Origin of the sequence: Peptacetobacter sp. AB845, from assembly GCF_047528295.1 — a bacterium.
In the GTDB taxonomy this organism is placed as follows: Bacteria; Bacillota; Clostridia; order Peptostreptococcales; family Peptostreptococcaceae; genus Peptacetobacter.
This window is the reverse complement of the sequence record NZ_CP180001.1, coordinates 2,364,530-2,479,872: the sequence shown is the minus strand read 5'-3', so window position 1 is coordinate 2,479,872 and position 115,343 is coordinate 2,364,530. Positions and strand designations below refer to the sequence as shown.

Genomic DNA, 115,343 nt, shown 5'->3' with positions numbered 1-115,343 from the left:
AATATATTACCAGGTGTAATGCTTGAAGATTTCAGAGTTGTATTTGCTGATAGAGAATTTGAATGTGTAGATAAAGGATTTGAAAAGAATGAAGAAATAGAAGTTGTTATAAGACCAGAAGATATAAAAATGGTTAAACCAGAAAATGGTATGATAGTAGGAAAAGTAACATCTGTAATATTTAAAGGAGTACACTACGAAATAGAATTAGAAGAAAATGGAAGAACTTGGCTACTTCACAACACTCGGTATGCAGAAGTAGGAACAGAACTAGGAATAGACATATATCCTGAGGATATACATATAATGAAAAAAGTCGAAATAGAAGCTGGTGAAGATGATGAAAATTAAGAATTCAAAATCAAAATTTGCTTATCCATATATAGTATGGAGTGCCATTTTCGTAGTAATTCCATTATTCCTAGTAGTTTATTACAGTTTTACAAAAGAAGTCAACGGAGAAATCGTTTTTACTCTTGATAACTTCAAATCAGTTTTAGATCCTATATATTTATCAGTATTTTGGAGATCTATATTAATATCTGGAGGAGCTACTTTAGCATGTATATTAATAGGTTATCCTGTAGCCTATATTATATCTAAAGCGCCAATAAGTAAAAGAGGAACTTTAATACTTTTATTTATACTTCCAATGTGGATGAACTTCCTACTTAGAACATATTCTTGGGCATCAATCTTAGGACAGAATGGATTATTAAGTAGCTTTTTAGGATTATTTGGTATAGAGTATCGTTCAATTTTATATACTCCATTTGCAGTGTTATTAGGTATGGTTTATAATTTCTTACCATTTATGGTATTACCTATATACACTTCATTATCAAAAATGGACCACGATTTAATAGATGCAGCTCACGATTTAGGAGCTAATAATTTTACAGTATTTAGAAAAATAATATTCCCACTTAGCTTACCTGGAGTTTTCTCTGGCATAACAATGGTATTCATGCCATCAATAACATCATTTGCTATATCAAGACTTCTTGGTGGAGGAAAAACAATGCTAATCGGGGATTTAATAGAACAGCAGTTTACAGTTGTAGGGGATTGGAACTTTGGTTCTGCAATTTCAATATTCCTTATGATAGTAATATTAATTTCAATGAGTATAATGTCTAAGATGGACGACGGAAGCGGAGAAGGGGGTATGGTTATATAATGAATAAAAACAAAAGGAAGATAAAAATAGTTTCTGATATATATATGTTTTTAGTTTTCTTATTCCTATATATACCGATATTTGCCCTAATAGTATTCTCTTTCAGTGATTCGAGATCAATGGGACATATAGGAGCATTCACAACTAAATGGTATGTGAGATTATTCCAAAATGAAGCGATAATGACAGCACTTTATTATACAGTTACTATAGCTATAATTTCTTCAATAATAGCTACAATAGTAGGGACTTTAAGTGCAATAGGTATAAATAAGATGAGACCTAGAAATAAAGCTATAATGATGAATGTAAACAACCTGCCAATATTAAATACAGAGATAGTAACAGGGGTGGCTCTTATGAGTTTATTTGTATTTTTACAGGTTGATTTTGGATACTTTACAATGCTTATAGCACATATAATGTTCTGTATTCCTTATGTAATACTTTCTGTGCTTCCAAAATTAAGACAGATGCCAGAAAATATAGAGAATGCAGCATTAGATTTAGGTGCTACACCATTTTATGCTTTAAGAAAGGTTATACTACCTCAGATAAAACCTGGTATAGTATCAGGATTTTTAATGGCATTTACTATGTCAATAGATGATTTCATAATAAGTTTCTTCAACTCTGGAAATGGGGTTACAAACTTATCTATAGAAATTTACTCTATGGCTAGAAGAGGGATAAAACCAGAGATAAATGCGCTTTCAACTTTAATGTTTATAACAGTTCTTATACTGTTAATACTTTCTAATAAGAAACAGTCTTTAGAAGAAAGGGGAAGAAGATAGATGAAAATAACTAAAAAAATACTATCTCTTGTTTTAATTGCATCTATGGCAGTGCTTCCTCTAACAGGTTGTAGAAAATCTGCAGATTCATCAAAGGTTTTAAATGTTTACAACGTTGGAGACTATATTGATGAAAGTTTAATAGATGTATTTGAAGAACAGACTGGTATACAGGTACAGTACTCTACGTATGATACAAATGAGATGATGTATCAGAAGGTAAAAAGTGGAAGTACTAAGTACGATATTGTAGTTCCTTCTGATTATATGGTTGCAAAGATGAAGAAGGAAGGTCTACTTGAAAAGCTAGATTTTAAAAATATTCCTAATATGAAAAATATAGATAAGAAGTTTTTAGGTTCTGAATACGATCCAAAGAACGAATACAGCGTTCCTTATATGTGGGGGACTTTAGGTCTTGCATACAATTCTAAGTATGTAGATGAAAAGGACTTAGGTTCTTGGGATTTATTATGGAATCCTAAATATAAAGGGAAGATATTAATATTTGACTCTGTTAGAGATACTATGGGTGCAGCTTTATTTAAGTTAGGTTATAGTATGAATACTACAAATCCAAAAGAAATAAATGAAGCTAAAGAGCTATTAGTTAAACAGAAAGAATATGCTTTAGCTTATGTAAATGATGAGGTTAAAGATAGAATGGTTGGAGAAGATGGATATATAGGAATGATATATTCAGGAGACTTCCATCTTATGCGGGAAGAAAATCCTGATTTAAAATTCTTCAACCCTGAAGAAGGTACTAATAGATGGGTAGATGCTATGTGTATACCTACTACTTGTGAGAATAAAAAAGAAGCGGAAATGTTTATAAACTTTATGCTAGATCCAGAAATTGCTAAGATAAATACAGAGTATATAGGATATTCTACTCCTAATAAAGCCTGTTTTGACCTTTTAGATAAAGAGATAACTAGCAATAAGGGAGCGTACCCTGATGATGAATACTTAAGTAAATGCGAAACATTTACAGATATAGGTAAAGATATAAAAATGTACGATAAAGCTTGGATAGAGTTAAAATCAAGATAGCTTGATTATATTTTATTGATCGAGCTTTTTAATAAAAGAGTATTAACCGGTAGATACTATGTGTCTACTGGTTTTTTATTATTTAATTTATTTATTTGATTACCTATCAAATCCAACACGATGAGTAATTGTAATTGTATAGCTTATGATTGGTATTGTATAATAAAAAATGTACTAAATAATATTTTGTGAGGAATTTTTGAATGAGTGAAAATAATAATATAGATAACAAGGGATTAGAAGAATTAAGAAAGAGTGTTAGAGGCAAAATAAAAGAAAATAAAGATGATAGAGAGTTAGGAGTTAAACCGATTAGAAGTAATAGTTTTCAAAAGGTAAAAGGAGAAGTTAATTCACAAAAGAAAAAAAAGATTAACTCTAAAACAAAAGCATCTTCAAAACCGAGCAATTCTAAAAGTAAGTCGAAAACTTCTAAAAATGGAAGTTCAGTAAGTAAGGGTAAAAAGGCATCTAGTTCTAAATCTAAAAGTAGCAATAAAAATAAAAAAGTATCTATACTTTTAATTGTTTTAACATTTGTTATAGTTGCTGCTTATTCTACATTTGGCAGAGGTTATATAGAGGATATGCAGAGAGAAGATTTTATAAAGATGGTGGAGCCAATGGCAGTTGATGTATATGAAGAATATGGAATATATCCATCTGTTGTTATTTCACGGGCTGCTATAGAGTCCGACTGGGGTAAATCTGGATTATCTAAAGAAGGATTTAATTTATTTGGTATAAAGGCTGATAAATCATGGGATGGTAAAACTATAAGTATGACAACTAAGGAAGGATATGATGATACTGAAGAGGCTGCTTTTAGAAAGTACAGATCATTTAAAGAATCGATTTATGATTATGGTAAATTTTTAAAAGAAAATAAAAGATATGAGAAAGCAGGTCTATTTAAGGCTAAAAATGCAAAAGAACAAGCTCAAATTTTAGAAAATGCGGGATATGCGACAAAAGAAAATTCTAAAGGAGAATTAGTGTATGCCGATGTTTTGGTAAATGTTATAGATAATTATGAGTTAGAGAAGATAGACCGTGAAAATATTGATAAATAGAGGTTTTTAGAGAAAAATAAAAATATAGATTAAAAAAGTTTTGAAAAAAATCAAAAAAAGTTTTAAAAAAGTGTTGACGATGAAATTAAAAGATGATAATATAATACTTGTCCTTGAGAGAGGGCAGTGAAACAGAACAAAATGAACTTTGAAAACTGAACAGCAGATATATTTAGTTCGAATAAATAATTCGAACGCCATACAAACCATGCCAGATATTTTGAGATAACATCTGAGCGGATTTAACAAACTAATTTTATTTTGAGCAACGGAATTTTGAGCATTAGCGAAAAATTCGTTGGCGATATAAAATTTTGAAGAAATTTTATTTTGAGAGTTTGATCCTGGCTCAGGATGAACGCTGGCGGCGTGCCTAACACATGCAAGTCGAGCGATTCTCTTCGGAGAAGAGCGGCGGACGGGTGAGTAACGCGTGGGTAACCTGCCCTGTACACACGGATAACATACCGAAAGGTATGCTAATACGGGATAACATATAAGAGTCGCATGACTTTTATATCAAAGATTTTTCGGTACAGGATGGACCCGCGTCTGATTAGCTTGTTGGCGGGGTAACGGCCCACCAAGGCGACGATCAGTAGCCGACCTGAGAGGGTGATCGGCCACATTGGAACTGAGACACGGTCCAAACTCCTACGGGAGGCAGCAGTGGGGAATATTGCACAATGGGCGCAAGCCTGATGCAGCAACGCCGCGTGAGCGATGAAGGCCTTCGGGTCGTAAAGCTCTGTCCTCAAGGAAGATAATGACGGTACTTGAGGAGGAAGCCCCGGCTAACTACGTGCCAGCAGCCGCGGTAATACGTAGGGGGCTAGCGTTATCCGGATTTACTGGGCGTAAAGGGTGCGTAGGCGGTCTTTCAAGTCAGGAGTTAAAGGCTACGGCTCAACCGTAGTAAGCTCCTGATACTGTCTGACTTGAGTGCAGGAGAGGAAAGCGGAATTCCCAGTGTAGCGGTGAAATGCGTAGATATTGGGAGGAACACCAGTAGCGAAGGCGGCTTTCTGGACTGTAACTGACGCTGAGGCACGAAAGCGTGGGGAGCAAACAGGATTAGATACCCTGGTAGTCCACGCTGTAAACGATGAGTACTAGGTGTCGGAGGTTACCCCCTTCGGTGCCGCAGCTAACGCATTAAGTACTCCGCCTGGGGAGTACGCACGCAAGTGTGAAACTCAAAGGAATTGACGGGGACCCGCACAAGTAGCGGAGCATGTGGTTTAATTCGAAGCAACGCGAAGAACCTTACCTAGGCTTGACATCCTTCTGACCGAGGACTAATCTCCTCTTTCCCTCCGGGGACAGAAGTGACAGGTGGTGCATGGTTGTCGTCAGCTCGTGTCGTGAGATGTTGGGTTAAGTCCCGCAACGAGCGCAACCCTTGTCTTTAGTTGCCATCATTTAGTTGGGCACTCTAGAGAGACTGCCAGGGATAACCTGGAGGAAGGTGGGGATGACGTCAAATCATCATGCCCCTTATGCCTAGGGCTACACACGTGCTACAATGGGTGGTACAGAGGGCAGCCAAGCCGTGAGGTGGAGCAAATCCCTTAAAGCCATTCTCAGTTCGGATTGTAGGCTGAAACTCGCCTACATGAAGCTGGAGTTACTAGTAATCGCAGATCAGAATGCTGCGGTGAATGCGTTCCCGGGTCTTGTACACACCGCCCGTCACACCATGGGAGTTGGAGACACCCGAAGCCGACTATCTAACCTTTTGGGAGAAGTCGTCGAAGGTGGAATCAATAACTGGGGTGAAGTCGTAACAAGGTAGCCGTATCGGAAGGTGCGGCTGGATCACCTCCTTTCTAGGGAGAATTATCTGTTGTTCGGTTTTGAAGGTTCATTCCTTCAAAACTGTACTTTGAAAACTACATATATATTATGATATGACATCATTTATTTCCTTAATGTGATAAATAAGGAGGATAACCTTATAAAAAAATATCAACTGTAACTGGTCAAGTTATTAAGGGTGCAGGGCGGATGCCTTGGCACCGGGAGCCGATGAAGGACGTGATAAGCTGCGATAAGCTATGGGGAGTTGCACGTAAACTTTGATCCATAGATTTCCGAATGAGGAAACTCACCATGAGTAATGTCATGGTATCTTCGAGTGAATACATAGCTCGTTGAGGGGAACTCGGGGAACTGAAACATCTAAGTACCCGAAGGAAGAGAAAGAAATTCGATTCCGCTAGTAGCGGCGAGCGAACGCGGAACAGCCCAAACCTAAGAAGTTCGCTTCTTAGGGGTTGCGGACATATCATCAGGAAGAGGTTATTACAGACGAAGAGTTTTGGAAAGCTCCGCCACAGAAGGTAACAGCCCTGTAGTCGAAGTGAGAAGACTTCCGATATGATCCAGAGTACCACGGGACACGTGAAACCCCGTGGGAAGCAGGAGGGACCACCCTCCAAGGCTAAATACTACCCGGTGACCGATAGCGCATAGTACCGTGAGGGAAAGGTGAAAAGAACCCCGGGAGGGGAGTGAAATAGAACCTGAAACCCTGTACTTACAAACTGTGGAAGCACATTTCTTGTGTGACCGCGTACTTTTTGTAGAACGGGCCAACGAGTTACGTTATGCAGCAAGGTTAAGTACTTCATGTATGCAGCCGCAGCGAAAGCGAGTTTTAACTGAGCGTTTAGTTGCATGACGTAGACCCGAAACCGGGTGACCTATCCATGAGCAGGTTGAAGCGAAAGTAAAATTTCGTGGAGGACCGAACCCACGAGCGTTGAAAAGCTCGGGGATGACTTGTGGATAGCGGTGAAATTCCAATCGAACCCGGAGATAGCTGGTTCTCCCCGAAATAGCTTTAGGGCTAGCCTCAGATTCAGAGATACGGAGGTAGAGCACTGAATGTCCTAGGGGGTATTGCACCTACCGAAGACTATCAAACTCCGAATGCCGTCATCTTTTATCTGGGAGTCAGACCGTGGGTGATAAGATTCACGGTCGAGAGGGCAACAGCCCAGACCGTCGGCTAAGGTCCCCAAATGTAGGTTAAGTGGTAAAGGATGTGGGATTGCACAGACAACCAGGATGTTGGCTTAGAAGCAGCCACTCATTCAAAGAGTGCGTAATAGCTCACTGGTCGAGTGATCCTGCGCCGAAGATTTCCGGGGCTAAAACCTACTACCGAAGCCACGGCATCATTTATGATGGGTAGGGGAGCTTTCTTTACTGGGCAGAAGCATGACCGTAAGGACATGTGGACTGTAAAGAAGTGAGAATGTTGGCATGAGTAGCGAGATGTGGGTGAGAATCCCACAGGCCGTAAACCCAAGGTTTCCAGGGGAAGGTTCGTCCTCCCTGGGTTAGTCGGGACCTAAGCCGAGGCCGAAAGGCGTAGGTGATGGACAACAGGTTGAAATTCCTGTACCGCCAATAAGCGTTTGAGAAATGGGATGACACAGTAGGACAGGATGAGCGTGCTGTTGGTTATGCACGTCCAAGCACTGAGGCAGTATCCGGAGGCAAATCCACGGATACAATGCTGGGGTGTGACGGGGAGCGAAATTTAGTAGCGAAGCATCTGCATTCACACTGTCGAGAAAAGTCTCTATCGAGTTTAAAGGCGCCCGTACCGCAAACCGACACAGGTGGGTGAGGAGAGTATCCTAAGGCCAGCGAGAGAACTGTTGTTAAGGAACTCGGCAAAATGACCCCGTAACTTAGGGATAAGGGGTGCCATCGAAAGATGGCCGCAGAGAATAGGCCCAAGCGACTGTTTACCAAAAACATAGGTTTCTGCTAAGTCGCAAGACGATGTATAGGAGCTGACGCCTGCCCGGTGCTGGAAGGTTAAGGGGATCTGTTAGAGCAATCGAAGCAGTGAACTTAAGCCCCAGTAAACGGCGGCCGTAACTATAACGGTCCTAAGGTAGCGAAATTCCTTGTCGGGTAAGTTCCGACCCGCACGAAAGGCGTAACGATTTGGGCACTGTCTCAACAACAGACTCGGTGAAATTGTAATTCCGGTGAAGATGCCGGATACCTGCGACAGGACGGAAAGACCCCATGGAGCTTTACTGTAGCTTGGCATTGGGTCTTGGTACTACATGTACAGCATAGGTGGGAGGCTTTGATTCCAGGACGCCAGTTTTGGATGAGCCACCGTTGGGATACCACCCCTGTAGTACTGGGACTCTAACCAGAGGCCTTGAATCAGGTCTTGGGACACTGTCAGGCGGGCAGTTTGACTGGGGCGGTCGCCTCCCAAAAGGTAACGGAGGCGCTCAAAGGTTCTCTCAGCACGGTCGGAAATCGTGCACAGAGTGTAAAGGCATAAGAGAGCTTGATTGCAAGACATACAGGTCGAGCAAGGACGAAAGTCGGACTTAGTGATCCGGTGGTTCTGAGTGGAAGGGCCATCGCTCAACGGATAAAAGCTACCCTGGGGATAACAGGCTTATCTCCCCCAAGAGTCCACATCGACGGGGAGGTTTGGCACCTCGATGTCGGCTCATCACATCCTGGGGCTGTAGTAGGTCCCAAGGGTTGGGCTGTTCGCCCATTAAAGTGGTACGCGAGCTGGGTTCAGAACGTCGTGAGACAGTTCGGTCCCTATCCGTCGCAGGCGTAGGAAATTTGAGAGGATCTGCCCTTAGTACGAGAGGACCGGGGTGGACGTACCGCTGGTGTACCAGTTGTCTCGCCAGAGGCATGGCTGGGTAGCTATGTACGGAACGGATAAGCGCTGAAAGCATCTAAGCGCGAAGCCAGCCTCAAGATAAGATTTCCCATTCCTCGGAAGTAAGACCCCATGAAGACTACGTGGTTGATAGGTCGGAGGTGGAAGTGCAGTAATGTATGCAGCTTACCGATACTAATAGGTCGAGGACTTGACCAAGTAAATATTTGGTAATTTGATTAATATGTATGTAGTTTTCAGAGTACAATCTCTGAAAATAAAGATTATGTGGTTATTATAGAAGAGAGGATACACCTGTTCCCATTCCGAACACAGAAGTTAAGCTCTCTATCGCTGATGGTACTTGGGGCGAAGGCCCCTGGGAGAGTAGGACGTAGCCACGTAATCTTTTTTTATTTTTTGAAAATGTAAATAAAAAAGATGACTGAAAATTATAGAAGAAAATTCAATCATCTCATCCATTTATAATCTGTATTAAAAATAAATCATTCTTTTAGTCATACCACCATCAACAACAATATTTGCTCCATTGATAAAATCACTCTTTTCATCAGCAAGAAAAGCACACATATTAAAAATATCTTCAGGTTTACCAACTCTTCCAGAAGGATGCTGAGAATGATCTAACTCTGATAAAGAATCATAACCCTCAGTTTCTATCCAACCAGGACTTATACAGTTTACAGTTATATTACTTCCAGATAAAGAAACACAAAGCGTATTTGTAAGAGATACTATTCCACCCTTTGAAGCTCCATAGGCTTCCCAATTAGCTTCATTTTGATTATATCTTGTAGATGCTATATTTATTATTCTTCCGAAATTAAGACTTTTATTTGCAGAAATAAATTCCTTACAACATATAAAAGCACCTCTTAAATTAGTATTTAAAACTGTATCAAATTCATCAACAGAAATTTCATATATAGATTTATTAAATTTGCTAATAGCACCATTATTTATAAGTATATGGATAGGTCCAAACTGATGGACTATTTTATCGAAAGTAGATTTAATTTCATACTCAGATGTTAAATCAGCAATATATAAATGAATATTTTCTTTACAAAAATTATAATCATTAATATCAATGCTAATAACATTATAACCTAAATCAGCAAAACCATAGCATAATGCTTTTCCAATTCCACCAGTACCACCTGTAATAACTATATTTTTCAAATTAATCACCTCAATACAATATTATCAGAAAAAAACTAAAAAGAATATATTAATAAATTTCTAAAATATTATTTATATGAATTATATACTCATGAGATTTTAAACAAATAAGATACATATATATATTTTTAAACAAACAATATACAACTTTAAACTTACCCTAAAAAATGATATAATAAGAATATCAAGAACTAATGTTCTACAAAAAAGGAGAAGATTATGGCAGAGATAACAACTAAACAAACAAATTTAAAAAAAGTATCTGAAAAATACAATGAACTGATAAAACAAAAATCAGGTAAGTGTTCTAAGATACTTTTTCTTGTCTCAGATGGAAAATTAATCGAAAAAATTAAAAAAAGCATAAATATAAATACATATATAGAAGAGCCACAAATTTTAACATACATATCATTTATAATGAAAGAATTAGAAAAATACTGGACTTTAATATCTAAAGAATTAAAAAGTATAAAAGGGATACCAAATAATATCCCATACTCATTACCAGAATATATAATAACTGAAATGGTTGAAAACTTTAGATATAAATACGGATATTTTGAAGATATAACTGGAACATCAGAAAATATATCAAAATCTATATATTCAAATCTAAAATCGGCAGCATATATGAACACAGATATATATTCTACAGGAGAAAAAATATATTACACAAAGAAAAATAAGGAAAATTTAGAAAGATTTTCATACACTCAAAATGATGAAATTATAAAAGAATATACTGATAAACTTATAGAAAAATCTGCAATAGATTTACCAATGGCGATATATCTATATACAGAAAAGCTATTAAAAAATGAAGAATATAAGAAAAGTTTAGCTAAAAGATACGATTATTTAATTATAGATTCAATAGAAAAAATATCAAATGCAGAATTAGAATTAGTAAAAGTATTCGAATATATAGGAAAAGAAGTATTTATATATGGTGATATAAGTGCGGACTTTTCTGCAATATATAATTTTGACCTAGATAATATTGTTGAATATTATTCAAGAAAAAATAATTCTGAAATAAAAAATATAGGAAATCTTGCTTATATGGATAGTATAGAAAATAAAAATCTATCAAATCATAAAAAATACGGAGCTAAATATAAAGATTTAAAACCATTCTCAAGTAGAATAAAAGAATGCTATCAGTCACAGTTATACACAGAAATGATAGATGATATATTATATAAAACTGAGAAAATAGCAAAAGAAGCGGAAAAAATAGGAAAAACAGCAATAATAATTCCGCCTGGCTCTGGTATATTGCTTCATAGAATAACTGATGGACTTAAAAAAAGAGGTATAAACTACTTTAGTACTAGTACAGACTTCAAAATATCTCAACATAGATATGCAAACATGTTGATAATTATTACCGCATTATATGCAGGAAATTCAGAAATAGAGTTTTCAACAGAGGAATATATACAAATGATTTCGTTAGTTCTGGGGATAAATAAAATAAAGGCAAATAATATTTTTAGAGAAAATGAAACATTACTAAAAACTATAGTACTTGAAAATACTGAGTTTGAGAGTGTTTACTGTGAAAGTAGAGAAATAACATTTGATAATTTCCTGGGAAATATAGAAGATAAATCTACTGAAATGGATGAAGAAAATATAGAAATAAATAAAAAAGATATAAACAATTCTGTTGAAAATGTATATAACTTAGACTTGATTATAGAAAAAATCTACCTTGCAAGAAAGAAAAATCTAAAAAGAAGTGAATTTATGAGAAGATTTTACACAGAGGTACTTATAGCATTAGAAAACGGAATTGAAAATATAGAAATATGTAAAAAAGTAATAATAGAATGTGAAAAATTAGAAGAAGCTGCAGAATGTGGAGTTATAGAAGATTTTGAAATAGATAAAATTTTAAAGGGATATGTTAGAGATTACATAGGATTTAGAGAATTAAAAAATAGCGAAGGAGATGACAAGATAATGATAACAACTCCTTTTTACTACATAAATTCTATGTGCGATAGAGGAGTACAGATTTGGGCTGACTGCGGAAGTAATATGTGGAATCCTAAGATTGCCAAAGAAATAAGTAATCCTGTAGTACTTAGAAAATCTTATGAGGAAAAGCACATATTTACAGATATAGATGAGGAAATGCTAAAAAAATATTACATGAATAATCAACTATACTCTCTGTTGGATTCTTCAGAGGAGGTATATGCGTTTAAGAGCGATTATTCATTAAATGGATATTTATCAGAAAGTATGATGTACACAAGTATAATAAATCTAATGGATAATGAAGAGATTTAATAGAGAAATACAGATATATACGATATATATAATGAAGAGATTTAGCAAATAAGTATATATAAGTATAGTAAAGATATTTAACAGACAAATACAGATAAGCATAATGAAGATATTTAATAGATAAGTGAGGTAAAATATGCGGAAAATAACTTACAGAGAGGATCAAACTCCTATAATGGAGTATAAGTCTAGTACGATGGCAGTTCCCGCAGTTCCTGGAGCTGGAAAAACATTTATTGTAACTAGACTAGTTACTGAGTTACTTGAAAATAATATAAGTGGAAAAGAAAAAATACTAATATTGACATATATGAATAGTGCGGTAAATAATTTTAAAGGAAGAATAAAAAAATTATTGAACGAAAAATATGGAGAAGATGCTGAAATAGATGAAGCTCTAACAGACGATGAGATAAAGGAACTAAAAAGAAAAAATAAAGATACCCTTAGAAAATTGACAAATTCATACGAGGTTATGACTATACATAGTTTGGCAACTAAAATAATAAAAGAAAACCCAGAATCAGCGATGTTAAATGAAGAATTTATGATTGCTGATGATGCACAGAGAATTATTATTTTAAACGAATGTATAGAAAAATATTTATCCACAGAAAAAGGAAGAAAATATTTTTATTACTTTATAAATTACGAAAAGGCCGTAGATAAAAAAACCAAAGAGGTAAATCAAGAAAAGGCTAGAGGATTTGAAGAAACATGGAAACAGGGATTCTTTGATTTAGTAACAAGGTCTATAAGTAAATTAAAATACAATGGGATAACACCTGATATACTTAATGAGAGAGTTTCTGAAAAAGGTTATAAGGGAATAATGGTAATAGTTGCTCCTATATATGAAATGTATTGTAAAAAATTAAAAATTCATGGATTATTAGATTTCGACGACCTTTTAATAAACGCATATAAAATAGTCAGAGACGATGATGCAGTTAGAGAAAAGCTACATAAGAAATACAAATACATATTTGAGGACGAGTGTCAGGACTCTAATGAAATACAAGGAAAGATAATTAAGTTAATAGGCGGAGAAGAGCCTAATATAGTAAGAGTAGGAGACATAAACCAGAGTATAAGTGGAACTTTCTCTGAATCAAATCCAAAATTCTTTAGGGATTTTATAGAAAGTGCAGATTGTTGTCACAGAATGTATATGTCAAACAGAAGCAGCAAGGATATACTTGAACTTGCAAATTTATTGGTAGACTATACAAATAACGCCTTACCAGAGATAGAGTGTAGGGATGCACTTGAGAATATGAAAATAAAAACAGTTGAAAAAGGAAAAGGATATAAGGAAAATCCAGAACCAAAGAGCTATACGATAAATACAAAATGGTTAAATACAGGAAGTTTTGATGATGAAATAAGGGAGACAGTAAGATTTGTAGAAGGTATAAAAAGAAAATATCCAGACAAAAGTATAGGAATATTGGCACCTTATAACAGAGATTGCAATAAGATTGCAGCAGAATTAAAAAAACATGATTTACGGTTTGAAAATTTAAGTACATCTTCAGAAAAGATGAGGAAAGTAATAGACGATATAGCAAAAATATTAGACTTTATAATAGATAACGACAATATAGATAAGCTAATGGATGTAATAGGAGATGTATTCATTAAAGAAGAAAGTGAAGAAGGAAAGAAGGACTTCTTGAACATATTTAAAGGTTTTACAACAGACGAGCTTATTTATAATTTTGATGAGCTTGATTTGGGAATAGTTGATGATACTAGTAGTATATTTTGTAAGTTTAAAAAAGCATTAGAAAAAATGCAGGAAATAATAGATTATTCTTGGAATAGAGCAGATTTATTAGTCTTATTTATACGGGATAGGCTAGATATAACAGATGAAGAAATGGCAATTGCAGAATATGTAGCATTTTACGTTAAATACTTAAAAAGAGAAGATAAAGATGTAGATTTTGAATACATAGTAAATGTAATAAAGGACAGAGGAAACAGTAGTTTTAGACATATATTAGACATAACAGGAAATATAAATGGATACGAGCCTACTCCAGGTAGTGTTACTGTATGTACTAATCATAAATCAAAGGGAATGGAGTGGGACTGTGTATTTATGCTTAAATGTACGAAATACCAATTCCCTAGTGATTTGAATTTTAAGCTGCCTTGTCAAAAGTATTTCCTAAAAGAAAAATACAATAATCCTGAAGCACTAGTAATGTCAGAAATAGAAAAACTTACAAATGGATTAGAAAGAACAGATTTTGACATAGAGTTAAAGCTAGATCAGATTAGAGAAAAGATAAGACTTTTCTATGTAAGTGTAACTAGGGCTAAGGAAATGCTGATAATATCGGCATCTAGATTTAATAGCGACGAGGATAAAAAGAAAAAATATCCTTTAAAACAGGAAAAAAGTGAGTACTTCGAACTTATGGAAGAACATATACAAAAGAGAAGAGTTAGATAATAAAAGAGGTGAATAAAATGGATTTTTCTGGATTTGAATTTAGCCAGAATGCATTAAATACATTTAGAAGTTGCCCTAAAAAATTCGGGTATAAGTATATACAAGGGCTAAACTGGAAAAAAGAAGACGATGAAGAATATTACAGAAGTATGAAATACGGTAGAGAATTTCATTTAATGTGTGAAAGATATTTTTCTGGAATACCTGTAGGCAAGTTTACAGGGAGTAAAGAATATGAGAAATTTGATAAGTGGTTAGAAAAAGTAAAAAAGGCAGTACCTATTTACGAAGATAGAGAATATTTACCAGAGTACGGACTTTCTATAAAAATAGATGAAGAAAGTAGATTGACTGCAAAATACGACTTAGCTGTTATATATAGAGAAAATAATCAGCTTTGTATTGATGTCTGGGATTGGAAAACAGAGAATAGAAAGCTAAATTACAACGATTTAGAAAATAGGATGCAGAGTATTGTATATATGGCAATTGCTTACGAGGCAATACCTAAAATATACGGAAATGGCGTGGAAAAGGCCAGAGTAAAAATGTACTACTATCAACCTGAGTACTACACAGAGCCAATAGAGCTGACATACAGCGAAGAGAAATTTGAAAAAGACAAAATAAAAATAGAGGGACTTATAAAAGAGATAAAAAAATCAAACTTTAATGAGAAAAATTTAAAGTCTTGTAAGTACTGCGAATTTAATATGTTATGCAATAGAAACAGTGTAGATGAAGCAGTGTACGAGGAAATTGAGGAGAATTACTAATAATATTAGGAGGAGAAATATGGGAGTTAGATTTATACTAGGCAGAAGTGGATGCGGAAAAACTGAATATATGCTAAATGAAATCAAGCAAAAGGCTATATCAGAAGATGAAAAATCTCCAATAATAATATTACTTCCAGAGCAGTATACTTATGAAATGGAAAAAAGAGTAAGTAATATGTTTGCATCTGGGGCTAAGGATAGATATATGAGAGTTAGACCTATGGGTTTAAAGACTTTATCTGATTTAGTATTTTCATATTGTGGAAATTTATCAAAAGTAGGAATAAATGCTGCGGGAAAGGCAATAATTACACATAATTCAATAGAGGCTGTTTCAAACGAACTTGATTTATTCTCAAAATCATATACACAGCCTGGATTTACAACAACTATTTCGGATATGATTTCAGAGCTCAAACAGTTTATGATAACTCCAGATAGACTTGATGAAATTATAGGAGAAAGCGGAGAAATCCTTCCAGAAAATTTGGTTATGAAATTAAAAGACATAGCCAAGATTTATAGAGAATTTGAGAAAAAATTACATGAAGATTATGTAGACATGCATGATAGAGTAGTTATGCTTACAGAAAAAATATCTGAGTGTAGTTTTTTAGATGATATGGATCTATATGTAGATGGATATACTAGTTTCACACCAAATCAGTATGAACTTTTAAAAGAACTTATGAAAAAAGCTAAGATCACTACATTTTTATTTATAATGGACTCTCCATTTAAAACAGGATATGCGGACTACTTTGCAAGTACTAGAAACACATACAATAGAATTAAGGATATATGCGAAAAAGAGGGTATAAAAGTAGAAAAAGATGTAAATCTTTGCAATGAGGAGATAAAGAGATTTAGAGGAAATGAGGAATTACAACATCTTGAAAGATATTACAACTCATATCCGTATAGAATTTATCAAAAGAAAACAGAGAAAATAAGAATAAGAGAATATTCAAACCTATACAATGAGGTTGAAGAAGTAGCAAAGGAAATAGCCAACGATATAATAGATGGAAGATACAGATACAAGGATATAACAATTGCTGCAAGAAGTATAGATTCTTATGAATCACTTATAAAATCTATATTCTCTGAGTATAAAATTCCATTCTATATTAATAAAAAATCTGAGGCTAAGAATAATCCTATAATAACAATGATTGTATCTGTACTTGAGATGAAAAAGAGAAGATACGGATATGAGACAATGTTTAGATATTTAAAAAGTGGACTTTTAGATTTTACAGAGGATGAGATAAGCCTACTTGAAAATTATGTAATAGCAAACGGAATTTCTGGAAATAAATGGTTTGAAGATGTTTGGGAATATAGACTACCAAATTCTTTTTATGAATATGAGGAAAGTGAAGAAGAATTAGAAACTAAGAAAAGAATTAACGATATAAAAAATAGGGTAATAGAGCCTATTAAAAAGTTTGATGAAAAGCTATCTTCTAAAAAGAGAAACACTGTTGAGGATATTTGTAAGTATCTATACGAGTTTTTAGAGGATATAAATATATTTGAAAAGATAGAAGATACAATAGAAACACTTAGAGAAAAAGGAATGTTAGAATCTGCAGCTAGATATTCCCAGGTTTGGAATATGGTGTCTGATTTATTAGACCAACTTGTAGAAATTATGGGAGATGAAAAAATTTCTCTAGAAAGATTTATAAGAATTGTAAATATTGCACTTGATGAGTACGAGTTAAAGACTATACCGCCTAGCATAGACCAAGTAACAGTTACTGAAGTAGACAGAATGAACAATCCAAATACTAAGCACTTGTATTTGATAGGCACTGTAGATGGAGTATTTCCAATGCCTTCAAAAGAAAATGGACTTCTTTCTGACTCAGATAGAGGAAAATTATCGGATATAGATGTAGAACTAGATAAAGACAGTAGAAAAAGAGTCTTTGAAGAGCAATTTTTAGTTTATAAGGCTATAACCACTACATCTGACAGACTTACTGTAAGCTACCCTATTGCTGATAGCGAAGGAAAAACACAGAGAGCTTCTATAATAATATCTAGAATAAAAAAATTATTTAAGAATGTAGATATAAAAAGTTATTTCTTAGAAGGAGTATATGAGGAAGAGGACTTAAAAGAAGTGAATTCTAAAATACCTACATTCAATACAATGGTAGATAAAATAAAAGAAGCTGCGGATAAAGATTTTGAAAATGGAATATCTGATATTTGGAAGGATACATACGAATACTATTTAAATGATGATAGGTATAATGATATAACTAAAAGAATTGTTGAAGGAATAGATTTTACAAATCAATTTGAATATGTTGACGAGGATAAGATAAAAGAGCTTTACAATTCAAAGACAATAAGTGTATCGAGATTGGAAAAATACGCAAGTTGTCCATTTGCATATTTTATAGAATATGGAATGAAGGCAAAAGATAGAAAAGAGTATCTATTTACTGCACCTGATGTAGGAAGTTTTGTACACAAGGTAATAGAAAATTATTCTAAAACTATGCACAAAGACGGAATTACCTGGCATGAGGTAGATGATAAGTACATAGAGCTTAGAGTATCAGAAATGGTAGATGAACTAATAGCTAAAATACCTGGATTTATACTTGAGAGTTCTCCAAAATATAAATACCTTGCTCATAGATTAAAAGTACTTATAACAGTTTCTCTGAGAATAATAGCAGATCAGATTAAGCGGGGAAGATTTGAGCCAGATGATTATGAAGTTGAATTTGGTAAAAAGCGGAAGTACCCTTCAATAGAGGTAGAATATAAGGAAAATGAAAGAATAGAACTAATAGGTAAGATTGATAGAATAGACAAATATATAAACGAAGAAAATAAAGAGTTTATAAGAATAGTAGATTACAAATGGGGCAAAAATGATATAAATTTAAACGATGTATATTATGGACTTCAGTTACAACTACTTGTATATATGGATGCAATTTTAGAAGGTGGAGAAATACCAGACAATGTACCGATAAAACCTGCAGCGATGTTATACAGCAGAATGGACAATCCTATAATATCTAGAAGTACACTTGTAGACGATGAAGAGGTTAAACAGCGGATTATAGAGTCGTTTAAAATGAATGGAATGCTTATAAAGGATATTGATATACTTTCGTATATGGATAAGGCCCTTGAATTGCCTGGAGGTAAGTCTAAAATAATTAAGGCGGCTAGAAATAAAAAAGATGGAAGTGTTTCAAAGTCTACATCTGGAGTTACAGATGAACAATTTGAAACTATAAGAGCGTACATAAAAAAATCTATAAAAGATTTATGCACAGATATGATGAGCGGAAATATAAAAATAGAGCCTAAAAAATCTAAAGATAAAGATTCTTGTCGGTTCTGTAGTTATTCATCTATTTGTCAGTTTGACACAGCACTTAAAAATAATTGCTATAAGGTTATACCTAATAGAACAAGCGATGATATTATAAAAATGATGGAAGGAGATGTGAAGTAGTGGAAGTACAAAATGGACTAAAGAACAGCAAGAGGTAATAGACCATAGAAATGGAAATTTACTAGTATCTGCTGCAGCTGGTTCGGGAAAAACGGCTGTTTTAGTTGAGAGAATTATAAGTATGATATTAGATACAGATGACAAAGTAGATATAGATAAATTATTGGTTGTTACCTTTACAAATGCTGCAGCATCTGAGATGAGAGAGAGAATAGGAGATGCTATATCTAAAGCTTTAGAAAATGACCCTTCAAATGAGCATCTTCAAAAGCAGATTTTATTCTTAAATAGAGCAAATATAACTACAATACACTCTTTCTGTCTTGATGTTATAAAAAATAACATACACCTTTTAACATTAGATCCAAACTTTAGAATTGGTGATACTACAGAATGTCAGCTTATAGCACAAGAAGCTATAGATGAGGTATTTGAAGAGCTATATGAGCAAGGATATCTTGGAGATGAAAACTCAGAAAAGGGAAAAAGATTTTTAAAATTAATAGATAGTTTTGCAGAAAGAAATGGAGATAATCAAGTTCAAAGTTTAATTATGTCTATATATAACTTTGCAATGTCATTCCCAAATCCTGAAAAATGGCTAAATGACTCAGCAGAGGCATTCTTAGTTGGAGATGATTTTGATTTTATAGCTTCTAAATGGGGAAGAATAATAATAAATTCTGTAAAAACAGAGATAGAGGATATAGTAGGAAATATGGAAAAAGCTCTAGCTACTGTTCATCCATATTTAGGACAGATAGAAAATATACAAAAGATAATAACAGAATCAGAAAGAATTGATGTAGTTTACGATAGTCTTGATAGAGGATGGGATGATTTTATAAAGGCTATAGGAGAGTTTTACCCTGAGGATTATAGAAAAGGCAAAAGGATTAAAAAAGATGATCCAGAAGAAATGAAAGAAGCTTGGGATATTGCTACAGATTATAGAAAAGAAGCTATAGATAGTATGAAAAAAGTTGCAGAGATGTACAAAAATAGATATTCAAAAGATATTAAAAAGGAAATAGATATGTCATACCCTATAGTGAGAGCTATATCAGATGTTGTTTTAGAGTTTTGGAAGAAATTTGAAGAAGCTAAAAGAGATAGAGGAATAATTGATTTTAGTGATATTGAACACTTTGCATTAGAGATATTAGTGGATAAAGATGAAAATGGAAACCAAATTCCTTCAGATATAGCTAAAAGATATAGTGAAGAATTTAAAGAAATATTTGTAGATGAATATCAGGATAGTAACCTAGTTCAAGAGGCTATTTTGAGCAGTGTTGCAAATAAAGAGATGCCTAATAGATTTATGGTTGGAGATGTTAAGCAGAGTATCTATAGATTTAGACAGGCTAAACCTGAAATATTCCTGTATAAATATGAAACATATTCTACAGAAAAAGATAAAGATGGAAGAAAAATAATGCTATACAAAAACTTTAGAAGTAGAAAAAATGTATTAGATGCTGTCAATTTTATATTCGAAAATATAATGAGTAAAGAGCTTGGAGAAATAGAATATAATGATGAAGAAAAATTAAATCCTGGAGCAATTTTTGAAGAATGTAATGAAGAAAATGCGATAGTCGGAGGAAGTTGCGATGTCCATATAATTGAAAAAAAGGCGAATAAGGATTTAACTGATGAGCAGCTTGAGGAAGAAGAGGATTTAGATAATATCCAGATTGAAGCTAGGGCAATAGGAAAGATAATTAAAGAAATTGTAGGAAAAAATTCTGATGGAAAGATACAGATGGTTTACGACAAGGAAGAAAAGAGATATAGACAAGCTAAATATAAGGATATAGTAATACTTCTTAGAGCTACATCAAATTGGGCAAATGTGCTTACAGAAGAATTTACAAATATGGATATTCCGGTTTATGCAGATACTGGAACAGGATATTTTGATACTATTGAAATAAAAACAATAGTATCTCTATTAAAAGTAATAGATAACCCTATGCAGGATATACCTTTACTTGCAGTTTTAAAATCTCCAATTTATAACTTTACTCCAGAAGAGCTTATAGATATAAGAATAGTGGATAGAAACGTATCATTTTATGAGGCTATGAAAATATATGCAAGCTTTGATGATTGCGATAATAAAAAAGTTAGAGACTTTTTAGATAGGCTAGAGGATTATCAAAAGAGATCTTCTTATTTAAGTACAGATGAATTGCTTTGGTATTTATACAATGAAACAGGATATTACGCCTATGCAGCTATTTTACCAGCCGGTAAGCAAAGACAGGCTAACTTAAGAATATTATTTGAAAGAGCTAAACAATTTGAAGATACTAGTTTTAAAGGGATATTCAACTTTATAAACTTTGTTGAAAAATTGAAAAAAGCAGATAGTGATATGGGAGAGGCTAAGACCTTATCAGAAAACGCAGATGTTGTTAGAATAATGAGTATTCACAAAAGTAAGGGTCTAGAATTCCCAATAGTAATTTGCGGTGGAATGGGTAAAAGATTCAATAAAATGGATATGAATAGAGGAATTCTATATCACCACGAACTTGGATATGGCCCACAGGTTGTAAACTTAGAAACTAGATTATCATACCCTTCAATGATGAAAGAGGCTATGAAAAAGCAGATGACAGTTGAGATGCTTTCAGAGGAAATGAGGGTTTTATACGTTGCATTTACTAGGGCAAAGGAAAAACTGATAATAACAGGTGCTGTAAATGATGTTGAAAAGAATTTACAAAAATGGGCGGTTAATTCTCAAAAAATGACAAAGAATAATAAAATAGATAAGTACAATCTTTTAAAATCGGCATCATTTTTAGATTGGATAATGTCTGTTGCAATAGCCCACAAAGATGCAAGAGGAATACAGCCACTTGATTATAATATTCTTGAAAAGAAAGATGATTCTGAGTGGAAATTTAAAATTCATAAGAGAGAAGATTATACACTTACAAATGAGGATGAAGAGGAAATAAATTTAGCTGATATTTTAAGAGAAGAGCTTACAAGTAGTAGAGAAGTTGACTACAGTGAAATAGTAAGAAATAGGTTAGATTTTAAATACCCATATCAAAAGAGTGTAGAAAAATCTGGAAGTATATCTGTTACTGAGATAAAGAGACTTTGGAATCTTGAAAGAGAAGAAGAGGATAGAGTAGCACTTGAAACAAAGGAGAATCTATTTGTTGAGGATATAGGAAATATTGATATTGAAAATCCTGAAATTAAAGAAGATAATCTTGAAATAGATATTAATGAAATTGAATTGAGTAAAGATAATAAAAAAACGGAAATAAAAAGACCTAAATTTATTCAAGAAAATAAAGATGAGAAACTAAGTCCTACACATAAAGGTAGTGTTGTTCATCTAGTTATGCAGATAATAAATATGGACAGAGTAAATACAATAGATGAAATAAAAAATCAAATTGAAGAATTTGTCCAAAAGGAAATAATAACTCAGAAAGAAGCTGATGTAGTCAATCCATTTAAGATTTATAAATTCTTTAAATCAGAACTTGGAAATAGAATGAAAAATGCAGACTTTGTTGGAAGAGAAAAGGCATTCTACACAGAAATTAATATGAAAGATTTATTTGCAAAAGAGGGGATAGATTACGACGAAAGTATAATGCTAAGAGGAATAATTGATGCTTACTTTGAAGAAAATGGAGAAATTGTACTTTTAGATTATAAAACAGACTTTATAAATGAAGAAAATAGAGAAGAAGTTGTGGATAGATATAGAAAGCAGCTTGAGGTTTATGCAAAAGTAATTGAAGAAATAACAGATAAAAAAGTAAAAGAACAGTATATATATTTATTTGGTGTAGATGAATCTGTTAGAATAGATACATAGGCTATTTTTTAGCTAGTTGGAAAATAATGATTTGAAAGGGAGGGGAATTATGAGATTTATTCATACATCTGATTGGCATCTAGGTAAAAACTTAGAAGGTCATTCGAGAATAGAAGAGCAGAGAATGTTTTGCTCGGATTTTGTTAAGATAGTAGAAGAAAATAATGTAGATATGGTTGTAATAGCTGGAGACATATACGATACATCAAATCCATCTGCAGAAGCAGAAAAATTATTCTACTCTACTGTATCTAAAATAGCAGCAAATGGAAAAAGATGTGTAGTTGTGATTGCGGGGAATCACGATAGCCCAGAAAGAATAGAGGCGGCATCTCCACTTGCATTTGAACAGGGAATACTATTATTTGGAAATCCTTTAAGCAAAACATCAACTGGAAAATTTGAAGGATTTGAGATAATAGAATCAAAAGAAGGTATGACAAAATTAATAATAAATGGAGAAAAAGTAAATGTACTAACTCTTCCATATCCAAGTGAAAAAAGATTAAATGATGCATTTGAAGCTGAAACAGATGAGGATAGACAAAAGACTTACTCTCAAAAAATAGGTCAGATATTTAAAGAATTACAGGAAGATTTTGAAGAGGATAGTATAAATATAGCCGTATCACATCTTTTTGTTGTAGGCGGAGAGAGCTCTGACTCTGAAAGACCTATACAATTAGGGGGAAGTCTTTTAGTTGAGAGAAAGGATTTACCAGATAAAGCAAATTATGTTGCATTAGGACATCTTCATAAGCCACAGAAAGCATCGGAGCTTGGATGTTCTTATTATTCAGGATCTCCAATTCAGTATAGTAAAAGCGAGAGAATATATGCAAAAGGTGCAAAACTTGTAGAAATACATCCAAATGAAAAGCCTAAACTTGAAGATATAATGTTTAATAACTACAAGCCTATAGAATTATTCAAGTGCAGAGGAGTTCATGAAGCATTAGATATATGTGAACAAAATCGGGGAAGAAGCATGTGGTCTTATTTTGAAATAAAGACAGATGAAGTAATAAGTCAAGAAGATATAAAAGCTATGAAGAAAAATCTAGCAGATATTATAGAAATTAAGCCTGTAATAACATATCAACAGGAAGAAAAAACTGTAGATTTAAAAACTAAATCTATGGCTGAATTATTCAGAGACTTCTACACTTTTAATAAAGGTGTAGATCCAAAAGGAGATGTAATGGATATGTTTATGAAAATTGCTGGTGAAGAAGGGGGAGAAGAATAGGCATGAGGCCGATAAAATTGGAAATAAAAGGTCTTAATAGTTATGTCAATAAACAGACTATAGATTTTGAACAATTAACGGAAAGAGGCCTTTTTGGAATATTTGGAAAAACTGGTAGTGGAAAGTCTACAATTTTAGATGCTATAACACTTTCTCTATATGGGAGTATTGCTAGAAACACTAAGGAATATATAAATAGTTTATCTGAAAAAGCAGAAATAAACTATGAGTTTGAAATAGGTTCAAGAAGATATGTTGTGGATAGACATATAGTTAGAAGCAAATCTGGTGGAATAAAAACATCTTATGCTAGAGTTATTGAAAAGCTAGGAGATGGAAGTGAAAATGTACTTGCAGATAAGGTAAATGAAGTGAATGAAACTATAATAAAAATAATTGGACTAACAGCAAATGACTTCACTAAGTCTGTAGTACTTCCACAGGATAAGTTTAACGACTTCTTAAAACTAGGTGGAATAGATAGAAGAAACATGCTAGAAAGAATATTCAACCTAGAAAAATACGGAAAAAAATTAATAGAAAGTGTAAGAAATAGAAAGAATAAAACAAAAAATAAAGTTGATATGCTACAAGTATCATTATCTCATTATGAAGAGGTAAGCGATGAAAAATATGATGAGATGATAAAACAATTAGAAGAAGATAAAGAAACTTGTAGAGTAAAAACTAGACTACATAAAGAAAAAGTAGAAAAATACGAGGTAGATAAGGTAGTATACGAAAATCAAAAGCAATACAACGATGCTAAAAATCTTCTAAAAGTTTATGAGGATAAAAAAGAAGAAATAGAAGAAAAAAGAAAGAAAATGTCTAGGGCAGAAAATGCTAATATGATAGATCCTTATATAGACAATGTTGAAAAACTTCAAAAGCAGTTTGAAGAGTCTAAGAATCAATTAAAGGTTATTGAGGATGAGATTAGGTTTATAAAAAAGGATTTAGAAATATCAAGAGCTAGATTTGCTGAGATAGAAAGAAAAAAAGACGATACAATACCTAGACTGAGCGAAGAAAAGGTAAAATTAGAGAGGGCTATAAGTTTATCAGAGGAAACAGAAGAATTAAAAGAAAAATTAAGTTTATTAAAAAATAAGGTAGATAAATTAGAAGCTCAGAAAAAAGAGCTTATAAAAAATATAGAGGATATAAAGGCTCAACAAACTCTTTACGCTGGTAAAATAAAAGATAGTGAAAATAGATTATCAGAAATAAATGTACCTGCTGCATATCGTCAAAATATAGAAAAAGGATATGCATATATAAAAGAATTAAATGAAGTAAAAAAAGAATTAGAAAAAAATGAATTGGATTTACAAAAATGTGAATCTGAATACAATGAAAATAACATAGCATTAAAACTAGTAGGCAGAGATAGAGATTCTGTAAATGAAAGAATAGAAGAAATAGAAAATAGATTGACTATAATGTCTAAAAATGCACCTCTTAGCAATGAAGAAATAACTAAAAAAACTGAATATGTTACAGAAATGCGCTCAGAACTTAGAGGATTAAAGCAGTTAGAAGAAGAAAGAGATAAGCTTCAAAATGAACTAAATGACTGCTTAGAAAAAAGACATAGAATAAGCAGAGAAATATCGACTTCAGAGGATAGGGTTTCTAAAGTAAGAAAAGATATAGATACTGTAAAGAAAAATATAGATGAATTTAAATATTTAAATAGAGTATCTGATATAAGAAAAGAACTTGAGGATGGTAAGCCTTGTCCAGTTTGTGGTTCATTAGACCATATAAGGACAGATAGCACTAATTACGATGATAGAATAGAATATTATGAAGGTATTTTAAATAAAGAAAAGGAAAATGAAAGAACAGAAATTGAAAGACTAGACTCATTAAAAATAAAGAGAAGTGGTTATTTATCTGAAGAAAAGATAAAAACTGAGGCTATAAATAAGAAAAAAACAGAGATAGGAGAAAGAAATTCATTAGAACTTTCTAAGAAATACGACTCTGAAACTAGAAATCTTGAGGCAGAAAAAAGAGCTATATCAGATTGGAATAATGAAAAAAATAGATTAAATGAAGATTTAAGAAGATATAAAGAAGACCATTCTAGAAATGATAAAGAATTTGCCAGAATAGAAGAGTTATTAAAGGGAATAATGAAACGTAAATTGTCTCTGTCAGAAAAGGTATCTGAGTTAAAAAATAAAAAAGATAAGCTAGAATTAGAGATTGTATCTATAAAAAGAATAACTAAGGTAGATGATATATTCTCAAAAGTTGAAGAAATAAATGCAAATGAAATAGAATCAGAAAAAGTTGAAAAGGAATTAGCTGAATTTAGAAGTATTAAGGCTAATATAGACAAAACATTTGATGATTATAAAACAAATATTCATTCTATAGAAGTAGAAGTTTCTTCAATAGAAAAAGATTTTGAAGGTAATAAAAAGCAATACTCAGAAAAAAATGACGAAATACAGAGAATAACTAAAGGAAAGAATCCTAAAGAACTTCTTGAAAAAACTGAGCAAGAAATAAATAAAATAAATAGCAATTATTTAGAACTTAAAAAGGACTTTGATGAAAAGAGCAAAGCAAGAGAAGATAAGGATTCTCTTAGAAGTAAGGTACAGGGAGAATGTAATACAACAGAAGAGCAGCTTGGATACTACAAAAATGTGTTAAAGGATATGCTTGCTAAGTATAGATTTGATAGTGCATATACTGTAAAGAAATTTGTCATGCCTGCTGTAGATATTGAAATAATGAGAAAAGAAATATCTGACTACGATGAGGGTAGAAAAAACTTAGACTTTAAAATAGACGATTTAGAGAAGAAGTTGGACGGTAGAAAAGTGAAAGAGGAAGAGTTTGACGGATTAAATGAGGAAATTGTTCTATTAAAAGATGAAATAGGTGAGCTTGAAAAAAATAATGCTGTCCTATTTGACAGGATAACAGCTATGAAAAAAGACCTTGAAAAGAAGAAAAAAATAAAAGCAGAGTTTGATGAGGTTTCAAATGATTATAGACTGTTGGATGAGATTGATAGAATAATTCAAGGAAATAAATTCGTTGAATATGTAGCGACAAATCACTTAAAATATATTGCACTTGAGGCATCAAAACGACTTTCTACAATAACTAATGGAAGATATGCTCTTGAAATAAACGATGCACTAGAATTTGTAATGAGAGATAATTTTAATGGAGGAGAGAGAAGGGGAGTAGATACACTTTCTGGTGGGGAAACATTCCTAACATCTCTATCTCTTGCACTTGCACTGTCATCTCAGATACAGATGAAGGGAAATGCACCACTTGAATTCTTCTTCCTAGACGAGGGATTTGGCTCACTAGATGTTGAATTATTGGATACTGTAATGGAATCATTGGAAAAATTACACAGTTCTAATTTAAGTATAGGAATAATATCACATGTTGAAGAATTAAAAAATAGAGTACCAGTAAAACTAGTCGTAACAGCTGGGGAAATTGGTGAAGGATCAAAGGTTAAAATCGAATATAGTTAAGTTCAAAAAGGAATACGCGAATCTACACTCCAGGCTTCAAGCTTTGTGTACTATTAAAAAAGCGTTGCTTTTTAAAGGTGTTCACAAAGCTTTGCAGATTGTCCTTGTAGATTTCGCGATATTCCTTTTTTTATAAAAACTTAATTATATTCGATTTTAAGTATATATGTAGCATGCTTACGAGTTGCTTGCAGATTGGCGCATGGTGATTAGCAGATTCTGCTTTTTTATAATATATATCGTTTTAATAAATAAATTACAAATAATATTAATTTATTTCTAGTGAATATTTCGCGATATTCCTTTTTTATAAAAACTTAATTATATTCGATTTTAATGTATATATGTTGTTTGTTAATATATCTGAAAGTTAACATTTAAATAGTTTAATAATTTTACAAAAGTATCTTAAGTTATGATATAATGGAAAATAAATATACAATTTAAAAGAAAAATGATAGAAAAGTTAAATAGGAGTGTGGTAAATTTTGGAATCGCTCGAAAGTTGGATTCAGATTATCGGGTTAGTCATCCTTATTATGGGATCGGCGTTTTTCTCGGCATCAGAGACTTCTCTAATGTCATTAAGTAAAATAAGAATGAGATATATGCAGGACGAGGGGGTAAAGAATGCTGATTTAGTGGCATCTTTAATAGAAAGTCCTAATAAATTATTAAATTCTATATTAGTAGGAAACAACGTTGTTAATATAGCAGCTACATCTATATCAACTGCATTATTAACAGCTAAATTTGGAGCAAATGGTGTTGCAGCAGCTACTGCGATTATGACTATTATAATCCTTATATTTGGGGAAATAACACCTAAATCAATAGCAGCAAACAACTCAGAAAAGGTTGCTCTACTGGTTTCAAAGCCAATAAAAATGACAATAACAATACTATCACCAATAGTATGGGTATTTAATATATTTACTAAATTTATGTTTAGAATAATCGGTGTAAAAACAGACGAAAAGAATGCGTTTATAACTGAAGAAGAACTAAAAACTATGGTAAATGTAAGCCATGAAGAAGGTGTTCTTGAGGTTGAAGAAAGAGAAATAATAAACAACGTATTCGAATTCGGTGATATGCAGGCTAAAGATGCTATGGTCCAGAGAATGGATATGGTAACTGTTGAAGTCGATGATTCTTATGAAGAAATAATCGAAGTATTCAGAGAAGAAAAATTAAGTAGACTTCCTGTATATGAAGATTCTGTCGATGATATAATCGGTATAATAAACATAAAAGATATGATATTCCTAAGCGATGAAGAAAAAGAATACTTCTCTGTAAAAAATTATATGAGAGATCCGTTCTTCACTTACGAATTTAAAAAGATAACTCAGCTTCTTGAAGATATGAAGAAAGCTAAGACTCAGATAGCTATAGTCCTTGATGAGTATGGTGGAACTTCTGGACTTTTAACTGTTGAGGACTTAGTTGAAGTAATCGTAGGGGATATAGAAGACGAATACGATGAAGACGAGGACGATATAGTAGTTATCAAAGAGGATGAGTATATAGTAGACGGAAGTACTAGAATATCAGAAGTTAATGAACTTATCGGTACTGCAATAGAAACAGAGGAATTTGATTCTATAGGTGGATATTTGATAGGTTATCTTGATAGACTTCCTGAAGAAAAAGAAGTAATTGAGATTGGAAATATTAAATTCTGTATAGAAAAAGTAGAGAAAAATAGAATAGTTAAGATACATATGTATACGTAAATTATTTAGGGTTGCTACAAGTTTTGTAGCAACCCTTTTAAATTAAAAAATTATAATTCTTCTATTATTTCCCCAGTATCTAAGTTGTGGAAGTTTATATCTATGTTTAATTCATGGTCGTTATCTTCATCAGGAGTTATTTCAACTATTGCAACAGATCTACTACCATCCTTAGGAATAGAAGTACTTCCTGGATTTATTATTATAAGATTTTCGTCAAAAGAAAGCTCTTTAACATGAGTATGACCTAATATTAAAAAGTCTGCACCCATATTTTTAGCATTTGCTATTATTTCTTCTTTTGAGCCAACATATCCATGATTAACAACAAATCTAAATTCATCTAACTGAACTAGTGCATAAGGTCCCTGAATTGGATGATTTAGAACCATCTGGTCTACATCTGCTTCACAGTTGCCTTTTGCAAATATTATAGAATCCACATTGTTTAATGATTCTGTAAGTGCTTTAGGATTATATCCTTCTGGTAAATCATTTCTAGGTCCATGATAAAGTATATCTCCCGCATGAAGATATAAATCACATTCTCCTAGTGCCTCCATTGCCTTATCAAAATAAAGCGAACTACCATGAGTGTCGCTAAGTATTCCTATTTTCATTTGAATTTCCTCCATTAAAATAATATTTTGCTATGTAATTGAGATTTTATAAGAATTTTGTTGAAACTCTATCCCAAAATTCATAATCAGAAAGTCTCAATAGTTTTAGCTTAACATCTGATGTACAGATATTTATATCTGTAATTTGTTTAAATCTAAGCTCAACACCGTCTATTATTATAAGTATTGAGTCTTCAAAGCGATACTCAGGTATAATACTTATCTCAGTATCTTTTGAGAATATTATACTAGATGTAAAGCTTCTGTAGGCATTTGTATTTATAGGTGAAAGAGGAGTAAGCTGTATAGCATCTATATTGCAGTCTATAATACTTCCACCTGCTGAATATGTATATGCAGTAGATCCTGTCTGAGAACATATAATCATACCGTCTCCACTGAAGTTTTCTACTTTTTTACCGTTTACAAGTAGTTTTAAATGAACAGTTCTAGATTTATCACCTTTAATAGTTACATCATTAAGAGCAAAGAAGTTTACACAACTTTTGTTTGTACAAATCATTGCCCGCAGCAACGGAACTTCTTGAATCATGTAATTTTCATTTAAATAGCTTTCTATAAACTCATCTATTTTATCGGGCACTATTTCTGGGAAAAATCCTAGATGCCCAGTATTGATACCGACAATAGGAACTTCAGGGTAGTCGAAATCTCTAACAGTTTTTAAAAAAGAGCCATCTCCCCCAACACAGACTATAAGCTCTGTATCATCAGAAAATTCTTCTGAAACATCAAAGCCAGCCTCTTTAAATTTTTCTTTAAGTAATTTTTTAGCTTCTACCGATTTTGGTAGATCATTAGAATTAATAGTTATTAGCCTTTTTTTCATAAGTTCACCTCTTTATAATATGTATTATAGCATAATTTTTAACAAGTATATACATTTCAAGTTTTATATGATTTCATTATATGTTGATTACGTGATATAATTAAATAATAGTTATAAATTATAAAAGACGACTATTTATTATATGAGGTGATTATTTGCTAAAAATAGAAGGAATTTCAAAAGCGTTTGAAAATTTTTCTCTGAATGATATAAATATAAGACTAGAAGCAGGGAAAATAATGGGAATAATTGGAGATAATGGCTCAGGAAAAACAAGTATTATAAACTTGATAATGGGACTTTATAAGCCTAGTTCAGGAAGAATAGAATTATATGGTAAAAATATAGAAGACGACCCTGTTGGATATAAGAATGATATAGGTTTTGTTTTTGACAATCTTAATTTTTATCCCAATTTAAAACTAAAAGACTACAAGAGGATAATATCTATGTTTTACAAAAGATTTGATGAAAAAACATTTGATAAATACTTTAAAGAGTTTAATTTAGATTTAGAAGAAAAGATAAAAAATTTATCAAAAGGTCAGTGTGAAAAATTAATGATAAGTACTGCACTTAGTCATCATGCAAAGCTTCTTATACTAGATGAGCCTATACATGGACTGGAAAAATCTGTAAGAAAAGAATTGATAAGGATATTTAAGGAATACATAAAAGAAGAAAATGGAAGTGTAATAATATCAACACACAATGTTTCTGAATTAGAGGAAATTTATGACCAAATAGTATATTTAGATAGAGGAAAGGTTCTGTTTGATTTAAAGAAAAGAGATATAATAAGAGATTTTAGAGTAATTAGATCCGATTCTGAGACATTATCATTGATGAAGGATAATATAATAGGAATAGATCACTACAAAAGATACAGTGAGGCACTTGTAAATATAGGAGAAAGTGATGATATAAGAAATCTTCTTAGAAGTGCAGATTGTCACAAAATAAAAAATCCGGATATAGAGGATTTAATACATTATTATCAAGAAGGTGGTGGTCTTAATGTTTAATCTAATTAAGAAGGATTTTATTGTTTGCATAAAATCAGAAAGATTTAATATAATAAAGTATGTATTAATATTTATCTTAATGTATCTGTTCTGCAATGATATATCATATTATGCGACACCTGTAATTTTAACATATCTTATTATAATTGGCGTATTTTCTTCTGATTATGAAAATAACTCATTTAGATTTATAAGGAGTATTCCTATAGATTTAGAGGATGCTGTTTATGCTAGATATATTATAGGTGCTTTTACATCAATAGCGGTAACTATTTTAACTCTATTTTTACACGATTTATTGTCTATATGCATGTTTAGAAGAACTGTTTTTAATGATTTTATATTTGCTATGGATATAAACTTAATGATATTATCTATAGCTATGCCTATATTCTTTAGATATGGATATGAAAAAACAAAGATAGTTGTAAGTGTTTTAGCAATAGCAATATTTACAATATTTGGCTCTTTTTTAAATGCATTATCAGAAAAAGTTTATAGATTAAATAATCCAGGAGCTTTGGTTAGTATAAACACATCTAGATATGAGACAATACACGCATTTAACCAAATTTTTAGAGGAATTGTATCAGGTGTAAATGTAGAAAATATAAATATGATATCTATAGGTATAGCATGTATACTTATATTTATACTGTCTATGTTAATATCTATAAAAGTTATGAAGAAAAATAAATATCTTAAATAAAAAGTATAAAGGTTGAAGTAGGTTGATAATATGAATAAATTTATAAAAGTATCATCTATTATAATGATGTGCTGTTTAATATCGGGATTTTTAGTAAGGTTTACGTATGGAGATATGATAGATAAAAAAGACTATGAATCTAGAAATGTAAATGAAGTAATTGTAGAGTTTGAGTCTAGAAAAACTGTAGAAGAGGGAACAAAAATAAGGTTTAAAGTCTATAATAACAGTAAATTTACATACCTTTTAACTAAAGCAAAGATAAAATTTGAAAACAATATTCCAGAAGAAAATGGAGAATATAAGAATAGTTCAAGACTTTATTTAGGTATGGATATTGGAAATAAGCTAAATGCAGACATAATGTTCAATGGAATAGAGCCAAATTCAGACGGATATGTTGAATTTATTGTTCCAAAAGGATTAATACTAGATAAAAAATATTTTGCACTGGATTCTACAAAAATGGAATATGAAGGTAATTTTGCCGAGGAAGTGCCTGTTTTCACATTTTTAAAAATACCAGTTGAGCAAAACAAAGGTGTTTGGAGTGTAGGTGCAGTTAGTTAAATTAAAATTGTATAATAAATTAATTTATGAGGAGTGTTTAGTTATGTCAATCGAAAAAGTAAGAAAATATATGGAGCAGTTTGGAAGAGAAAATGATGTTATGGAATTTGATGAGTCTAGTGCAACAGTAGAATTAGCAGCAGAAACAGTTGGGATAATACCAGCAAGAGTTGCTAAAACTCTATCTTTTAGAGGAAAAGAAGAGGGAGAAGCTATAATAGTTGTTGCAGCTGGGGACACAAAAATAGATAATAAAAAATTTAGACATGAATTTTCTTGTAAAGCTAGAATGCTTTCAGCAGATGAGGCTGTTGAATTTACAGGACACATGGTAGGTGGAGTTTGTCCATTTGCACTAGAGAATGAAAATGTAAAAGTATACCTTGATGAATCTTTAAAAAGATTTGATACTGTATTTCCAGCAGCAGGAAGTGGAAATTCTGCTATAGAGTTGACCAATGACGAACTAGAAAAATATTCTTCAAACTTTGTAAAATGGATTGATATATGCAAAAGTTGGAATGAAGAAAATTAATTATACAAAGTTGTAAAATTAGAAAGGATAGGTATAAATTTGTTTAAGAAAGAACTACAAAAGTACAATCTAATGTCTTACACAGCAGAAGAAGATGGCGTATTAAAGGAAATTTTACTAGATAAGCTAGGATTCTCTGTTAGATCTATTTCAAAAATGAAGAGAGAAAGAACAGTAAACGTAAATGGAGAGTATAGAAAGCCGACATTAGAAGTTAAAAAAGGTGATTTAATAGAAGTTGAGATAAATGAAGATATGGCAAACTTCGAGCCACAAAATCTTGATATGAAAATATTATACAATGATTTTGATATTATAATGGTGGATAAACCACCATATATGGTTGTACACCCTACAAAGAGCCACTTTGATGGAACAGTTGCGAATGGTGTTACAGATTTTATAATTAAAAAGGGCGAGAAGGTAAAAGTTAGATTTGTAAATAGACTTGATATGAATACATCAGGTTTAGTTATAGTAGCTAAAAATGCCTACGCTCACCATGTACTATCTACAGATATGAGTGAAAATTTAGTTGAGAAAAAGTACATAGCAGTTGTAAAGGGAGTTATGAAAGAATATGAGGGTACAATAGATGCACCTATATATAGACCTACAGACGACTCTATAAAAAGAGTTGTTGATGAAAGAGGACAAAGGTCAATTACTCATTACAAAGTAGTTGAAAGATTAAATGATGCAACTGTTGTAGAGTTGAAGCTTGAAACAGGAAGAACTCATCAGATAAGGGTACACCTAGCTCATTTAGGCTATGGTATTATTGGAGATGAGTTATACGGATATGTTGATGAAAGCCTTATAAAAAGACAGGCACTTCATGCATATAGTTTGAAATTTAAACAACCTAGAACTAGAGAAGATTTAGAGTTTGAGGCTGAGATTCCAGAAGATATGAAAGAACTTATAAAAAAACTAAAGATGGAGGAATAATACATTGATTATACATAAATTTATTGTACATGTGCTAGATAAAAACAGTGATGTACCGATTCTTAATGATTTTGAGGGAAAGGTCAATCAGGAAGTAGAAGGATTTTTCCAGAAAATGATAAAAAGAGTAACAAGAGACGATGATTTAAGAAAAGCTGTTTTTAAAAACTATACTGAAAATACAATCAGAAAATGTTGTGAACAGATTATATACGATGAGAGTACATTTGTAGAAAATTCAAAGGAAATAGCTGCATATTTATTTGATGTGATGAAGGTAAATAGTGATTTAGAATCTTGTGATTTAGCTGTATGCCTTTATACAGTAAAGGAAGAAAAAAACGTAGCTATAATAAAAATAGACTATAAAAAACTTTATACTCATTCAATAGAGTTTGTGGATGAAAAATTCAATATACAGATAGTATCTAATGAGGTTGGAATACAGGAAACTCAGAGAATAAAGCAGGCAGCACTTATCGGAGTTAATAGTATGAATGATGAGTATCAGTTCAGAGCTTTAGATAAGGATTCAGAAAAGAGCGGAATACCGTCTAAGTTTATAGGAGAGTTTATAAATGGAGAAAAAATAGACGACGATAAACACAAGACAAAAGTATTTAAAATATCTGCAGATAACTGGATAACAAATGCACTTGCAAATGATATAAAACAGGCTGAGGATGCTAGAAGTATTTTAAATTATACCCTAAAAGAACAGCAGCAGGTGGACGTGGCTGAATTTGCTGAGAGAGCTATAAAGGATGAGGATTTAAAAGAAGGATTCAAGGAATTAATGGAAGAAAAAGGAATAGATGAATCTTTCTCTGTAGATAAAAAATGGGTTGAGAAAAAACTTAAAAAGAGAAATATAAAAACTGACAATGGATTTGAAATAAAGGGTAATCTTACTGATTTTGAAGATCCAATGAAATACAGTATAAGAAAAAATGAAGACGGAACAGTAGATATAGTTATAAAAAATGTTAATTTCTTTGAAGAAAAATAAATAAAAAAGAGATGCAAAAAATTTGCATCTCTTTTTTTATTTGATTACTGATTATCTTCTATGTATCTGCATATATCTCCTATTGATTTGATTACTGATTATCTTCTATGTATCTGCATATATCTCCTATTGATTTGAAGTTTTCTGCTTCTTCATCAGGTATTTCTATGTCGTATTCATCTTCAAGAGCCATTATTATTTCAACTGCATCTAATGAATCTGCTTCAAGATCGTCTATAAGAGATGAGTCCATTGTTATGTCTTCTAAATCATCAAGTCCTAACTGTTCTGCTATTATTTCTTTTATTCTTTCAAACATGGTTTTCCTCCTAATAATTTGTTAGTCTTATTTTAATTGTAGTTTAATATATTACGGTACAAATTTCAATACATATTTGATATAATAGATAATATAAATCTGTGCAAATGTGTATCAATTAAAAAATTAACTATTAAATATAATTTATATAGCATTTTTGTCTTATTTATGCTTTAATATATAGATATAAAAAACATTATCATATTTATTTATGAAAGAATATTAACAAGCGTTCGTATTTGATTATTGATGTTAATTAGGGGTGTATTATATTAGATTTAATAAACTAAAGGAGGAATTTAAATATGAAAAATACAGTTACAATTAAGGATGTAGCAAAGAAGGCCGGCGTTTCTATATCTACAGTGTCTAGAGTAATAAACAATTCTAAACCTGTAACAGATGAGATAAAGAAAAAGGTTCTTGATGTAATAGAGGAAACTGGGTATGTACCAAACCCACTAGCAAGAAGTTTAGTTACTAAAAAAAGTCAGTTAATAGGTGTTGTTGTACCAGAGGTATCAGATTCATTTGTAAATGAAATCCTTAATGGTATAGAAGAAATAGCAAGAATGTATAACTACGATATTCTTCTTTCAAATACTTACTCAGATAAAAATGAAGAAATGAGAAGTATAAACCTTTTAAGAGCTAAACAGATTGAAGGTATGGTAATGATAAGTTGGGATTTAGCAAAAGAGCATATAGAATATATAGAAAACTGTGGAATTCCAACAACATATATAAGTAAAACAGCTAGAGATTATGATGTACCTACAGTAAGTGTAAACAATCAGAAAGCAACTTATGATATGACAAAACACTTAATATTACAGGGACATAAAAAAATAGCTTTTGTTATGACTAGTGCAGGGGATACAAGATTAGAAAAAGAAAGACTAGATGGATACAAAGATGCATTATCAGAAAATGGTATAGAATTCAATGAAGAATTAGTTAGATACGGTGGTGTAGACTACAATAGTGGATATGAGTCTACTAAGGATATACTAGAAAAAGGAATAGTTCCAGATGCTATATTCGTTACAGGAGATGAGGCTGCAGTTGGAGCTATGAATGCTGCTTTTGATAAAGGATATGATGTTCCAAATGATATATCTGTGGCAGGATTTAATGATGTTAAAATAGCAAAAATGTATAGACCTAAACTTACAACAGTTCATCAGCCATTATACGATATGGGAGCCGTTGCAATAAGAATGGTTATAAAGATGATAAATGGAGAAGAAATTGAGGAAAAGAAAGTAGAGCTTCCTCATAGAATAGAAGAAAGAGAAAGTGTAATAAAAAAATAAATTTTATGGATTTTTGATTTTCTCTTTAAAAATTTGGCCAATTATTATATAATAAAGGTAAGAAATCCTGAGACATTCGAGAAGGTTACTTCTAAATTCAACCGACAATTTAAATTCGGGAGATTGAGTTTTATTGTGAGTATGATATGCCTTGATTTTATCGAGGACTTCAAAAATCAATTAACAAATCACCCACCTGGGAGTATCTCGGGTATGAATTTACAATACCGACGGTGTTTCGGGACTGATAAAAAGCGCTGCTAGTCAGCGCTTTTTATTGTATAATAAATAAATTTTTAAATGGGTGGTATATTATGGAAAAATACTATTTAAATATAGAGAATATACAGGGGAGAAAATATATACGGATATATACTCATATAAAAAATTTAATAATAGATGGTAAAATAAAAGAACACGAAAAATTACCGCCTATTAGAAAGCTATCAGAGTATATAGGTGTAAATAATACTACAATTGTAAAAGTATATGAGCTTCTAGAAAAAGAAGGGTATGTTTATAAAATTGTAGGTAGTGGAACTTTTGCAGCTGAGATAAAAAAATATAGATCTAAAGACGATAAGAAAAATAAGAATATTATTCACTTTGATAATGGGAATCCATCAAATGAGATGTTTCCAGTAGAGGATTTTAAAAAAGCTGTTAATAGTGCACTATGCAAAAATGAAGGAACTATATTTGAATACGATGAAGGTCTTGGAAATGAAGGGTTAAGAGATAGAATTTCTAAGTATCTTATAAAAAATGGAATAAATACTACAAAAGATGATTTACAAGTTATATCAGGAGCTCAGCAGGGAATAGACATTGTATGTAAAGGTATTATAAATTATTCTGATATTGTATTTGTAGAAGAACCTACATACAATGGTGCAATAGAGGTATTTAAAAGCAGAGGTGCTAAAATAATATCTATACCATTGCTGGATGATGGAATTGATATAGGAATATTAAAACTAAAATTGGATAAAATAAAACCTAAGCTTATGTATGTTATGCCTAATTTCCAAAATCCTACAGGGATTTCTTATTCAACTTATAAAAAGAAAAAATTGTTAGAATTAGCTGAGGAGTATGATTTTTATATACTGGAAGATGATTTTATAAGCGATTTTAAATTTGATTCTGAGGACAATAAGCCTTTAAAAAGTTATGATGAAAATAATAGAGTTATATACATAAAGAGTTTTTCAAAGATATTTATGCCAGGGCTTAGAATCGGGGTAGTAAATATACCACAAGAGCTTATGAAAAACATACTTTGGGCAAAATATTCTTCAGATATATCTACTCCAGGACTTATACAAAGCTCTCTTCTTTGCTATATGGAAGAGTTTGATTGGGACAATCATATAGAAAAAATGGATAAAATATACGATGAAAAGTACAGAGTAGCAAAAGAAAGTATTAAAAAATTTTTTAGGGGAAGAATAAGAGTTAGAAACTGCTCTGGAGGAATAAATTTCTTCTGTGAACTTCCAAGAGGTTGCAAGTCTAAAGAATTTACAGAGTTTATATATAAAAAAGGTGTGTCAGTACTTCCGGGGACATATTTCTATGATAATGTAATAGATGATAGATTCTTTAGGATAAATATAGCAAGAGAAAGCGTTGAAAATATAAAAAAGGGTATAGAGATAATAGGCGAGAGTTTAGAAGAATTTTTGAAAAATAATGATGAAAATGAATCTATAATGGATAATAGCCTATTCTATTAGAATAAAACTTGAGTATATTAAATAAGCAATTGATATAATTGGACAAAAATGATTTAATAGAAGATGTAGTTTTAGAATATATAAATTTGAATTGAAAAGGAGAAGATAAAATGATAGATCAGAAATTAATAAACAGAATAAATGAATTAGCAAAGAAAAATAAAGCTGAAGGATTAACTCCAGCAGAAACAAAAGAAAGAGAAAAATTAAGAAAAATATATCTACAGGAATTTAAAAAAGGATTCAAACAGAGATTAGACTGTATAGAAGTAGTATCTCCAAAAGAATTTGAAGAAAGAACAGGAAGAAAACCAGGTAAAAACTGTAGTATGTGTGAAATAAAAGAAAACTAAAAACTTAAGAACTATTGTGTTAAATTAAAAAGGCTGCTGCAAAATCTGCAACAGCCATCTTTTTTTCTTTTATTTATGATCTAATCCAAAGTATTCACATAATTCATTTAGGAATTTGTTTTCTAGTGGAGTGAATGTTTTCTTTTTAGAGTATATGAAATAGAATTTACGAGAGAAGTCTATTCCTTTTATTTTGTAGCTTTTTAGTTTTCCTGAGTTTATGTATTCTTCTGCAGAAATTTGTGATATGAATGATACACCTAATCCCTGTCTAACCATTTCTTTTATAGACTCATTTGATTCTACATGAGCTAATATATTTAATTTAGCTGTAGAGAATCCGGCCTTTTTAAGTGTTTTGAATATTAAATCTCTAGTACCAGAACCTTCTTTTCTCATTATAAAGTTAAAATCATATAATGCTGATACATCTATTTCCCCGTTTACGTTTTCTATTTCTAGGTCTGGTGGTGTTATTAAAACTAAATTATCGTCGATAAGGTTTACGTATTTTATCTGTGGGTTGCTAATTTTAGAACCGACAAATCCGAAACTGATTCTCTCATCTAGTATTTCAGATATAGCAAACCGCGAATCATAATGGCTTATACTGAATTTTACATCAGGATAAGTATTAGAAAAACTCTTCATAAATCCAGGTAAAAGGTATGTTTCTGGGATAGAACTGCAGGCTATATCGATAAGCCCTTCTATTTTACCTGAGTATTCTTTAATATCGTAAATAGCTTTTTTACAGTTATTTAATATGTAAATAGCGTGTTCATAAAGAATTTTACCAGATTCAGTAAGAGTTATAGTCTTATTACTTCTGTTTACTAAAACCGTCTCTAGTTCATTTTCTAAATTTTGAATGTGGGCACTTACTGTTGGCTGTGTAAGGAATAGCTCTCGTGATGCTTTAGAGAAACTCTGGTGCTTTACAACAGCAACAAATACCTCAAGTTGTTTAAGATCCATAATGAAATAATCCCCCTTAAAATATTGGTTTTTAAATAATAATAAATAGAATCAATTATAATTCCAAAACAATTACCATGAAAATAAAAAATAATCTTAATAAAATTTATATATATAGCAAATATGCTTGTGTATAGATAAAAAAATAAAAAATAAAAATTTATCTATAGCATAGAATTATTATAACACAAGATTTAGATAAGATGTATAAGATTTACAGATAAATTTTGAGCAAAAAATTATAAAATATGAATGAATTGATGTATATTTTAGAAATAGTATAGAAAATAAATTCAATTTAGTGTAAAATTGGAAAATATGAGAAGTAAGGGGGGAATTATATGTTAAAAGAATTTGTTCAATATTACAAACCGTATAAAAAGCTATTTATACTAGACATGATTTGTGCTTTTTCAGCATCAATGTGCAATCTTTTATATCCAATTATGACTAGAAACATAATGGATGACATCATACCTAATAAAAAAATTGATCTATTATTTATATTTGCAGCTATTCTTATAGTTATATTTATAGCTAAGGCAGGATTCAACTACTTTATGCAGTATTGGGGGCATGTTGTAGGTGTTAGAATGCAGGCAGATATGAGAAGTGTTGTTTTTAGACATCTCCAAAAATTACCTAATAAATATTTCGATGAAAATAAATCTGGTGTTACAATGTCTAGAATTGTAAACGACCTTATGGACATAACAGAACTTGCACACCACGGTCCAGAAGATTTATTTATATCATTAGTAACAATCATAGGTTCATTTATAATTTTAATGGGAATAGATATTCCATTAACACTTATAATATTCGCAGTACTTCCATTTGCAGTTTGGTTTGTTGCACGCAAAAAAGACAAAATGGGTAATGCGTTTATGAAAGCTAGAGTAAAAGTAGGGGAAGTAAATGCTACCCTAGAAAATAGTATAGCTGGTATGAAAGTTACAAAATCATTCTGTACAGAAGATGAAGAACTTGAAAAATTTGACAAGATAAACAATATATTCAAGGATGCTAGAGAGGAATCTTACAAGGCTATGGCTGAGTATTTCTCTGGAATGAACTTCTTCATGGATTTATTAGAATGGATAGCTATGATACTAGGTGGATACTACACTTATGTAGGAAGAATAACTATTGGAGATTTTGCAGCGTATATTTTATACGTAAAAATGTTCATAGAGCCTATGAAAAAACTTGTAAACTTTACAGAACAGTACCAGAATGGTATGACAGGATTTAAACGTTTTAAAGAAATAATGGATGAAGAAATCCAGGAAGAAGCTAAAAATCCTAAAGAACTTAAAAATGTAAAAGGAAATATAGAAATAGAAAATGCATCATTTACTTATGAAGATGAAAATGAAGTAATAAGTAATTTAAGTCTGTCTATAGAAGCAGGAAAAACAATTGCGTTAGTAGGTCCATCAGGAGGTGGAAAAACTACTCTTTGTAGCTTAATACCTAGATTCTATGAATTAGATTCTGGGGATATAAAAATAGACGGAAATAGTATAAAGGATGTAAGTCTAAGATCACTTAGAAAAAATATAGGTGTTGTTCAGCAGGATGTGTTCTTATTTACAGGAACAATTAGAGACAATATAATTTGCGGAAATCCTGATGCTACAGAAGAAGAAATGATAGAAGCAGCTAAAAAGGCTAGAATACACGATTTTGTAATGACTTTACCTGAAAAATATGACACATATATAGGTGAAAGAGGGGTTAAGTTATCTGGTGGACAGAAACAGAGAATATCTATATCTAGAATATTCTTAAAGAATCCTCCAATAATAATACTAGATGAAGCTACTTCAGCACTTGATAATGTGACAGAAAGAGAGATACAGGCATCTCTTGAAGAATTAAGTAAAGATAGAACGAATATAGTGGTAGCTCACAGACTTTCTACAATAAAAAATGCAGACGAGATAATAGTAATAACTAATGGAAAAATTTCTGAAAGAGGAACACATGATGAACTTATAGAAGCTGGAGGAATATACGCTACTCTTCACAGCAAATAAATTGGAGGGAAGTAAAATGAAAGATTCAGAAGTTAATCAGCTAAAAGATCACATAATAAAAACCGCATCAGGACTTTTTATTAAATATGGATACGGAAAAACGACAATAAGACAGATTGCGGAGTCATCTGGACTTGGAAGAGGCCATTTGTACTATTACTTTAAGAAAAAAGAGGATATATTACTGTATCTATATAAGGAATTACTAGAAAAAATCTACGGAACTATAGCAGAGAAAAAAATAAAAGAGAATGATATAGTTGCAAACTATATAATCAGTCAGTATATATACACTCATGCTGTAGCTACATCTGAAAAGGTGTTTAGATTATATATCGAAGCCTCAAACGTAAGGTCTATCAGAAAAGAGTATATAAATATTCTTCTAAATTTATTTAAAGAAAAATTAATGGAAAGCAACTATACTTTTAATGATAAAGATTTATATATGAGTATTGCAATGGGATGTGCTGGAGAGTGTGAATTGCTAAATCAGTACTACGAAGGAATACTTAATGTAGATTTAGATGATATTATAGTTAATGTTGTTAAAACAAGATTTGCACTTTTAAATGTTGATGAAGATATAGATATAGACAAGATAATACAAGAGGCAAGAGAATTTAAGGATGATATGAATCTTGAGGAAGTTATAAATAATGTAGTTGAATCAAGTGATTTAATATAACTAGAAAAATTAATATAGTAAATTATACGTGATTAATATAAATACTACCGAATTTCGTGTTTAGACATGAAGCTCAGTAGTATTTTTTTTATAACTTCATAAAAACTTCATTTTTACGAAGTTATAAAAATGTTGACTTTTTATTAGGCACGCCCTATAATATATTTATAAAAATTAGGTATGCCCAAATGGGAAGGAGAAGGAGAAAAATGAAAAAGATTGCTGATAAGATAGCAAAACATAGTAAAATCATTCTTTTGATAGCATTTTTACTTTTGATACCATCAGTTATGGGATATATCAAAACAGATATAAACTACGATATACTTAGTTATTTACCAGAAGATGTATCTACTATGAAAGCAGAAAAGATAATGAAAGAAGATTTTAACTGTGGATCTTTGGCTATGTTGGAAATCGAAAATATGCCAGATAAAGATGTAGCTAAGATTAAAGAAAAAGTCGAAAAGGTAGACGGTGTGCAAGAAGTTATTTGGAAAGATAGTTTTATAGACTTAGCATTTCCAAATGAAATGATACCTAAGGATATGAGGGATATGCTTTATTCTGGGGATGCGACTATGATGATAGTCAAATTAAAAGAAGGTACTGCTGATGAACTTACAATGAAAGCAGTTGATACTATTAGAGGTATTGCAGGTAAACAGGCCTTCCTTAGTGGAATGTCAGGAATTATAAAAGATACAAAGGATTTATCAGATAAGGAAATGCCACTTTATGTTATAGCTGCTGGAATACTTACTATGATAGTTTTACTTTTGACTATGGAGTATACAGCTATTCCATTTGTATTCCTTACAAATATTGCAATAGCGATAATTTACAACTTCGGAACTAATATAATTTTTGGAGAAATATCTTATATAACAAAAGCGTTGTGTGCAATATTGCAGCTTGGAGTTACAATGGACTACTCAATATTCTTACTTCACAGATACGACGAGGAACTTTTGAATACTGATAACAGAGAAGAGGCCATGGCAAATGCAATAACAAATACATTTACATCTATATCAGGTAGTTCACTTACAACTGTTGCAGGATTCATTGCTTTATGTGCAATGGACTTAGCATTAGGTAAGGATATCGGTATAGTAATGGCAAAAGGGGTTGTGCTTGGAGTTTTAACTACAGTTACAGTACTTCCAGCTTTAATACTTACATTTGATAAAGTAATACACAACCATAGACACAAAACAATTCTTACAAGCTTTGAAAAGACTTCAGATTTTGTAATTAGAAATTATAAAAAACTTACAGTTTTATTCTTAGTTTTAATGATACCAGCAATATACGGAAATAATAATGCAAAGGTATACTACAACTTGGATGAAACACTACCTGATGATTTACCATCAATAGTTGCTACAAATAAAATGAAAAAAGACTTCGATATGAATAGTACAGATATGATATTTGTAAAAGATAGTTTAGATTCATATAAGGTTGACCAAATGGTAAGTGAAATAGAAAAGGTCGATGGAGTTAACTCTGTTGTAGCACTTGAAAAAGTAGTTGGTTCAGGATTCGTTCAAGATATTATTCCAGACAGTATGCTTTCAGAAGTAAAAGCAGGTGGATATGAACAGATAATGATTAACTCAAAATATAGAGCAGCTACAAAAGAATGTGGTGCTCAGATTAGAGAATTAAATAATATAGTTAAAAAATATGATCCAGATGGACTTACCGGTGGTGAAGCACCTCTAACAGAGGATTTAATAAGAATTGCCGATACAGATTTCAAAAAGGTAAGTGCAGTTTCTATAATAGCAATATTTGCGATAATCGCATTTGTATTTAAGTCTGCATCAATACCAGTTTTACTAGTTGCAGCAATTGAAGGTGCAATATTTGCAAACTTAGGTATTCCGTATTATACAGGAACAGTTCTTCCATTTATAGCATCTATAGTACTTGGAACAATACAGCTAGGAGCTACAGTTGACTACGCTATACTTCTTACTTCTAGGTTTAAAGAAGAACTTTCAAATGGATACGATAAATATGAAGCTATGAAAATAGCAATACAGAAATGTGGACGCTCAATAGTAACAAGTGGATTCTCATTCTTCAGTTCAACAATAGGTGTTGGTATAATATCTAAACTAGAAATGATAAGTTCACTTTGCTCATTAATGGCTAGAGGGGCAATAATAAGTATGTTTGTAATACTATTTATGCTACCAGGATTATTATTAATAAGCGAAAAATTAATAGAAAAAACATCAAAAGATTTCATTCCTAAAAATTAGAAGTGAAACGTCATATTATTTGAGGAGGAATTTAAGATGAAAAAGGAAACTAAAAATAAATCAATTGCATCAGTTTGTACATTAGCTATTTTAGCAGCATCAGCATCTCCTGTGCTTGCTGAAAGCAGTTATATAAAAAAAGACGAAACAGTATATACAATACTTAAAAAAGATGGGACAGTAGAAAAGAATATAGTATCAGAATGGTTAAGTGGAGATGGCTCACTAGATAAAATAAATGATAAAAGTATTTTAAAAAACATAAAAAATGTTAAAGGTGATGAAAAACCAACAATAGATGGAGAAAAAGTAACTTGGGATACAACTAAAGACGACCTATACTATCAGGGGCAGACAGATAAACAGCTTCCAATAACTACAGATATAGAATATGAATTAAACGGAAGAAGTGTAACTGCAGATGAAATAAAAGGTCAGTCAGGTAAGGTTAAGATAACTATAAGATTAAAAAATAATGAATCTAGAAATGTAAAAATAGCTGGAGAAAATAGAACAGTTTATGTACCATTTATAACAGCTACAGAAATATTAATGCCTAGAGAAAACTTTAAGAATATAAAAACTAGTTCAGGAAAAACTTTAGATGATGGAAAAACATCTTCAATAACAGCTATATCATCTCCAGGTCTTGAAGCATCTTTAGATATGGGTGGAGATTATAGTAGTCTATTTGATAAAATAAGCTCAACTATAACTATAGAAGCTGAAACAACTGATTTTAAAGTTCCAGAAGTAATGATAGCAGCTACATCTGATATGTCTAGTCTAGAAGATATAGACTCTGATAGTGATTTAGGTGATATAACTTCTATGATAGATAAATTAAAAGATGCAGGAAAAGAATTATTAAACGGAACTGAACAGCTTTACAATGGTACTACAGAATTAGCTACAAATTATGAAAAATTTGATGCAGGAACACAGACTTTAAGTGGAGGAATACAGACTCTTACAAATGGTGTAGGTTTAATAGGTAGAAATGTTCCAATGCTTAATCAGGGTGCACAGAAACTTATGAATGGTATAGAACGGCTTAGTGCAGGTCAGGATAAGTTTACAACAGGTGTTTCAATGTATGTAGAAAATACAGGAAATCTTTATAATGCATATTCTGATATAGACAACGGAATAAAAAATGCAGCAGCAGGTGCAGAACAGCTATCAAGTGCTCTATCAAATGCAAGTTCAGCAGGTGGAGGTCTATCAGAATTAAGTGGATCTATATCTAAAAATAAAGAATTAGCATCTGGAATAGAATCAGCTGCAAATACTATAATAGATGATAAAAATTCAAGTGAAGAATCAAAAGCAGCTGCAAAGAAAATAAAAGAACTTAGTCAGGCATCTCAGAGTATATCTTCTCAACAGGAATCTGCCATAGGTGGTGCAGAAAGTTCATTATCATCAGCTAAGAGTGGATTGTCAGAAGCAGCTGGTGCAGCAAAACAGTTATCTGCAGGATTATCACAGCTTAGCGCAGGATCAAGTCAGTATAGCTCAAAATTTGCACAGTTAGTAGAAGCAGGAAAAACTCTTGAAGAAAATTCAGGAAAATTAGATGGATCAACAGATAAACTTTATGAAGGAAGTCAGCAGCTTTACAATGGAACTACTCAGTTACAGGACGGAACTACTAAATTAGTATCAGGTGGAGAAGAGCTTAGAAAAGGTTCAGATAAATTAGCAACAAGCTCTAAACAGATACTAGCAGGAACTAAAAAATTACAGGGTGGTTCAAAACAGCTTTATGATGGTGTTAAAAAGGCAAATGATGAAGTAACTTCAGAAGTATCTTCAAAGACAGGTAAGATAGATGATATAGAAAGATTAGTAGATACAAAAGATGTATTATTAGACCTAGCAAATGACTACGACAACTATGCTGGAATAGGTGAAGATATGAATGGTGATGTTAAATTCATAATGAAGGTAAACACTGATGATGAAAGTGATAATGGAACAAAAGAAAAAGTAGTTAAAGAAGAAGCTACAGGTATAAAAGGCTTAATACAGAGAATAATGAAAAAATAGAGAGTTATCAAAAGATAAGCTAGTGCAATAAGATTTACACTAGCTTATTTTTTATTAATGAGTGGGTAATCTTTTTATGTAAGAAGATTTTTTTATAAATTTATAAAAAGAATTAAAAATTCACATTAGTTTTACATTACATTGATAATAAATTCATATTAAATGTGTATTATTAAAGCATAGAAAGATTAGCTTTTTCTTAAGAACATAATATAATTACCCTATTTGATTCGGCGGCAGTTCTCCCTCACATCCTCAAATTTTCTGCCGCCGAATAAAAAAATCCCGTTAAGGGATTTTTTTATTTTTTGAAAATATAAAAGTTAAATTAAAAATTAAAAATAAAGATTAATAATATTAAATTATGAATAAAAAAATATTATTAATAAAAAGATTTAAAAAATAGGCTAAATATATTAAAGACCTAATTTATGTATATATAGTAATAAAAATTTATAAAATATTCAATAGAATGTGCACGAAATGCAAAAAAAGGATTCGAAAGTGCCTTTTTTTGACACGAAAGTGCTTTTTTTGGTCGTGAAGTGAAAATTTGTGCAGATTGAATTTGAAAAAATTAGACAAAGCTTAGAGTATTAATCTAGGCTTATTTTTTTATTTAAATTTAATTAATAATAGAATTAGAAAATAAAAAAATACTGACCAGAGTAAGTCAGTATTTTAGTGTGTTTAAAAGATATATAATTTTATGGTACCGCTGACGGGACTTGAACCCGTACGGTTTCCCGCATGATTTTGAGTCATGTGCGTCTGCCATTCCGCCACAGCGGCAAGTTAAAAACTATAATACATATTATAACAATTAAATTTACTTGAATCAAGCATTATATAGAGATACAAAATTAAAAAAATATATAATTTAAAAAAGAATTATTTTTTATTAGTACATAATACTAAAAAAATTCACTCTGTTATGATAATATAATATAAGTAATATATTAAAAATATTGAATAGAAAAAATGAAATAAAAAATGGAAAACGGAGTGATAAATTTGAATAAAAGACTCATCATAATAGATGGAAACTCAATAATAAATAGAGCTTTTTATGCTCTACCACAGACAATGGATAATAAAGAAGGACTTCATACAAATGCAATATATGGTTTTACTACAATGCTATTTAAAATGATAGATATATACAAACCAACACACATAAGTGTTGCATTTGATAGAAAAGCTCCAACATTTAGACATAAAGAATACAGCGATTATAAGGCTGGAAGAAAAAAAATGCCTCAAGAGTTGTTTGAACAGATGCAACCATTAAAGGAATTATTAGATGCATTTAAAATAGAGAGATTTGAAATAGATGGATACGAAGCAGACGATATAATTGGTACTATATCTAAGGCTGCAGAAGAAGATGGATTTGAGGTATTTATAGTTACTGGAGATAAGGATGCTATACAGTTAGCATCTAATAAGACTACTACACTTATAACTAAAAAAGGTGTAGCTGATGTTGAGGAGTATAACTATGATTCAGTAATAGAAAAATATGAAATGACTCCTACACAGTTTATAGATTTAAAAGGACTTATGGGAGATAAATCTGATAATATACCTGGTGTACCGGGAGTAGGTGAAAAAACAGGTATAAAATTAATAAAACAGTTTGGAAGTATAGAAAATTTAGTTGAACATACAGACGAGCTAAAAGGAAGTATTAAGAAAAAAATAGAAGAAAATAAAGATGAGGCAATACATAGTAAATGGCTTGCTACTATTGTAAGAGATGTTCCAATAGAATTTGATTTAGACAAAATGATATTTGGAGACTATAAAGTAGATGATGTTATAGAAAAATTCCAGTTCTTTAAATTTACAAGCCTTATAAAAAAGGTTATGGATATGAGTGGAACACAGGAATTAGAGGAAAATAACGACAATTTAGAAATAGATTATGATACAGATCCTTCAAATATAATATCTCTTATAAAAGAAAATGGTGCCTTTGCATTAAAGACAGTTACAAGAGAAGGAAATTTATTAGAAAAAAATATAATATGCATGTATATAACTTTAGACGGAGAAAAAGTATTCTACGTTCATGAAGATAGATTAGACGCATTTAGAGAGGTTTTAGAGTCTAATGAGATAAAGAAGTATGGATATAATATGAAAGAGGATTATGTAGCTCTTATGCCTTATGGAGTGGTTTTAAAGGGGATGTCATTTGATATAGCTATAGCAGAGTACTTAATAGACTCTACATCTACTAATACAAGTGAATGTGGAGCGATAGCTATGAAATATCTTATGAAATCAGTTAAATCTAAAGAAGAGTTACTTGGAAAAGGTGTAAAAGCTAAAAAATTCGAGGATTTAACAAAAGAAGAGCTTTCAGGATATATTTCTTCGGTTTTAAATACAGTAGTTAATGCAATGCCTAAAATGAAGGAAGAAATAGAAAATACAAAAATAGAAAAACTATTTGATGATGTTGAAATGCCTTTAGTTGAAGTACTTGGAAATATGGAATACACAGGTATTAAAGTTGATAAGGAAATGCTTGCTGAATTAGGAAAAGAATTTACAAAGATAATATCTTCTCTTGAAGAAGAAATATACGGATATGCAGGTGAGGAATTCAATATAAATTCTCCAAAACAGCTCGGTGTAATTTTATTTGAAAAATTAGAACTACCTGTAATAAAGAAAACTAAAACAGGATACTCAACTAATGCAGAGGTTCTTGAAAAATTAAAAGACAAACATCCTATTATAGATAAAATAGGTGAATATAGACAGATAGTTAAATTAAATTCTACGTATGTTGAAGGATTAACTGCCCTTATAAATCCAATAGATGGTAGAATACATTCCACATTCAATCAGACAATAACTACAACAGGAAGAATTTCTTCTACAGAGCCAAATTTACAGAATATACCTGTCAGAATGGAAATTGGTAGAAGACTTAGAGCGGTATTTGTATCTGATGATGAAAAAAGACTTGTAGATGCCGATTATTCTCAGGTAGAGCTTAGAGTATTAGCTCATATGAGTGGTGACCAGAATATGATAGAAGCGTTTGAACATGGAGAGGATATACATAGAAAAACTGCATCTCAGGTATTTAATGTACCAGTTGAAGAAGTTACTTCAGAGCTTAGAAGTGCTGCAAAAGCTGTAAACTTCGGTATAATATATGGAAAAACAGATTTTGGTCTATCTGAGGATTTAAATATACCTGTACCACAGGCAAAACAGTATATAGAAAGTTACTTTGCAAAATACGAAAAAATAAAGGAATTTATGGATAATATAATTGAAACTGCAGAAAAAGACGGATATTCTCAGACAATGTTCAATAGAAGAAGATATATTCCGGAGATAAAATCAAAGAACTTTATGGAGAGAAATAGAGGGAAAAGAGCTGCAATGAACGCCCCTATACAGGGAAGTGCAGCAGATATTATAAAAATAGCTATGGTCAATGTGTTTAGAAGATTAGAAAAAGAAGAGCTTAAATCAAAATTAATACTTCAGGTACACGATGAGCTTATAGTTGAAACACCTATAGATGAACTTGAAAAAGTAGAAAAAATAGTTAGAGAAGAAATGGAAAATGCAGTAGATATGAAAGTTGCTCTTACTATTGATTTAAACACAGGTGTTTCTTGGTATGAAACAAAGTAGGTGATTATATGTTAAAGGTAGGACTTACAGGAAGTATAGGCTGTGGCAAAAGCAGCCTTTCAAATATATTAAAAAAATATGACATACCTATAATTGATGCAGATATAAAAGGAAGAGAAATATACGAAAATAAAGAATTACTAAGAGATATAGAAAAGAGCTTTGGATCTTCGGTAATTAATAAAGACGGTACTCTAAATAGGAAAAATCTTGGGAAAATAGTTTTTAATGATGATTATAAATTAGAAAAATTGAACAGTTTAACGCATCCAGTCATACAAAATATGATTAAAGATGACTTAAATAAATATGAAAAATTTGGCAAAAAAATAGCTGTAGTAGATGCAGCACTTCTTATAGAAGCTGGATTTATGAATATGCTAGATACTTTAGTAGTTGTAACATGTTCTGAAGAGGTTCAATTACAGCGAGTTGTTCTTAGGGATAATTGTAGTGAAGAGGATGCTATGGGTAGAATAAAATCACAAATGCCTCAGGATGAAAAAGTAAAATATGCTGAATTTGTTGTAGACAATTCAGGAACAATAGAACATTTAGAGAAAGAGGCTGAAAAATTAATTAAGAGCCTAGAGGCAAAAATTGAAGAAAAGTAAATTAAAAATTATTTTAGCTTTGGTTTTATTCTCAATAATTTTTATAGGCTTCAATTTTAAATCTATTGAAACAATGTTTTATCCAAGAAGATATAGTGAATACGTTCAAAAGTATTCAAAAGAGTACAATATAGATGAAAATTTAGTATATAGCGTTATAAAGGCAGAGAGTAAATTTATTCCGGATGCTCAATCACATAAAGGTGCTAAGGGGCTTATGCAAATAAGCGATACAACTGCTGAATGGGCGGAGAAAGAAATAGGAATAGATAGTAAAAAAATATTTGAGCCAGAAACAAATATAAAGACTGGATGTTGGTATTTATCTAGACTTTATAAAGAGTTTGGTAAAAGGGATTTAGTTATAGCAGCTTACAATGGAGGTTCTGGAAATGTAAGAAAGTGGCTAGAAGATGAAGAATATAGCAAGGACGGAGTAAATCTTCATGATATTCCCTTTGAAGAAACTTTAAAATACGTAGATAAGGTTAATAAGAATTATTCTATGTATAAAAAAATATACTGCGGGAAGGAAGCAAATTAGATGAAGAAAACTAAGATTATTAGTATTATATTAGCTGTAGCCCTTGCAGTAGGGGGTTGTTCGGCTGTTAAAAATGACAAAAAAGAAGAGTCTAATACAAGCAATAAAAAAACATATTCAGATAAAATACAACTAGCTATACAGAAACCTAGTACAATAAACCCTCTTACTAATACAGATGAGAGTGTTTTAAATGTATTAAATCTTGTTTATGATGGACTTTTTGAACTAAATAAAAATTACAATGCTATACCAAAATTGGTAAAAAATAGCAAAATATCCTCAGATGGGAAACGGATAGATATAGTTTTAAAAGATGCAAAATGGCATGATGGTAATCCGATTACAGCCGATGATGTCGCATTTACAGTATCGTCTATAAGATCTAATAAAAAAAGTCCGTATAACTACATGGTTCAAAATATATCTAATGTAGTTGTAACAGGAGAAAAAGACCTTACTATAAAATTTAAAAACAAAAATGCTTTTGCAAAAGAAAATCTTACATTCCCAATAATTAGTAAAAATCAACTTTCAGGTAAAAATATAAATGATACAAATTCTAATAAAATTGGAAATGGTATCTATAAAATTAAAAGTTATTCAGAAAGAGATGGGATAATACTAGAGGTAAATAAAGATTACTACGCTGATGTGCCTAAGAGTGCTATGAACATAAATGTGAATATAGTTCCAGATGGAGGAGCTGTAGTATCTACTGTTGAGGCCTTAGAAAGTGATATGGTTAAGGCGGATTCAAATAATCTTAGCCGGTTCCAAAATAACCGGTTTGATATAAAGAAATATGAAGGAAGAGATTATGATGCAATTTTAATAAATCAATCAAATCCTCTTTTAGCAAATGAAAACTTTAGAAGAGCTATAGTTTCTGCAATAGATAGAGAGGCAATAATAGAAAATGGATATATGGGTAATGTACATTCTGTAAATATACCTGTTAACTCAAAGTCTAAATACTATGAACCTTCAATAAAGAATATGGAGCATAGTACAGAAAATGCAGAGAAATATATGAAGAAGATAAAAATAAGTAAAAAAGATAAAATAAAAGAAACAGAGGTAAATGCTACAAATAAACCAAATAATAAGGTAAATTCTAGTTCTGGAGGTAATAACACAGGTGGTTCTAGCTCTCAAGGTGGAACATCTCAAAAGCCTAGCAAACCTCAAAACAACTCTGGTTCAAGTAAACCTTCTACTCCTAGTAAACCTTCAGGTGGAGAGTCTTCAGAAAACTCTTCAGGAGGGAATAGTGGTGGAACTTCAGGTGGTAGTTCAGGAGGAGATGCAAACTCTGGAGGCTCTGAAGGAGGAGAAACTAGAAATATAGAATCTTCTTCAAATACACGTAATATAATATATGCAACAGAAAATGATAAAGAAGAATTTGAAAAAATAGCTTCTGAAACTAATGATTCTGTTGTGGCAACTAATGTTTTTAGAACAGCTAACAATACTACGACTAATAATGCTAAAACAGATGCAAATACAACAAATAAAGAAGATAATTCTAAAAATAATAAAAAAGGAACAACACAGAGTAATAATATAAAAGATAAAAATAATAAGAATAATTCAAAGAAAAAATTAGAGAATACTTATTATACAGAAAAAGAAATAAAATCTATGATTAATTCTATTACATTAAAAATAATAGTTAATAGAGAAAATAGTGAAAGAGTTAAGACTGCAAATATGATAGTAGAAAACTTAAAATTAGCAGGAATTAAATCTGAAGTTGTTTTACTAGACTCTTTAGGAATGCAAAAATCTTTACGGAATAGATCTTATGATTTAGCCGTTACAGGATGGCAAATATCTAGTATTCCTGATATAACAGAAATAATGAGATATATTGTACCTAATGATTCTGGACTTAATAAAAAATTATCTGAAATAAAAAATGCTTCTAATGAAGAGCAGATAAAGAAAATTTATGCAGATATTGAAAAATATTGTATAGATAAAGCATTATTTATAAGTATAGGTGTTAAAGATAACTATATGATTGTAAATAAGAGATTAAAAACAGAAAATTATCTAAATGACTATGATCAATATAGAGGAATAGAGATGTGTACACCTTCAAAAAATTAAAAATAGTTAAGTAGAAGAGAAATAAAATAATTAAGTAAAAAATTATTAATGTTTTGCATATTCTGTCAAAATGATATATTCTATAGTTAAGTATATAAATATTTTACCGTAAAATTAATAAAAGAGATTTATTTTATAAATATATTGAGATGGGAGGTAGTTTAATGAAAAAGACAATAGCAGCCTTAGGAATAAGTGCAGTGGCAATAGCAACAACTTCTGCGGATACGAGTGCATTAGAAACTGCAACAGTTGTGGCTGATGCACTTAATATGAGAAGTGGACCAGGAATAAGCTACAGCAAAAGAGGAGTTCTTAGAAAAGGAACAAAAGTAACAGTTCTTGAAAAATCAAAAGGATGGGTAAAAGTAAAGATTTCTTCAGGAAAAGAAGCATGGGTTAGTGGGGATTATTTAAGCACTTCTGGTGGAAATACATCAGGTTCAAGTTCTTCAGATAATCAGTCAGGATATATAGCTTATGTTTCAGTAAATACAAGCCTAAACGTTAGAAGTTCTGATTCTACATCTAGTTCTGTTATAGGAACATTAAAAAATAATGCGAAGGTTCAGGTTATAAAGAAAAATAGCAATGGTTGGACTAAAATTAAATTAAATGATGGAAGAACAGGTTGGGTTAGTAGCCAATATATAGTAGGTTCACCTACAAGCTCAGGAAATACAAGCACTCAAAATAAACCATCTTCTCAAGAAAATTCTACAGAAGCTAGTGGAAGTGTAAAAGTAAATACATCTAGTGGTCTTAATGTAAGAAAAGGACCAGGAACAAATCATGGAATTATGAGTTCTTTAGCTGGAGGAAGTGTAGTTAAAGTTCAAGAAAAATCTGGCGGATGGTTAAAGGTTGTTTTACCAAATGGAAGTACTGGTTGGATAAGTGGTCAGTATGTAAGTTCTACAAATGAATCCCCATCTAATGGTTCATCACAAAACAACTCATCATCACAGAATAATTCTTCTACATCTGCTTCAGGCAGAGTAAAAGTAACTATATCAAAAGGATTGAATATTAGAAAAGGTCCAGGAACTAGCAATGCGATAGTAGGTTCTTTAGCTGGAGGAAGTGTTGTTGAGGTTAAAGAAAAATCTAGTGGTTGGTACAAAATAAAAACAGCCAATGGATTAGAAGGTTGGATAAGTGGAGATTATGTAACGCCTACAAATGAACCTGTAAATGGAGGTTCAAGTGCCAACAATTCAAACTCTGGAAACTCAAGTTCTTCAAATAGCAATAATGGTTCTTTTGGAAATGGAGAAAACTCAGCTACAGGAGATAAAATAGTAGATTATGCATATACTTTATTAGGTGTTCCTTATAAATGGGGTGGAAATGGCCCTTCAAGCTTTGACTGTTCAGGATATACTCAGTGGGTTTATAAAAATGCAGCTGGAATAAGCATTCCAAGAGTATCTAGAGATCAAGCACAGGCTGGTACACCTGTTGAAAAAGGTAACTACAAAAAAGGAGATTTATTATACTTCAACACTGGTGGAAGCGGTGTAAGCCATGTTGGTATATATATTGGAGGAGATAAGTTTATCCATTGTAGTGGAACACAATCAAAACCAGGTTCAGTAAAAGTTAGCTCATTAAATGGATATTACGGAGATGTTCTTTTAGGAGCAAGAAGATTTTAGTAAAATTAATATTTAAATTTAAAAGGGAGACGATGTCTTCCTTTTTTTGTATTGAAGATGGAGAAAAATGTGAATACGTTTGCAAATTAATTATGAAAATGAAAGATAAAATTCATGAGTCTATAAAAAATGACGATAAAATACGAAAATCATTGAAAAAATTTTGAATTTAAATTATAATATAGAAGTCGAAAAATGTGTTGTTTAAGCTAAATATCTTAATTTACAAAATATATTTTTATTACTTTTGGTTGTTTGGCAATTTTAAAGGTGTTTTATTAACAATATATGTATACAAGATACAATTGTTGAAAAATAGACAAAAAACAATTAAAGATAAAAAAATATATATAAATATTGCACTTTAATACAAGATGTATATATCAAATGAACGAAAAAACTATCTTGTGTGTTAGAATTGTAAAGTTTATGTGTAAAAATGGAGATATTTTTTTAACAATACTTAAGTATTTTTATTATATATAGTATACTAATATATGATAGAAAAATTGTTTATTATAGATAGGGGGTAAAATAATGAAACTCTTAACTTTTAAGGGAGGGATACATCCTCCACATGGAAAAGAGTACTCTAACAAAAAGCCAATTGAAAGAGCTGAAGCTCCAAAAGTGGTTTACATTCCTATTCAGCAGCATATAGGTGCTCCGGCTAAACCTATAGTTGAAGTAGGAGATGAAGTTAAGCTAGGACAGAAAATAGCTGAAGCTGGTGGATTTGTTTCTGCCAACATACATTCTTCTGTATCAGGTAAAGTTATAGCTATAGAAACACATGAAATACCAAATGGTAAAGGTATGTGTATAGTTATAGAAAATGACTTTAAAGAGGAACTTCATGAAAGCGTTAAACCTCATGGTAAGTTAGAAGATCTTTCAAAAGAAGAAATAGTAGAAATAATAAAAGAAGCTGGTATAGTTGGTATGGGTGGTGCAACATTCCCTACACACGTTAAAGTATGTCCTCCTCCAGGATCAACTGCAGAGTTCGTAATACTTAACGGTGCAGAATGTGAACCTTACTTAACAGCTGACCACAGATTAATGCTAGAACAACCAGAAAAAGTTGTTTTAGGATGTAGAGCTTTAATGAAAGTTCTAGATGTTAAAAAAGGATTTATAGGAATTGAAGAAAACAAACCAGATGCTATAGAAGCTGTTCAGAATGTAGCAAAAGACTTCCCAGAAATAGAAGTTGTTACATTAAAAGTTAAATACCCACAGGGTGCTGAAAAACAGTTAATATACGCATGTACTGGTAGAGAAGTTCCATCAGGTGGACTTCCAATAGCTGCAGGAGCTGTTGTTGACAACGTTGGTACAGCGGCTGCTATAGCAGATGCTATAACAACTGGTATGCCTTTAGTAGAAAGAATAACTACTGTAACAGGTCCATGTATAGCAGAACCTAAAAACTTAATAACAAAAATAGGTACTAGAGTAAATGAAATAATAGACCAGTGCGGTGGATACAAAGAAGGTACTAACCTTGGTAAAGTTATCATGGGTGGACCAATGATGGGATTCACACAGTGGCATACAGAAATATCAACTAATAAGGGATCTTCAGGTATACTTCTTTTAACTGAAGAAGAATCAAGAACTCCAGAAATGCAGAACTGTATAAGATGTGGTAGATGTACAGATGTATGTCCATCATTCTTACAGCCATTATTAATAAGTGCATATTCAATGAAAAATGATTTCGATAAAGCTGAAGAACAGAACGCAATGGATTGTATCGAATGTGGTTCATGTTCATTCATATGTCCAGCTAGAAGACCTCTTGTTCAGACAATAAGAACAGCTAAGAGAGAAATCGGTGCTAAGAGAAGAAAACAGCAGGCAGCACAGAAAAAATAATAAAAGTCAGGAGGAAAAACAATGGAAAATAAATTGATAGTATCATCTTCTCCTCATGTAAGAAGTAATGAAGATACATCATATATAATGAAACAAGTTATTATAGCACTTGTTCCAGCAGCACTTGCAGGTCTATTCTACTTCAGACTTAATGCTTTAAGTGCTATGTTCTTCTGTATACTTGGTACAGTAGGATCAGAACATATATTCTGTAAAATAATGAAAAAGAAAAGTACAATAGGTGATTTTTCAGCTGTTGTAACAGGTTTATTATTAGCATTCAACGTTCCAGCTTCACTTCCATGGTGGATGTGTTTATTAGGTGGAATATTTGCTATGGTAGTTGTAAAAATGGTATTTGGTGGATTAGGATGCAACTTTGTCAACCCTGCTTTAGCAGCTAGAGCATTCTTATTAGCATCATTCCCAGTAGCTATGACTGCTTGGACTAAAACTGGTGTAAACTTTGTATCTGCAGCTAATCTTGATGCTGTATCTACAGCAACACCACTTAGCTTCTTAAAAGCTGGCCCATCAGGTTTAGCAGAATTAGCTTCAAATAATATATCATTAACAGATATGTTCCTTGGAAATACTGGTGGATGTATAGGTGAAACTTGTGCATTACTAGTTATATTAGGTGGAGTATATCTTATATACAAAGGAATTATAAGTTATGTAATGCCAGTAGCATATATAGTAACAGTATTTGTTTTAACTTTCCTTTTAGGTGGATTTAACTTACAGTTCGCTATATATCAGTTAATGGCAGGTGGTTTAATGCTTGGAGGATTCTTCATGCTGACAGACTACGCAACATCTCCTATGACTAAAAAAGGACAGGTTATATATGCAGTTCTTGCAGGTGTAATCACTTCAGTTATAAGATTATATGGTGGATATCCAGAAGGTGTATCTTACTCAATATTACTTGTTAACTGTCTTGCTCCTTTAATAGATAAATTCGTTAAAAATAGAGTATTCGGGAAGGAGGCAAAATAATGAATAGTGCAGTAAAAGTTGGTGGAACATTATTAGTTATAAGTGCTGTAGCATCATTCCTACTAGCAGGAACTAACCAGATAACAGCTCCAGTAATAGAAGAAAGAAATATTCAGGCTAACAATGAACTTAGACAGTCTGTACTTCCAGATGCTACTGATTTCAAACAGTTAGATGCCTCTGAATTTGAAGGAAAAGGTAATGGCCTTGTTGTAGAAGCTTACGAAGGTCTTAACGGATCTGAAAATGTTGGATACACTTTCAAAGCAACTCCAAGCGGATACGGTGGAGCTATAGAAGTTATAATAGGTATATCAACAGATGGAACAATAACAGGTGTTGATATAGGTACAATGTCAGAAACAGCTGGTCTAGGTGCTAAATCTAAAGATGAAGCATTCAATGGACAGTATGACGGAAAGAAAACAGATAAACCTCTTGAAGTAGCTAAAGGTAGTGCATCAGGAGACAATCAGATACTTGCAATATCAGGTGCAACAATATCATCAACAGCAGTTACAAATGGTGTAAATGCTGCAATAGATGTATTCAACGCATTAAATAAATAAGGAGGGTTTTAAATGAGTTTCGGTAAAGTCTTTAAAAATGGACTAATAGATGAAAACCCAACATTTGTACAGGTAATAGGTATGTGTCCTACTCTAGCTGTTACTACTTCAGCAATAAATGGTATGGGTATGGGATTATCTACTGCGGTAGTTCTTACATGTTCAAATATAGCAATATCACTTTTAAGAAAGGTAATTCCTGATAAAGTCAGAATACCATCTTTCATAGTTGTTATAGCTACATTCGTTACAATTGTTGGTATGTTATTAAAAGCGTATATACCAGTACTAGATCAGGCACTAGGTTTATATATACCACTTATAGTTGTTAACTGTATAATACTTGCTCGTGCAGAAAGTTTCGCAAGCCAGAATGGTCCAGTTGCATCTGCAGCAGACGGTCTTGGAAATGGTATAGGATTCACATTAGCTCTAACAGTAATAGGAGCAGTTAGAGAATTACTTGGAAACGGAAGCTTATTTGGATTTAGCTTATTTGGAGCACACTTCACTCCAATATTAATATTCATACTTCCTCCAGGAGCATTCTTAACTTTAGGATTCTTATTCGCAGGATTCAATAAATTAAAAAATAAAAAGGCATAATGGGGGTGTAGGTGAATGAATTTAGTACTATTATTTTTAAGTATAGTTCTTGTAAATAACGTTATAACATCTCAGTTCCTTGGTATATGTCCGTTCCTTGGGGTTTCAAAAAAAGTTGACACTGCTGTAGGTATGGGTGTTGCAGTTACATTCGTTTTAACACTTGCATCAGTTATAACTTATTTCATACAGATGTTATTAGTAAAAACTGGAACTGAATATCTTCAGACTATAGCATTCATACTTGTTATAGCATCTATAGTTCAGTTCGTTGAAATGGTAATCAAAAAAATGAGTCCATCTCTATATCAGGCTCTTGGGGTATTCCTACCTCTTATAACTACTAACTGTGCCGTTCTTGGTATAGCAATAGTTAATATAGACAAAGGATACAACCTAATAGAAACTATAATCAATGGTTGTGGTGCAGGTATAGGGTTCACTCTTGCAATAGTAATATTCGCAGGTATAAGAGAAAGATTAGAATTGTCAGATATTCCGGAAGCTTTCAAAGGTTTCCCTATAACATTAATATCAGCAGGTTTAATGTCAATCGCTTTCTTAGGATTCACAGGACTTATTAAGTTATAAAAACGGGGAGGCGAAGAATAGTGGAAATATTAAAAGCGGTAATATTATTAGGTGCATTAGGGTTAATATTCGGATTAATTCTTGACTTTGCATCAAAAAAATTCGCTGTTGAAGTTGACCCAAGAGAAGAAGAAATACTTGGTGTACTTCCAGGAGCAAACTGTGGTGGATGTGGATACCCAGGTTGTGGAGGATGTGCAGCAGCGATAGTAAAAGGTGAAGCAGCTATAAATGCATGTCCAGTTGGTGGAGCAGCAGTTGCAGCCAAAGTTGGAGAAATAATGGGTGTAGAAGCTGAAACAGGTGAAAGAAAAGTAGCTCATGTAATATGTAAAGGTACTTGCGAAAAAGCAAAAGATAAATTTGAATACGATGGTGTTCAGGAATGTAGAGCAGCATCTGTCCTTAACGGTGGTGCTAAAGCATGTGCACAGGGTTGTCTAGGATTAGGAACTTGTGTTTCTGTTTGTGGATTCGATGCTATACATATAGTTGATGGAGTTGCTGTAGTTGACGAAGAAAAATGTGTTAACTGTGGTAAATGTAGAGAAGTTTGTCCAAAAGGATTAATAGTTGAAAAACCAGCTTCTCAGGAAATAATAGTAAACTGTAACAATACTCAGAAAGGTAAAGTAGTTAAAGATAACTGCTCTGCTGGATGTATAGGTTGCGGTATATGTGAAAAGAACTGTAAATTTGATGCAGTTCACGTTGAAAACAACGTAGCTAAAATAGACCCTGAAAAATGTGTAGGATGTATGGTATGTGTTGAAAAATGTCCTACAAAAGTAATAGCAGGAGATTTAGCTAAGAGACAGAAAGTAACAATAGATAAAGATTTATGTGTTGGTTGTACAATATGTGCTAAACAGTGTAAATTTGATGCTATATCTGGTGAACTTAAAGTAGCTCACGAAATAGATCAGGACAAATGTGTAGGATGTCATTTATGTATGCAGAAATGTCCTAAAAAAGCAATCAAATTAGTATAATCAAAATAAAAATTAATATTGTTGTAAATAATAGAGATGTAGAGAATTCTACATCTCTTTTTTTATTCCCAAAATTTCTAAAAAATTTATATTATTTTATGCTCTTTAAAAATTTAATAAAACTTTTTCTTTTTCTTTGCCATTTTCTTCGAATTTTGTATAATTCATTATAAAAAATAAACTATAGAATTAATATATTTAGTATTTGCAATTTAAATTCAAATTAGAGAGATATAATATTCTATATATGAGTAAATAACAATAGTGTAACTAAAAAGGAAGGACATATATATTGAAATTTTCATAATATAATGATAGACTAAATAAGTACGTAAACACTGTAATAAAGAGGTGATGAAGTGAAAATTGTACTGGCATCGGGATCACCGAGAAGAAAAGAAATTTTAGAGAATATGAATTTAAAATTTGATATAATTAAAAGTGAGATAGATGAAACTACAATAGAAGGTGAGAGTCCTGAAGATTTAGTTAAGAGACTTTCTTATGAAAAAGCACATGATGTTGCTACTAGAAACTCTGATAGTATAGTAATTGGTGCTGATACTGTGGTAGTTTTAGATGGTAATGTACTTGGAAAACCAAAAGACAAAGAAGATGCATTTAATATGTTAAGGGAAATGTCTGGAAGGGAACACAGTGTAATAACGGGGATAAGTATGTTATGTTTAGATTTAAAAAACGAAGTAAGTGATTTTTGTGTGAGTAAAGTGAAATTTAAAAATCTATCTGATGAAGATATATATTCTTATATAGAGACTGGAGAGTGTATGGACAAGGCAGGTGCCTATGGAATACAAGGACTAGGCGGTCTTTTTGTAGAATATATAAAAGGTGATTATTTCAATATAGTAGGATTTCCTATATCTTCTGCATCTGAAATATTTAAAAATTATTTCAATATAGATTTACTTAAATTAAATAAAGGTAGATTTAGTTGATTTAAATAAAGAAGTGGTATTTTAGACAGTGAAAAACTATATAAATGAAAAAATAAGATATAGCGTAAAAGACGAATTCCCTAGAGAAAAGATGTTAAAGGATGGTGTTAAAAGCCTGTCTAATGCTGAACTAATAGCGGTACTTTTGAGAACTGGAAGCAAGAATAAATCTGTTATGGAGCTTGCAGATGAATTATTAAAGGTAGATAATGAGGGCATTAGATTTCTTAAGAGCGCTTCAATAGAAGAGCTATGCGAAATAGATGGAATAGGAGTGTCAAAAGCATCTCTTATTAAGGCGGCACTTGAATTAGGTGTAAGAATTGCAGAATCTGAGGTTGTAAGGTATCAAGTTAAAAATCCTTGGGATATATATAAGTATTACATGGAATCGATGAGGTACCTAAAGGAAGAAATATTTAAAACAGTTCTTCTAAATACTAAAAATGAGATTATAACAGATATAGATGTATCTCATGGGACATTAAATTCTTCACTTGTACATCCTAGGGAGGTTTTTAAAAATGCTATTAAAAAAAGTGCAAATAAAATTATTCTTATCCACAATCATCCATCTGGAAATGTAGAACCCTCTACAGAAGATATAAACATAACAAATAGATTGATTGAATGTGGAAAAATAATAGGAATAGAAATCATTGACCATATAATAATTGGCGATGGGATATATTTTAGTTTTAAGGAAAGCAGAAAAATTTAAGCAAAAGTTTAGTTAATTAGGTTATACTTTAATGGATTGGAAGGAGAAGTAAAATGGCAAAGAAAGAGAAAAAAGGATTATTTGGTGGATTCCAAAAAATGACAAAAGATATGGGAATAGATTTAGGTACTGCTAATACACTTGTTTATATAAAAGGACAGGGAATAGTATTAAGAGAACCATCAGTTGTAGCAGTTAGAGATGACAGCAGAGAGGTTCTAGCAGTTGGAGAAGAAGCTAAAAGAATGATAGGTAGAACACCAGGAAATATAGTAGCTATAAGACCTATGAAAGATGGGGTTATAGCTGACTTTGATGTTACTCAGTCTATGATTAGATACTTTATAGAAAAAGCATCTGATAATAAAGGTGTAGTAAGTCCAAGAATAGCTATATGTGTACCTTTTGGAGTAACAGAAGTAGAAAAAAGAGCTATAGAAGATGCAGCTAGACAAGCTGGAGCTAAAGATGCGTTCTTAATAGAAGAACCAATGGCTGCTGCTATAGGTGCAGGACTTAGAGTTGAAGAGCCAGAAGGAAACATGGTTGTAGACATCGGTGGTGGTACTTCTGAAATAGCTGTTATATCATTAGGAGGAATAGTTGCCGCTAAATCTATAAGAATAGGTGGGGACGAATTTGATGATGCTATAATAGCTTACGTTAAAAAAGAATACAACCTTATGATAGGTGAAAGAACTGCAGAAAATATAAAAATAAATATAGGATCAACATTCAAAGATGATAAAGAAAAAGAAATGGAAATAAGAGGTAGAGACCTTATATCTGGTCTACCAAAAACTATAACAATATCATCTACAGAAGTTAGAGAAGCATTAAAAGAACCAGTAAATGCAATAGTAGATGGAATTAAATCAACTCTTGAAAAAACTCCACCAGAATTAGCTTCAGATATAATGGAAAACGGAATAATGCTTACAGGTGGTGGAGCATTACTTAGAGGATTTGACAAACTTATATCTTCAGAAACAGGTATGAAAGTTGAAATAGCTGAAACACCTCTTGATTGTGTTGCTTTAGGAACAGGAAAAACTGTAGAAGATGAAGTAATATTTGAAAAAGTTTTAATGATGAACGCTGGAAAATAAAGTTGGTGATTTAATTGAAATTTGACAAATTTAAAAAGAAAAAAATAAATTCTAAAATGATAGCAACTGTAGTGGTTGCTATCGTTTTAGTTGGGTTTGTAGGAGTGTCTGTAATTAAATATTCAGGTGCATCTCCAGTTTCTGTTGGGGTTGTATCTGATGGTGTAGCAGGAGCAGCATCTCCGATAGACTCTGCTTTAGATTTTATAAAACAGAGTGCATCTGATTTAGTGAACTTTAAGAAAAATAGTAACAAGATGAGAGAATTAGAAAAAGAAAATGAAGAGTTAAAAGCTAAAGTAATAGATTTAAACTCAAAAGCAGCAAAAGTTGAGTCGCTTGAATCGCTTAAAAAAAGTCTTAATTATATAAGTACAGATAGAATGAAAAGTATAGTTTCTGGATCTGTTATAGAAAAAAATGATGGAAATTGGTATAAATCATTTGTACTTAATGTAGGCGAAAAAGATGGTGTAGAAAAAAATAGTATAGTAATAAACGGTAAAGGATTAGTTGGTATAGTTTATGAAGTTTCAGGAAATAGTTGTAAGGCTATTTCGCTTTTAGATAGTAAATCTGCTGTAAGCTTCAAAATAGTAAATAATACTGCTGCCAAAGGTGTTATAAGTACTAGTACATCATCAGGAAAAGAAAAAGCATATGAAAGTAATGGTTACTTAAATGGATATATGTTTGACTCAGGATATGAAGTTGTTCAGGGAGATATTATAGTTACATCAGGAATGGGATTATACCCAGAAGATATTCCTATTGGAGAAATTGAAAAGGTTATAGATGATAAGAATAAATCTTTAAAATCTGTTGTTATAAAACCGTATGTTAATTTTAAAGATGTAAACGATGTAATGATTATAAAACCTAGAAATATAGGATAAGGAGATTGTAGATATGAAAAGATTAATACTTTTTATTACAGGAGTTCTTCTTATAGTTCTTGAAAATAGTGTTATAAATTATATCGATATATTCGGCGTTACTTTTAGCATACTTTTACCAGTATTAGTTATTTCTTCTTTATATATGGACGAGGTAGAAGCTGGTGTAATAGGATTATTTTTAGGTCTTATTGTTGATATATCAGTGGGAGGAATCTTTGGATTTAATGCACTTGTATATGCAATAATTTCTGCTGTTATAGCACATTATAAAAAGAATTTCTATGTAGATAGTACGAGTATGGTAATGGCGTTAATTGCTATATCGACAGCTTTTCAGTCGCTTTTGATGATGATTATGTCATTAATAGCTTACCAAACTGATGGAATATTAATAATGATTCTAAAAGGATTTATAATACTACCTCTTTTAAATGTACTAGTAGGATTTGTAATCTATAAGTTGTTTGGAAGAGTTATTATGAAACTTAGAAAAGAATAGTTGGTGATTTTATGGAAGAAAAGAAAAATATACCAAGGCTAGATATGATAAAAAAAATAATCCTTGTTGTTTTTGCTGTAATACTAGCCAAGATACTATATCTTACTACTGTAAAGTATCAGCATTATACAGAACTTGCACAGAATAAAACATATAAAAATCTTACTATAGAAGCACCAAGAGGTGAAATAAGAGATAGATATGGAAGACTTCTTGCGGGAAATAAAAATCAATTTGCGGTTAAAATATCTGGGGATAGTTTAAATAAGCAAGATAAAGATGAAGATTCAAACACTAGCTCGAATGAAATAGCATTAAAGCTTATAAATCTTCTTGAAAAAAATGGAGAGGAATATATAGATGAATTCCCAATATATGTAGAACATGGGAAATATTTCTATACTTATGATAAAGAAATAAATGATTACAAAAAAGAAAATAGGATTCCTCTTAAATATAATGCTAAGCAAACTTTCTACAAAATAGTAGATGATTTAATTGCAAATAGGACTTTAGACTCAAAAGATAGAGAATTAGATCCAGTTGATTTACAGTCAAAATTAAATGAAAAGGGATATTATCCACCGATACTAGTTAGTAAGTGGTTATTTACAGCTCAAAGGGATAAGTACGACTGGTTAGAGTCATACGATATTGATAAAACAGCTACTGCAAGAGAAGCGTTTTTATCATTAAGAAATAATGAAAAATTAAATATCGATAAAGGACTTAGTGATACAGAGGCTAGAAAAATAATGCTTGTAAAAGATTTAGTTAAGTCTCAAGGATATTCACAGTATAGTCCTGTAACTGTAGCAAAAAATGTAAAAGAAAATACAATAGCACAGATAGAAGAAAATTCTATAAACTTACCTGGTGTAAGTGTAGATTCACAGCCAGTAAGATATTATCCTAATAAAGAATTGGCTTCTCATGTACTTGGATATTTAGGTAAAATACCTTCAGTAAAAGTCGATGAATATCTTGAAAAAGGATATAATAAAGATGATATGGTAGGTTTATCAGGAATAGAGAAGTACTACGAGAATCAGTTAAGAGGAGAAGATGGTTATAAACAGGTACAGGTAGATGCTTTTGGTCGTATAAGTGGTGAAATAGATTCAAAGGAACCAGTATCTGGAGATACTGTTTATTTAAGCTTTGATTTAGAATTACAAAAAGTAGCACAAGAAGCCCTAACTCAAGTAGTTAAAAAGGCTCAATCTGGGGCAACTCTAAAGAGTAAACTTGGAGATGTAAGTGCTTCTGCAGTTCCAAAAGCTAAATCAGGAGCTATAATTGCAATAGATGTAAAAACAGGAGATACATTAGCAATGGCAAGTTATCCAGATTTTGATCCTAACAAATTTGCAAATGGAATTAGTGAAGAAGATTATAAGGCATTACAGCCAGAAAATCAAAATGATACATTGGCACCAAATGCACTTATAAACTTAGCTACACATGGGGCATTCCAGCCAGGTTCTGCATTTAAAATGGTAACTGGTATGGCAGCACTTGAAAGTGGATTAAATCCTAACTACACAATCAATGACCCAGGGGTTATAAAATTTGGAGCTAAGACATTTGGGGACTACGTTTGGAACCACGGTCGTGGAAATCATGGACGGACAAATTTATATAAGGCAATACAGGAATCTTGTAATATATACTTCTTTACATTAGGTACTGGTAAAAACTGGATGCTTAATAAAGATTTAGGTATAGATATGGGAGCTGAAAAAATACTAAAATATGCAAAAATGTTCGGTTTCGATAAAAAAGTTGGTCTAGACGATGAAATTGGCGAAAGTGCAGGTAAGGTTCCTAATACGGAGGATAAATTAAAAGCAGTTCAGAGTATGTTAAGATCAGACATAGATAAAAAAATGGCTAATTCATTCTCAGATATAACTAGAGCAAAAAATAGAGAAGAATATGAAAAAAGAATAGATGAAATAGTTAGCTGGGCAGCAGAAAAAGAAACTCCAGGCAGAGTAGAAGCAATGAAAAGATTAAAAGAGCTAAAGGTAAAAGAAGATCAGATTGAACCAATAGCAGACTTAGTTGTATATAGTTATTTCAACTCAGCACAATGGGGAACAGGGGATACATTCAACCTTAGTATCGGACAGGGGGAAAATGCATATACTCCTGCACAGGTAGCAAGATATGTAGCCGCAATAGCAAACGGCGGATACTTAGTAGATATTTCTGTAGTAGATAAAATAGTGTCTAGTGACTATAGTTCAGTTACTGTAGATGAAAATAAAAAAGAAAAAATAAACTTTAAAAACCCAGAGTCATTAAAAGAATTGACTAAAGGTATGAAGCTTGTTGCAACAAAAGGTACAGGTGCTAAAGTAATGTCTAGCTTCCCAATACCAGTTGCCGCAAAAACAGGATCAGCCGAAATGACAGGTAAAATACCTACAGCTAATGAGTATCAATATCTAAAATCTCATGCATCTTCTTATGGTGTTGATATTAAAAAGGCTGAAAAATTAGCTAATCAATTAAAGGCTAAAAAAGAAAGAGAATTATCTGAAGCTAAGAGAAAAGAATTAAAAGAAAAATTAAAAGATGAATCTCTTACTGATGAAGAAAAAGAAGATATTGAAAAACAGCTTGCTGGAAAAATAGAAGTTAAACTTGAAAATACAGATAAAGTTAATGCACAGTACTTAAGAAAAGCTATGAAAGAGTTAAAAACTGATTTAACTGATGAACAGATAGATAGATTCAAAGATGATTATGGTACATTTACATGGAGTGTTGCATTTGCTCCAGCAGATAACCCAGAAATAGCGGTAGTATGTGTTATACCTCAGGGAGATAGTAGTATTTATTCTATGTTCCCTGTAAGAGAGGTTTTAGGTCAATATTTTGGTCTTTTAGACAACAATGGTCAGCTTACAGAAGAACAGAAGAAAAATATGACTAAAGAACAAGAAAAGCAGTATCAAGAGAAAAAAGCGCAGGAAGAATCTGAAAAACAGGTAAATTACGGTGTAAAACCTAGAAATTAATTTTCCGGATTAAGAATGCATATTTTGGAGGATGGATTGTTTTGAAGAATTCAGAATATGAAAAAATAGAATTTAAGGGAAGTAAAGAAGGGATAATAATAGATTTAAATGATGAAAAAGATTTTGATACTATTGCTAATGCAATAGTATCAAAAATTGAATCATCTAAATCGTTTTTCAATGGAGCTAGAATTTACAAAATAGATTCGGATTTTTTAAGTGAAGAAAATAAAAACAAACTAAAAGAACTTATTTCCTCTAAATTCAATATAGAATTTTTTAAAGAAGAGGATAAAAAGAAGATTTCTCCTAAAAAAAATAGTAATATTGATAAATTAGAGAAAAAAGAGGAAAAAATAGAAGGAAAACACATTAAAAAGGACGAAGATTGTAAACAAGAAGAAGTTGTTGAAATTAAAAACTCAAAAGAAGAAATTGTTGTTTCAGAAGATAAATCGGGAGAATGTACTGATAAGACAAAATATATCTCAAAAATGAGATCAGGAGATTTTATTGAATCAAATGGAAATATAGTTGTGATGACTGATATGAATCCTGGTTCAAAGGTGGTTTCAGGAAAAGATATACTTATTATGGGTGATATGTGTGTTGGATCAAAAGCAGTAGCGAGAGGAAATGTTGTTGTATTTGGAAATCTTTTTGGATTTGTACATGCAGGTTCAGAGGGAGATAAAAACTCATATATAGCTGCTAAAAACCTTAAGCCAACTATACTTCAAATAGCAGATATAATTGCAGAGGCACCAGAAGAGTATGAACAGGAAGAAGAAATTACTGAAAATATAGAATCTGAAATAGCATTTATTTCAGAAAATATGATTATGATTGAAACACAAATAGGTAAATAAAAATTGTTTAGAGGTGAATTAAATGGAAGAAGTAATAGTTATAACTTCAGGTAAAGGTGGAGTTGGAAAAACAACAACAGTTGCAAATGTGGGAACTGCATTAAGCCTTAGAGGAAAAAGAACTGTAGTTTTAGATGCAGATATTGGGCTTAGAAATCTAGATGTTGTAATGGGACTTGAAAATAGAATAGTTTACGACATAGTAGATGTAGTTGAAGGTGCATGTAAATTAAAACAGGCATTAATAAAAGACAAAAGATTCGAAAATCTATATCTAATTCCAGCGGCACAGACTAGAGACAAAGATGCTATTTCTCCAGAACAGATGAAAGAGTTATGTAGTCAGCTTAAAGAAAGTTTTGATTATATATTAATAGACTGCCCAGCGGGAATAGAAAGAGGATTTAAAAATGCAATAGCTGGAGCAGATAGAGCAATAGTAATAACTAATCCAGAAGTATCAGCTGTTAGAGATGCTGATAGAATAATAGGATTACTAGAAGCTAATGAAATATCAGATGTAAAACTAGCTATAAACAGAGTTAGATACGATATGGTGGAACGTGGAGATATGCTAGGAAAAGAAGACATAATTGAAATTCTTCGGATTGAGTTAATAGGTATAATCCCAGATGATGAAGCTGTAATAATCTCTACAAATAGAGGTGAGGCAGCTATAATGAATCCAAAATCAAAAGCTGGTCAAGCTTATAAAAATATTGCAGCTAGAATAATGGGAGAAGACGTACCTCTATTAGATTTAAGAGTAGAAGAAACCTTCTTACAAAAATTAAAAAAAGTTTTTTCTAAGTAATTAGTGTAAGGGGGGAATAATTAGTGTTCGATATATTTAAAAGTTTCTCAAATGATAAAAAATCAAGTAAAAATATAGCTAAGGAAAGGCTAAAACTTGTATTAGTTCACGATAGAGTGGACTGTTCACCAGAGCTTATAGAATTAATACAGCAAGATATAATTGAGGTTATATCTAAATATGCTGAAATAGACAAAGACGGACTTGAAATAAAAATGTCGAAATGTAGAGGTGAGGATACAGATAAACCGGTATCAGCACTTGTAGCAAATATTCCTTTAAAAGCTTTAAAAGGAAGAAAATAAACAATCAGGTCTTAGTTTAAGTCATAAGCTTAAATTAAAAGGACGGTGATTTTTTGGTAAATTACAGATCAAGTTTAAAATTGATTAAACAATTAGACTGGAAATTAATCGCTATAGTTCTTACTATATTTGGTTTTGGACTTGTTATATTGAGTAGTGCTACTCATTTAAACTCAAATGCAAATACAACCAAAGCGATATTCCAGTTAGGAAAACAGTGTGCGGCTTTTGGGCTAGGTGCTATAGTGATATGTTTAATATTACTTGTAGACTACACACTTATAGGTAAGTACTATAAGGAGTTATACCTTATAAGTATAATACTTCTTGCTGTAGTTCTTATACCAGGTATAGGAGCAGAAAGAGGAGGAGCTAGATCTTGGTTAAATTTAGGACCATTAGACCTTCAGACCTCTGAAATAGTAAAATTAACATTTATATTGAGTTATGCTAAAATAGTCGAATCTAAGAGAGATAGACTTAGAACTATAAAAGATATAATGCCGTTAATTATATACGCTATACCATTTTTAGGACTACTATTAGCTCAGCCAGACCTTGGAACTGCATTAGTTTTCATGTGTATAATTGCAGCTATGGTATTTACAGCAGGATTAGATGGAAAAATTATAAGAAGAACGATTATTATAGTTGTGGCGCTTATGCCTATTATGTATATGCTTATGGCAGACCATCAGAAACAAAGAATAGAAGCATTCCTTCATCCAGAAGATATAACGCTTAAGGGTAACTATCAAGTAATGCAGTCGCTTATTGCAATAGGTTCAGGTGGTATAACTGGTAAAGGACTTTATCAAGGAAGTCAGAACCAGGAAGATTTCTTACCAGTACAGGACTCAGATTTTATATTTGCAGTTGTAGGAGAAGAGCTTGGTGTTATAGGAATGGTATTCTTAATAGGTCTGTATATAGCATTTATATTTAGACTAATTTATGCTGCTCAACAAGCGAGGGATTTCTATGGAACCCTAATTGTAATTGGAGTTCTGGGAATGTTTGGTTATCAGATTATACAGAATATAGGTATGACAGTTGCTGTTATACCGGTAACCGGAGTAACCTTGCCGTTTGTAAGTTATGGAGGAAGTTCGATGCTTACATCTATGGCAAACCTTGGACTTGTTATGAATGTATATATGAGAAGAAAGAAAATAAACTTTAGTTAAATAAAAAAAGATGTCTCGATTTTTAGAGACATCTTTTTTTATTGAAAAATATATTCTTATAATATTTTTATATTCTTAGCAAAGTTTGCACCGAATTCGAAGCAATCTTCAAATGTTTCTTCTGATGGGAAGAATTTCTTTTTAAGTGGATCTAAAGGAGTTTTAAATCCTACAGCTTTAGCATTTGCATGAGCTATAGCTAAACCTTCACCACTCCATCCGTAAGAACCGAATACTGCAGCGAATTTACCAGCATTAGCAACTGGGTCAACTATTGAGAAGAAATCCCACATAGGTTTAACCATAGTTTTGTTTATTGTTGGAGATCCAAGCATAACACCTTTAGAAGATATTAACTCATCGTGAACTTTATCAAGAGGAGTTGTTTCTAAGTCGAATAATTCAACTTCCATACCTTCTGATTCAAGTCCTTTAGCTATTTCTTTAGACATAGCTAAAGTATTTCCATAAGCTGACAAGTAGAATATACAAACTCTATCTTTTTTAGTTGCAGCAACTGCATCTTTAGACCATTTAGTGTACATTGCTATTATATGTCCTAGATTTCTGTCTAATATTGGACCATGAGAAGTTAGTATTGTATCGAAGTCTAGGTTAAGTGATTTAACTTTATCTAAAGCAGTTAAAACATGTTTAGCAAATGGTTTTACTATGCAATCGTAGTATAATTTATTAGCTTTATGATAATCAGCATGAACTATATCATCTAAATGAACGCATGCATAATGAGAACCAAAAGCATCACAAGTGAAAAGAACTTTGTCGTATTCATCATAAGTGAACATTGTATCTACCCAATGTAGGAATGGTGCATGTATGAAAGTAAGAGTTCTTTTACCTATGTTAAGAGTTTCTCCGTCAGCTACAACGTGGCATTTGAAGTCTCTGTTTATCTGGCTATCTAGGTAAAGCTTAGCTGCTCTAGTACAATAAACTTCTATATTAGGGTTTAAATCAAGTAAAGCTTTAAGACTTCCTGCGTGGTCTGGTTCAGTGTGATGAACTACTACATAGTCTATATCAGCTATATCAGTAACTTCTCTTAAATTAGATAAAAATTCTTCCTGGAATTCTTTTTTTGCTGTATCAAAAAGAACAGTTTTTTCATCCTTTATAAGGTAAGAGTTGTAAGTTGTACCGAATTCAGTTTCCATTATTATATCGAAAACTTTAAGATCTTTGTCAGTTACCCCTGTATAGTAAAGATCTTTTTTTATTTCAAAAGTATTTGCCATTTTGAAATTTACCTCCTCTATTTTATATTTATTTAACAAAAGCAAAAGCTTTTAAAGAATCAAAATAAATTATTTATATATACATTATAACATATCTTCGAATTCGTCAATTTGAAATTTTATATCAGAAAATTTCATCAAAGAAATTTTTTATGAAAATAAAAAAATAGTATATTTATATAAAAAAATATACCCCAATTAGTTATTTTTATAACAGAAAAAAAGCTTTATACAAAGAAAAATTTGAGTATAGGCTAAAAGTTTAAAATAAATAAAGTTTTGAGTAATATAATAAAAAAAGAAAAGATTGAGCTTAACAATTTTATAATGGAAAATACTATTTTATAATTGTATAATATAATAAAGAGTGTTAAAGTAGGGATACTATAAAGTATTTTCAATTATGAATATTATATAGAAATAATAGATAAAAATAGAATAAGATGCGGAGGATATAGATAATTTATGGAAAAAGTAGATTTAAAAAGAATTTTGAAAAAAGTTGAAAAGCCAGCTAGATATCTTGGAAACGAAATAAATGCAGTACATAAAGATACAAGCAATCCAGAGCTTGTAAGATATGCACACTGTTTCCCAGACCTTTACGAAGTTGGGATGAGCCACCTTGGAAGTCATATATTATATGATGTAATCAATAAGGAAGAAGGCGTATTCTGTGAGAGAGTATACGCTCCACAGGTTGATATGGAAGAAAAAATGAGAGAAAACAACATACCACTATTTGGATTAGAGTCGAGAGAATCTATAAGACACTTTGATATAGTGGCATTTACTCTTCAGTACGAACTTTGCTATACAAATATACTTAATATGTTAGATTTAGCAGGGATACCTCTTTTAAAAGAAGATAGAAAAGAAGGAGACCCATTTGTACTTGTTGGAGGTTCTTGTGCTTACAATAGTGAACCTATGACAGACTTCATCGATGCAGCACTTCTTGGTGAAGGTGAGGAGATGAATATAGAGGTAATAAACGAATACAAATCTTGGAAAAAAAGTGGAGAACCTAGAGAAAAATTCTTAGAAAGAATAGCTAAAATAGAGGGAGTATATGTACCTTCATTCTATGATGTAGAATACAACGAAGACCAAACAGTAAAAAGCGTAACACCAAATAGAGAATGTGCAAACCCACATCCAAGAAAAAGAATAATAAGAGATATGAATAAGGTTGAATACCCAGAAAGATTCATAGTTCCTTATATAGATACAGTACACGACAGAATAGTGCTTGAAATATTCAGAGGATGTACAAGAGGATGTCGTTTCTGTCAGGCTGGTATGATATACAGACCTATAAGAGAAAAGAACTTTGCTAGATTAAAAGAAATACTAGAAAAACTTATAAAAACAACTGGATACGATGAAATATCACTAGTATCTCTAAGTACAAGTGACTACAGCCAGTTAGCTGAATTAACAGACTACCTAGTTGAAGAATATGCAAGTAAAAATGTTGGTATATCATTACCATCTTTAAGATTAGACAACTTCTCTATGGAAATAGCAAATAAAATACAGAAAGTTAGAAAAAGTGGTCTAACATTTGCCCCAGAAGCAGGATCTCAGAGATTAAGAGATGTTATAAATAAAGGTATAACAGAAGAAGACTTAACTAGAGCCTCAAGACAGGCATTTGAAATGGGATGGAACAACATAAAACTATACTTCATGATAGGTCTTCCAACAGAAAATTATGATGATTTAGATGGAATATCTGATTTAGCTTATGAAGTTGTAGATATATATAAAGATGTTCACAATGGAAAATTCAAAGGAAAATTCAATGTAACAGTTAGTACATCTACATTTGTACCTAAGCCATTTACACCATTCCAGTGGAATCCACAGGATGTTAAATCTAGTGTAATAGAAAAACAGAGACATTTAGTTAAAAAACTTAAAAATAGAAATATAACTTACAACTACCATGATTCAGATACAAGTTTAATGGAAGCTGTATTTGCAAGAGGAGATAGAAGATTAGGTAAAGTACTTCTAAGAGCACATGAATTAGGTGCTAAATTCGATGGTTGGGATGAACACTTCGATTTAGAAATATGGAAACAAGCTATGGAAGAATGTGGCTTAGACATATCATTCTATGCACATAGAACTAGAGAATTAGATGAAGTATTCCCTTGGGACCATATAGATGTAGGAGTAAGCAAAAAATTCCTAATAAGAGAAGCAGAAAAAGCATTAAAAGGAGAAATAACACCAGACTGTAGAAAAGGATGTAACGGTTGTGGAATAAATGTACACGATATAGGAAGGGGACTTTGCTAATGAAAATAATGAGAGTAAAATTCAAAAAAGAAGGGGATATGATATACATATCTCATCTAGATTTACAGAGAACACTTCAGAGAGCTTTCAGAAGAGCTGAAATACAGTTATGTTACTCACAGGGATTCAATCCTCATCCTAAAATGAGTTACGGTAATGCCTTAGCCCTTGGGACAGAAAGTCAGGGAGAATATGTAGATATAGAAGTAGAGGATGAATTAACAGAAAAAGAATTCTTAGAAAAAATAGCTCCAGAATTACCAGTTGGACTAGAATTTGTAAAATGTAAAGAAATAGATAAAACTGTTCCAGCATTATCATCAGTGATAGAATGGGGAGAATATCTATTTACTATACCTCTAGAAAGAAAACTTTCTAAGGAATTTGTAAAAGCTAAAGTACTAGATTTTATGGGAAAAGAAGAAATAATAATAACTAAAAAGAATAAAAAAGGTAAATTAGTAGAAGTTGATATAAGACCTCTTATAAAAACTTTTGATGTATTAGATTTAGAAGATGATTCTCTAACTTTAAATGCTGTAATAGCAACAGGTTCAATACAGAACTTAAATACAAACTTATTTATACCACAGATACTTTCTCTATTTGGAATAGAGTTAAATCCATTAGATGTGGATATATTAAGAAGAGATTTATACTATGTTGAAGATGGTGAGTTAGTAACTCCTCTATAAGATAAGAGGTGATATTATTGAAGAAAATAATAATAGAATCACTAGAATCTTCTCAAAAGACAGCTATTTTAAATGATGGAAAGCTTGAGGAAATATACATAGATAATACAATTGAAAAAAGTATAGTATCTAATATTTATAGAGGTAGGGTACAAAAGGTACTTCCAGGAATGAATGCTTGCTTTGTAGATATAGGAAGAGAAAAAAATGCATATCTTAAGTTAGAAAAAGAGAACAGCCTAAAAACTGGAGATGATGTTATTGTTCAGGTTACAAAAGATGAGATTGGTACAAAAGGTGCTAAGATAACAGAAGAAATCAGTTTTTCTGGAAGATATTTAGTATATATACCGAGCAATACAAGAGTTACTATGTCGAATAAAATAGTTGATGAAAAAGAAAGACTTAGACTTAAAAGATTATTTTACACAAATTGTAAAAATGAGACTGGATATATAATAAGAACAGAAGCTCAAGGCTGTAGCATGACTGATTTTAAAAATGATATAAAAGAATTAAAATCTTTATATGTCAATGTAGAAAAAGAGTTTAAAAGAGGAAAAGGGCCAAAACTTTTATATACTGAGTCTGATACTGCAATAAAATATGTGAGAGATAATATATCTGAAGAAATTGAGCTTATTGTTACAAATGATGAGTCTAAATACAATGAGCTAAGAGAAATTTTGAAAGAAATAGATAGAAAGTACCTTGATATATTGAAGTTAGATAAAAATACAGATGTATTCGACATTTATGGAGTTGAGAAACAGTTAAATAGGTATCTATCAAAAAAAGTTTGGCTAAAAAATGGTGGTTATCTAATAATTGAAAGAACAGAGGCGCTTACTGTAATAGATGTAAACAGTGGTAAATTTACAGGTGGCTCAAAATTGGCAAACACTGCTATGAAAATAAATGAAGAAGCAGCAAGAGAAACAGTCAATCAAATAATAGTAAGAGATATAGCTGGGATAATTATAGTAGATTTTATAGATGATCAAATTACAAGTAGTTCAAAGAAGAAACTATTAAATATAATGAAGGAAGAATTTAAAAAGGATAAAAGAAAAAATGAAGTTAAGGGTATGACATCTCTAGGGCTTGTAGAAATTTCTAGAAGAAGGGAAAAAGAACCATTAGAAGATTATTTCCTAAAAGACTGTAAGAGATGTGGTACAAAATACGAAGATTTATCTATAAATTCAATTTTAGATTTAATAGAAAAGAAAATAATGAATATATCTAAAAATACGGTCTATAAAAGAGTTAAGATTATATTTAACTCAAGTATAAAGCCTACTATAATAAACAACTACATGAATATAATAAAAAGGATAGGTCTAAAATATAGAATAGAAATAGAGATAGCAGAAAGTACAGATATAAAAGATTTTGCTGTTGAAATTGTGAAATAAAAAAAATAAAAAAATCTACAAAAATATGCAAAAAAGAAGTTGACACATGTACTTACATAACGTATAATAAATAACTGTAATGCCGCTCAGAAAAGGTTGAAAACCCAATGGGTACCTTTAATGGCGAGTTTGTGACCGAGGAGGTGTATTTATGTACGCTATAGTAAAAACTGGTGGAAAACAGTATAAAGTTTCAGAAGGTGACGTACTATTCGTTGAAAAATTAGAAGCTAATGCTGGTGACGTAGTTACTTTAAACGATGTATTAGCTTGCTCAAAAGACGGTGAATTAGTATTAGGAAGCCCAGTAGTTGAAGGAGCATCTGTTCAGGCTAAAGTTTTAGAACAGGGAAAAGCTAAAAAAGTTGTTGTATTCAAATACAAAGCTAAAAAAGACTACAGAAGAAAACAGGGACATCGTCAGCCATTCACTAAAATAGTAGTTGAAAAAATAAACGCTTAATTATCATGATTAAAGTTAAATATTTTTACAATGACGATTTCCAATTAAAGGGATTTTCTGTAAAAGGACATGCTGAATACGCAGAGTACGGAAGAGATATAGTTTGTGCAGCTGTTACAACTCATGCAATAGCGACGATTAATTCTCTAGATGTTTTACAGAAGGTCGAGTTCGAAAGCGTTGAAGCAGAAGAAGGAAATATTTCTTGTATAGTCAAAGATGATTGTATAGAAAAAGCTCAACTTCTATTACAGCACTTTCAACTAGCGATTCAAGAAATCAAACGGGAATACCCAAAAAATATAAAAATTCTTAAAAAATAGGGGGTGACTTCCAAATGTTAAAGATGAACTTACAGTTATTAGCATCTAAAAAAGGGGTAGGGTCTTCTAAAAATGGTAGAGATTCTGTTTCTAAAAGATTAGGTGTTAAAAGATTCGATGGACAGTTAGTTACTTCAGGAAGTATATTAGTTAGACAGAGAGGAACTAAAATACATCCAGGAAACAATGTTGGTAAAGGTGGAGATGACACTTTATTCGCATTAATAGACGGAACTGTTAAATTCGAAAGAAAAGACAAAAAAAGAAAAAAAGTTTCTGTATACCCAGTTTCAATAGCTGAATAATTACAGGACTACAGCTAAGAATGAAAAAGGAGTGTATCAAAAACACTCCTTTTATAATATTCAAATAAAATTGTACGGATTAGAAAAATTAATATAAATTAGAGTGAACGGAATAAATATCAATATAAAAGAAAAGAAGGTGAAAAGATATGTTTATAGATAAAGCCAGAATATTTGTTAAAGCCGGAAATGGTGGAAATGGAGCTGTATCATTCAGAAGAGAAAAATATGTTCCAGCTGGAGGCCCAGACGGTGGAGACGGTGGTAGAGGTGCTAGTATAATATTTGAAGTTGATACAGGCCTTAGAACACTAATGGATTTTAAATATAAGAAAAAATACAATGGAGAAAATGGTGGAGACGGTTCTAAAAAAAGAAGAGCTGGTAAAAACGGTGAAGACCTTGTATTAAAAGTTCCTCAGGGGACAATAGTAAGAGATGAAGCTACAGGACTTGTAATAGCCGATTTAAAACATGAAGGTGATAGAGCAGTTATAGCAAAAGGTGGATACGGTGGTAAAGGTAATATGAACTTTGCCAATGCTGTAAGACAGGCACCTGCATTTGCTAAATCAGGTACTGATGGTGAAGAAAGATGGGTAATACTAGAGTTAAAGATGATAGCAGATGTTGGTCTATTAGGATTTCCGAATGTTGGTAAATCAACATTCTTATCAGTAGTAACAAAAGCTAAACCAAAGATAGCTAACTATCACTTCACAACACTTACTCCAAACTTAGGTGTTGTTCAGACAGGATTTGGTGAAAGCTTTGTACTTGCAGATATACCAGGTATAATAGAGGGTGCATCTGAAGGTATAGGGTTAGGACACGAATTCTTAAGACATGTAGAAAGAACAAAAGTACTTATACATATAGTTGATATATCTGGATTAGAAGGAAGAGATCCAATAGACGATTTCGAAAAGATAAACGAAGAGTTAAAATTATACAACGAAAGATTAGCTACAAGACCTCAGGTAGTAGTAGCTAATAAATCAGATATACTTTTCGATGATTCAGTATATGAAAACTTCAAAGAAGAAATAGAATCAAGAGGGTACAAAGTATTTAAAATGTCAGCAGCAACTAGAGAAGGTGTAGATGATGTTATAAAATACGTAACACAGTTACTTGCTGAAGCAGAAGAAATAGAATTAGTATCAGAAAATGAAATATACAGACCAGAACTTGATGCAAATAATGAAGAAGAAGGTCTACACATAGAACTTGGAGAAGATGGAGTATTCGAAGTAACTGGTAAGGCACTTAGAAGAATAATGTACTCTGTAAACTTCGACGATATGGAATCACTTCAGTACTTCCAGAATGCTATGGAAAGTCAGGGAGTATTTGATAAGTTAAGAGAAATGGGTATAGATGATGGAGATTTAGTAAGAATTTACGAATTAGAATTCGAATTCTATAACTAAGATATAAATTTTAAAAAGATTAAATTATAAAAATAGAGGAGAAAAGACATGCTAAAAGGTAAACAGAGAGCTTATCTTAGATCACTTGCAAATACTTTAAAACCTACTGCACAGATAGGTAAAGAAGGTGTAACTGGAGCATTCTTAGATGAATTAGACAACCAGTTAAGAGCAAGAGAACTAGTTAAAATAACTATATTAGAAAATGCTGGATTAGACGCTAAAGAAACAGCAAATGCAATATGTGAAGAATTAAGAGCGGAATTTGTTCAGGCTATAGGATTTAAGTTCACTATATATAGAAAAAATAATGAACAGCCTAAAATACTATTCCCAGGACAGGCACCAGCAAAAGCTAAAAAAGATAGTAGTAAAAAAAGAGTAACAAAAAGATCAGTACAGTAGTAAATATTTTGTAAAAGGAGGCTTGTAGCCTCCTTTTTATTATTCCTCAGGATATTTTATTTGTGTACTGAATCGATCGTATCCTATGATTGTATTTTCAAATACTGATTTTGCATTTTCTTCAAATCTATTTGGGTCTTCAATAGAAGGACTGAAATGAGTTAGAAGTAGTTGTTTGACATTTCCCTTAACAGCTAGTGAAGCAGCCTCTCTAAAGAGCATATGCTTATTTTTAATAGCCTTTGAAATATCCATATCATCTCCATACATAGCTTCACATATAAATAAATCCGCATCTTCAATAAATTCTGGAATAGTATCTAATGGTCTAGTATCTGTAATCATAGAAATTTTAATACCTTTTCTATTATCTCCAAGAACCATTTCAGGAGTATATGTTAAATCCTCATCCATTATAGTCATTCCCTTTTGTAACATATTCCAATATTTTCTAGGAACATTATTTAACTGAGCTTTTTCTACATTAAATTTTGGATGTCTTGCAAAATAAAAATTATATCCTATACATTCAGTTGAATGCTCTAATTCTATTGTTTCTATAGATAAATCTGCTAAAACAGGGTCTATAAGAGAGAATCTACCCTCTGGATTTTCTATTATGTTCAATTTATATGGAAGTGTTATAAGTACTTGAATAGCTTCAAGTGCTTCTTTTATACCAACAGGACCTATTATTGTTACAGGATCCTTTCTTTCGCTATTACCCATAGTTGAAAGAAGTCCTATAAGTCCGATTATATGGTCTCCATGAGTATGTGTTATGCAAATTAAATCTATATCCTTAAAACCACAACCCTTCATTTTCATAGAAACCTGTGTTCCTTCACCGCAGTCTACTAAAATTTTTCTACCGTTAAAATTCATAAAAAGAGATGATAAAAATCTATTTGGCAGTGGAACATTTCCACCGCAGCCTAAAAGTGTTAAATTAACCATTAATTGCCTCCTAAAAATAGTAAATTTAATATAATAAAATTTCAAATTATACTTACTTAATAATATTATATTAAAAAATTTATAAAAAATTTTTATAAAAATTAAAATTGTAACTTATTTGTAATTATAAAATGTCAAATATATAATATAATAATTGTAACATCAATATGATTAAAATGAATATATTTTTGCTATAATAAAAGTAGGAAAAAGATTTTTTCTTAAAAATTGAAATTTGACAAATGACTACATAATAACCTGAATTTATATAAGGGGGGAGACAAATGAAAAAAGTATACAAAAGAATAATAAGTACGGCAATGGTATTATCAATAGTAATCCAAGGAAATACAGTTTTTGCAAAAGAAATATCGGCAGGTCAGAAAAATGATCATAAGAAACTTGTATTATTATATGAAAGAAAAGATTCTAAAGACTCAATAGATATATTAGTCAATGGAAAAGAAAATAAAAAAGAAATAAAAGACGGCAAACTTTGTGAAATAGTGGAAGGAATAGATATAGCGGTTATAGATTCTAAAAAATCTACTAATTTAAAATCTGATATAACAAATCTTATAAAAAATGGTGCTGAAGCGTTTATCTGCGTTGATGGTGAGGATGTAGATGTATTTAGTACTAAAGAAGTATCTGAAAAATTAAGCAAATCTAATGAATCAAGCAAAAAAACAACTGAATCTAAGAAAGTAGAATCTAAAGAAACTAAAAAAGAAGATGTTAAGAGAACATCAAAAGAAAATGAAAGTAAAGAAAAGAAAGATGATTCTGAAAAAGTAAAAATAGAAATAACTTATAAGCAGAAAGGCTCATCTAATGAACTAATTTCTTTAAAAACTGATTCAGACAAACAGTCTTCATCTAAAAAAGAAGAATCTAAAGAAGAAAATAAAAAGGAAGAGGACAAAAATAAAGAAGAAAATTCTACTCAGGACAAGGAAGACAGCAAAGAAGAAGATAAAAATGAAACAAACTTCAATAATGGAGATGTACTAGGAAAAACTTCAACAGCTTTAATAGGTGATTATTATACAATAGGTAAAGAAGAAAGTAATTTTGCAAACCTAATAAATGATGCATTACTTAAAAAGACTGGTGCAGATATAGCTATGACTAACGCAGGAAGTATATTAAGAACTATACCAAAAGGTGAAGTAAGATACGGAGATATAGTAGAATCTGTTATATTTGGAAATACAGTTATAACTAAAAAATTAACTGGTAAACAGATAAGAGATGCTATAGAAGTAGGTGCAGAAATATATCCAGAGGCTAGTTCTACATTCTTACATCTTGGAAATGTTACATATAAATTAGATGCTAATAAAAAAGCAGGTAGTAGAGTAACAGAAGTGAAGGTAAAAGGCACAAAACTTAATGATTCAAAACAGTATTTAGTAGCTATGAATGACTATATGTCTACTGATTATAGCTCTATATCTGGCTCAAGTGTTGAAAAAAATTACGGTGAATTAGATAAAGTAATAGCTGAATACATAAAAGCTAAAAAAACTGTAAACTACAAAAATGACGGTAGAATAAAAATAACTAAAACAGTTACTATAAATAGAGAAAAAGTTAAAAAAGTTGTTAAAGCTATAGATAAATTAACTTATGAAAAGACAAGTGCAAATATAAAAGCAGTAAACAATGCTATAAAAATGTTTAACGACTTAAATCAGAGCGAAAGAAAACAGGTAACAAACTATAAAAAACTTGTAAAAGTAGCAGATTCTTTAAGAAAAGATGGAGCAAGTATAAGCAAACCAAACAGCTCAAATTCAAGTTCTTCAAGTAGCTCAAATTATTCAAAACCAACTCAGCAATCTCCAAAAACTGGTGATGCATCATCAATAGCAGGTGCTATAGGAACATTTGCAGCTTCAGCAGTAGGTCTTGGAGTATTAAGAAGAAAAAAAGAAGATGAATAAGTAAAAAATTACTTAAAAAGTAAATATTAAAAGAATAATTATTTGATGTAATAAAAAACCCCACAGAAAGTAAAATTACAACCTTCTGTGGGGTTTATTTTTTTGAAATTTATCTCATTGTATCTGTTTTCTTTAACTGATAGTAATTATATAAACCTAGTGCAAAACATAAAACACCTATAATTAATTTTTTCATGCTTACTCCTCCTTAACAATCGAATTCATCAAAATTCAAAAGTTCTCTTAGTACTCTTTTAATAATATCATAACTAAAGCCTTTATACGCTAAATGTTGATAAATTTTTTGATTGATTTTATTTTTATCTTCGCCCTTTAATCTTTTTAATCTCTTTTCAGCTAGATATTTAGCATTTTCATATTCATCATCAGGGTCTATTTGAGATAGAGCGTCTTGAATATCTGAAGCAGCTATTCCTTTATTATATAAATTTTGTTTAATTTTATTCTTGCCAAATTTACTCAGATTCATATTATCGTGGACAATCTTTTCTGCAAGAAGATTATCGTTTATAAGTTTGTATCCCTTTAAGAAATCTATAACATCTTCTACAATATTTTCATCAAAATCATTTAATAACTTTTCTTTAAGTTTCTTTTCTGATTGGTCTGACTTTGAAAGTATGGTAAGAGCTTTGTTTTTAGCTTTCATATACATTTCATCATGTAAAAGATTTTCAAGAGATTCTTTGTCTATCTCCATACCTTTTTTTAATGAGTGGGTATAAACTAATTCAGCGTAAACTGCCATAAAATATTCTTCATCTACATATATATTAACTCTGTCTTTACTTCTCTTTTGAGCTTCAATTTTTGTAATAATTGCCATAAAAAACCTCCTCTATGAGATAGATTAATTTTAATTCACTTGAAAAGTAAAGTCAACGGTCGATAAAATAAAAGTACGTGTAAAATTAAAAATTTGTTTTGAACTGTATTTTTATAGACTCATTCAAGAAAACGTAAATCTATGATACAATAGATAATAGTAAAAAGAAAAGGAGAAGTTAGTTTCAATGGGGATTTTAGAACTAGTAGATAGTGCTAGAAAAACGAATGATAAAAAGTTGAATAAATTTGAAAGTATAGAGGGTAAACAAAAGGTAGGTATTTTGGGAGGAACTTTTGACCCTATACATTTCGCTCATCTAGCAACAGCAGAATTTATAAGAGATAAGTATGATTTAGATTGGATATTTTTTATTCCAACAGGTAATCCACCACATAAATTGGGTATAAAGACAGATAAGTATGATAGATACAATATGGTTCTGCTTGCTACTAAGACAAATAATAATTTTATAGCTTTAGATATAGAAATAGAAAGAAATACGCAGACGTATACAGTAGATACGCTTAAAGATTTAAAGAAGAAGTATCCAAATACCGAGCTTTACTTTATAACAGGTGCAGATGCTATATGTGAAGTTGAAAGTTGGAGAGAAATTAAGAAAAACTTTGAAATGGCTACATTTATAGCGGCTACAAGACCAGGTATAAGTCTTTTAAAAGCTCAGGAAAAAATAGAACAGCTTGAGAGAAAGTATGATACATCTATTATAAGTGTATACGTTCCATCTTTGGATATATCGTCTACATATATAAGAGAGCAGATAGAGGCAGGAAAAACAGTTAGATATTTAATGCCAGAGTCTGTAGAAAAATATATGCAAAAAAAGGATTTATATAAGCAGATAGAAGAATAAAATAATTTGGGAGGTAGAGTTTACCGTTGGGGTGGACAAAAAAATTGATGAATTTAGATCAAATCAAAGAAAAACTAAAAGAATTATTGACAGAAAAAAGATATGTACATTCATTAAATGTGGCAGAAAGTGCTAAGAAATTAGCTAAATTATACGGGGAAGATGAGGAAAAAGCTTATTTAGCTGGTGTAGTACATGACTGTGCAAAATATTTTAAAACTGACAAAGTTGATTATTATGTAAAAAAATATGACATAGAGTTAGATGAACTGGAAGTTGGGAATATTTCGCTTTCTCATAGTATAATAGGTTCTTATGTTGTAAAATACGACTTTGGAATAGATGATGAGGATATAGTGAATTCTGTTAGATATCATACAACTGGTAAAGTTGATATGAGTCTAATGGAAAAAATAATATATGTTGCAGATTTAATAGAAGACGGAAGAGATTACCCTGGTGTTGATGAGTTAAGAAAATTAGCATACGGTGGGGATATGGATGCAGCTATGATACAATCATTTGATAACACAATAGCTCTTATGATAAAAAAAGGAAATACAATACATCCTAGATCTGTAGCAGCTAGAAACTTTATGATAAAAGAGAGAAAAAAGAAGAAAGCTATTAAAAGTTTATAAATAAATTCAAAAATGGGATATTATTTATAGTTTTATGTGATATAATAGTTTTAATATTTAGAAGTAAAAACTATTTTTTAGTTTTATAAAATTAAGGAGGAAATATAAATGGCAGCAGATTTAACAGTAGAACAGATGGTAAAGGTTATAAACCATGCTATAGAAGACAAATTAGGAAGAGACATACTGATTTTAAATATAGGAAAAATAACAAGCTTAGCTGATTACTTTATAATAACTACAGCTTCATCTTCAAGACAGGTAAAAGCTATAGCTGATAAAGTTGAAGAAGATATGACTAAAAATGGATTAGAACCAAGAGGTAAAGAAGGTATAGATTCTCAGCAGTGGGTACTTCTTGACTACGGCGATATAATGGTTCATATATTCGATGAAGAAAACAGAGATTTCTACAACCTAGAAAAATTATGGAAAGATGCACCAGTTGTAGATCCTGACGAATTATAAGAAATTATTTGGAGATGTTAAATACAAAAACATCTCCTTTTTTATTTTTAATAAGATAAAAACTTTGTAAATATTGACAAGCTATATATCTAGGTGTTAGAATATTTTTATTAATTGAAATTATGTATGATAAAACAGAAATATTATAGACAGTCTGAAGTAGTAGGATTGGAGTTATTTCAGAGAGCTGGTGGTAGCTGTAAACCAGTATAACAAATTTTTGAACTTGTCAGGATATAGCTGTCAACCGTTGTTGGTTTAAAGACTTAACTAAGAGAGTCTGATTTATTTGGGCTAATTAGGGTGGTACCGCGAGTATATAATATCCTCGTCCCTAAACATAACTGTTTAGGGATTGAGGATTTTTTTATTATACAGAAATAATAATTATTATAATTGATTGCCTTGAAATAATTGAATAACAGCTTTGTAAATTTGATTATATCAGCTATCTTTGAACTATTAAAAATAAAAACAGGAGGAGAAAAAATGAGCGTGTATGATTTCAAAGCCATAGAAACAAAATGGCAGAAAACTTGGAAAGAAAACAATCAGTACAAAATGGATACTGAACAGACAGAAAAACCTAACTACTACACACTAGAAATGTTCCCTTATCCATCAGGAAAACTTCACATGGGACATGTTAGAAACTATTCTATAGGTGATGTTATAGCTAGATTCAAAAAAATGAAAGGTTACAATGTACTTCATCCAATGGGATGGGATTCATTTGGTTTACCAGCAGAAAATGCAGCTATAAAACATGGTATACATCCACACAAATGGACTATGGAAAACATAGCTGAAATGAGAGAACAGTTAAACCTACTAGGATTAAGCTATGACTGGGATAGAGAAGTAGCTACATCTACTCCAGAATACTACAGATTTACTCAGGAAATATTCCTTAAATTATTAGAACAGGGATTAGCATATAAGAAAAAATCTTACGTTAACTGGTGTCCATCTTGTGAAACAGTTCTTGCAAATGAACAGGTTGTTCAGGGAGAATGTGAAAGATGTGGAACAACAGTTATAAAGAAAGACCTAGAACAGTGGTATTTCAAAACTACTGCTTTTGCAGAAGAATTATTAAACGACTTAGATAAATTAGATGGTTGGCCAGAAAAAGTTAAAACAATGCAGAGAAACTGGATTGGTAAGAGTACAGGAGCTAACTTAACATTTACAATAGATGGAACTGAAGATACTATAACAGTTTATACAACTAGACCTGATACAGCTTACGGTGTATCATTCATGGTATTAGCACCAGAAAGTCCATTAGTAAAAGAATTAGTTGCAGGAACTGAATACGAAGCTCCAGTAGACGAATTCGTTCTAAAAATGCATAAAATGACAGAAATAGAAAGAACATCTACAGAACTTGAAAAAGAAGGTATGTTCATAGGTAAATATGTAATAAATCCAGTAAACGGAAGAAAAGTGCCAATATGGATAGCTAACTATGTACTTGCTGACTATGGGACAGGTGCTGTTATGGCAGTTCCAGCTCATGATGAAAGAGATGAAGATTTCGCTAAAAAATACGACCTTCCAATAGTACCGGTAATAGATGAAGACGGAATAATGATAAATTCTGAAGAATTTAACGGTATGCCTGCTAAAGAAGCTTTCGAAAAAATAGTAGACAAAATGGAAGCAGAAGGAAAAGGTAAGAGAACTGTAAACTACAGATTAAGAGACTGGTTAGTTTCAAGACAGAGATATTGGGGATGCCCTATACCAGTAGTATATTGTGATGACTGTGGTATAGTACCTGAAAAGAAAGAAAATCTACCTGTATTACTTCCAACAGATGTTGAATTTACAGGAAAAGGAGAATCTCCATTAACAACTTCTCCAACATTCACTGAAACAGTTTGTCCAAAATGTGGAAAACCAGCTAGAAGAGAAGTAGATACTATGGATACATTCATAGATTCTTCTTGGTATTTCTTAAGATATACTGACAACAAAAATACTGAAGAACCATTCAGAAAAGATATAGCTGATAAATGGGTTCCAGTAGATCAGTATATAGGTGGTGTAGAACATGCTATAATGCATCTTCTTTACGCTAGATGGTTAATGAAAGCATTCCACAGCATGGGAATGGTAGAAGCTGATGAACCATTCAAAAACCTATTAACTCAGGGTATGGTTCTTAAAGAAGGATCAAAAATGAGTAAATCTAAAGGAAACACAGTATCTCCTTTAAAAATAATAGATGAATACGGTGCTGATACAGCTAGATTATTCATACTATTTGCAGCTCCACCAGAAAGAGACCTTGATTGGTCAGACCAGGGTGTTGAAGGATGTTTCAAATTCCTAAACAGAGTATATAGATTAGTTGATGAATTAGCAGAAGAAGTTAAAAACTGTGATAGTGAATTCGGTAAATTAACTTCAGCTGATAAAGATATGAGATTCACTATAAACAGTGTAATCAAAAAAGTTACAGCTGATTTAGATGAAAAATTCGGATTCAATACATCTATAGCATCTTTAATGGAATTAATAAATGAAATGTACAAATATAAAGAATTAGATGGAAGAAACTCAGCTGTTATAAAAGAAGGTATAGAAGCTATAGTTACAATAATAGCTCCATTCACTCCACACTTAGGTGAAGAATTATGGCAGATGATAGGTAAAGAAGGAAGCGTATTTGATATAAGCTGGCCTGAATACGACGAAAAAGCTTTAGTAAAAGATGAAGTTGAAGTAGTTGTTCAGATAAATGGTAAAGTAAGAGGAAGAATGAATGTTCCTACAGAAATATCAAGAGATGATATGCAGGCTGCTGCTTTAGAAGATGAAAAAATAAAAGAATTAGTTGAAGGAAAAACTATAGTTAAAGTTATAGCTGTTCCTAAAAAATTAATAAACATAGTTGTAAAATAGTAAAAATTTATATTGAAAGTAATATGTATATATAATTTTTACAAAAAATTAACTATTAAAAATGGGAGAATATCACATTTGTGATATTCTCCTTTTAATTTTGTAAATAAAAATAAATAAACAATGTTGAAATATTATCAATCTAGGTATACAATAGACAAAGTAGAATTAAAATAATACATTTATAAAATAAAACCGTAAAGTTAAAATAAAAATATTTTTGAAGAAAGGAGATTTTGAATGGACGTAAACAGAGTACTTGAATTTGCTTCAGATGCAGGAGTACTTTTACTACAAAGTGGTGGAGAAACGTACAGAGTAGAAGAAACTGTTACTAGAATATGTTCTTCTTTTGGCATAGAAAAAACTGGTGTATTTGCAACACCAACAGCTGTAATAGTATCTGCAACTGTAAATGGAGAAATTAGGTCGGTTGTAAAGAGAATAATGAAAAGAAGTACAGACTTAAATAAAGTGTTTGAAATAAATGCACTTTCTAGAACTATATCGCAGTATAATTTTGATATAGCGATATGCGAAAAAATACTTGCAGAAATAACAAAGGGAAATTACTATTCGGATAATAGAAAGATCTTTTTTGCTGGGGTAGGGACTGCGGTCCTTACTGTTTTATTTGGCGGTGGAGTAGCGGATATGTTTGCTAGCTTTTTTATAGGGTGTACAGTAAAATATGTTACCGGATTATTTGGAAAAATATCGCTTAACGATTTTTTCATAAATATGATTGGTGCAGCTATAATACCTACAATTGCAATATTATTAGTTAAATTCAAATTTATATATACTATAGATAAGGTAATTATGGGATCGATAATGCTTCTTGTTCCTGGATTGCCTCTTACAAATGCTATAAGAGATATACTAGATGGAGAGCTTTTATCAGGTGCTATGAAGATAGAGGAAGTTCTTTTAATTGGTGTAGCAGTTGCAATAGGAATGTGTTTCGTTCTAAACTTATATATAAAATATGGAGGTGCGTAAAATGAGATTGGCACTAGAAGTTTTTTTATGTATGGTAGCAGCTTATAGCTTTGGGGTTATTTTTAATATAAAAGGAAAATATTTAAGAATATCCGCAATTGGAGGTGGGATAGCTTGGCTATCTTATAAGTTGCTTTTAATGGCAGGAATGGAAAATAATCTTTCTTTCTTCTTTGCAACTATATGTTTTGGGATATATGTTGAAGTTTGTGCTAGATTGTACAATGCGCCGTCAACAATAATGAGTGTATGTGCGATGATAATACTAGTTCCGGGATATGGTGTGTATAATACGTTCTATGCATTTCTTACAAATGATTATACTGCAGGTGTAAGAAATGGTATATCAACTCTTATGATAGCAGGGGCTATATCACTAGGTTTGGTATTTATAACTACTTTATTTAGAAGAAGAAAAACAAATGATATACTTGGAAAAATAATAAATTCATTTAAAAAAGTAAATAAAAAAGAAAATCAAGATGATGATATAAAAATAGAGGACTTCTAAAAATAGAGGTCCTCTTTTATTTTATATTATGTATTTTAAAATTAAGCGTATATACCTCTTTCGAAGTAGTCAGTTATAGTATCCATATCGTCAGTCTGTCCAAGAGCAAGCATTAATTTTATTCTAGCTTTCTGTCCTGGAAGATCTCCACCAAATATACAACCTAAGTTTCTAAGGTCTCTACCTGAACCATGGTATCCGTAGCTATCAAACACTCTACCTGAATGACATCTTGAAACTATTACAACAGGTAAGTTCTTTTCTCTAGCGTATTCAACACCAGGTAACATTTCTGGAGGTATGTTTCCTCTACCCATTGCTTCTATTACTATACCTTTGTATCCTAAATCAACAGCGGCTTTTATAAAATCACTGTTTTCTCCAGCACAAGCTTTAAATAGAGCAACTTTAGATTCTAGTTTGTCAGTTTTTATAACTCTTCTGTTTACTATATCTCTAAGTAAAACTAATTCATTGCAGTCTATGTAACCAAGAGGTCCACCAACTAAAGACTGGAATGTATTTAAAGCTAAAGTATTAGTTTTAGTAGCTTCTGAAGCTAGTAAAACTTCATTGTTTAAAACAACTAAAACACCTTTTCCTATAGCATCCTTTGATACAGCTGTACAAACAGCAGCTGATAAGTTACTTGAACCATCATAACCAAGTTCTGAGCTACTTCTCATAGCACCAGTAACTATAACTGGTTTTGGGTTGTCTATAGTTAAATCAAGGAAATAAGCTGTTTCTTCTAGTGAGTCAGTACCGTGAGTTATGATAACTCCAGTTATATCTTCTCTAGCTAAAAGATCTTCAGTATATTTTTTAAGCTCCATCATTCTATAAGGAGTCATGTGAGGTCCTGGTATTTCAGCAAAGTTAAGAACTTCTATATCGGCAACTTTGTCTATATTAGTAACCATAGAAAGTATCTGTTCTCCTGAAAGAGTAGGTATTGCTGCTCCCACCTGGTCATCTACTGTCATAGAAATTGTTCCACCAGTAAATACAATTGCAACTTTCTTCTTAGTAGTCATAATAATCTATACACCTTTCTAATAAAAAATAATTAATATTCCAATAAAAATTATAACAAAAAAATAAAATAATTACATCTTTTATTTAATATTTTGAGTAAAATAAGATGTTTATATACTATAAAATAGTACTAGTTATTTTTTTGTGAGTTCCATAATTCTACGTATTCGTTAAGTATGTTTTTAATAGATGCACCAATAGTTATATAGGCTCTATCATCTAAGTTAGCAAGAGAAACTCTTATAGACCATTTTGGTGCGGCAAATCCGTTACCACCAAGAAGAACTATAGAATAGTCTTTTGCAAGTTTATATAATATATCAGATGCATCGAAGTTATTGTGCATAAATTCTACAAAATCCTGTCCATGGTTTAATCTACCCCATTCATCTATATCAAACTGGAAGTAGTATGCTGCACTATTTTCAAGATTTACATAATCTATTCCTAAAGATTCAAATAGAAGTCTTTGTCTTCTTCTACATATACTCATGTTTAATTTTTTGTAAGCATCGACTTTATCTATTAGTGCAAAAGCAGAGAAGAATGCCATCTGAACCTGCTGAGGAGTAGAAAGTCCAGCAGTATGATTTAATGCAACCCGTCGACTGTCAGCGACAACTCTTTCCATAAATGTAAGAGATGAAGGATTAAGACTCATATCACTATATCTTTTATCTACTACCTTTTTAGATTCACCTTTTAATTCTTTTATCTTTTTATCAAAAACATTTTTTTCGTGAACTGCGAAAGTTCCAAGTCTCCAACCTGTAACACCGAAGTATTTAGAGTAAGAATAAACTCCTAAAGTGTTGTAAGGAAGTTTAGACATTAATGAAGAGAAGTTGTTTACAAAAGTACCGTAAACATCATCAGATATAATCATTAAATCTTCATTATATGTTTTTACTACATCTATTAATTCATTACAAGTTTCTTCATTCATTCCTATAGATGCTGGATTGTTAGGATTTACAACGAAAAGAGCTTTTATAGATTTATCTTTTAACTTTTCAAGTTCTTTTCTTGAGAACTGCCAAGTATGAACGCCTCTTTCGTCTACAACATCAGCGTTTATATTTACTATATCGAAGTTGTATCTTGGAAGATTTGGTATTTCAAGATAAGGAGTAAATATAGGAGTCATCATTGCTATTTTATCTCCTCTTTTTAAAAGCTCATTTGCCATAAGAGAATCAAATATATAGCACATAGCTGCAGTAGCACCTTCAACTGCAAATACCTGTATATCTCCGTACTCATCATCTATATTGTATTTCATTTCCTGTACTAAATAATCGTGAACAATTTTTTCTATATGAGGTAACATTCTATCTGGTAGAGGATAGTTATCTCCTATTATACCGTCAGCTAACTCATGAACAAATTCATCTGGATTGAATCCCATTTCTGTTATACCGTAATTTATTATATTTTTTAATAAGAAAGCACCAGGCATATCTTTATTTTCTTCTATATAATTGAATAATCTTTTTGCGATACCATCTTTCTGTGGCATACCTGAAAGATTTCCTAAATCCCAATTAAGTCTTGTTTCTGTTACTGCAAAGTGTCCGAACGTAAAGAATGCTTCTCTTGCAGAAGAACAAGTCCAGTTAGGATTACCTCTACCTGCATCTAATAAAGGTATATTTTTAGCATTAGATGTATCTTTTGCTATTTCGATAAGCTCGTTTTTAAATTCAAACGGGCTTAATCGGTTGTACATTTTTTTAATTTCTTCTTTTGAATAATTAATCACTTTAACTAATCTCCTTTTAATAATCTTTAAAATATAATTTTGAAAAATATAACCTTAAAATATAACTATATTAATAATCATCATAAAAAATAGATAAAATAAAAAATAATCTTATCTATTGTAAAAATCACCTGACTTATTCAAATGATTTAATTTATTTACACTTTAATTATAATGTATTTTTTAAAAAAGTAAAGAGAAAAAATAAAGTGAAAATAGTGAAATAAGATATTTTTAAATATGTAAAGAATTAAAAACTTAAAAAATAAAAATAAATAGTAAAAGTGAACGATAAAAAGCTTTTTTTTAATGTTAAAATGCGTTTTCCCTATAGATTTAAAATAATGCAAAACTTGTTGCATTTTTAGGGAAAAGGTTATAGAATAAAAAATGAAATAATAAAAATATAATTTAACAGGAGTTGATGTAAATGTTACAGGTTACTTTAGAAGATGTAAAACAGGCGAGAGAGACTATAAAAGATATAGTTAAAAAGACTGACGTTTTAGAAAGTACAAAATTAAGCGAAAAAACTGGTGCTCATGTTTATTACAAATGTGAAAACCTACAGAAAACTGGATCTTTCAAAGTTAGAGGTGCATGTAATAAAATAGCAAATCTTACTGAAGAAGAAAAAGCAAGAGGAGTTATAGCAGCATCTGCAGGAAATCATGCACAGGGTGTTGCACTTGGAGCAAAATTAACAGGAATAAAAGCTACTATAGCAATGCCAGCTACTGCACCATTAGCAAAAGTTAGTGCTACTAAAGGTTACGGAGCAGAAGTTGTATTAAATGGTACAGTTTACGATGATGCATACGCTAAAGCAGTAGAAGTACAGAAAGAAACAGGAGCTACTTTCCTACATCCATTCAATGATAAATATGTAATAGCTGGTCAGGGTACTTTAGCATTAGAATTCTTTGAACAGTTAGATAACAAAGTAGATACAGTATTATGCCCAATAGGTGGTGGTGGAATAGTTGCTGGTGTAGCAGTAGTTGCAAAAGCATTAAACCCTAATTGTAAAGTAATAGGTGTTCAGACAGCTAATATACCTTCAATGAAAGAATCATTCCAGAATGGAGAAGTTACATCTGCATTTAATGCACCAACAATAGCTGATGGTATAGCAGTTAAGACTCCTGGAGATTTAACATTTGATATAATAAAAGAATTAGTTGATGATGTTGTTGTAGTTGAAGAAGATGAAATAGCACAGGCTATATTATTTATGATGGAAAGCCAGAAAATAGTATCTGAAGGTGCTGGTGCAGTTTCAACAGCAGCTTTATTAAGTGGAAAATATAAACCAGAAGCTGGAGAAAATGTAGTATGTGTAGTATCTGGTGGTAACGTAGACGTAAATACACTATACAGAATAATAGGTGTTGCATTAGCTAAAGAAGGAAGAAGAGTTAGCTTAAAAGTTAATATGAGTGATAAACCAGGTAACTTCTCAAGAGTTACTAGCATAATAAGTGAAGCTGGTGCAAATATATTATCTGCTAACCAGGGAAGCTTAGCATCAGGAGAAAGTTTAACTGACCAGACTGCAGAATTTATATTAGAAACATTAGACTTCGACCATATTAAGAGAGTTAAATCAGCATTAGTTGAAGCAGGATTCTGCGTAAAAGAAATATAATTATAAAATTAAAACATATTCAAAAATAGTTTAAAACATAAAATAAATTTATTAAAAGTATAAATAATATTTGAATCGATATAAATAAAAGAGTATAATATAAATATAGTGTTAATAAAAACACATAACTTATATTAATATAATATTAGGAGGGGTTTCCAATGAAACACGAAGTATTACACACTAACAATGCTCCTGCAGCTTTAGGACCATATTCTCAGGCTATAAAAGCAGGAAATTTATTATTCTTATCAGGACAGGTTCCACTAGATCCAGAAACAATGACAGTTGTTGAAGGTGGAATAAAAGAACAGGCTACTAGATCTTTAACTAACATAAAAAATGTATTAGCTGAAGCTGGAGCAGACTTCTCTAACGTTGTAAAAACTACAGTTTTCATAAAAGATATGAACGAATTCAATGACTTAAACGAAGTTTACGCTGAATTCTTCGGTGAAAACAAACCAGCTAGATCTTGTGTAGAAGTAGCTAGATTACCAAAAGATGTTAAAGTTGAAATAGAATTAATAGCAGTTTTATAATTCAATAATTATAAAGATATATAAGATGTCTCTTTTTAGGGGCATCTTTTTTTATTCCTAAGGAAATTATAATAATTTAAAATTGTGGAAAACTTATGTACAATAGTAATATGAATGTATTGAAGAAACAAAAAGATGAAAAAATCATTAAGAAAATATTAAAAAATCACTTTGAAGAATTCAAACTAAAATATTGGAATAAAGTTAGAAGAGAAATGAGAGATCAGATAGAAAATACTGTAATAAAGGCTTTAAATTGTGGAAATATAGAGAACGGATATATAAAACACAAATGTATAGACTGTGGAGAAGAGTATATCCAAGGGTTCACTTGTAAAAGTAAGTTTTGTACAAAGTGTGGAAGAAAATATTCTATGGAATGGGCAGAAAAACAGGTAGAAAATATGCTTGATGTTTCTCATAGACATGCAGTTTTCACAATTCCGGAGGAGTTGAGAGTTTATTTCTACAGAAAGCGAGAGCTTTTAAAAGATTTACAAGATGCTACATATGAGGTATTAGATAGTTTTCATAAAAATAAAACAAAGGGAAATTATGAATTAGGGGTAATTGCTGTAGTACACACCTTTGGTGGAGATTTAAAATGGAATCCTCATATACACGCCTTATACACCGAAGGTGGAATAGATAGAAATAATAAGTGGTTCAAAAAATTAGATTTCATACCATATACATATATGAAAAAGGTATGGCGAAAGTTGGTACTAGATATAATAAAAAACAATTTTAGCGATAGAAAAACTAAAAATTTGATAAATAAGCTATATAAGAAAGAATTCTATGTAAATGCAGAAAGACGTTTAACTAATATAAAACAGGCAACTCAATATATAGGTAGATATTTGGCTAGACCAGCTATCGCTGAATATAGAATAATTAATTACGATGGAAAAAATGTAACTTACTGGTATGAAAACAAAAAACCTAAGGAAAAAAGAGAAATAACTGTAAATGTATTAGAATTTATAGGTAAAATAACCCAACATATTCACCCGAAGGGTTTTAGAGTTGCAAGAAGATACGGTCTATATTCAAGAATAAAAAATAAATTAAGCATAGAAATATTGAAGTTATATAACTTTATGAGACACAGAAATATATCTAAGCTGATAAAAAAGAAGAATACAGTAAAGAAAAATTTTAAAGATAGATTGATAGAATCATTTGGAGTAAATCCTTATATTTGTAAAAATTGTGGAAAAGACATGATTCTATGGGAAATATGGCATTATAAATATGGATTAATATATAATGCACTAGATAAATCAAATTATAAAAGAATAATCTACGAAGAAATTATAGAAAAAGAAATTTCTTTGAATACAACAACACAAATAGAATTATTTTAAAAGTCTATTAATAAATAGGCTAGCTTTGCTATACTCAAATATAAATAATAGTGTATAATTAGTGTAATTAAAATTATTAGGAGAAATAGTATGTTAAAAGAATTAGAAGAAATGAGTAAAGGACAAAAGTTATATAATTATGAATGTAAGTCTTGTGGATTTGAAAAAGGAGTACCAGAATTTATAGTAGAAGAATTAAGACAAGATGCATTCTTTTCATCAGGAGCGATAGCTTCGCTAAATGAAAAAAATATGCCAGAATTAATTTGTCCTAATTGTGGAGCTAAATTTGAATACAAAAAAACTGACGACCGTTAGGTGTCAGTAAAGGTACTGTCACAAGAACACCTTTTAAAGGTGTTCTGTGGCAGTATTTTTTTATACAAATTATTTTTATAATTATTAAGTTATAAAGTTTGTGATAAATAATAATAAACTCTTTTGATGTTATAAATATACAGAAAAATAGCTGATACAAGATATATCAGCTATTTTAACTTATAAGAGGTATGGTTTTGATTTATATTATAAATAATTGAACTAGGCTATATTGAAATGAACTGCAAGAGCAGAGTTTCTTTCTTCACGAGATAGAGTATGTCCTTTTCTCATTATTATAGAATAACGTTTTCCGTCGATGAAAAATAAAAGAACTTTTTCATCTCCAAAGTTAAATTCTCTATATCTATCAAATTTTGTATTTCCAAGTTCAAGAAGTTCTTTTGAACTTATGCTGTTATAGTCAAGTTTGAAGCTTTTATCAGCTTTGAATATAACACTTAGTGGAGTTTTAGCTTCTCCTTCTTCATATAACTCATGCTTTTCTGCTATCATTTCGTTCTGAGCATCAGATAATGTTACAGGTATGAATGCACCATTTTCGTCTTTTAAAAGACCTCCATTTATATCCTGTTTGTATACTACATGAACGTCAGCTTTAGGTACATCCATCATTTTTTCAAAGTGAACATACTGTCCAGCATTTTCTATAAATCCTTCATTTCTTATTTCAAGGAATCCATCTATTTTTCCTAAGCAGAAAGTAGAGATAGAATCTTTAGCAAATTTATTATTGAATGGTAATATTGTAAGCATATCACCTTTATCTTCTAAAACTATTGAATAATCAAAAGCGTAAAAATCTTTATCTTCCATTCTTAAAAAATTGTACTGTACTATATTTCCTTTCAAAGTCGCCATCTCCTTTTTTTTATTAAGTATGTGTATAAGTGTGTAATTATTTAAATGTGTTACTCTTATTACTCCTTACAAACTAATAATAACATAAAAATAATAAATGTGCTACAATAAATAACAAAAAAATAAATAAAAATTTGAAAAAAATAATTTATAGGACATAAATAGTGTAACTGAAATGAATTTATTCTTTTTAATATTTACAAAATATAAAAATATGCTAATATTAAAGTATGAAAAAATTAATATATTTCAATGAAAAATTTTATGAATAAAAAATTATTTATTGAATAAAAAATCAATAACACATAAAATACAGGGCTAAGGATATAAAAATGGGAAAGGTTTATCTGGGGTGTAATTATGGAAAGTTATAATAATGTAATAATAGAAAATTCAAAGGGAGAGAAAGAAATAATTTCTATTGATAAAATTAAATATATGGAAGCGGATAGAAGAAGGCTAAAGCTAAATATTGGCAATGGAAAAAATTATTATATAAAGGTGAAAATTTCTGACTTTGAAAAAGATTTGGATAAATATGAGGGATTTATCAGGGTTAGCAGGAGTTATATTATAAATGTTATACATGTAGAGCATTGGAAAAAAAGAGTACGGGTAATAGGTGAAAAAGCTATTAGTATAAGTCCTAGAAGATATACAGATTTTGAAAAAGAAATTTTAAAAGTTGGAAAAGTGTTAAATAAAGAATAAATAAAAATCTATAAAATACAATGTATGGCTGCTTATATTGAAATAAATTGCAAATATATGATATAATGAGGGTTAGTTTAGGTCAAAAATTAAAAAAATTAATATATATGGAGGATAAAATATGAGTATGATACATAAGTATTCAATGAATGGATACAATATAGTTTTAGATGTTAACGGCGGATCTGTTCATGTTGTTGATGACGCTGCATACAGAGTATTAGATTTTTACAAAGAAAATACTAAAGAAGAAACAGTTGAATTATTAAAAGATGAATTCACTAAAGAACAGGTAGAAGAAGCTTGGGATGAAATAGCTAACTTAGAAGAAGAAGGTCTTCTTTATACAGAAGATAACTATCAGTTCCACCCAGCTTTTGTACATAGAGAACCAGTAGTAAAAGCACTTTGTTTAAATGTTGCACACGATTGTAACTTAAAATGTAAATACTGCTTTGCTAAACAGGGTAACTTCGGTGGAAAACCTGAATTAATGAGCTTTGAAGTAGGTAAAAGAGCGTTAGATTTCTTAGTTGCCAATTCAGGAAGTAGAAGAAATCTTGATATAGACTTCTTCGGTGGAGAGCCACTAATGAACTTTGAAGTTGTAAAACAGTTAGTAGAATATGGAAGAAGCATAGAAAAAGAACATGGAAAAAATATGAGATTCACTATAACTACTAATGGACTATTATTAAATGATGAAATAATAGATTATGTAAATGAAAATATGCACAATGTTGTACTTAGTTTAGATGGAAGAAAATCAGTAAACGACAACATGAGAATGACTATAAATGATAAAGGAAGCTACGATGTAATAGTTCCTAAAATGCAGAAATTAGTAGAAAAAAGACCAAAAGATAAATACTACTATGTAAGAGGTACTTTCACTAGAGAAAACTTAGATTTCTCAAAAGATATACTTCACTTTAGAGATTTAGGATTTGAACTTACTTCTGTTGAACCAGTTGTAGATGATGAATCAAATCCATTTGCATTAAGAAAAGAAGACTTACCACAGATATTTGATGAATATGAAAGATTTGCAGCTGAACTAGCTGATAGACAGCTAGCTGGAGATAAATTCAAATTCTTCCACTTTATGGTAGATTTAACTCAGGGACCATGTGTAATAAAAAGAATAACTGGATGTGGTGCAGGTAATGAATACCTATCAATAACTCCAAATGGAGATATATACCCATGTCATCAGTTCGTTGGACAGGAAGAATACATAATGGGTAATATAATGGACGAAAAAATAGAGTTCCCAGAAGAGCTTCAGACAATGTTCAGAAATGCTCATGTATATAATAAAGAAGAATGTAAAAAATGCTGGAATAAATTCTACTGTTCAGGAGGATGTCATGCAAATGCATTAAACTTCAACGGAGATATAAATAAACCATACGATTTAGGTTGTGAAATGCAGAGAAAACGTACTGAATGTGCAATAATGATACAGGCTAAATTAATGATGGAAGGTCAGGACAACGAATAATGATAAAGCCATTTTGCGGTATAGAACCACAGATAGAAGAATCTGTATATGTATCAGAATCTGCTGATATAATAGGGAAAGTAAAAATAGGAAAAAATTCTAGTGTTTGGTATAACTCTGTAATAAGAGGAGACGATGAGGAAATAATTATCGGCGAAAACACTAATATACAGGACGGATCAGTACTACATGGAGAAGAAAAAACTATAATAGGTAATAATGTAACAGTTGGACACAGAGCAATTGTACATGGAGCTAAAATAGGAGACAACTCTCTTATAGGAATGGGAGCTATAGTTTTAGATGGTGCAGAAATAGGAGAGCATTGTCTAGTTGGAGCAGGAGCATTAGTTACATCAAATAAGAAGTTTGAAGACGGTATGCTAATAATAGGTTCTCCAGCAAAGGCTATAAGACCATTAACTGATGAAGAAAAGAAAAATTTAGAAAAAAGTGCAGAATTATATGTAAAAACTGCAAAAGAACATAAATAAAGTTTAGAAATATTAGAGATGGGATAATTTTCCCATCTCTTTTTTATTTATCTGTGCGAGAGAATGCCAATATATGATAAAATAAAATTAAATATATAAAAGATGGGCGGTGAAATAATGAGAATAAGTTATAGACATATAAAAAGATACAAAGAAATTGCCCAGGTTATGGTAAAATACGGATTTAGTTTTATTATAGAGAGAATAAATAAAGAAGGATCTGGAAGTAAGATAGACGTATCATCTTCAGAGCCAAAGGACGATATAAAAAATATGACATCTGGTCAGAGATTGAGACTGGCACTTCAAGAATTGGGACCTACTTATATAAAAATGGGGCAAATTCTTAGTACTAGACGGGATCTTTTAGACCAAGATATGATAGATGAATTGGTAAAGCTTAGAGATGATGTTGAAACATTTGATACAGATATAGCGATGGCTATAATAGAAGAGGAAACAGGCAGAAGTATAGATGAGATTTTTTCTGAGTTTGATAAGGAACCAGTAGCGGCTGCATCAATTGGACAAGTATATAATGCAGTATTAAAAGATGGAGAAAAAGTTGTAATAAAAGTTCAACGTCCTGATATAGAAGAAACTATAAAGTCCGATTTAGAGATATTAAAAAGGGTATCTGGCTCAATACAGGATATTATAAAAGATTACAATATCGATATGAAGGATATGTTGGAAGAACTTTCTAGCCAGTTATTAAGAGAATTAGATTATAATTTTGAAGCTGTAAATGCAGTGAAAATGAAAGGTATTTTCAAGAATAGTGACGAGGTATACATTCCAGAGATGCATATGGAATATACTACTAAAAGAATCCTTGTAATGGAAAGAATAGAGGGAATAAAACTAAGTGATATAGATTTGATTAGAGAAAAAGGATGGGATACTAAAAAGATAGCTCATATAGGAGTTAAGGCATTTTTAAGACAGGTATTCGATTATGGATTTTTCCATGCTGACCAGCATCCAGGAAATATATTTGTTCTAAGTGAATCTCAAATTGCATATATAGACTTTGGTATGATTGGAATGGTTGATAATAGAACACTTAATTTCTTAAATAAGTTTGCACTAGCTGCATCAGAAAAAAATATAGATAAGATAGTTAGGGTTCTTACTGAAATAGATGCAATAGGGGATGAAACAGATGTAGAGGGATTCAAGGGTGAAATGCTATATATGATTCATTATTATTACGATATACCTCTTGATAGAATAAGTATAGGAACAGTACTAAATGAGATTTTTAGATTCTTTAGAAAGTATAAAATAACAATGCCACCTCAACTTATAACACTAGCTAAAACAGTAATTACATTAGAGGGAACTGCCAGAACTCTTGATCCAGAGTTTTCAGCGAGAGAAATTAGTAAGGCATTTATAAAAAATTACTATAAAAACAGAATCAATCCTAAAAATATTGCTATGGAAGCAAGAGGAAATATTGAAGATATAGCTCTTGATTTAAAAAATCTTCCAAAACAGATAAAAAATGTTCTTAGAATAATAGAAAAAAACAATGTAAAAATATCTGTAGAAGAGGTAAAAATGACTAGAATAGAGGATTGCATAAAAGAACTTACAACTCAAATGACAATGGCATTGGTTCTTGCATCAATAATAGTAGGTTCATCACTTATAATCGCATCTCCTAATATAGAAAAAAATATGGGAATAAAATATATGGCTATTGCTGGATTTTTCATATCATTTATAATAGGGCTTATTTTAGTCATAGAAATTGTAAAGGTAAAATTAAAGAAGAGGTAAGATTGGGGGGAAGTATATGAAAAAGTGGACTCTAATACATAGAGGAAAGCCAAAGCTAACGGACGAAACAGAAAAGTTTAGACTTTCTCCAGAGATATCTCAAATTCTTGAAAATAGAAATATAAATTCTGAAGAAGAGATAAAATTATTTACTAATCCATCTTTAGATTATTTAAGAGACCCATTTTTAATGAAAGATATGGGAAAAGCTGTAGAGCGTATAAAAAAGGCTATGGATTCTAATGAAAGAGTTTGGATATATGGAGATTATGATGTAGACGGTGTTTCATCGACATCTGTTTTATTAACTTACTTTAGGTCTATAAAATTTGAGGTTAGATACTATATTCCGAATAGATTAGAAGAAGGATATGGAATAAATAAAGAAGCTATTGAATATATAAATTCTGAAGGATGCGATTTAATAATAAGCGTAGACTGTGGGATAACTTCGGTATCAGAGGTTGAATATGCAAATGAATTGGGTATAGATATGATTATTACAGATCACCATGAATGTCAAAGTGAGATACCAAATGCCTATGCTGTAGTCAATCCAAAACAGGATGACTGTAATTATCCATTTGATATGCTTTGTGGATGCGGTATAGCTTTTAAGTTGGTGCAGGCGCTGACACCCAAAGAAATATTTAAAACAACAGTTTACGATTATATAGAAATTGCAACATTAGCTACTATATGCGATATAGTACCATTAGTAGATGAGAATAGAATAATTGTAAAAAATGGGCTAAGAGCTATGAAAGATGGACATAATTTAGGTCTATCTGAACTTATAAGAGTCTGTGGAGTTGATAAAGAAAAAATAGGTTCTTCACATATAGGTTTTACAATAGGGCCTAGAATAAATGCAGCAGGTAGACTCGGATTTTCTAATTTAGGAGTTGAATTATTTACAGCGACTAATCAAGATGAGGCTCATGAAATAGCATTAGCACTAGATGAAAAAAACAACGATAGACAGATGATAGAGATGAAGATTCATCATGAAGCTGAAATGATAATAAAAAATGATCCTTCTTATGAAGATGACAAGGTTATTGTTTTAGCACATGAAGGTTGGCAGCACGGTGTAATAGGGATAGTTGCATCGAAGCTTACTGAAAAATACTATAAGCCTACAATTCTTATGTGTATAGAAGATGGAGAGGCAACAGGTTCTGCAAGGTCTATAAAAGGCTTTAGTATATTTGATGCTTTAACGGAATGTTCAGATATACTTACAAAGTTTGGAGGACATGAACAGGCAGCAGGTCTTAGTATAAATGCTGATAAAGTACCAGAACTTAGAAGGAGAATAAACGAATCTGCGGATATAAACCTTACAGAAGAGGATATGATTGAAGAAATTAAAGTAGAGTATGAGCTAGATGAAAAATCTGCAAACTTTGATTTAATTGAAGAACTTAGAAAATTAGAGCCATTTGGTATGAGTAATCCAACTCCAAAATTTATTTTGAGAGATTGTATACTTAGAGATATGAGATTTATGGGACAAAATAGACAACATATAAAGCTTGAAATAGAAAAAGATAATATATTTGAATGTGTTGGATTTAATGCAGCTCATTTGATTGACGGCCTTAAAAATGGAGATAGGATAGATGTATTGTTCCAATTAGATGAAAATACATTTATGGGAAAAAGGAAATTACAACTTTTAATTAAAGATTTGAGGCTTGCATATCCAAAATCTGCTACTACAAATATGGATGCTGTAAAGTTGATGAATGTATTAGTTCCTGAAGATGAAAAAAGTACATACAATGTGGAAAATTTAGAAAATGGAAATTGTGAGAGTTTAAATATAGAAGGTGAAAGAGTAGAAAATATATTTGATTTTATAGAAGGAGAGAGTCTAGTAATAGCAAATTCTATAAATGGATTTTTTAGAGCTAAATCAGATTTAACTCTTTTAGAAGAAGAATTGGAAATATATTTTAAAGAAATAGATGAAAATAATAAAAAGCATTCAAAAATACACCTTATATTCTCACCTAATATTGATAAAATAGACGTAAAAAGATATAATAATATTATTCTTTATGATTATTTGTATACTAGGGATGACTATATCAATTTATACTCTAAAGTGGAAGATAAGTCTAAAATAATAAAAAATTATAGTGAAATCGACAAAATTTATATAAAGAGCATAATGGAAAATATAGTGCCAACTAGAAATGAATTTGTAAATATTTATAAATATATAATAAAAAATAGAGGAATTAAGTTTAGAATAGACGATACAATGAATTTATTTAAAATGATTCCACTAAAATTATTTGCAATTATCAAGATTTTTAAAGAGCTTGGACTATTCAAGGTGGAAGTTGATGACCGTGATTTTGTAAATATTGAAATGCTACCTAAACCAGAGAGCAAGCTCGATTTAAATAGAAGTAAAATTTTAATAAACTTGAATCAAATTAGAGAAAAATCAAGAAAAATTTATAATGTTTAAGTATTGGAGGAAAAAATATGAACTTAGAATCTAAAATAAGAAATATACAGGACTTCCCAAAACCAGGTATAGGATTTAAAGACATAACAACTCTATTAAAAGATGGAGAAGCTTTTAAAGAAGCAATAGACAAAATAGTTGAAAATTTAAAGGACAAAGATATAGATTATGTCGTTGGGCCTGAAGCTAGAGGATTTTTATTAGGAGCACCTGTTGCTTATGCATTAGGTGTAGGATTTGTACCTATAAGAAAACCAGGTAAATTACCTGCAGAAGTAGTTAGCTTTGAATATGATTTAGAATATGGAACAGATAAAATAGAAATGCACAAAGATTCAATAGAAGAAGGTAAAAAAGTAGCTATAATAGACGACTTACTAGCAACTGGTGGAACAGTAGAAGCAGCTACTAAATTAATCGAAAGCTTAGGTGGAGAAATAGTATCTATACAGTTCTTAATAGAACTTGAATTCTTAAATGGTAAGGAAAAATTAAAAGGATACGATGTTGAATCAATAATAAAATACTAATCAATAGATTAGTCATACGGATGGAACGGAATAAGGTGGTTTTATGCAGGGAAAGAAGAAAATAGAAGGCATAAAGTTAAAAGATGCCGAAAGAAATGAAAGAACGTTAGAAGTTCTCGCCGATACTTCTGTTGAATCAGACAAAGAACTTATTGAAATATTAGATAAGGTAAAATCATACGCTCCAAATGGTGATTTAGAAACCATCATAAAGGCGTATAAATTAGCAAAATATGCACATAGAGATCAAAAAAGAAAATCGGGAGAACCGTATTTTATACATCCATTAGCTGTTGCAAACATAATATGTGACATGCAGTTGGATATAGAAACAGTATCTGGTGGGCTATTACACGATGTAGTAGAAGATACTGAGTACACATATGAAGATATAGAAAGTATTTTTAATAAAGAAATAGCAGATCTTGTAGACGGTGTTACAAAACTTGGGAAAATAAAATATCGCTCAAAAGAGGAAACACAGTCAGAAAATTTAAGAAAAATGTTTTTAGCTATGGCTAAGGATATAAGGGTTATACTTATAAAATTAGCGGATAGACTTCATAATATGAGAACACTTAATTATATGGATCCAGAAAAAGCTAAGTATAAAGCTACTGAAACACTTGAAATATATGGTGGTATCGCTCATAGACTTGGTATATCCAAGATAAAATGGGAGCTAGAAGATTTAGCTTTAAGATATATAGACCACGATGGATACTATGAATTAGTTGAAAAAGTATCTATGAAGAGAAGTCAGAGAGAAGAAAATATAGCAAGAATAGTAAACTGTTTACAGGAAAAATTTGCTGAAATGGAAATTCCATGCGATGTTTATGGTAGACCAAAACACTTCTATAGTATATATAGAAAAATGAAAAATAAACATAAATCATTTGAAGAGATTTTTGACCTTACAGCAGTCAGAGTGTTAGTTGATACAGTTAAGGACTGTTATGCTGTATTAGGTGTAGTACATACTTTATGGAAGCCAATTCCAGGAAGATTTAAAGACTATATAGCAATGCCAAAGCCTAATATGTATCAGTCACTTCATACTACGGTTGTTGGGCCAGATGGTGAGCCTTTAGAAATTCAGATAAGAACGCATGAAATGCATAATATAGCAGAATACGGTATAGCTGCACATTGGAAATATAAAGAAGGTATATCTAATTCAAAAGAAGATAAGATAGAAGAAAAACTTCAGTGGCTAAGACAGATGATGGAATGGGAAAAAGATTTAAAAGATCCTCATGAATTCATGGATGCATTAAAGGAAGATGTATTCTCAAGTCAGGTATACGTATTTACTCCTCAGGGGGATGTTATAGAGCTTCCAGCAGAATCTACACCTATAGACTTTGCCTATAGAGTACATACAAATGTAGGTAATAAATGTGTTGGTGCAAAAGTTGATGGAAGAATGGTCACATTAGATTATAAATTACAGAATGGTAATATAGTAGAAATATTAACTTCTTCTAACTCTCCAGGGCCAAGTAGAGACTGGTTAGGAATAGTAAAAACTCCAAATGCAAAGAGTAGAATAAGACAGTTCTTCAAAAAAGAGAGAAGAGAAGAAAATATTGAACGTGGTAATTCAATACTTGAAAGAGAATTCAAAAAACATGGATTACCAACTACAAAAGATTCTGTAATAGATAAAAATATGCTTATAATAGCTAAAAAATTCAACCAGCCAAATGTTGAAGATTTAATAGCTACAGTTGGATATGGTGGAATAATGGCATCTCAGGTTGTTACTAAGCTTAAAGAGCTTTATACAAGAGAAATGAGACAGGCTATGAAAGAAAAGAAAGCTAGTCTTTCTGAAGATATAGAAAAACATAATATAAGTGATGCAGAGTACAGTAAGAAAAGAAAGAAAACTCCTTCTCAGGGAATAATAGTTGAAGGTCTTGATAATATATTAGTTAGATTTGCTAAATGTTGTAATCCACTTCCTGGTGATGAAATAGTAGGTTATATAACTAAGGGAAGAGGAGTTGCTGTTCATAGAGCGGACTGTGTAAATGTAAATCCAGATGATGAATTCTTTAAAAAGAGAATGATAAAAGTATCTTGGGATGGAGAAGGAAAAGATAGTAACAGTACATTCGAAGCAGAAATTCAGATAAAAGTTGTAGATAGAAGAGGAATTGTAAACGAAATAACTCATATCGTAGCAAATGAAAAAATAGGCTTAAATGGAATAAATGCTAGAAAAGGAAAAGACTCTGAAGTTACTATAAATCTTTTAGTTGAAGTAGAAGGAACAGAGCAGCTTGATTATATAATGAAGAAAATAAAAGCAGTTCCGGGAGTTGAAAAGATTTATAGAATGACAAATTAATTTAATTATAAATTAGGAGAATTTTAATATGAGAGCTGTTGTACAGAGAGTATCTCGTTCAGAAGTTACAGTTGATGGGAGAACAACAGGAAAGATAAATAAAGGACTTCTTGTTTTATTAGGTGTAACACATGGAGATACTTCAAAAGATGTAGATTATATAGTTGATAAAACTATAAATCTTAGAATATTTGAAGATGAAAATGACAAAATGAATTTATCTCTAAAAGATATAGATGGGGAAATATTAGTTGTTTCTCAGTTTACTCTTTATGGTGACTGTAGAAAAGGACGTAGACCAAGCTTTACAAATGCGGCTGCACCTGAAGAAGCAGATAAGCTTTATCAGGAATTTGTTAAGAAAGTTTCTGAACAGGGAATAAATACAGAAACTGGTGAATTTGGAGCACATATGATGGTTGATTTAGTAAATGATGGACCTGTAACTATACTTTTAGAATCAAATAAATCTTTTTAGGGGGATAAAATAGTGGAAATTAAGAGAATTGACGATTTTTATACATCAACAAATGTATATATAATATCAGATGAAGAAACTAAAGAGGCTGCAGTTGTGGATCCAGGTGGTAGTCCAAATGAGGTTATAGAGTATTTAAAAGAAGAAGGATTAGATTTAAAATATGTAGTTCTTACTCATGGACACGCGGATCATATAGGATATGTTAAAGATATATTAGAATACAAAAAAGTTCCTGTTGTAGCTCATAAAGATGAAAAAGATATGTTAAACAATGCTAGCCACAATTTAAGTGATAGAATGAGATGTGGAAAAACTGAATTTGACGCTGATATATATGTAGATGATAGAGATAGTTTATATTTAGGAAAAACAAAACTTTTATTCATACACACTCCAGGACATACTGAAGGTGGTATGTGTATAAGAACAGGAAACAATCTATTAACAGGAGATACTCTATTTAGAGGAAGCATGGGAAGATGTGACCTTTATGGTGGAGATGAAAGAAAAATGAAAAAATCTCTTAATAAGATAAAAAAATTCGAAAATGAATTAGCTGTTTATCCTGGTCATGGAGAACCTACTGTACTTGGACAGGAAAAAGAAAATAATCCTTATCTTACAACTAGATACATTGGAGAATAAAGTAAATACACTATGCGAGGGCTTCATGCCTTTGCATAGTGAATTATTATGTATAAGGAGAAAAAAATGCTAAAAGTAGTATTAAGAGGGCATGACTATGAATATGAGGTTTCTGAACTTATAAAATTATTCACATCAGAATTTGAATATGTAGAAGAATTACAGGATTATGAAGAAAAATTCTTAGTCAATAGCATAGAAATAAATGGAAAAAAGGTAATATCTAAGACTGAAATCCATGAAAAATGTAATTTAATAGGAGAATTTGTTGAACAGAAAGAATTTGAGAAAGATTATTCTGAGCTAATAAAAGATTCTAATAATTACGCTGAATTCGTGGAAAAATTAGAAAGAGAAGATTCTCTCGCTGTAAAAAAAGCAGCTAGATGGAGCATTAAAAAAAGTATGTTCCAAGCATTAAAACAGATTATGCCAGATAGCTATGTGCCATGGGGTGATTTAACAGGGATAAAACCAGTTAAAATAGTTCACAATCTAATATCTGATGGAATGGATGATTCTCAGGTTTTAAATTATTTAAAAGAAGAGCATTTCATAACAGATGAAAAGGCTGAGCTAGCACTAGATATAGCTAAAAGAGAAAGAGGATTTATTTATCCATTAAGCGATAAGAAAATCTCTCTTTATGTAAGTATTCCTTTCTGTCCAACTAGATGTTATTACTGCTCATTCCCATCTAACTCAATTCAAAAGTATGGAAATCTTAGAAGAAAATACGTTGAAAGACTTTTAGATGAGGCTAGAGGAACTGCAGAAATAATAAAAAATAGAGGTTGGGAAATAGAAACATTCTACATAGGTGGAGGAACACCGACAGCTTTAGAAGCAGAAGATATGGATTATATGATAGAAAATCTATTTAAAATCTTTGATTTCAGTAAAATAAAAGAATTTACTGTTGAAGCTGGTAGACCTGATACTATTACAGAAGAAAAATTAAGAGTACTTAAAAAACATGGAGTAAACAGAATAAGTATAAATCCACAGACTATGAACGATTCTACACTAGAAAAAATAGGTAGAAAACATAGTGTGGAAGATATAAAAACTTGTTTCAAAATGGCTAGAGAGCTAGGATTTGACAATATCAACATGGATATAATATTAGGTCTTGTCGATGAAGATGCAGAAATGGTTAAAAACACACTTGAGGAGATAAAGAAATTATCTCCAGAAAGTTTAACTGTTCATACACTAGCAATAAAAAGAGCATCTAAGCTAAATATGGATATGGATTCTTATAAGGAAAATCTTACTCAGTATAAAGAAATGATCAAAATGATAGATATTTCTATGGAAGCTGCTAAGGAAATGAACTTAAATCCATACTATATGTATAGACAGAAAATGATGCTAGGAAACTTAGAAAACGTAGGATACGCTAAAGAAGGATATGAGTGCATCTATAATATGCAGATGATGGAAGAAAAACAGACTAATATAGCTATAGGGGCTGGAGCTGTTTCTAAATTTGTATACCTAGATGAAAATAGAATTGAAAGGGTAGATGACGTTAAAAACCTTGAAATATACCTTGATAGGGTTGAGGATATGATTGAAAAGAAAAAAAGAGAGGTGGAGAAAAATGCTAACTAAAGCACCAAGAGGAACAAAAGATATAACTCCTAAAGACTCGTACAAATGGAATTATCTTGAAAATAAATTTAGAGAAATATGTGCACTTTACGGATATCAGGAAATGAGAACTCCTATATTTGAACACACAGAACTATTCCAAAGAGGTGTAGGTGATACTACAGATATAGTTCAGAAAGAAATGTACTCATTTAAAGATAAAGGAGATAGAGAAATAACTCTAAAACCAGAAGGAACAGCTGGGGCAGTAAGAGCATTTATAGAAAATAAACTATATGCTGATACTCAGCCAACTAAAATGTTCTACATAACTCCTTGCTTCAGATATGAAAGACCACAGGCTGGTAGACAGAGACAGTTCCACCAGTTTGGTATAGAAGCTATAGGAAGTGATAGCCCATCAATGGATGCTGAGGCTATAGCATTAGCAATGCAGTTCTTCAGAGAATTAGGACTAAAAGACTTAAAAGTTAGTTTAAACTCTGTTGGATGCCCAGTTTGTAGAAAAGAATACGATAAAAAACTAAGAGAATACTTAGATTCAAAATCAGAAGTTCTTTGTGATATGTGCAACGAAAGAAAAGAAAAAAATCCTATGAGAGTTATAGACTGTAAAAATCCTCAGTGTAAAGAGGCTATAACAGACATACCTTATATGATAGACAATCTTTGTGATGACTGTAAGGCTCATTTTGCAGAACTTGAAGAATATCTAAAAGAAATGGAAATACCTTACGAAATAGATAAAACTATAGTTAGAGGATTAGACTACTACAAGAGAACAGCATTTGAAATAATAGCTGAAAACATAGGTGCTCAGAGCACAGTTTGTGGTGGGGGTAGATACGATGGTCTAGTTGAGCAGCTAGGTGGACCTAAAGGAACTAGTGGAATAGGATTTGCTCTTGGAGCAGAAAGACTTCTTCTTACTCTTGAAGATGCAGGAATAGAAATAGAAAATCCTCAGTCTACAGATATATTTATAGTTACTATAGGTGATGAAGCTAAAAAGAAAAGCTTCGGTCTTTTAAAAGAATTAAGAGATAATCACATAAGTGCTGATAAAGATCACTTATCAAGAAGTGTTAAAGCTCAGTTTAAATACTCTGATAAGATAAATGCTAAGTTTACAATAGTTATAGGTGATGATGAACTTAAAAACAACGAAGCATCACTTAAAAACATGGCTACATCAGAACAGCATACTGTAAAACTTAGTGAACTTGTAAAAGAACTAAAAGAAAGATTATAAAGAAAAGGCTGTTGCAATTAATTTTGTAGCAGCCTTTTTTATTTTTATATTGAGTAAATATGTTAGTTAAATGTTGAAATTTCAACGATGCAACTATCAGTTGACAAATTTGTTAGTGCAGTTGGTAGTATGATTTTAAGAATTTTGGTAAGATAAGACCATAGAAATAGATATCTAAAGGGAACGATATATCGACCAAGTTAAAAGAGGTGAGTAAGATGACATTATCAGAAAAAATAATGAGTTTGAGAAAAAAGAACGGATGGTCACAAGAGGAACTAGCAGAGAGATTAGATATATCTAGACAATCTGTATCAAAATGGGAAAGTGGAGAATCAATACCAACTCTTGAAAAAATAATAAAAATTAGTGAAATATTTGAAGTATCTACAGACTATCTTTTAAAAGATAATTTTAAAGAAGAAAGGTTTGATAGTAGTGAAAGCTCAATATATATGAATAAAATTGAAGAAAATTCATATATAAATAATAGAAATATATCATCAGATATAGCTATAGATAGAATAATCAGTGAAGAAAAAGCTAATGAAAATGTTATAAAAAGAAGAAAGACTAGTTTTGAAGAGGTTTCAAATTATATTGAACTAGCAGAAATTACTGCAAAAAAATTTGCTAGAGCTGTTATGAGTTGTATTTTATCACCAGTAATGTTGGTGCTTTTGACTGGATTTGCAGAACAAAATAAAATCCCAATAAAAGAAGATCATGCTGCTATGATTGGGTTAATAATACTTTTAATTATGGTTGCTAGTGCGGTATCAGTATTTATAAAATATGGAATGAAAATGGATAAATTTAAATACATGGATAGACCAATAGAAGTGGATTCAATGTCTTTAAGATTTGTTGAAGAAAAGAATGATAATTTTGAAGGAAAGTTGCAACAGAGTATGGCTTTTGGAGTAGCGCTATTCATAATAGGGGCTATTCCTCTTATTGCAGCAGGAGCATTAGATGCAGAAGAATATATAATGGTAATTTGTGTAGCATTGCTTTTAGTACTGATTTCAATCGGGGTTAATATGATAGTTAAAGCTGAGATGCTAAGAGAAGGATATGAAAAAGTGTTGCAAATTGGCGAGTATACAGTAGAAGAAAAGGAAAATAATAGAAAAAATGAGCATTTAGATACAATATATTGGTGCACAATAGCAACTATATATTTAGCATATAGTTTCTACACATTTAGTTGGCATATAAGTTGGGTAATTTGGCCTTGTGCGGGTGTGTTCTATGCTGTAGTGGAAGCTATAACAAAAGTGGTAAGAAAAGTATAAAAATATTAAAAATAATAGAATAAAAAAAAGATGTTCTCAAAAGTTAATTGAGACATCCTTTTTACTTTATAATTGTAGCTGCATAGATATTTCGTCGTCGTATTTTCCATCTATGCAAATATAGTCTTTTTTTATTCCTACAGTTTTAAATCCGTATTTTTTATAAAGATTTATTGCAGCACTATTTTCCCGTCTTACAGATAGAACTATATTTTTAATATTTTTTTCTTTTGCAAACTCTATAATTTCATCTGTTATAGCATTTCCAATTCCCATTCCCCAAAAATCTTTACGAACTGTTATAGAATATTCTACATTATGAGATAATCTTATTTCAGCAGAAGAATTAAGTTCAGCCACACAACAAAGTACATTGTCTATAAAACCTAGAATCATGATAGTTTTGCTATTTCTGTTTATATTTGAGATTACTATCTTTTCTTCGTATGGTGTTACAAAGTATTCATCTGATGAAAAAGATAGATTTTCACTTTCATCTGAAGTAACTCTAAAGAAATTAACAACTGTTTCAGCATCAGATGTAATAGCATTTCTAAGTAACAGATTATCCCCATTTAAAAGTCTGATTTCCTTTTCAAAATAAAAAGGAGATTCAACTTTTGAAAAATCATTCATAATAATACCCCCAACTTAAATTTACCAAAATTAATAATATCAAAGAGGATATACTATGTCTACAATAGATATATAGTTAACATTAATACAATTATAGATATTTCAAATATAAATATAAATTTAAAGAATTAATCTTAACCAAGGTTCATTTAAAAAAGTATTATTTTTCATGTTTCCTCCTATATCTCAAAAAATGAGAAATATGTTATAATATTAAAATATGATAATAAAAAACTTATCAAAGCAATTATAACACATTGTATTCACAATAAAGTGTTAATAGGATATAATATATACTATATGCAATTTATTAAAATGTAAAAGAACAATTGCTAATTTATTAGCTTGATGTTCAGTAAATTGGAAAGAATACTCGGACTTTTGTCAAGGGAGATTCAATATAGTCAAAATGAGGACGGAGGTAATAAGTTTGGAAACAATAAAAGGTCTAAAAAGAAGCTGCTATTGTGGCGAATTAAGAGCTGAAAATATAGGACAGGAAGTTGTACTTATGGGATGGGTACAGAAAAAGAGAAATCTTGGAGGTCTTGTATTCGTTGATTTAAGAGATAGAGGCGGAATATGCCAGATAGTATTCGATACAGATGTAGATAAAGAAGCTTTTGAAAAAGCTGAAAAATTAGGTTCAGAATATGTAATAGCTGTTAAAGGGGAGGTTAGAGAAAGACAGTCTAAAAACCCTAACATGCCAACAGGAGATGTTGAAGTATTCGCAAATGAATTAAGATTACTTAACAAATCAGAAACACCACCAATATACATAAAAGATGACGATGATGTTTCAGAAGCATTAAGATTAAAATACAGATATCTTGATCTTAGAAAACCAAAAATGCAGAGAAACTTAATGTTAAGACAGCAGGTTACTAACATAGTAAGAAGATACTTAACAGAACAGAACTTCTGTGAAATAGAAACACCATTCTTAGTTAAACCAACTCCAGAAGGTGCAAGAGACTACTTAGTACCAAGTAGAGTTAATGAAGGTAAATTCTATGCATTACCACAGTCACCACAGTTATTAAAACAGTTACTAATGGTTTCTGGTATGGATAGATACTTCCAGATAGTAAAATGTTTCAGAGATGAAGACTTAAGAGCTGACAGACAGCCAGAATTCACTCAGATAGATACAGAAATGT

90 protein-coding genes, 1 tRNA gene, 3 rRNA genes, 1 other RNA gene and 1 pseudogene (2 of these 96 running past the window's edge) are annotated in these 115,343 nt (G+C 31.1%); 83 read left to right on the top strand and 13 right to left on the bottom strand.

All coding sequences use genetic code 11. The features are described from left to right. From potA to rrf, 8 genes are all read left to right on the top strand, one after another. Nucleotides 1-351, top strand: partial view of a spermidine/putrescine ABC transporter ATP-binding protein gene (gene potA, locus ACK2WO_RS11635; RefSeq protein WP_006440773.1) — the 3' portion only. The gene continues 720 nt to the left of window position 1, outside the view; the window shows 351 of its 1,071 coding nt (coding positions 721-1,071); its start codon lies off the left edge, out of view; it ends in the stop codon at nucleotides 349-351. Then, nucleotides 338-1,180 (top strand): ABC transporter permease, encoded by an 843-nt coding sequence (locus ACK2WO_RS11630; protein WP_006440774.1) that lies wholly within the window; start codon nucleotides 338-340, stop codon nucleotides 1,178-1,180. The genes potA and ACK2WO_RS11630 overlap by 14 nt, the downstream gene beginning before the upstream one ends. 119 nt (nucleotides 1,181-1,299) lie before the next feature. Further along, a complete protein-coding gene (locus ACK2WO_RS11625) occupies nucleotides 1,300-1,977 on the top strand; it encodes an ABC transporter permease (protein ID WP_414698753.1) in 678 nt (225 codons plus the stop codon). Further along, complete coding sequence (locus ACK2WO_RS11620; RefSeq protein ID WP_414697954.1) at nucleotides 1,978-3,033, top strand: ABC transporter substrate-binding protein; 1,056 nt, start codon at nucleotides 1,978-1,980, stop codon at nucleotides 3,031-3,033. Nucleotides 3,034-3,236: 203 nt separating this feature from the next. Continuing rightward, complete coding sequence (locus ACK2WO_RS11615) at nucleotides 3,237-4,106, top strand: glycoside hydrolase family 73 protein (RefSeq protein WP_414697953.1); 870 nt, start codon at nucleotides 3,237-3,239, stop codon at nucleotides 4,104-4,106. Nucleotides 4,107-4,432: 326 nt separating this feature from the next. After that, a 16S ribosomal RNA gene (locus tag ACK2WO_RS11610) occupies nucleotides 4,433-5,935 on the top strand. A 151-nt stretch (nucleotides 5,936-6,086) separates the two neighbouring features. Then, nucleotides 6,087-8,988, top strand: a 23S ribosomal RNA gene (locus ACK2WO_RS11605). 68 nt (nucleotides 8,989-9,056) lie between these two features. Next, a 5S ribosomal RNA gene (gene rrf / locus ACK2WO_RS11600) occupies nucleotides 9,057-9,173 on the top strand. The 16S, 23S and 5S rRNA genes sit together here, the layout of an rRNA operon. Nucleotides 9,174-9,264: 91 nt before the next feature. Here the strand turns inward: rrf and ACK2WO_RS11595 are convergent. After that, nucleotides 9,265-9,981, bottom strand: a complete 717-nt coding sequence (locus ACK2WO_RS11595) for an SDR family NAD(P)-dependent oxidoreductase (RefSeq protein WP_414697952.1) — start codon at nucleotides 9,979-9,981, stop codon at nucleotides 9,265-9,267. A gap of 210 nt (nucleotides 9,982-10,191) precedes the next feature. Here ACK2WO_RS11595 and ACK2WO_RS11590 point away from each other — a divergent pair, with 210 nt between their 5' ends. The 8 genes and pseudogenes from ACK2WO_RS11590 to ACK2WO_RS11555 all read left to right on the top strand — a co-directional run bounded on the left by ACK2WO_RS11590 (nucleotide 10,192) and on the right by ACK2WO_RS11555 (nucleotide 29,383). Beyond that, on the top strand, nucleotides 10,192-12,276 hold the full coding sequence (locus ACK2WO_RS11590; protein ID WP_414697951.1) for a UvrD-helicase domain-containing protein: 2,085 nt from the start codon (nucleotides 10,192-10,194) through the stop codon (nucleotides 12,274-12,276). Between the two features lie 136 nt (nucleotides 12,277-12,412). Continuing rightward, on the top strand, nucleotides 12,413-14,740 hold the full coding sequence (locus tag ACK2WO_RS11585) for an ATP-dependent helicase (RefSeq protein ID WP_414697950.1): 2,328 nt from the start codon (nucleotides 12,413-12,415) through the stop codon (nucleotides 14,738-14,740). A gap of 17 nt (nucleotides 14,741-14,757) precedes the next feature. After that, the gene (locus ACK2WO_RS11580; RefSeq protein ID WP_414697949.1) at nucleotides 14,758-15,516 is read left to right on the top strand and encodes a PD-(D/E)XK nuclease family protein; all 759 of its coding nucleotides are present in this window, start codon (nucleotides 14,758-14,760) and stop codon (nucleotides 15,514-15,516) included. 19 nt (nucleotides 15,517-15,535) lie between these two features. Further along, nucleotides 15,536-19,015, top strand: coding sequence for a helicase-exonuclease AddAB subunit AddB (gene addB, locus ACK2WO_RS11575; protein ID WP_414697948.1), 3,480 nt, complete (start codon nucleotides 15,536-15,538; stop codon nucleotides 19,013-19,015). Nucleotides 19,016-19,037: 22 nt separating this feature from the next. Beyond that, a pseudogene (gene addA, locus ACK2WO_RS11570) lies at nucleotides 19,038-22,874 on the top strand (helicase-exonuclease AddAB subunit AddA); the annotation flags it as partial. Between the two features lie 49 nt (nucleotides 22,875-22,923). Continuing rightward, the gene (locus ACK2WO_RS11565; RefSeq protein WP_414697947.1) at nucleotides 22,924-24,123 is read left to right on the top strand and encodes an exonuclease SbcCD subunit D; all 1,200 of its coding nucleotides are present in this window, start codon (nucleotides 22,924-22,926) and stop codon (nucleotides 24,121-24,123) included. Nucleotides 24,124-24,125: 2 nt separating this feature from the next. Next, nucleotides 24,126-27,644: an SbcC/MukB-like Walker B domain-containing protein gene (locus tag ACK2WO_RS11560; RefSeq protein WP_414697946.1), complete on the top strand. Its 3,519-nt coding sequence runs from the start codon at nucleotides 24,126-24,128 to the stop codon at nucleotides 27,642-27,644. A gap of 485 nt (nucleotides 27,645-28,129) precedes the next feature. Beyond that, nucleotides 28,130-29,383, top strand: coding sequence for an HlyC/CorC family transporter (locus ACK2WO_RS11555; protein ID WP_414698752.1), 1,254 nt, complete (start codon nucleotides 28,130-28,132; stop codon nucleotides 29,381-29,383). A 50-nt stretch (nucleotides 29,384-29,433) separates the two neighbouring features. Here the strand turns inward: ACK2WO_RS11555 and yfcE are convergent, their stop codons facing one another. Together yfcE and ACK2WO_RS11545 are read right to left on the bottom strand one after the other, a co-directional pair. After that, nucleotides 29,434-30,003, bottom strand: coding sequence for a phosphodiesterase (gene yfcE / locus ACK2WO_RS11550; protein ID WP_414697945.1), 570 nt, complete (start codon nucleotides 30,001-30,003; stop codon nucleotides 29,434-29,436). Nucleotides 30,004-30,049: 46 nt separating this feature from the next. Beyond that, the gene (locus ACK2WO_RS11545) at nucleotides 30,050-30,853 is read right to left on the bottom strand and encodes an NAD(+)/NADH kinase (RefSeq protein ID WP_414697944.1); all 804 of its coding nucleotides are present in this window, start codon (nucleotides 30,851-30,853) and stop codon (nucleotides 30,050-30,052) included. 155 nt (nucleotides 30,854-31,008) lie between these two features. Between ACK2WO_RS11545 and ACK2WO_RS11540 the strand changes: the two genes are divergently transcribed. The 6 genes from ACK2WO_RS11540 to ACK2WO_RS11515 are packed head-to-tail and all read left to right on the top strand — an operon-like array spanning nucleotide 31,009 to nucleotide 35,652. After that, nucleotides 31,009-31,878 carry an ABC transporter ATP-binding protein gene (locus ACK2WO_RS11540; protein ID WP_414697943.1) on the top strand — a complete coding sequence of 290 codons (870 nt, stop codon included), beginning with the start codon at nucleotides 31,009-31,011 and terminating at the stop codon, nucleotides 31,876-31,878. Next, nucleotides 31,871-32,587 carry an ABC-2 transporter permease gene (locus tag ACK2WO_RS11535; protein WP_414697942.1) on the top strand — a complete coding sequence of 239 codons (717 nt, stop codon included), beginning with the start codon at nucleotides 31,871-31,873 and terminating at the stop codon, nucleotides 32,585-32,587. The genes ACK2WO_RS11540 and ACK2WO_RS11535 overlap by 8 nt, the downstream gene beginning before the upstream one ends. 30 nt (nucleotides 32,588-32,617) lie before the next feature. Continuing rightward, nucleotides 32,618-33,157 (top strand): hypothetical protein, encoded by a 540-nt coding sequence (locus ACK2WO_RS11530; RefSeq protein ID WP_178412572.1) that lies wholly within the window; start codon nucleotides 32,618-32,620, stop codon nucleotides 33,155-33,157. A 43-nt stretch (nucleotides 33,158-33,200) separates the two neighbouring features. Continuing rightward, the gene (locus ACK2WO_RS11525; protein ID WP_178412573.1) at nucleotides 33,201-33,692 is read left to right on the top strand and encodes a YbaK/EbsC family protein; all 492 of its coding nucleotides are present in this window, start codon (nucleotides 33,201-33,203) and stop codon (nucleotides 33,690-33,692) included. 39 nt (nucleotides 33,693-33,731) lie between these two features. After that, nucleotides 33,732-34,643, top strand: a complete 912-nt coding sequence (locus ACK2WO_RS11520) for an RluA family pseudouridine synthase (protein WP_414697941.1) — start codon at nucleotides 33,732-33,734, stop codon at nucleotides 34,641-34,643. Between the two features lie 4 nt (nucleotides 34,644-34,647). Next, the gene (locus ACK2WO_RS11515) at nucleotides 34,648-35,652 is read left to right on the top strand and encodes a nucleoid-associated protein (protein WP_178412575.1); all 1,005 of its coding nucleotides are present in this window, start codon (nucleotides 34,648-34,650) and stop codon (nucleotides 35,650-35,652) included. A 91-nt stretch (nucleotides 35,653-35,743) separates the two neighbouring features. On the opposite strand, the gene acpP is transcribed toward ACK2WO_RS11515, so the two are convergent. After that, nucleotides 35,744-35,971 (bottom strand): acyl carrier protein, encoded by a 228-nt coding sequence (gene acpP / locus ACK2WO_RS11510; protein ID WP_178412576.1) that lies wholly within the window; start codon nucleotides 35,969-35,971, stop codon nucleotides 35,744-35,746. A gap of 305 nt (nucleotides 35,972-36,276) precedes the next feature. Between acpP and ACK2WO_RS11505 the strand changes: the two genes are divergently transcribed. The 4 genes from ACK2WO_RS11505 to ACK2WO_RS11490 all read left to right on the top strand — a co-directional run bounded on the left by ACK2WO_RS11505 (nucleotide 36,277) and on the right by ACK2WO_RS11490 (nucleotide 39,379). Beyond that, nucleotides 36,277-37,287: a LacI family DNA-binding transcriptional regulator gene (locus ACK2WO_RS11505; protein ID WP_414697940.1), complete on the top strand. Its 1,011-nt coding sequence runs from the start codon at nucleotides 36,277-36,279 to the stop codon at nucleotides 37,285-37,287. Nucleotides 37,288-37,348: 61 nt separating this feature from the next. Next, nucleotides 37,349-37,536, top strand: a non-coding RNA gene (ssrS, locus tag ACK2WO_RS11500) — 6S RNA. A gap of 65 nt (nucleotides 37,537-37,601) precedes the next feature. Next, entirely contained in the window at nucleotides 37,602-39,026 is a 1,425-nt protein-coding gene (locus tag ACK2WO_RS11495; RefSeq protein ID WP_414697939.1) for a PLP-dependent aminotransferase family protein, read from the top strand. Between the two features lie 110 nt (nucleotides 39,027-39,136). Further along, nucleotides 39,137-39,379 carry a DUF896 domain-containing protein gene (locus ACK2WO_RS11490; RefSeq protein WP_178412639.1) on the top strand — a complete coding sequence of 81 codons (243 nt, stop codon included), beginning with the start codon at nucleotides 39,137-39,139 and terminating at the stop codon, nucleotides 39,377-39,379. A gap of 69 nt (nucleotides 39,380-39,448) precedes the next feature. On the opposite strand, the gene ACK2WO_RS11485 is transcribed toward ACK2WO_RS11490, so the two are convergent. Beyond that, nucleotides 39,449-40,357, bottom strand: coding sequence for a selenium metabolism-associated LysR family transcriptional regulator (locus tag ACK2WO_RS11485; protein ID WP_414697938.1), 909 nt, complete (start codon nucleotides 40,355-40,357; stop codon nucleotides 39,449-39,451). Between the two features lie 341 nt (nucleotides 40,358-40,698). Between ACK2WO_RS11485 and ACK2WO_RS11480 the strand changes: the two genes are divergently transcribed. The 4 genes from ACK2WO_RS11480 to ACK2WO_RS11465 all read left to right on the top strand — a co-directional run bounded on the left by ACK2WO_RS11480 (nucleotide 40,699) and on the right by ACK2WO_RS11465 (nucleotide 47,415). Then, the gene (locus tag ACK2WO_RS11480) at nucleotides 40,699-42,399 is read left to right on the top strand and encodes an ABC transporter transmembrane domain-containing protein (protein ID WP_178411940.1); all 1,701 of its coding nucleotides are present in this window, start codon (nucleotides 40,699-40,701) and stop codon (nucleotides 42,397-42,399) included. 16 nt (nucleotides 42,400-42,415) lie between these two features. Next, nucleotides 42,416-43,087, top strand: a complete 672-nt coding sequence (locus ACK2WO_RS11475; RefSeq protein ID WP_414697937.1) for a TetR/AcrR family transcriptional regulator — start codon at nucleotides 42,416-42,418, stop codon at nucleotides 43,085-43,087. A gap of 209 nt (nucleotides 43,088-43,296) precedes the next feature. After that, the gene (locus ACK2WO_RS11470; protein WP_414697936.1) at nucleotides 43,297-45,363 is read left to right on the top strand and encodes an efflux RND transporter permease subunit; all 2,067 of its coding nucleotides are present in this window, start codon (nucleotides 43,297-43,299) and stop codon (nucleotides 45,361-45,363) included. Nucleotides 45,364-45,399: 36 nt separating this feature from the next. Beyond that, entirely contained in the window at nucleotides 45,400-47,415 is a 2,016-nt protein-coding gene (locus tag ACK2WO_RS11465) for a hypothetical protein (RefSeq protein WP_414697935.1), read from the top strand. Nucleotides 47,416-48,125: 710 nt separating this feature from the next. Here ACK2WO_RS11465 and ACK2WO_RS11460 read toward each other — a convergent pair. After that, a tRNA-Leu gene (locus ACK2WO_RS11460) sits at nucleotides 48,126-48,207 on the bottom strand. Nucleotides 48,208-48,429: 222 nt separating this feature from the next. On the opposite strand from ACK2WO_RS11460, the gene polA reads away from it, so the two are divergent. The 21 genes from polA to rodA all read left to right on the top strand — a co-directional run bounded on the left by polA (nucleotide 48,430) and on the right by rodA (nucleotide 72,047). Then, on the top strand, nucleotides 48,430-51,081 hold the full coding sequence (polA, locus tag ACK2WO_RS11455; RefSeq protein WP_414697934.1) for a DNA polymerase I: 2,652 nt from the start codon (nucleotides 48,430-48,432) through the stop codon (nucleotides 51,079-51,081). Between the two features lie 8 nt (nucleotides 51,082-51,089). Further along, nucleotides 51,090-51,695 (top strand): dephospho-CoA kinase, encoded by a 606-nt coding sequence (coaE, locus tag ACK2WO_RS11450; protein ID WP_414697933.1) that lies wholly within the window; start codon nucleotides 51,090-51,092, stop codon nucleotides 51,693-51,695. After that, nucleotides 51,682-52,239, top strand: coding sequence for a lytic transglycosylase domain-containing protein (locus tag ACK2WO_RS11445; RefSeq protein WP_414697932.1), 558 nt, complete (start codon nucleotides 51,682-51,684; stop codon nucleotides 52,237-52,239). Before coaE ends, ACK2WO_RS11445 begins: the two co-directional genes overlap by 14 nt. Beyond that, nucleotides 52,240-54,357 (top strand): ABC transporter substrate-binding protein, encoded by a 2,118-nt coding sequence (locus tag ACK2WO_RS11440; RefSeq protein ID WP_414697931.1) that lies wholly within the window; start codon nucleotides 52,240-52,242, stop codon nucleotides 54,355-54,357. A gap of 164 nt (nucleotides 54,358-54,521) precedes the next feature. Next, nucleotides 54,522-56,015 (top strand): SH3 domain-containing protein, encoded by a 1,494-nt coding sequence (locus tag ACK2WO_RS11435; protein ID WP_414697930.1) that lies wholly within the window; start codon nucleotides 54,522-54,524, stop codon nucleotides 56,013-56,015. Nucleotides 56,016-56,552: 537 nt separating this feature from the next. After that, nucleotides 56,553-57,896, top strand: a complete 1,344-nt coding sequence (gene rsxC, locus ACK2WO_RS11430; protein ID WP_414697929.1) for an electron transport complex subunit RsxC — start codon at nucleotides 56,553-56,555, stop codon at nucleotides 57,894-57,896. A gap of 21 nt (nucleotides 57,897-57,917) precedes the next feature. Beyond that, on the top strand, nucleotides 57,918-58,898 hold the full coding sequence (locus tag ACK2WO_RS11425; protein ID WP_178412585.1) for an RnfABCDGE type electron transport complex subunit D: 981 nt from the start codon (nucleotides 57,918-57,920) through the stop codon (nucleotides 58,896-58,898). After that, nucleotides 58,898-59,467: an RnfABCDGE type electron transport complex subunit G gene (locus ACK2WO_RS11420; protein WP_178412586.1), complete on the top strand. Its 570-nt coding sequence runs from the start codon at nucleotides 58,898-58,900 to the stop codon at nucleotides 59,465-59,467. The genes ACK2WO_RS11425 and ACK2WO_RS11420 overlap by 1 nt, the downstream gene beginning before the upstream one ends. A 12-nt stretch (nucleotides 59,468-59,479) precedes the next feature. Further along, nucleotides 59,480-60,073, top strand: coding sequence for an electron transport complex subunit RsxE (gene rsxE / locus ACK2WO_RS11415; RefSeq protein WP_006440816.1), 594 nt, complete (start codon nucleotides 59,480-59,482; stop codon nucleotides 60,071-60,073). A 15-nt stretch (nucleotides 60,074-60,088) separates the two neighbouring features. Further along, nucleotides 60,089-60,664, top strand: coding sequence for an electron transport complex subunit RsxA (gene rsxA / locus ACK2WO_RS11410; protein WP_006440817.1), 576 nt, complete (start codon nucleotides 60,089-60,091; stop codon nucleotides 60,662-60,664). A gap of 20 nt (nucleotides 60,665-60,684) precedes the next feature. Next, nucleotides 60,685-61,656 (top strand): RnfABCDGE type electron transport complex subunit B, encoded by a 972-nt coding sequence (locus ACK2WO_RS11405; RefSeq protein ID WP_414697928.1) that lies wholly within the window; start codon nucleotides 60,685-60,687, stop codon nucleotides 61,654-61,656. A 359-nt stretch (nucleotides 61,657-62,015) separates the two neighbouring features. After that, nucleotides 62,016-62,615 (top strand): Maf family nucleotide pyrophosphatase, encoded by a 600-nt coding sequence (locus ACK2WO_RS11400; protein WP_178412307.1) that lies wholly within the window; start codon nucleotides 62,016-62,018, stop codon nucleotides 62,613-62,615. A gap of 28 nt (nucleotides 62,616-62,643) precedes the next feature. Further along, nucleotides 62,644-63,336: a RadC family protein gene (gene radC / locus ACK2WO_RS11395; RefSeq protein WP_414697927.1), complete on the top strand. Its 693-nt coding sequence runs from the start codon at nucleotides 62,644-62,646 to the stop codon at nucleotides 63,334-63,336. Between the two features lie 53 nt (nucleotides 63,337-63,389). Continuing rightward, nucleotides 63,390-64,445 (top strand): rod shape-determining protein, encoded by a 1,056-nt coding sequence (locus tag ACK2WO_RS11390; RefSeq protein ID WP_414697926.1) that lies wholly within the window; start codon nucleotides 63,390-63,392, stop codon nucleotides 64,443-64,445. Nucleotides 64,446-64,459: 14 nt separating this feature from the next. Next, the gene (mreC, locus tag ACK2WO_RS11385) at nucleotides 64,460-65,341 is read left to right on the top strand and encodes a rod shape-determining protein MreC (RefSeq protein WP_178412308.1); all 882 of its coding nucleotides are present in this window, start codon (nucleotides 64,460-64,462) and stop codon (nucleotides 65,339-65,341) included. 13 nt (nucleotides 65,342-65,354) lie between these two features. Continuing rightward, nucleotides 65,355-65,843 carry a rod shape-determining protein MreD gene (mreD, locus tag ACK2WO_RS11380; protein ID WP_414697925.1) on the top strand — a complete coding sequence of 163 codons (489 nt, stop codon included), beginning with the start codon at nucleotides 65,355-65,357 and terminating at the stop codon, nucleotides 65,841-65,843. 11 nt (nucleotides 65,844-65,854) lie between these two features. Next, nucleotides 65,855-68,872 carry a penicillin-binding transpeptidase domain-containing protein gene (locus ACK2WO_RS11375; protein ID WP_414697924.1) on the top strand — a complete coding sequence of 1,006 codons (3,018 nt, stop codon included), beginning with the start codon at nucleotides 65,855-65,857 and terminating at the stop codon, nucleotides 68,870-68,872. Nucleotides 68,873-68,913: 41 nt separating this feature from the next. Next, nucleotides 68,914-69,741, top strand: coding sequence for a septum site-determining protein MinC (gene minC / locus ACK2WO_RS11370; RefSeq protein ID WP_414697923.1), 828 nt, complete (start codon nucleotides 68,914-68,916; stop codon nucleotides 69,739-69,741). A 22-nt stretch (nucleotides 69,742-69,763) separates the two neighbouring features. Then, complete coding sequence (gene minD, locus ACK2WO_RS11365) at nucleotides 69,764-70,555, top strand: septum site-determining protein MinD (protein WP_414697922.1); 792 nt, start codon at nucleotides 69,764-69,766, stop codon at nucleotides 70,553-70,555. 23 nt (nucleotides 70,556-70,578) lie between these two features. Further along, nucleotides 70,579-70,860, top strand: coding sequence for a cell division topological specificity factor MinE (gene minE, locus ACK2WO_RS11360; RefSeq protein ID WP_178412313.1), 282 nt, complete (start codon nucleotides 70,579-70,581; stop codon nucleotides 70,858-70,860). 53 nt (nucleotides 70,861-70,913) lie between these two features. Next, nucleotides 70,914-72,047: a rod shape-determining protein RodA gene (rodA, locus tag ACK2WO_RS11355; RefSeq protein WP_414697921.1), complete on the top strand. Its 1,134-nt coding sequence runs from the start codon at nucleotides 70,914-70,916 to the stop codon at nucleotides 72,045-72,047. Between the two features lie 56 nt (nucleotides 72,048-72,103). Here the strand turns inward: rodA and ACK2WO_RS11350 are convergent, their stop codons facing one another. Further along, nucleotides 72,104-73,303, bottom strand: a complete 1,200-nt coding sequence (locus ACK2WO_RS11350) for an FprA family A-type flavoprotein (protein WP_414697920.1) — start codon at nucleotides 73,301-73,303, stop codon at nucleotides 72,104-72,106. Between the two features lie 465 nt (nucleotides 73,304-73,768). On the opposite strand from ACK2WO_RS11350, the gene ACK2WO_RS11345 reads away from it, so the two are divergent. The 8 genes from ACK2WO_RS11345 to ACK2WO_RS11310 all read left to right on the top strand — a co-directional run bounded on the left by ACK2WO_RS11345 (nucleotide 73,769) and on the right by ACK2WO_RS11310 (nucleotide 80,655). After that, a complete protein-coding gene (locus tag ACK2WO_RS11345; RefSeq protein ID WP_414697919.1) occupies nucleotides 73,769-75,613 on the top strand; it encodes a TIGR03960 family B12-binding radical SAM protein in 1,845 nt (614 codons plus the stop codon). Beyond that, nucleotides 75,613-76,308, top strand: coding sequence for a TIGR03936 family radical SAM-associated protein (locus tag ACK2WO_RS11340; protein WP_414697918.1), 696 nt, complete (start codon nucleotides 75,613-75,615; stop codon nucleotides 76,306-76,308). Before ACK2WO_RS11345 ends, ACK2WO_RS11340 begins: the two co-directional genes overlap by 1 nt. 8 nt (nucleotides 76,309-76,316) lie before the next feature. Continuing rightward, nucleotides 76,317-77,726 (top strand): Rne/Rng family ribonuclease, encoded by a 1,410-nt coding sequence (locus tag ACK2WO_RS11335; protein ID WP_414697917.1) that lies wholly within the window; start codon nucleotides 76,317-76,319, stop codon nucleotides 77,724-77,726. Between the two features lie 151 nt (nucleotides 77,727-77,877). Further along, a complete protein-coding gene (gene rplU, locus ACK2WO_RS11330) occupies nucleotides 77,878-78,189 on the top strand; it encodes a 50S ribosomal protein L21 (protein WP_178412079.1) in 312 nt (103 codons plus the stop codon). A gap of 5 nt (nucleotides 78,190-78,194) precedes the next feature. Then, the gene (locus ACK2WO_RS11325) at nucleotides 78,195-78,512 is read left to right on the top strand and encodes a ribosomal-processing cysteine protease Prp (RefSeq protein WP_006440835.1); all 318 of its coding nucleotides are present in this window, start codon (nucleotides 78,195-78,197) and stop codon (nucleotides 78,510-78,512) included. A gap of 14 nt (nucleotides 78,513-78,526) precedes the next feature. Further along, complete coding sequence (rpmA, locus tag ACK2WO_RS11320; protein ID WP_040410667.1) at nucleotides 78,527-78,817, top strand: 50S ribosomal protein L27; 291 nt, start codon at nucleotides 78,527-78,529, stop codon at nucleotides 78,815-78,817. A 149-nt stretch (nucleotides 78,818-78,966) separates the two neighbouring features. Beyond that, entirely contained in the window at nucleotides 78,967-80,250 is a 1,284-nt protein-coding gene (obgE, locus tag ACK2WO_RS11315; protein WP_178412080.1) for a GTPase ObgE, read from the top strand. Between the two features lie 48 nt (nucleotides 80,251-80,298). Continuing rightward, nucleotides 80,299-80,655 (top strand): YhbY family RNA-binding protein, encoded by a 357-nt coding sequence (locus ACK2WO_RS11310; RefSeq protein ID WP_414697916.1) that lies wholly within the window; start codon nucleotides 80,299-80,301, stop codon nucleotides 80,653-80,655. Between the two features lie 39 nt (nucleotides 80,656-80,694). Here the strand turns inward: ACK2WO_RS11310 and ACK2WO_RS11305 are convergent, their stop codons facing one another. Then, entirely contained in the window at nucleotides 80,695-81,612 is a 918-nt protein-coding gene (locus ACK2WO_RS11305; RefSeq protein WP_414697915.1) for a ribonuclease Z, read from the bottom strand. A gap of 284 nt (nucleotides 81,613-81,896) precedes the next feature. Between ACK2WO_RS11305 and ACK2WO_RS11300 the strand changes: the two genes are divergently transcribed. Continuing rightward, nucleotides 81,897-83,561 carry a 5'-nucleotidase C-terminal domain-containing protein gene (locus tag ACK2WO_RS11300; protein WP_414697914.1) on the top strand — a complete coding sequence of 555 codons (1,665 nt, stop codon included), beginning with the start codon at nucleotides 81,897-81,899 and terminating at the stop codon, nucleotides 83,559-83,561. A 208-nt stretch (nucleotides 83,562-83,769) separates the two neighbouring features. Here the strand turns inward: ACK2WO_RS11300 and recX are convergent, their stop codons facing one another. Continuing rightward, the gene (recX, locus tag ACK2WO_RS11295; protein ID WP_414697913.1) at nucleotides 83,770-84,408 is read right to left on the bottom strand and encodes a recombination regulator RecX; all 639 of its coding nucleotides are present in this window, start codon (nucleotides 84,406-84,408) and stop codon (nucleotides 83,770-83,772) included. Between the two features lie 187 nt (nucleotides 84,409-84,595). On the opposite strand from recX, the gene nadD reads away from it, so the two are divergent. The 6 genes from nadD to ACK2WO_RS11265 all read left to right on the top strand — a co-directional run bounded on the left by nadD (nucleotide 84,596) and on the right by ACK2WO_RS11265 (nucleotide 90,820). Next, nucleotides 84,596-85,285 (top strand): nicotinate-nucleotide adenylyltransferase, encoded by a 690-nt coding sequence (nadD, locus tag ACK2WO_RS11290; protein WP_178411560.1) that lies wholly within the window; start codon nucleotides 84,596-84,598, stop codon nucleotides 85,283-85,285. A gap of 47 nt (nucleotides 85,286-85,332) precedes the next feature. Then, on the top strand, nucleotides 85,333-85,926 hold the full coding sequence (gene yqeK, locus ACK2WO_RS11285) for a bis(5'-nucleosyl)-tetraphosphatase (symmetrical) YqeK (RefSeq protein ID WP_178411562.1): 594 nt from the start codon (nucleotides 85,333-85,335) through the stop codon (nucleotides 85,924-85,926). 108 nt (nucleotides 85,927-86,034) lie between these two features. After that, on the top strand, nucleotides 86,035-86,394 hold the full coding sequence (rsfS, locus tag ACK2WO_RS11280; protein WP_006440844.1) for a ribosome silencing factor: 360 nt from the start codon (nucleotides 86,035-86,037) through the stop codon (nucleotides 86,392-86,394). Between the two features lie 489 nt (nucleotides 86,395-86,883). Then, nucleotides 86,884-89,307: a leucine--tRNA ligase gene (gene leuS, locus ACK2WO_RS11275; RefSeq protein ID WP_414697912.1), complete on the top strand. Its 2,424-nt coding sequence runs from the start codon at nucleotides 86,884-86,886 to the stop codon at nucleotides 89,305-89,307. A gap of 240 nt (nucleotides 89,308-89,547) precedes the next feature. After that, nucleotides 89,548-90,309 carry a threonine/serine exporter family protein gene (locus ACK2WO_RS11270; RefSeq protein ID WP_414697911.1) on the top strand — a complete coding sequence of 254 codons (762 nt, stop codon included), beginning with the start codon at nucleotides 89,548-89,550 and terminating at the stop codon, nucleotides 90,307-90,309. 1 nt (nucleotide 90,310) lies between these two features. Then, nucleotides 90,311-90,820: a threonine/serine exporter family protein gene (locus ACK2WO_RS11265; protein ID WP_414697910.1), complete on the top strand. Its 510-nt coding sequence runs from the start codon at nucleotides 90,311-90,313 to the stop codon at nucleotides 90,818-90,820. 41 nt (nucleotides 90,821-90,861) lie between these two features. Here ACK2WO_RS11265 and ACK2WO_RS11260 read toward each other — a convergent pair whose 3' ends face one another. Together ACK2WO_RS11260 and aspD are read right to left on the bottom strand one after the other, a co-directional pair. Beyond that, entirely contained in the window at nucleotides 90,862-91,857 is a 996-nt protein-coding gene (locus ACK2WO_RS11260; RefSeq protein WP_178411379.1) for an asparaginase domain-containing protein, read from the bottom strand. A 131-nt stretch (nucleotides 91,858-91,988) separates the two neighbouring features. Next, nucleotides 91,989-93,620 carry an aspartate 4-decarboxylase gene (aspD, locus tag ACK2WO_RS11255; RefSeq protein WP_414697909.1) on the bottom strand — a complete coding sequence of 544 codons (1,632 nt, stop codon included), beginning with the start codon at nucleotides 93,618-93,620 and terminating at the stop codon, nucleotides 91,989-91,991. Nucleotides 93,621-94,050: 430 nt separating this feature from the next. Here aspD and ilvA point away from each other — a divergent pair, with 430 nt between their 5' ends. The 4 genes from ilvA (at nucleotide 94,051) to ACK2WO_RS11235 (ending at nucleotide 97,498) form a co-directional block, all read left to right on the top strand. Next, the gene (gene ilvA / locus ACK2WO_RS11250; protein ID WP_414697908.1) at nucleotides 94,051-95,268 is read left to right on the top strand and encodes a threonine ammonia-lyase; all 1,218 of its coding nucleotides are present in this window, start codon (nucleotides 94,051-94,053) and stop codon (nucleotides 95,266-95,268) included. Nucleotides 95,269-95,429: 161 nt separating this feature from the next. Further along, entirely contained in the window at nucleotides 95,430-95,810 is a 381-nt protein-coding gene (locus tag ACK2WO_RS11245) for a Rid family detoxifying hydrolase (protein ID WP_178412330.1), read from the top strand. Nucleotides 95,811-95,905: 95 nt separating this feature from the next. Beyond that, entirely contained in the window at nucleotides 95,906-97,180 is a 1,275-nt protein-coding gene (locus tag ACK2WO_RS11240; protein ID WP_414697469.1) for a transposase, read from the top strand. Nucleotides 97,181-97,270: 90 nt separating this feature from the next. Beyond that, entirely contained in the window at nucleotides 97,271-97,498 is a 228-nt protein-coding gene (locus tag ACK2WO_RS11235; protein WP_414697468.1) for a hypothetical protein, read from the top strand. Between the two features lie 222 nt (nucleotides 97,499-97,720). Here the strand turns inward: ACK2WO_RS11235 and ACK2WO_RS11230 are convergent, their stop codons facing one another. Further along, a complete protein-coding gene (locus ACK2WO_RS11230) occupies nucleotides 97,721-98,371 on the bottom strand; it encodes a hypothetical protein (RefSeq protein WP_414697907.1) in 651 nt (216 codons plus the stop codon). A 369-nt stretch (nucleotides 98,372-98,740) separates the two neighbouring features. Between ACK2WO_RS11230 and ACK2WO_RS11225 the strand changes: the two genes are divergently transcribed. The 12 genes from ACK2WO_RS11225 (at nucleotide 98,741) to ACK2WO_RS11170 (ending at nucleotide 113,544) form a co-directional block, all read left to right on the top strand. Further along, the gene (locus ACK2WO_RS11225) at nucleotides 98,741-99,091 is read left to right on the top strand and encodes a LytTR family transcriptional regulator DNA-binding domain-containing protein (RefSeq protein WP_414697906.1); all 351 of its coding nucleotides are present in this window, start codon (nucleotides 98,741-98,743) and stop codon (nucleotides 99,089-99,091) included. Nucleotides 99,092-99,212: 121 nt separating this feature from the next. Continuing rightward, nucleotides 99,213-100,595, top strand: coding sequence for a thioether cross-link-forming SCIFF peptide maturase (gene scfB, locus ACK2WO_RS11220; protein ID WP_178411598.1), 1,383 nt, complete (start codon nucleotides 99,213-99,215; stop codon nucleotides 100,593-100,595). Continuing rightward, the gene (locus ACK2WO_RS11215) at nucleotides 100,595-101,089 is read left to right on the top strand and encodes a gamma carbonic anhydrase family protein (RefSeq protein WP_414697905.1); all 495 of its coding nucleotides are present in this window, start codon (nucleotides 100,595-100,597) and stop codon (nucleotides 101,087-101,089) included. Before scfB ends, ACK2WO_RS11215 begins: the two co-directional genes overlap by 1 nt. A gap of 117 nt (nucleotides 101,090-101,206) precedes the next feature. Further along, nucleotides 101,207-102,877, top strand: a complete 1,671-nt coding sequence (locus ACK2WO_RS11210) for an ABC1 kinase family protein (protein ID WP_414697904.1) — start codon at nucleotides 101,207-101,209, stop codon at nucleotides 102,875-102,877. 16 nt (nucleotides 102,878-102,893) lie between these two features. Next, complete coding sequence (gene recJ, locus ACK2WO_RS11205) at nucleotides 102,894-105,362, top strand: single-stranded-DNA-specific exonuclease RecJ (protein ID WP_414697903.1); 2,469 nt, start codon at nucleotides 102,894-102,896, stop codon at nucleotides 105,360-105,362. A gap of 17 nt (nucleotides 105,363-105,379) precedes the next feature. Beyond that, complete coding sequence (locus tag ACK2WO_RS11200; protein WP_178412938.1) at nucleotides 105,380-105,892, top strand: adenine phosphoribosyltransferase; 513 nt, start codon at nucleotides 105,380-105,382, stop codon at nucleotides 105,890-105,892. A 43-nt stretch (nucleotides 105,893-105,935) separates the two neighbouring features. Further along, nucleotides 105,936-108,251 carry a RelA/SpoT family protein gene (locus ACK2WO_RS11195; protein ID WP_414697901.1) on the top strand — a complete coding sequence of 772 codons (2,316 nt, stop codon included), beginning with the start codon at nucleotides 105,936-105,938 and terminating at the stop codon, nucleotides 108,249-108,251. A 28-nt stretch (nucleotides 108,252-108,279) separates the two neighbouring features. Then, nucleotides 108,280-108,729 carry a D-aminoacyl-tRNA deacylase gene (gene dtd / locus ACK2WO_RS11190; RefSeq protein ID WP_414697900.1) on the top strand — a complete coding sequence of 150 codons (450 nt, stop codon included), beginning with the start codon at nucleotides 108,280-108,282 and terminating at the stop codon, nucleotides 108,727-108,729. A 12-nt stretch (nucleotides 108,730-108,741) separates the two neighbouring features. Then, nucleotides 108,742-109,377, top strand: coding sequence for an MBL fold metallo-hydrolase (locus tag ACK2WO_RS11185; RefSeq protein ID WP_178412937.1), 636 nt, complete (start codon nucleotides 108,742-108,744; stop codon nucleotides 109,375-109,377). A 66-nt stretch (nucleotides 109,378-109,443) separates the two neighbouring features. Further along, nucleotides 109,444-110,994: a coproporphyrinogen dehydrogenase HemZ gene (hemZ, locus tag ACK2WO_RS11180; protein WP_414697899.1), complete on the top strand. Its 1,551-nt coding sequence runs from the start codon at nucleotides 109,444-109,446 to the stop codon at nucleotides 110,992-110,994. After that, the gene (hisS, locus tag ACK2WO_RS11175; protein WP_178412935.1) at nucleotides 110,984-112,246 is read left to right on the top strand and encodes a histidine--tRNA ligase; all 1,263 of its coding nucleotides are present in this window, start codon (nucleotides 110,984-110,986) and stop codon (nucleotides 112,244-112,246) included. The genes hemZ and hisS overlap by 11 nt, the downstream gene beginning before the upstream one ends. A 218-nt stretch (nucleotides 112,247-112,464) precedes the next feature. Further along, entirely contained in the window at nucleotides 112,465-113,544 is a 1,080-nt protein-coding gene (locus tag ACK2WO_RS11170) for a helix-turn-helix domain-containing protein (RefSeq protein ID WP_414697898.1), read from the top strand. 66 nt (nucleotides 113,545-113,610) lie between these two features. Here ACK2WO_RS11170 and ACK2WO_RS11165 read toward each other — a convergent pair whose 3' ends face one another. Beyond that, nucleotides 113,611-114,180, bottom strand: coding sequence for a GNAT family N-acetyltransferase (locus ACK2WO_RS11165; RefSeq protein ID WP_178412933.1), 570 nt, complete (start codon nucleotides 114,178-114,180; stop codon nucleotides 113,611-113,613). A 430-nt stretch (nucleotides 114,181-114,610) separates the two neighbouring features. Here ACK2WO_RS11165 and aspS point away from each other — a divergent pair, with 430 nt between their 5' ends. Next, a protein-coding gene (gene aspS / locus ACK2WO_RS11160) for an aspartate--tRNA ligase (RefSeq protein WP_414697897.1) crosses the window boundary here: on the top strand, nucleotides 114,611-115,343 show its start. The gene runs 1,061 nt beyond the window's last position; 733 of the gene's 1,794 nt are visible here — the first part of the coding sequence; its start codon is at nucleotides 114,611-114,613; the stop codon falls past the right edge of the window.

Excerpts from the sequence above, each read along its gene's own strand:
- ACK2WO_RS11630 (WP_006440774.1), top strand. The coding sequence starts at position 338 with ATGATGAAAATTAAGAATTCAAAATCAAAATTTGCTTATCCATATATA.
- ACK2WO_RS11585 (WP_414697950.1), top strand. The coding sequence starts at position 12,413 with ATGCGGAAAATAACTTACAGAGAGGATCAAACTCCTATAATGGAGTAT.
- ACK2WO_RS11560 (WP_414697946.1), top strand. The coding sequence starts at position 24,126 with ATGAGGCCGATAAAATTGGAAATAAAAGGTCTTAATAGTTATGTCAAT.
- ACK2WO_RS11440 (WP_414697931.1), top strand. The coding sequence starts at position 52,240 with ATGAAGAAAACTAAGATTATTAGTATTATATTAGCTGTAGCCCTTGCA.
- ACK2WO_RS11325 (WP_006440835.1), top strand. The coding sequence starts at position 78,195 with ATGATTAAAGTTAAATATTTTTACAATGACGATTTCCAATTAAAGGGA.
- ACK2WO_RS11505 (WP_414697940.1), top strand. The coding sequence starts at position 36,277 with ATGAAAAATACAGTTACAATTAAGGATGTAGCAAAGAAGGCCGGCGTT.
- dtd (WP_414697900.1), top strand. The coding sequence starts at position 108,280 with ATGAGAGCTGTTGTACAGAGAGTATCTCGTTCAGAAGTTACAGTTGAT.
- ACK2WO_RS11530 (WP_178412572.1), top strand. The coding sequence starts at position 32,618 with ATGAATAAATTTATAAAAGTATCATCTATTATAATGATGTGCTGTTTA.
- ACK2WO_RS11235 (WP_414697468.1), top strand. The coding sequence starts at position 97,271 with ATGTTAAAAGAATTAGAAGAAATGAGTAAAGGACAAAAGTTATATAAT.
- coaE (WP_414697933.1), top strand. The coding sequence starts at position 51,090 with ATGTTAAAGGTAGGACTTACAGGAAGTATAGGCTGTGGCAAAAGCAGC.
- mreD (WP_414697925.1), top strand. The coding sequence starts at position 65,355 with ATGAAAAGATTAATACTTTTTATTACAGGAGTTCTTCTTATAGTTCTT.
- rsxA (WP_006440817.1), top strand. The coding sequence starts at position 60,089 with ATGAATTTAGTACTATTATTTTTAAGTATAGTTCTTGTAAATAACGTT.
- minD (WP_414697922.1), top strand. The coding sequence starts at position 69,764 with ATGGAAGAAGTAATAGTTATAACTTCAGGTAAAGGTGGAGTTGGAAAA.
- ACK2WO_RS11195 (WP_414697901.1), top strand. The coding sequence starts at position 105,936 with ATGCAGGGAAAGAAGAAAATAGAAGGCATAAAGTTAAAAGATGCCGAA.
- ACK2WO_RS11475 (WP_414697937.1), top strand. The coding sequence starts at position 42,416 with ATGAAAGATTCAGAAGTTAATCAGCTAAAAGATCACATAATAAAAACC.
- ACK2WO_RS11620 (WP_414697954.1), top strand. The coding sequence starts at position 1,978 with ATGAAAATAACTAAAAAAATACTATCTCTTGTTTTAATTGCATCTATG.
- rplU (WP_178412079.1), top strand. The coding sequence starts at position 77,878 with ATGTACGCTATAGTAAAAACTGGTGGAAAACAGTATAAAGTTTCAGAA.
- ACK2WO_RS11215 (WP_414697905.1), top strand. The coding sequence starts at position 100,595 with ATGATAAAGCCATTTTGCGGTATAGAACCACAGATAGAAGAATCTGTA.
- ACK2WO_RS11480 (WP_178411940.1), top strand. The coding sequence starts at position 40,699 with ATGTTAAAAGAATTTGTTCAATATTACAAACCGTATAAAAAGCTATTT.
- rpmA (WP_040410667.1), top strand. The coding sequence starts at position 78,527 with ATGTTAAAGATGAACTTACAGTTATTAGCATCTAAAAAAGGGGTAGGG.
- rsfS (WP_006440844.1), top strand. The coding sequence starts at position 86,035 with ATGGCAGCAGATTTAACAGTAGAACAGATGGTAAAGGTTATAAACCAT.
- acpP (WP_178412576.1), bottom strand. The coding sequence starts at position 35,971 with ATGTTTGAAAGAATAAAAGAAATAATAGCAGAACAGTTAGGACTTGAT.
- ACK2WO_RS11580 (WP_414697949.1), top strand. The coding sequence starts at position 14,758 with ATGGATTTTTCTGGATTTGAATTTAGCCAGAATGCATTAAATACATTT.
- leuS (WP_414697912.1), top strand. The coding sequence starts at position 86,884 with ATGAGCGTGTATGATTTCAAAGCCATAGAAACAAAATGGCAGAAAACT.
- ACK2WO_RS11425 (WP_178412585.1), top strand. The coding sequence starts at position 57,918 with ATGGAAAATAAATTGATAGTATCATCTTCTCCTCATGTAAGAAGTAAT.
- ACK2WO_RS11615 (WP_414697953.1), top strand. The coding sequence starts at position 3,237 with ATGAGTGAAAATAATAATATAGATAACAAGGGATTAGAAGAATTAAGA.
- ACK2WO_RS11375 (WP_414697924.1), top strand. The coding sequence starts at position 65,855 with ATGGAAGAAAAGAAAAATATACCAAGGCTAGATATGATAAAAAAAATA.
- ACK2WO_RS11165 (WP_178412933.1), bottom strand. The coding sequence starts at position 114,180 with ATGAATGATTTTTCAAAAGTTGAATCTCCTTTTTATTTTGAAAAGGAA.
- ACK2WO_RS11305 (WP_414697915.1), bottom strand. The coding sequence starts at position 81,612 with ATGGTTAATTTAACACTTTTAGGCTGCGGTGGAAATGTTCCACTGCCA.
- ACK2WO_RS11210 (WP_414697904.1), top strand. The coding sequence starts at position 101,207 with ATGAGAATAAGTTATAGACATATAAAAAGATACAAAGAAATTGCCCAG.
- addB (WP_414697948.1), top strand. The coding sequence starts at position 15,536 with ATGGGAGTTAGATTTATACTAGGCAGAAGTGGATGCGGAAAAACTGAA.
- ACK2WO_RS11390 (WP_414697926.1), top strand. The coding sequence starts at position 63,390 with ATGGCAAAGAAAGAGAAAAAAGGATTATTTGGTGGATTCCAAAAAATG.
- ACK2WO_RS11260 (WP_178411379.1), bottom strand. The coding sequence starts at position 91,857 with ATGACTACTAAGAAGAAAGTTGCAATTGTATTTACTGGTGGAACAATT.
- ACK2WO_RS11340 (WP_414697918.1), top strand. The coding sequence starts at position 75,613 with ATGAAAATAATGAGAGTAAAATTCAAAAAAGAAGGGGATATGATATAC.
- recJ (WP_414697903.1), top strand. The coding sequence starts at position 102,894 with ATGAAAAAGTGGACTCTAATACATAGAGGAAAGCCAAAGCTAACGGAC.
- ACK2WO_RS11470 (WP_414697936.1), top strand. The coding sequence starts at position 43,297 with ATGAAAAAGATTGCTGATAAGATAGCAAAACATAGTAAAATCATTCTT.
- ACK2WO_RS11495 (WP_414697939.1), top strand. The coding sequence starts at position 37,602 with ATGGAAAAATACTATTTAAATATAGAGAATATACAGGGGAGAAAATAT.
- ACK2WO_RS11420 (WP_178412586.1), top strand. The coding sequence starts at position 58,898 with ATGAATAGTGCAGTAAAAGTTGGTGGAACATTATTAGTTATAAGTGCT.
- hemZ (WP_414697899.1), top strand. The coding sequence starts at position 109,444 with ATGCTAAAAGTAGTATTAAGAGGGCATGACTATGAATATGAGGTTTCT.
- ACK2WO_RS11270 (WP_414697911.1), top strand. The coding sequence starts at position 89,548 with ATGGACGTAAACAGAGTACTTGAATTTGCTTCAGATGCAGGAGTACTT.
- rsxE (WP_006440816.1), top strand. The coding sequence starts at position 59,480 with ATGAGTTTCGGTAAAGTCTTTAAAAATGGACTAATAGATGAAAACCCA.
- ACK2WO_RS11225 (WP_414697906.1), top strand. The coding sequence starts at position 98,741 with ATGGAAAGTTATAATAATGTAATAATAGAAAATTCAAAGGGAGAGAAA.
- ACK2WO_RS11565 (WP_414697947.1), top strand. The coding sequence starts at position 22,924 with ATGAGATTTATTCATACATCTGATTGGCATCTAGGTAAAAACTTAGAA.
- ACK2WO_RS11545 (WP_414697944.1), bottom strand. The coding sequence starts at position 30,853 with ATGAAAAAAAGGCTAATAACTATTAATTCTAATGATCTACCAAAATCG.
- ACK2WO_RS11490 (WP_178412639.1), top strand. The coding sequence starts at position 39,137 with ATGATAGATCAGAAATTAATAAACAGAATAAATGAATTAGCAAAGAAA.
- ACK2WO_RS11265 (WP_414697910.1), top strand. The coding sequence starts at position 90,311 with ATGAGATTGGCACTAGAAGTTTTTTTATGTATGGTAGCAGCTTATAGC.
- rsxC (WP_414697929.1), top strand. The coding sequence starts at position 56,553 with ATGAAACTCTTAACTTTTAAGGGAGGGATACATCCTCCACATGGAAAA.
- ilvA (WP_414697908.1), top strand. The coding sequence starts at position 94,051 with ATGTTACAGGTTACTTTAGAAGATGTAAAACAGGCGAGAGAGACTATA.
- nadD (WP_178411560.1), top strand. The coding sequence starts at position 84,596 with ATGGGGATTTTAGAACTAGTAGATAGTGCTAGAAAAACGAATGATAAA.
- ACK2WO_RS11525 (WP_178412573.1), top strand. The coding sequence starts at position 33,201 with ATGTCAATCGAAAAAGTAAGAAAATATATGGAGCAGTTTGGAAGAGAA.
- ACK2WO_RS11240 (WP_414697469.1), top strand. The coding sequence starts at position 95,906 with ATGTACAATAGTAATATGAATGTATTGAAGAAACAAAAAGATGAAAAA.
- ACK2WO_RS11200 (WP_178412938.1), top strand. The coding sequence starts at position 105,380 with ATGAACTTAGAATCTAAAATAAGAAATATACAGGACTTCCCAAAACCA.
- recX (WP_414697913.1), bottom strand. The coding sequence starts at position 84,408 with ATGGCAATTATTACAAAAATTGAAGCTCAAAAGAGAAGTAAAGACAGA.
- obgE (WP_178412080.1), top strand. The coding sequence starts at position 78,967 with ATGTTTATAGATAAAGCCAGAATATTTGTTAAAGCCGGAAATGGTGGA.
- ACK2WO_RS11245 (WP_178412330.1), top strand. The coding sequence starts at position 95,430 with ATGAAACACGAAGTATTACACACTAACAATGCTCCTGCAGCTTTAGGA.
- yqeK (WP_178411562.1), top strand. The coding sequence starts at position 85,333 with ATGAATTTAGATCAAATCAAAGAAAAACTAAAAGAATTATTGACAGAA.
- ACK2WO_RS11435 (WP_414697930.1), top strand. The coding sequence starts at position 54,522 with ATGAAAAAGACAATAGCAGCCTTAGGAATAAGTGCAGTGGCAATAGCA.
- scfB (WP_178411598.1), top strand. The coding sequence starts at position 99,213 with ATGAGTATGATACATAAGTATTCAATGAATGGATACAATATAGTTTTA.
- hisS (WP_178412935.1), top strand. The coding sequence starts at position 110,984 with ATGCTAACTAAAGCACCAAGAGGAACAAAAGATATAACTCCTAAAGAC.
- ACK2WO_RS11535 (WP_414697942.1), top strand. The coding sequence starts at position 31,871 with ATGTTTAATCTAATTAAGAAGGATTTTATTGTTTGCATAAAATCAGAA.
- ACK2WO_RS11590 (WP_414697951.1), top strand. The coding sequence starts at position 10,192 with ATGGCAGAGATAACAACTAAACAAACAAATTTAAAAAAAGTATCTGAA.
- ACK2WO_RS11350 (WP_414697920.1), bottom strand. The coding sequence starts at position 73,303 with ATGGCAAATACTTTTGAAATAAAAAAAGATCTTTACTATACAGGGGTA.
- ACK2WO_RS11465 (WP_414697935.1), top strand. The coding sequence starts at position 45,400 with ATGAAAAAGGAAACTAAAAATAAATCAATTGCATCAGTTTGTACATTA.
- yfcE (WP_414697945.1), bottom strand. The coding sequence starts at position 30,003 with ATGAAAATAGGAATACTTAGCGACACTCATGGTAGTTCGCTTTATTTT.
- ACK2WO_RS11170 (WP_414697898.1), top strand. The coding sequence starts at position 112,465 with ATGACATTATCAGAAAAAATAATGAGTTTGAGAAAAAAGAACGGATGG.
- ACK2WO_RS11345 (WP_414697919.1), top strand. The coding sequence starts at position 73,769 with ATGGAAAAAGTAGATTTAAAAAGAATTTTGAAAAAAGTTGAAAAGCCA.
- ACK2WO_RS11625 (WP_414698753.1), top strand. The coding sequence starts at position 1,300 with ATGGGACATATAGGAGCATTCACAACTAAATGGTATGTGAGATTATTC.
- ACK2WO_RS11300 (WP_414697914.1), top strand. The coding sequence starts at position 81,897 with ATGAAAAAAGTATACAAAAGAATAATAAGTACGGCAATGGTATTATCA.
- ACK2WO_RS11310 (WP_414697916.1), top strand. The coding sequence starts at position 80,299 with ATGCTAAAAGGTAAACAGAGAGCTTATCTTAGATCACTTGCAAATACT.
- ACK2WO_RS11485 (WP_414697938.1), bottom strand. The coding sequence starts at position 40,357 with ATGGATCTTAAACAACTTGAGGTATTTGTTGCTGTTGTAAAGCACCAG.